95 protein-coding genes and 1 pseudogene (1 of these 96 running past the window's edge) are annotated in these 115,343 nt (G+C 47.0%); 53 read left to right on the top strand and 43 right to left on the bottom strand.

Features of this window, described 5'->3' with window-relative positions; translation table 11 throughout:
• Window positions 1–348, bottom strand: the start of a protein-coding gene (locus JJU34_RS15205; protein WP_228693253.1) for an alpha/beta fold hydrolase. The gene continues 684 nt to the left of window position 1, outside the view; only the first 348 of its 1,032 coding nucleotides appear in the window; its start codon is at window positions 346–348; its stop codon lies beyond the left edge, outside the window.
• A 188-nt stretch (window positions 349–536) separates the two neighbouring features.
• Between JJU34_RS15205 and JJU34_RS15200 the strand changes: the two genes are divergently transcribed.
• From JJU34_RS15200 to JJU34_RS15185, 4 genes are all read left to right on the top strand, one after another.
• Window positions 537–1,361, top strand: coding sequence for a helix-turn-helix transcriptional regulator (locus JJU34_RS15200; RefSeq protein WP_228693252.1), 825 nt, complete (start codon window positions 537–539; stop codon window positions 1,359–1,361).
• 230 nt (window positions 1,362–1,591) lie between these two features.
• The gene (locus JJU34_RS15195; protein ID WP_228693251.1) at window positions 1,592–2,152 is read left to right on the top strand and encodes a type 1 glutamine amidotransferase domain-containing protein; all 561 of its coding nucleotides are present in this window, start codon (window positions 1,592–1,594) and stop codon (window positions 2,150–2,152) included.
• Between the two features lie 71 nt (window positions 2,153–2,223).
• Complete coding sequence (locus tag JJU34_RS15190) at window positions 2,224–3,531, top strand: peptidoglycan DD-metalloendopeptidase family protein (protein WP_228693250.1); 1,308 nt, start codon at window positions 2,224–2,226, stop codon at window positions 3,529–3,531.
• 45 nt (window positions 3,532–3,576) lie between these two features.
• Entirely contained in the window at window positions 3,577–4,317 is a 741-nt protein-coding gene (locus JJU34_RS15185) for a hypothetical protein (RefSeq protein WP_228693249.1), read from the top strand.
• Here the strand turns inward: JJU34_RS15185 and JJU34_RS15180 are convergent.
• From JJU34_RS15180 to JJU34_RS15170, 3 genes are all read right to left on the bottom strand, one after another.
• The gene (locus JJU34_RS15180) at window positions 4,300–4,938 is read right to left on the bottom strand and encodes a hypothetical protein (protein WP_228693248.1); all 639 of its coding nucleotides are present in this window, start codon (window positions 4,936–4,938) and stop codon (window positions 4,300–4,302) included. The two genes, JJU34_RS15185 and JJU34_RS15180, sit on opposite strands and share 18 nt — an antisense overlap.
• Before the next feature lie 84 nt (window positions 4,939–5,022).
• Window positions 5,023–6,828 carry a glycoside hydrolase family 9 protein gene (locus JJU34_RS15175; protein WP_228693247.1) on the bottom strand — a complete coding sequence of 602 codons (1,806 nt, stop codon included), beginning with the start codon at window positions 6,826–6,828 and terminating at the stop codon, window positions 5,023–5,025.
• A gap of 13 nt (window positions 6,829–6,841) precedes the next feature.
• On the bottom strand, window positions 6,842–8,290 hold the full coding sequence (locus tag JJU34_RS15170; protein ID WP_228693246.1) for an aldehyde dehydrogenase (NADP(+)): 1,449 nt from the start codon (window positions 8,288–8,290) through the stop codon (window positions 6,842–6,844).
• A gap of 233 nt (window positions 8,291–8,523) precedes the next feature.
• On the opposite strand from JJU34_RS15170, the gene JJU34_RS15165 reads away from it, so the two are divergent.
• The 9 genes from JJU34_RS15165 (at window position 8,524) to JJU34_RS15125 (ending at window position 18,789) form a co-directional block, all read left to right on the top strand.
• The gene (locus JJU34_RS15165) at window positions 8,524–9,027 is read left to right on the top strand and encodes a GNAT family N-acetyltransferase (RefSeq protein WP_228693245.1); all 504 of its coding nucleotides are present in this window, start codon (window positions 8,524–8,526) and stop codon (window positions 9,025–9,027) included.
• A gap of 23 nt (window positions 9,028–9,050) precedes the next feature.
• Window positions 9,051–10,658, top strand: coding sequence for a M1 family metallopeptidase (locus tag JJU34_RS15160; protein WP_228693244.1), 1,608 nt, complete (start codon window positions 9,051–9,053; stop codon window positions 10,656–10,658).
• Window positions 10,659–10,844: 186 nt separating this feature from the next.
• Window positions 10,845–11,729 (top strand): ATP-binding protein, encoded by an 885-nt coding sequence (locus JJU34_RS15155; RefSeq protein ID WP_228693243.1) that lies wholly within the window; start codon window positions 10,845–10,847, stop codon window positions 11,727–11,729.
• Window positions 11,730–11,911: 182 nt separating this feature from the next.
• Window positions 11,912–12,928, top strand: a complete 1,017-nt coding sequence (locus JJU34_RS15150) for an acyl-ACP desaturase (RefSeq protein ID WP_228693242.1) — start codon at window positions 11,912–11,914, stop codon at window positions 12,926–12,928.
• A 238-nt stretch (window positions 12,929–13,166) separates the two neighbouring features.
• Window positions 13,167–14,516 (top strand): Gfo/Idh/MocA family oxidoreductase, encoded by a 1,350-nt coding sequence (locus tag JJU34_RS15145; RefSeq protein ID WP_228693241.1) that lies wholly within the window; start codon window positions 13,167–13,169, stop codon window positions 14,514–14,516.
• 55 nt (window positions 14,517–14,571) lie between these two features.
• A complete protein-coding gene (locus JJU34_RS15140) occupies window positions 14,572–15,168 on the top strand; it encodes a DUF1080 domain-containing protein (protein WP_228693315.1) in 597 nt (198 codons plus the stop codon).
• Window positions 15,169–15,543: 375 nt separating this feature from the next.
• Entirely contained in the window at window positions 15,544–16,677 is a 1,134-nt protein-coding gene (locus JJU34_RS15135) for a 1-acyl-sn-glycerol-3-phosphate acyltransferase (protein WP_228693240.1), read from the top strand.
• 170 nt (window positions 16,678–16,847) lie between these two features.
• Complete coding sequence (locus JJU34_RS15130) at window positions 16,848–17,720, top strand: carbon-nitrogen hydrolase (RefSeq protein WP_228693239.1); 873 nt, start codon at window positions 16,848–16,850, stop codon at window positions 17,718–17,720.
• Entirely contained in the window at window positions 17,713–18,789 is a 1,077-nt protein-coding gene (locus JJU34_RS15125; RefSeq protein ID WP_228693238.1) for an agmatine/peptidylarginine deiminase, read from the top strand. Before JJU34_RS15130 ends, JJU34_RS15125 begins: the two co-directional genes overlap by 8 nt.
• On the opposite strand, the gene JJU34_RS15120 is transcribed toward JJU34_RS15125, so the two are convergent.
• Window positions 18,779–19,081 carry a TIGR03643 family protein gene (locus JJU34_RS15120; RefSeq protein WP_228693237.1) on the bottom strand — a complete coding sequence of 101 codons (303 nt, stop codon included), beginning with the start codon at window positions 19,079–19,081 and terminating at the stop codon, window positions 18,779–18,781. The two genes, JJU34_RS15125 and JJU34_RS15120, sit on opposite strands and share 11 nt — an antisense overlap.
• Before the next feature lie 147 nt (window positions 19,082–19,228).
• Between JJU34_RS15120 and JJU34_RS15115 the strand changes: the two genes are divergently transcribed.
• Window positions 19,229–20,104 carry an alpha/beta hydrolase gene (locus JJU34_RS15115; RefSeq protein WP_228693236.1) on the top strand — a complete coding sequence of 292 codons (876 nt, stop codon included), beginning with the start codon at window positions 19,229–19,231 and terminating at the stop codon, window positions 20,102–20,104.
• Complete coding sequence (locus JJU34_RS15110; RefSeq protein WP_228693235.1) at window positions 20,094–21,068, top strand: alpha/beta hydrolase; 975 nt, start codon at window positions 20,094–20,096, stop codon at window positions 21,066–21,068. Before JJU34_RS15115 ends, JJU34_RS15110 begins: the two co-directional genes overlap by 11 nt.
• 158 nt (window positions 21,069–21,226) lie before the next feature.
• Here the strand turns inward: JJU34_RS15110 and JJU34_RS15105 are convergent, their stop codons facing one another.
• Window positions 21,227–21,451, bottom strand: coding sequence for a CDGSH iron-sulfur domain-containing protein (locus JJU34_RS15105; protein ID WP_228693234.1), 225 nt, complete (start codon window positions 21,449–21,451; stop codon window positions 21,227–21,229).
• Window positions 21,452–21,860: 409 nt separating this feature from the next.
• On the opposite strand from JJU34_RS15105, the gene JJU34_RS15100 reads away from it, so the two are divergent.
• Entirely contained in the window at window positions 21,861–23,192 is a 1,332-nt protein-coding gene (locus JJU34_RS15100; protein WP_228693233.1) for a GntP family permease, read from the top strand.
• 197 nt (window positions 23,193–23,389) lie between these two features.
• Entirely contained in the window at window positions 23,390–27,175 is a 3,786-nt protein-coding gene (locus JJU34_RS15095) for a PAS domain S-box protein (protein ID WP_228693232.1), read from the top strand.
• On the opposite strand, the gene JJU34_RS21870 is transcribed toward JJU34_RS15095, so the two are convergent.
• From JJU34_RS21870 to JJU34_RS15080, 4 genes are all read right to left on the bottom strand, one after another.
• Window positions 27,156–27,203: a CRISPR-associated DxTHG motif protein gene (locus JJU34_RS21870; protein ID WP_366512716.1), complete on the bottom strand. Its 48-nt coding sequence runs from the start codon at window positions 27,201–27,203 to the stop codon at window positions 27,156–27,158. The two genes, JJU34_RS15095 and JJU34_RS21870, sit on opposite strands and share 20 nt — an antisense overlap.
• A 68-nt stretch (window positions 27,204–27,271) precedes the next feature.
• Window positions 27,272–28,054, bottom strand: coding sequence for a glucose 1-dehydrogenase (locus JJU34_RS15090; protein ID WP_228693231.1), 783 nt, complete (start codon window positions 28,052–28,054; stop codon window positions 27,272–27,274).
• Window positions 28,055–28,103: 49 nt separating this feature from the next.
• Entirely contained in the window at window positions 28,104–29,168 is a 1,065-nt protein-coding gene (locus JJU34_RS15085) for a TIM barrel protein (protein WP_228693230.1), read from the bottom strand.
• A 9-nt stretch (window positions 29,169–29,177) separates the two neighbouring features.
• On the bottom strand, window positions 29,178–31,733 hold the full coding sequence (locus JJU34_RS15080; protein WP_228693229.1) for a c-type cytochrome: 2,556 nt from the start codon (window positions 31,731–31,733) through the stop codon (window positions 29,178–29,180).
• Between the two features lie 175 nt (window positions 31,734–31,908).
• Here JJU34_RS15080 and JJU34_RS15075 point away from each other — a divergent pair, with 175 nt between their 5' ends.
• Complete coding sequence (locus JJU34_RS15075) at window positions 31,909–32,844, top strand: DUF4221 family protein (protein WP_228693228.1); 936 nt, start codon at window positions 31,909–31,911, stop codon at window positions 32,842–32,844.
• Between the two features lies 1 nt (window position 32,845).
• On the opposite strand, the gene JJU34_RS15070 is transcribed toward JJU34_RS15075, so the two are convergent.
• The 6 genes from JJU34_RS15070 to proB all read right to left on the bottom strand — a co-directional run bounded on the left by JJU34_RS15070 (window position 32,846) and on the right by proB (window position 39,858).
• Window positions 32,846–33,673: a sulfurtransferase gene (locus JJU34_RS15070; protein ID WP_228693227.1), complete on the bottom strand. Its 828-nt coding sequence runs from the start codon at window positions 33,671–33,673 to the stop codon at window positions 32,846–32,848.
• 765 nt (window positions 33,674–34,438) lie between these two features.
• A complete protein-coding gene (locus JJU34_RS15065) occupies window positions 34,439–35,659 on the bottom strand; it encodes a divalent metal cation transporter (RefSeq protein WP_228693226.1) in 1,221 nt (406 codons plus the stop codon).
• Window positions 35,656–36,747, bottom strand: coding sequence for a DUF2891 domain-containing protein (locus JJU34_RS15060; protein ID WP_228693225.1), 1,092 nt, complete (start codon window positions 36,745–36,747; stop codon window positions 35,656–35,658). The genes JJU34_RS15065 and JJU34_RS15060 overlap by 4 nt, the downstream gene beginning before the upstream one ends.
• A 78-nt stretch (window positions 36,748–36,825) precedes the next feature.
• Entirely contained in the window at window positions 36,826–37,299 is a 474-nt protein-coding gene (locus JJU34_RS15055) for a YdeI/OmpD-associated family protein (protein ID WP_228693224.1), read from the bottom strand.
• Window positions 37,300–37,508: 209 nt separating this feature from the next.
• Window positions 37,509–38,756, bottom strand: coding sequence for a glutamate-5-semialdehyde dehydrogenase (locus JJU34_RS15050; protein ID WP_228693223.1), 1,248 nt, complete (start codon window positions 38,754–38,756; stop codon window positions 37,509–37,511).
• 25 nt (window positions 38,757–38,781) lie between these two features.
• Complete coding sequence (gene proB, locus JJU34_RS15045) at window positions 38,782–39,858, bottom strand: glutamate 5-kinase (RefSeq protein WP_228693222.1); 1,077 nt, start codon at window positions 39,856–39,858, stop codon at window positions 38,782–38,784.
• Between the two features lie 104 nt (window positions 39,859–39,962).
• Between proB and JJU34_RS15040 the strand changes: the two genes are divergently transcribed.
• The 4 genes from JJU34_RS15040 to JJU34_RS15025 all read left to right on the top strand — a co-directional run bounded on the left by JJU34_RS15040 (window position 39,963) and on the right by JJU34_RS15025 (window position 45,520).
• Window positions 39,963–41,318 carry an amino acid carrier protein gene (locus JJU34_RS15040; protein ID WP_228693221.1) on the top strand — a complete coding sequence of 452 codons (1,356 nt, stop codon included), beginning with the start codon at window positions 39,963–39,965 and terminating at the stop codon, window positions 41,316–41,318.
• On the top strand, window positions 41,315–42,406 hold the full coding sequence (locus JJU34_RS15035; RefSeq protein WP_228693220.1) for a glycerate kinase: 1,092 nt from the start codon (window positions 41,315–41,317) through the stop codon (window positions 42,404–42,406). Before JJU34_RS15040 ends, JJU34_RS15035 begins: the two co-directional genes overlap by 4 nt.
• Before the next feature lie 84 nt (window positions 42,407–42,490).
• On the top strand, window positions 42,491–44,854 hold the full coding sequence (locus JJU34_RS15030) for a prolyl oligopeptidase family serine peptidase (RefSeq protein ID WP_366512714.1): 2,364 nt from the start codon (window positions 42,491–42,493) through the stop codon (window positions 44,852–44,854).
• 84 nt (window positions 44,855–44,938) lie between these two features.
• Window positions 44,939–45,520: a peptidylprolyl isomerase gene (locus JJU34_RS15025; protein WP_228693219.1), complete on the top strand. Its 582-nt coding sequence runs from the start codon at window positions 44,939–44,941 to the stop codon at window positions 45,518–45,520.
• Between the two features lie 101 nt (window positions 45,521–45,621).
• Here JJU34_RS15025 and tsf read toward each other — a convergent pair whose 3' ends face one another.
• From tsf to sucD, 13 genes are all read right to left on the bottom strand, one after another.
• The gene (tsf, locus tag JJU34_RS15020; RefSeq protein ID WP_228693218.1) at window positions 45,622–46,452 is read right to left on the bottom strand and encodes a translation elongation factor Ts; all 831 of its coding nucleotides are present in this window, start codon (window positions 46,450–46,452) and stop codon (window positions 45,622–45,624) included.
• 144 nt (window positions 46,453–46,596) lie between these two features.
• Complete coding sequence (rpsB, locus tag JJU34_RS15015; protein ID WP_228693217.1) at window positions 46,597–47,358, bottom strand: 30S ribosomal protein S2; 762 nt, start codon at window positions 47,356–47,358, stop codon at window positions 46,597–46,599.
• Between the two features lie 54 nt (window positions 47,359–47,412).
• Window positions 47,413–47,799 (bottom strand): 30S ribosomal protein S9, encoded by a 387-nt coding sequence (rpsI, locus tag JJU34_RS15010; RefSeq protein WP_228693216.1) that lies wholly within the window; start codon window positions 47,797–47,799, stop codon window positions 47,413–47,415.
• A gap of 12 nt (window positions 47,800–47,811) precedes the next feature.
• Window positions 47,812–48,255 carry a 50S ribosomal protein L13 gene (gene rplM, locus JJU34_RS15005; RefSeq protein ID WP_228693215.1) on the bottom strand — a complete coding sequence of 148 codons (444 nt, stop codon included), beginning with the start codon at window positions 48,253–48,255 and terminating at the stop codon, window positions 47,812–47,814.
• 190 nt (window positions 48,256–48,445) lie between these two features.
• Complete coding sequence (locus JJU34_RS15000; protein ID WP_228693214.1) at window positions 48,446–49,156, bottom strand: RNA pseudouridine synthase; 711 nt, start codon at window positions 49,154–49,156, stop codon at window positions 48,446–48,448.
• A 157-nt stretch (window positions 49,157–49,313) separates the two neighbouring features.
• Entirely contained in the window at window positions 49,314–51,077 is a 1,764-nt protein-coding gene (locus JJU34_RS14995) for a hypothetical protein (protein ID WP_228693213.1), read from the bottom strand.
• A gap of 136 nt (window positions 51,078–51,213) precedes the next feature.
• Window positions 51,214–52,155: a hypothetical protein gene (locus tag JJU34_RS14990; protein ID WP_228693212.1), complete on the bottom strand. Its 942-nt coding sequence runs from the start codon at window positions 52,153–52,155 to the stop codon at window positions 51,214–51,216.
• Between the two features lie 3 nt (window positions 52,156–52,158).
• Window positions 52,159–53,544 carry an MBOAT family protein gene (locus JJU34_RS14985; RefSeq protein WP_228693211.1) on the bottom strand — a complete coding sequence of 462 codons (1,386 nt, stop codon included), beginning with the start codon at window positions 53,542–53,544 and terminating at the stop codon, window positions 52,159–52,161.
• 129 nt (window positions 53,545–53,673) lie between these two features.
• Window positions 53,674–55,131, bottom strand: a complete 1,458-nt coding sequence (locus JJU34_RS14980; protein WP_228693210.1) for a PhoPQ-activated pathogenicity-related family protein — start codon at window positions 55,129–55,131, stop codon at window positions 53,674–53,676.
• A 75-nt stretch (window positions 55,132–55,206) separates the two neighbouring features.
• Window positions 55,207–56,727 (bottom strand): c-type cytochrome domain-containing protein, encoded by a 1,521-nt coding sequence (locus JJU34_RS14975; RefSeq protein ID WP_228693209.1) that lies wholly within the window; start codon window positions 56,725–56,727, stop codon window positions 55,207–55,209.
• A 54-nt stretch (window positions 56,728–56,781) separates the two neighbouring features.
• Entirely contained in the window at window positions 56,782–58,164 is a 1,383-nt protein-coding gene (locus JJU34_RS14970) for a DUF1552 domain-containing protein (protein ID WP_228693208.1), read from the bottom strand.
• 90 nt (window positions 58,165–58,254) lie between these two features.
• The gene (locus JJU34_RS14965; protein ID WP_228693207.1) at window positions 58,255–60,219 is read right to left on the bottom strand and encodes a DUF1592 domain-containing protein; all 1,965 of its coding nucleotides are present in this window, start codon (window positions 60,217–60,219) and stop codon (window positions 58,255–58,257) included.
• Window positions 60,220–60,430: 211 nt separating this feature from the next.
• Entirely contained in the window at window positions 60,431–61,312 is an 882-nt protein-coding gene (gene sucD, locus JJU34_RS14960) for a succinate--CoA ligase subunit alpha (RefSeq protein ID WP_228693206.1), read from the bottom strand.
• Window positions 61,313–61,442: 130 nt separating this feature from the next.
• Here sucD and JJU34_RS14955 point away from each other — a divergent pair, with 130 nt between their 5' ends.
• The 6 genes from JJU34_RS14955 to JJU34_RS14930 all read left to right on the top strand — a co-directional run bounded on the left by JJU34_RS14955 (window position 61,443) and on the right by JJU34_RS14930 (window position 69,646).
• Window positions 61,443–64,871: an ATP-binding protein gene (locus JJU34_RS14955; protein ID WP_228693205.1), complete on the top strand. Its 3,429-nt coding sequence runs from the start codon at window positions 61,443–61,445 to the stop codon at window positions 64,869–64,871.
• A gap of 39 nt (window positions 64,872–64,910) precedes the next feature.
• Window positions 64,911–66,086, top strand: coding sequence for an ATP-binding protein (locus tag JJU34_RS14950; RefSeq protein WP_228693204.1), 1,176 nt, complete (start codon window positions 64,911–64,913; stop codon window positions 66,084–66,086).
• 8 nt (window positions 66,087–66,094) lie between these two features.
• Window positions 66,095–66,730, top strand: a complete 636-nt coding sequence (locus tag JJU34_RS14945) for an ATP-binding cassette domain-containing protein (RefSeq protein ID WP_228693313.1) — start codon at window positions 66,095–66,097, stop codon at window positions 66,728–66,730.
• Entirely contained in the window at window positions 66,727–67,947 is a 1,221-nt protein-coding gene (locus JJU34_RS14940; protein WP_228693203.1) for an FtsX-like permease family protein, read from the top strand. The genes JJU34_RS14945 and JJU34_RS14940 overlap by 4 nt, the downstream gene beginning before the upstream one ends.
• 21 nt (window positions 67,948–67,968) lie before the next feature.
• Window positions 67,969–68,394 carry a hypothetical protein gene (locus JJU34_RS14935; protein WP_228693202.1) on the top strand — a complete coding sequence of 142 codons (426 nt, stop codon included), beginning with the start codon at window positions 67,969–67,971 and terminating at the stop codon, window positions 68,392–68,394.
• Between the two features lie 184 nt (window positions 68,395–68,578).
• Entirely contained in the window at window positions 68,579–69,646 is a 1,068-nt protein-coding gene (locus JJU34_RS14930) for an alkane 1-monooxygenase (RefSeq protein WP_228693201.1), read from the top strand.
• Window positions 69,647–69,730: 84 nt separating this feature from the next.
• Here the strand turns inward: JJU34_RS14930 and JJU34_RS14925 are convergent, their stop codons facing one another.
• Entirely contained in the window at window positions 69,731–70,552 is an 822-nt protein-coding gene (locus JJU34_RS14925) for an aminotransferase class IV (protein WP_228693200.1), read from the bottom strand.
• 114 nt (window positions 70,553–70,666) lie between these two features.
• Between JJU34_RS14925 and JJU34_RS14920 the strand changes: the two genes are divergently transcribed.
• Window positions 70,667–71,083 carry a hypothetical protein gene (locus JJU34_RS14920; RefSeq protein ID WP_228693199.1) on the top strand — a complete coding sequence of 139 codons (417 nt, stop codon included), beginning with the start codon at window positions 70,667–70,669 and terminating at the stop codon, window positions 71,081–71,083.
• 10 nt (window positions 71,084–71,093) lie between these two features.
• Here JJU34_RS14920 and JJU34_RS14915 read toward each other — a convergent pair whose 3' ends face one another.
• Genes JJU34_RS14915 through JJU34_RS14905 form a run of 3 tightly spaced genes read right to left on the bottom strand, consistent with a single transcriptional unit; the run spans window position 71,094 to window position 72,754 of the window.
• A complete protein-coding gene (locus JJU34_RS14915) occupies window positions 71,094–71,540 on the bottom strand; it encodes a cytochrome c (RefSeq protein ID WP_228693198.1) in 447 nt (148 codons plus the stop codon).
• Window positions 71,527–72,177 carry an SCO family protein gene (locus tag JJU34_RS14910; protein WP_228693197.1) on the bottom strand — a complete coding sequence of 217 codons (651 nt, stop codon included), beginning with the start codon at window positions 72,175–72,177 and terminating at the stop codon, window positions 71,527–71,529. The genes JJU34_RS14915 and JJU34_RS14910 overlap by 14 nt, the downstream gene beginning before the upstream one ends.
• A 40-nt stretch (window positions 72,178–72,217) precedes the next feature.
• The gene (locus tag JJU34_RS14905) at window positions 72,218–72,754 is read right to left on the bottom strand and encodes a CopD family protein (RefSeq protein WP_228693195.1); all 537 of its coding nucleotides are present in this window, start codon (window positions 72,752–72,754) and stop codon (window positions 72,218–72,220) included.
• Between the two features lie 50 nt (window positions 72,755–72,804).
• On the opposite strand from JJU34_RS14905, the gene JJU34_RS14900 reads away from it, so the two are divergent.
• From JJU34_RS14900 to JJU34_RS14890, 3 genes are all read left to right on the top strand, one after another.
• On the top strand, window positions 72,805–73,215 hold the full coding sequence (locus JJU34_RS14900) for a hypothetical protein (RefSeq protein ID WP_228693194.1): 411 nt from the start codon (window positions 72,805–72,807) through the stop codon (window positions 73,213–73,215).
• A complete protein-coding gene (gene meaB, locus JJU34_RS14895) occupies window positions 73,212–74,219 on the top strand; it encodes a methylmalonyl Co-A mutase-associated GTPase MeaB (RefSeq protein ID WP_228693192.1) in 1,008 nt (335 codons plus the stop codon). The genes JJU34_RS14900 and meaB overlap by 4 nt, the downstream gene beginning before the upstream one ends.
• A 138-nt stretch (window positions 74,220–74,357) precedes the next feature.
• On the top strand, window positions 74,358–75,155 hold the full coding sequence (locus JJU34_RS14890) for a DUF3298 and DUF4163 domain-containing protein (RefSeq protein WP_228693191.1): 798 nt from the start codon (window positions 74,358–74,360) through the stop codon (window positions 75,153–75,155).
• A gap of 19 nt (window positions 75,156–75,174) precedes the next feature.
• Here the strand turns inward: JJU34_RS14890 and dnaA are convergent, their stop codons facing one another.
• Window positions 75,175–76,611, bottom strand: coding sequence for a chromosomal replication initiator protein DnaA (dnaA, locus tag JJU34_RS14885; RefSeq protein ID WP_228693190.1), 1,437 nt, complete (start codon window positions 76,609–76,611; stop codon window positions 75,175–75,177).
• A 383-nt stretch (window positions 76,612–76,994) separates the two neighbouring features.
• On the opposite strand from dnaA, the pseudogene JJU34_RS21865 reads away from it, so the two are divergent.
• The 6 genes and pseudogenes from JJU34_RS21865 to JJU34_RS14855 all read left to right on the top strand — a co-directional run.
• A pseudogene (locus JJU34_RS21865) lies at window positions 76,995–78,074 on the top strand (methylmalonyl-CoA mutase family protein); the annotation flags it as partial.
• 60 nt (window positions 78,075–78,134) lie between these two features.
• A complete protein-coding gene (gene scpA, locus JJU34_RS14875; RefSeq protein WP_228693312.1) occupies window positions 78,135–80,225 on the top strand; it encodes a methylmalonyl-CoA mutase in 2,091 nt (696 codons plus the stop codon).
• A gap of 60 nt (window positions 80,226–80,285) precedes the next feature.
• Window positions 80,286–82,157, top strand: coding sequence for a DUF389 domain-containing protein (locus JJU34_RS14870; protein WP_228693189.1), 1,872 nt, complete (start codon window positions 80,286–80,288; stop codon window positions 82,155–82,157).
• 230 nt (window positions 82,158–82,387) lie between these two features.
• Entirely contained in the window at window positions 82,388–82,828 is a 441-nt protein-coding gene (locus tag JJU34_RS14865; RefSeq protein ID WP_228693188.1) for an OsmC family protein, read from the top strand.
• Between the two features lie 366 nt (window positions 82,829–83,194).
• Entirely contained in the window at window positions 83,195–85,414 is a 2,220-nt protein-coding gene (locus JJU34_RS14860; RefSeq protein WP_228693186.1) for a sodium-translocating pyrophosphatase, read from the top strand.
• Window positions 85,415–85,596: 182 nt separating this feature from the next.
• A complete protein-coding gene (locus tag JJU34_RS14855) occupies window positions 85,597–86,625 on the top strand; it encodes an N-acetylmuramoyl-L-alanine amidase (protein ID WP_228693185.1) in 1,029 nt (342 codons plus the stop codon).
• Here JJU34_RS14855 and JJU34_RS14850 read toward each other — a convergent pair.
• Window positions 86,617–86,985 carry an Hpt domain-containing protein gene (locus JJU34_RS14850; RefSeq protein WP_228693183.1) on the bottom strand — a complete coding sequence of 123 codons (369 nt, stop codon included), beginning with the start codon at window positions 86,983–86,985 and terminating at the stop codon, window positions 86,617–86,619. The genes JJU34_RS14855 and JJU34_RS14850 overlap by 9 nt on opposite strands.
• Before the next feature lie 158 nt (window positions 86,986–87,143).
• On the opposite strand from JJU34_RS14850, the gene JJU34_RS14845 reads away from it, so the two are divergent.
• The 5 genes from JJU34_RS14845 to JJU34_RS14825 all read left to right on the top strand — a co-directional run bounded on the left by JJU34_RS14845 (window position 87,144) and on the right by JJU34_RS14825 (window position 96,638).
• On the top strand, window positions 87,144–89,408 hold the full coding sequence (locus JJU34_RS14845) for a Tex family protein (protein ID WP_228693181.1): 2,265 nt from the start codon (window positions 87,144–87,146) through the stop codon (window positions 89,406–89,408).
• Between the two features lie 712 nt (window positions 89,409–90,120).
• A complete protein-coding gene (locus tag JJU34_RS14840) occupies window positions 90,121–93,285 on the top strand; it encodes a SusC/RagA family TonB-linked outer membrane protein (protein ID WP_228693179.1) in 3,165 nt (1,054 codons plus the stop codon).
• 28 nt (window positions 93,286–93,313) lie between these two features.
• Window positions 93,314–94,774 carry a SusD/RagB family nutrient-binding outer membrane lipoprotein gene (locus JJU34_RS14835; protein WP_228693177.1) on the top strand — a complete coding sequence of 487 codons (1,461 nt, stop codon included), beginning with the start codon at window positions 93,314–93,316 and terminating at the stop codon, window positions 94,772–94,774.
• 120 nt (window positions 94,775–94,894) lie between these two features.
• Window positions 94,895–95,338 (top strand): hypothetical protein, encoded by a 444-nt coding sequence (locus JJU34_RS14830; protein WP_228693176.1) that lies wholly within the window; start codon window positions 94,895–94,897, stop codon window positions 95,336–95,338.
• 151 nt (window positions 95,339–95,489) lie between these two features.
• Entirely contained in the window at window positions 95,490–96,638 is a 1,149-nt protein-coding gene (locus tag JJU34_RS14825; protein WP_228693175.1) for a histidinol-phosphate transaminase, read from the top strand.
• 303 nt (window positions 96,639–96,941) lie between these two features.
• Here the strand turns inward: JJU34_RS14825 and JJU34_RS14820 are convergent, their stop codons facing one another.
• Window positions 96,942–98,054: a permease gene (locus JJU34_RS14820; RefSeq protein ID WP_228693174.1), complete on the bottom strand. Its 1,113-nt coding sequence runs from the start codon at window positions 98,052–98,054 to the stop codon at window positions 96,942–96,944.
• Between the two features lie 80 nt (window positions 98,055–98,134).
• Entirely contained in the window at window positions 98,135–99,304 is a 1,170-nt protein-coding gene (locus tag JJU34_RS14815) for a histidinol-phosphate transaminase (RefSeq protein ID WP_228693173.1), read from the bottom strand.
• Between the two features lie 307 nt (window positions 99,305–99,611).
• Here JJU34_RS14815 and JJU34_RS14810 point away from each other — a divergent pair, with 307 nt between their 5' ends.
• Entirely contained in the window at window positions 99,612–99,857 is a 246-nt protein-coding gene (locus JJU34_RS14810) for a hypothetical protein (RefSeq protein WP_228693172.1), read from the top strand.
• Window positions 99,858–99,870: 13 nt separating this feature from the next.
• A complete protein-coding gene (locus JJU34_RS14805) occupies window positions 99,871–100,638 on the top strand; it encodes a LexA family transcriptional regulator (RefSeq protein WP_228693171.1) in 768 nt (255 codons plus the stop codon).
• A gap of 62 nt (window positions 100,639–100,700) precedes the next feature.
• Here JJU34_RS14805 and JJU34_RS14800 read toward each other — a convergent pair whose 3' ends face one another.
• Window positions 100,701–101,357, bottom strand: coding sequence for an OmpA family protein (locus JJU34_RS14800; protein ID WP_366512713.1), 657 nt, complete (start codon window positions 101,355–101,357; stop codon window positions 100,701–100,703).
• Between the two features lie 173 nt (window positions 101,358–101,530).
• Window positions 101,531–102,304, bottom strand: a complete 774-nt coding sequence (locus JJU34_RS14795) for a hypothetical protein (protein ID WP_228693168.1) — start codon at window positions 102,302–102,304, stop codon at window positions 101,531–101,533.
• Between the two features lie 109 nt (window positions 102,305–102,413).
• On the opposite strand from JJU34_RS14795, the gene JJU34_RS14790 reads away from it, so the two are divergent.
• Window positions 102,414–103,049, top strand: a complete 636-nt coding sequence (locus JJU34_RS14790; RefSeq protein WP_228693166.1) for a 2OG-Fe(II) oxygenase — start codon at window positions 102,414–102,416, stop codon at window positions 103,047–103,049.
• Window positions 103,050–103,051: 2 nt separating this feature from the next.
• Here JJU34_RS14790 and JJU34_RS14785 read toward each other — a convergent pair whose 3' ends face one another.
• Together JJU34_RS14785 and JJU34_RS14780 are read right to left on the bottom strand one after the other, a co-directional pair.
• Window positions 103,052–103,471 carry a DUF2141 domain-containing protein gene (locus JJU34_RS14785; protein ID WP_228693164.1) on the bottom strand — a complete coding sequence of 140 codons (420 nt, stop codon included), beginning with the start codon at window positions 103,469–103,471 and terminating at the stop codon, window positions 103,052–103,054.
• Complete coding sequence (locus JJU34_RS14780) at window positions 103,468–104,703, bottom strand: AMP-binding protein (protein WP_228693163.1); 1,236 nt, start codon at window positions 104,701–104,703, stop codon at window positions 103,468–103,470. The genes JJU34_RS14785 and JJU34_RS14780 overlap by 4 nt, the downstream gene beginning before the upstream one ends.
• On the opposite strand from JJU34_RS14780, the gene JJU34_RS14775 reads away from it, so the two are divergent.
• Window positions 104,702–105,538, top strand: coding sequence for a 1,4-dihydroxy-2-naphthoyl-CoA synthase (locus tag JJU34_RS14775; protein WP_228693162.1), 837 nt, complete (start codon window positions 104,702–104,704; stop codon window positions 105,536–105,538). The two genes, JJU34_RS14780 and JJU34_RS14775, sit on opposite strands and share 2 nt — an antisense overlap.
• A 408-nt stretch (window positions 105,539–105,946) precedes the next feature.
• A complete protein-coding gene (locus JJU34_RS14770; RefSeq protein WP_228693161.1) occupies window positions 105,947–107,152 on the top strand; it encodes a porin in 1,206 nt (401 codons plus the stop codon).
• A 135-nt stretch (window positions 107,153–107,287) separates the two neighbouring features.
• Here JJU34_RS14770 and JJU34_RS14765 read toward each other — a convergent pair whose 3' ends face one another.
• Together JJU34_RS14765 and JJU34_RS14760 are read right to left on the bottom strand one after the other, a co-directional pair.
• Complete coding sequence (locus JJU34_RS14765; protein ID WP_228693160.1) at window positions 107,288–109,549, bottom strand: aconitate hydratase; 2,262 nt, start codon at window positions 109,547–109,549, stop codon at window positions 107,288–107,290.
• A gap of 162 nt (window positions 109,550–109,711) precedes the next feature.
• Window positions 109,712–110,734 carry an acyl-CoA reductase gene (locus JJU34_RS14760; protein ID WP_228693159.1) on the bottom strand — a complete coding sequence of 341 codons (1,023 nt, stop codon included), beginning with the start codon at window positions 110,732–110,734 and terminating at the stop codon, window positions 109,712–109,714.
• A gap of 242 nt (window positions 110,735–110,976) precedes the next feature.
• On the opposite strand from JJU34_RS14760, the gene JJU34_RS14755 reads away from it, so the two are divergent.
• The 5 genes from JJU34_RS14755 to cas6 all read left to right on the top strand — a co-directional run bounded on the left by JJU34_RS14755 (window position 110,977) and on the right by cas6 (window position 115,175).
• Window positions 110,977–111,324, top strand: a complete 348-nt coding sequence (locus JJU34_RS14755; protein ID WP_228693158.1) for a 4Fe-4S binding protein — start codon at window positions 110,977–110,979, stop codon at window positions 111,322–111,324.
• A 174-nt stretch (window positions 111,325–111,498) separates the two neighbouring features.
• Entirely contained in the window at window positions 111,499–111,843 is a 345-nt protein-coding gene (locus JJU34_RS14750; RefSeq protein ID WP_228693157.1) for a DUF3276 family protein, read from the top strand.
• A 144-nt stretch (window positions 111,844–111,987) separates the two neighbouring features.
• A complete protein-coding gene (locus JJU34_RS14745) occupies window positions 111,988–113,079 on the top strand; it encodes an AI-2E family transporter (protein ID WP_228693156.1) in 1,092 nt (363 codons plus the stop codon).
• 7 nt (window positions 113,080–113,086) lie between these two features.
• Window positions 113,087–114,184 carry a redox-regulated ATPase YchF gene (ychF, locus tag JJU34_RS14740; protein ID WP_228693155.1) on the top strand — a complete coding sequence of 366 codons (1,098 nt, stop codon included), beginning with the start codon at window positions 113,087–113,089 and terminating at the stop codon, window positions 114,182–114,184.
• Between the two features lie 109 nt (window positions 114,185–114,293).
• A complete protein-coding gene (cas6, locus tag JJU34_RS14735; RefSeq protein ID WP_228693154.1) occupies window positions 114,294–115,175 on the top strand; it encodes a CRISPR-associated endoribonuclease Cas6 in 882 nt (293 codons plus the stop codon).
• Window positions 115,176–115,343: the final 168 nt, after the last annotated feature.

Genomic DNA, 115,343 nt, shown 5'->3' with positions numbered 1-115,343 from the left:
GGAGTGATTAAACAACACCAATGGGAGGGGGCCTTCTGCATTGGACGGTTTGGTATAGTAGGCAGGTACTTTCTCTATTCCGTTCAAGTCCAGCAGCCATTTTTCAGTAACCATGCCGTCGGATTCGGTGACCGAAACCACTTCTACCGAAATGGGCCTTTCACGATCAGGCATTCTTCCCAATAATTCATAGAGTTTGGTTCTACGTGCTGTCTTTGAGCTCATTTCGTCGTTTGTGGTTGCTTCGGATTGGATGGGAGGGGTACACGCTTCACTTACGAGCATCCCTAGAAGGAAGAGATAAAGTAGCGGTTTTCTTGTGCGGTTCGTATGGGCGTGATGGTTCATGGGGTGGTGGCTTTGGGTATCCAAGTTAATGGATTTTGTGGAAATGGGAGGGTTTGGTTGGTGTATTTGCGTACTATTTGGCGTTTTCCTACCATGTCGGGTAAATGTCGGGTGAAATACTCTCCTTTTTCGGGCTATATTTAGGTAAATCGTTCCAATTTGCCATGGTCAAACAAAATTTTACGCAGATGAAGCAACCCCAATTGGGCCATATGATCCAGGTGTGGAGAAAGGGCAAAGGAATGACTCAGGAAGAGTTGGTGGAGCGGTGTAATATCAACGTCCGCACAATCCAGCGAATAGAAGCGGGGGAGGTGACACCACGTCCGTATACCGTAAAGGCCATTTTAGAGGCTTTGGAGGTGGATCCCTCTGAAGTTGGCAACCTCCATTCTGAAGATACGGAGAGTGAATTGCCAATCGAAACTACCTGGCTTCGGTATGCCTATGCAGTGGGTGTTGGTTACCTCATACTTGCCATTTTAGAGTCTGGGGTTGATGTACGCCTCTTCATGGGAGAGAGTGGATTTTGGGAGGGGTTTGCACTGTGGTACGTGCTGTTAAAATTGGGTGTCCTGATATTTTTCGCATTTTTTATGGCAGCCTTTTTCAAATTGGCGGGGAGATGGAATGATCCGCTGATGAGGGTGACAATAGTCCTTCTGGTTTGTAGCACAGGTGTTTTTATTTTAGAGGATGCATTGACTTATTGGTTGGAGACAGAGTTGGTATCCGGGCTTATTTTCAGGTCGTTGGTGACCGGCTTACTTTATCTTTTGTTTGCTACTAGCTTTATCAAACGTGCCCGCCTAGACGATGTCCTTTGTATGATATCAGGGGCGTTGGGGGTGTTGACAGGGATATCGTTTTTGACGGTGGTCTTTGCTCTGCCTGGATTGCTATTTCTTACACTTTTTGAAGTAGCGTTGATTGTCGTGGTATACCGGGAGTTTGGAGGATCGGGGATGGTGCACTTGCGCCGAAAGAATAAGGCCGATCCCCAGGTTTTGTAGTATACCAGACTTGTTCGTTTGGGGTATTACATGGGAGAATTTTGCCCATACCGTCCAATAATTCCCTTTCCGTCTGCCTGTTTTCTTTGTTAAAGATGCCAGTTATAGGCTATCTAGTGGATAAGTGGTACGCCTTTTCGGTGGTATGGTTGTTGGACATTGTCCTACTGCCGTCGCTGGTGTAGCCATCGTCGGAGGAAACCAATTGTTTAACTTAACCAACGAATACCATGTCTAGATTAGAAAATAAGACCGTAGCAATCCTGACCGAAACTGGATTTGAGGAGAGTGAGCTGAAAAGTCCTAAAAAGGCGCTTGAGGAAGTTGGAGCCACCGTGCATGTAATTTCACCCGCTAAGTCCATCAAGGGGTGGAAAGACGGAGATTGGACCGCAGAGGTAGCTATCGATAAGTCACTAGGCGATGCGGACCCTGCTGATTATCATGCGCTGATCATCCCTGGCGGGGTAATCAACCCGGACAAGTTGCGCACCAATAAGGACGCAGTAGCTTTTATCAAATCGTTCTTTGAAGAGGGAAAGCCGGTGGCCGCGATATGCCACGGACCGCAGGTGCTCATAGAAACGGGTGCATTGGAAGGAAGGGAAATGACATCCTGGCCATCTATAAAAACTGACCTGTTGAATGCGGGTGTGAACTGGACCGATAGCGAATGCGTTTGCGACTCCGGGTTAGTCACCTCCCGAAAGCCAGACGATCTTCCTGCCTTCAACAAAAAGATAATAGAGGAGATCCGAGAGGGTGTGCATGAAGCGCAAAAGACCGTCTAACCCAACCGGGTACAAGCAGAGGTAAAAGAGCCTGTCGGAGAAAGCGGCAGGCTCTTTGCTTTTTTTGGGGTATGAACCGATACGTTATTCTTTTTGCGCTCGTTCTGGCCCTATCCTGCCAGGGTACAAAAATCGATCGCATCCTACGACCGGCTAGCCCCTATGAGCGATATGTACAGGATCTCACCTCCTCTACACTAAAGAACAGCTCCATGGTTAGGGCTTGGATTGAAGCTGGTGAGGAGGTTTTGAGTAACCCTAATGGGGTAACATTACCCTACAGGGAGCTCAGTAGTTTTGATAAGGCTGTTCCCCAAGCGGTCTCTTTTCGCTTTTCAGCCCGAGAGGGTCAGCGGATTTCCGTTTCGCTTACTGCGCTCTCCGATACGAGCGCTACCTATTTTTTAGATCTATTTGAAATTCAAACTAATGGGGAACTTAGGAGTGTAAAGCCGGAGGTAGCTAATGAACAGCTTAGCTATGCGGTGGGTGCGTCCTACGAATACCTTCTTCGGGTGCAGCCGGAATTACTCACAGGAGGAGTTATTGACCTGTCGATTACCTACAACGGGACGTTAGCGTTTCCCGTTCCAGGCAAGAGCTACCTGGATATTGCGAGTTTTTTTGGTGCGCCAAGGGACGGAGGGAGGAGGACGCATGAGGGGGTGGACGTGTTTGCTTCACGAGGTACGCCCGTGGTAGCTGTGACTAACGGGCGGGTTACCCGGGTGGGTACCAACCGCCTCGGGGGTAATACGGTGAGTGTTTCTTCTGGGAGGTATTCGTTTTATTACGCGCACTTGGACAGTCAGTTGGTTGGAATGGGGCGAAGTGTGAAGGTAGGGGATACGCTAGGGACGGTGGGAAACTCCGGCAATGCCATCACCACCGCGCCACATTTGCATTTTGGTATTTACGCCCCTGGACGGCAGAGTGTCGATCCGATCTATTTTTTTCGGGATGCACCCAAACAAGCACCTTTGGCTGTTTCGGATTCTCTTCGGTTGGCGAGATGGGCTAGGGTACGAGGAGCGGTAGTCAACCTGCGACATGGACCAACGACACAAAGCGCAGTGGTTTTGCGGCTCAATCGAGGAGAGGTTTTCTGGGTGGAAGGCAAAACCAGGGATTGGCTTCGCATACGTTTGCCAGATCAGACGCAAGGCTATATTTCAGAAAGCCTGGTAGAAGTGGCGGATGATCCATTGGGCAAAAAGGAGATTGATGAAAACGCAAGCTTAAGAGCCGGCTGGCATTCGCAGGATTTTCAGCATCCGGATTTTGCAGGTCTGGCCGAGTGGTGGGGCAGTTTTGGGGGGTATGACCTGATCACTACTTCTGCTGGTGTGGAGTTGTGGGTCAGACACTCGGAAATTTAGCACCTACATCTTCTCTCCTAGGATCAAAATGGCTATTTTTAGCCGATGAATGAAGTCCATGAGTTGTTTGATTTTTTCAAAAATCACCTGCCCGTACGTGCGATTGCGGAGGAGTTGGTGGTTTTTCAGCCTGATGCCTACCTGTCTGAGATGGGAAACCGAAATTTCCAGACTGCCGTAGTGACTACTCCTGCAGGCCTGATGAAATTTGATGTGGGAGATGATCGCCTGATGGAAATCCCCGCAGATGAGGTGTTTCCTCTGCAAGCCCCATTGCTAGCGGTATTTCCGCATATTGCTGAGAAAAGAAGGGTGTTTTTGCGCAGCGGGGGAAGGGTCAGCCACATTGCCACCCGCAGCGACTTGGATAAGATCCCCGTTCGCTTAGCCTTGTTTGGATTTGTGAGTGTGTTGGAAACCGTGTTAAAGGAGATGGTGCGTACACTTGTGCCGGAGTGGGAGCGGAGTTTGTCCACCGAACGGTTGGCGGCGGCCCGCAAGCTGTATCGGTTGAAGCGGTCCCGGTCAGAGGAGATTGACCTCGCCCAATGCCTGCATTTGGCAGACCTGGGGTCTATTTTTTCAAAGGATAAGCGGTACAAGCTTTTTGGGAGTCAACTTAGTAGGAAGGCATTTGATGACCGTATCCGGGATGTGGGCAAATTGCGGGATGCCCTCGCACATTCGCAGGATGTGCTGCCTTTTGAATGGGAAGAAATACCGGATTTGACAGCGTTTATTTTTCAGGTGTTGGATACGGACTTTCCGTCACTTTCCTTCAAGTAGGCGATTGGGGGTTGGCAGAGAAAGCGCTGCCATTTCGCCGATCATACCAACCCGAAAGCTGCCGTGAACATCGATTCTGGGCGTGGTTTCCGGTACTCGTCCGCTAGGTATTCGGGTAAAGAGTTTCCCACGAAAGGTACCCTCCATCAGGCGCTGTTCTTGGCTGGTACGGGTTACCTCTACCTCAAAAAAAACATCCATCGTTGGATCGTTGGTACGTTGCTTATTGAGGGTATAGTTTCCGACCAAAAAGCTGATAATTCCTGTGTTTTGTCTAGTGCCTGATTGTGGGGAAAAACTAAAGTTGGCAAAAAAGCAGGCATTGGCTCCCGGGCTGACAGTGCAGTGTCCATCCACATCGATGAGCAGTATGTCCAATTGATTTACAAACACCAAGTAGTTTTGAGGCTGGGCGTCGGGCTTTTGTTCTACAAACCCCAGTCCTCCGTCCACATTCAGATAGTTTTCGGCTAGTCGGTAGCGGTATTCAAACCGCTCTTCACCCACATTCAACTGAAAAAATACCTCTTCTTCCATCCGGGTATTTGGTTCTTCTTGTTCTCTCGCACAAGCAGCAAGGAATAGAAGAAGGATGGGGAGGAAGAAGCGAAAGCAGACCATGTGATGTGAGGCGGTGTTTTATCCAGTTAAGTTAGGAATATAAACCCATTTTAGCTATTGATGTTCAGGGATTTATTTTTTAGCTCATTTGGCAGTTAGGGTATGTGCAGACATTCCGAAATGGGCCATCATAAGGATGGCACCGGCAGTTCCATCCATGGTGGGTTCATTGGTGCTGTAATCTCCTACGTCGTCGTGGTACACCACATGGTGGTTTTGTAGGTGGGCAAATTCATCTGGGTCGTTGAGGGTGAGTCCTAGCAGTTGGTCGTGGATGCTACGATATATAGGGCCATCTACTAAGCCTCCCGGTACATCTAGTCCCAGCATCACGTAGACGCTTGTGTGCACATCCTTGGGGAATTCCCCCTCTGCCGGTAACCCTGTAAACATGGAAGTTCCCCAGGGGTTTCGCCCAAATAGCCAATCTCGCTGTGCCGCCAAAAAGGGTTCGTACTGCTTATCGCCGGTCATTTTTTCGTAGAGGATGATCTGTGCGATCAGGCTGGTGAGCAGGTTATTGCTGCACCAGATAAAAGGGATTCCTATATGGTAGGGGTTGGATTTGGCTCTTTGAAGGGTGTATTCGATGCCTTCTCGGTAATAATTGGCGAGTGTTTTTTGCAGTTCTTCATCGGCGACGGTATGAAGTGCGTAGTGCCCCATATTGATAAAGGGATACAGTTGGTAGTGTGCTGCTGTGTCCCGTACGGTCCACGTGTCTGTGTTAGCGCTTTGCAGGGCGTAGGCTGTGGCTTGCTCCAAGTACGCTTGCTCTCCGGTGAGTCGATAGAGTTCGGCAGCACCCCACTCCATGTCATCGGCCCAAGTTTCCTCATTGTATCGATAGGGTGCCCCGTAGCTGTTACCCTGTTGATAGCCTTCCTTTTCCCTTCCCAAAGCATATAGCGAGATGGCAGCTCTTCGGCATTTTTCGGAAAAAACTGGGTCATTCAATCGTTCTTTCCAGATCCGTGCAGCAATAGCCATGGCAGCAGCACTGCGTCCTGCGAGGTTGGCTAAACCGGTGGCTTCGCTTTGGTATTTACCGAGACCTTGCGGTTCGCCCGTGGCGATATAGGCAGCCCGGTAGTTGTTTTCACCCCACCCGTAATCTGAATTATCTTTGTTGGGTATCTTGAAGCCCCGGTGGTCCCGGTCGTCGGCAATTTGGTGAAAAAGGATATCCTCTTGCGGGTGGAGTTTATGGATCCAATCCAATCCCCATTTAGCTTCGTCCAGGACATCGGGAATGCCGTTGCTGCCGGGTTGTCCGAGGGCATTGAAGTTGTCCTCAAACCGGTTTGGATAAAGTTCATAGGCCATCAGCATGTGTGCAGTGGCATAGCTTCCGGTAATCAGGTATTTAAGCTGGTCTCCGGCATCGTGCCAGCCACCGCTTAGGTCAAAATAGGTGCTATCGGCGACAGGGCCGTAAAAGTTTCTGCCGTCTTTGGCGTGGCATACCATATCCAGGGTGGGGTTGTAGCCACAGCGCTGCTGACGCATGAATTCCAATAACGTTTCCTGGTGGTGTCCATAGGCATCTTCTCCAATCCGAAAAGCGCTGGAGGTAGTGCCGGATTTTTTGGTTTTTAAATAATAGGTGCCGGGTGTGTGAACGTCACTGAAATCGATGGTGTAATAATAGGGGAATACGCCCCAGTCCCGGGTTTTCACCTGTTCTGGCCTGATTTCAATAACCGTGTTGCCACTCTCCTTTTCCACGAGTAGGATCCGCTCTTGAGAGCGTTTTTTCGAAAAAGCCAACGCCACCTTACTGTCTTGCGGAAGGTACCCCAATTGGTTGACCCGCAAATAAAGCGAATCCTGGGCCTTTAGTGCAGGGCCCAGGATACAAAGAAGAAGGATACAAAGGTTGAATCGCATGTGGTTCGGAGCGTTATTTTTGCCAGTTTCCATTGACCGTGCGCCAGATTTGCATGGGATTGCTATCCTGTAGCTCTTCGGGCAATAAGCTCGATGGCATGTCCTGAAATGCCACCGGTCTGGCAAAACGTTTGATGGCATAAACCCCCACCGAGGTAGAACGGCTGTCGGTGGTAGAGGGGTAAGGGCCTCCGTGTTGCATGGCATATCCTACTTCCACGCCGGTAGGGGCTCCTTTAAAGAGCATTCTTCCGCATTTCTCCTCGATCAGGCTGAGAAGCGCTTGTTCAGAGGCGATCTCGGCTTCGTCTGCCCAAACGGTGCAGGTCAATTGACCATGAAGTGCCGCTACCGCCTCATGCAGTTCAGATACATCGCGATAGGTTACCATGATGCCAAAGGGACCAAACACTTCTTCTTGGAAGTCTCCATTTTTAATCCAGTCGGAAGCAGCTACCCGGGCAAAGGCCGGAGATCCGAGGATGATATCTTCCGTATTGGAGACCGTTACCCAGGTCAAGTTGCCGTTGTCACTCAGGCGGCGCAGGGCGGAGTAGTAGCTTTTGGCTATGCCTTCGTGTAGCATAGGCGCCTGAGCCACCGCCTGCATTTTTTCACCCACCGAAGCGGCAAAGCCATCGGCCAAGGTCTCAGGTACGAAGATCAAGCCGGGGTTGGTACAAAACTGCCCTACTCCCAATGTCAGCGAGCCTACATAGGCAGCTGCTAAAGCGTCCAAGTTGGCAGCCAACTTCCCTTCAAACGCAAATATGGGGTTTACGCTGCCCATTTCCGCAAATACCGGAATGGGGTTCTTGCGGGCATTGGCAGTATCGAAAAGGGCTTTTCCGCCTCCAAAGGATCCCGTGAAGGCGATGGCTTTTGTGAGAGGATGTGCGGCTAGTTCTTGACCTTCTTCAATACCACCTTCTACGTGTTGAAAGACGTCGTCGGGCATGCCGGATGATGCAGCGGCCTTTTGGATCGCCTCTGCCACCAAGCGGGAAGTCTTAGGGTGCGCAGGATGGGCTTTGTATACCACAGGACATCCTGCGGCCAACGATGAAACAGTATCTCCTCCAGCCGTGGAAAAGGCCAACGGAAAATTACTTGCACCAAATACTACCACGGGACCAAGTGGCCTTAACATGCGGCGGATGTCCGGTTTGGGCAAGGGTGCGCGGTCCGGGTCGGCGGTGTCAATCGTGGCTTCCACCCAGCTTCCTTCGGCGATCAGCTTTGCAAAGAGGCGGATTTGGCCCAAGGTTCGGCCGGTTTCTCCCGTAATTCGCCCCTCGGGTAGGTTGGATTCAGATGCTGCTAAGGGGATCAGTTGCTCCTTGACAGCTTCGATTTGCGTGGCTATTGCTTCAAGAAAGGCTGACTTGGAGGCCGCTGATGTCTGCTTATACGTCAAAAAGGACTGCTGGGCATGGCCCATGATTTCATCGATAGATGGCATGGTATGGTTTAGGTTTAATTACGGTGTTAAATCTGTGAACCGGCCCCAAAAATCTGGTCTCCGGCTATTCGAACGTTCAATTTAGGCCTTATCACAGACTCTAGCAACTGATTGGCCATACATTTGAGGAATTGTCCCTTTCGGACAAGACCTGGGCAGGCGTATTGTCCGAAAGGTTTGAAATATGTAGCTTTGAATGTTTAACCCTAACCAAGTCAAGCAGCGCTGTACCTATGTCATCTTTGATCAGCCTTTCTGATATAGCCATCCGGCATCAATTGCAACCCGGCGACATCGGTACAGTGATAGCGCTACACGGAAGGCTCTATTACGATCAGTTTGGGTTTGGTCTTGGTTTTGAACACTATGTGGCCGAAACCTTTGCTGCATTCGTCGGACAGTTCAAGCCGGGTAGGGACCGGATTTGGATGGCAGAACACCAAGGAGATCCTGCTGGTTTTATTTCTTTGGTTCATCGCTCAGAGCAGCAAGCACAATTGCGGTATTTTATCATTGCTCCGAAATACCGTGGGCTTGGTTTGGGGAGTTTACTGTTCCGTACATGTATGGATAGTGCACGGCAGTACGGGTACGAGTCGGTCTACTTGTGGACGACAAGTTTGCTGGTGCAGGCGGGGGCGATGTACCGAAAGGAAGGATTCGAGTTGGTGGAGGAACAATGTTCCAGTTCCTTTGGAGTGCCCATGGTGGAGCAGAAGTACGAGCTTAAGTTATGAATGCTTCAAGACAATTTAGAAATATGACACGAGCGATTTACCGGGTTTTACGTGGTTTGACTGCGCTGTGGCTTTGCAGTTTGGTTACATTGGGCGGTGCCTTCGGACAACAGCCAAGCTGGAATTGGGGTGGACCCTTGGATCCGGTACAGGCGACTTTTGACATCACGATGGTTTATTTGGAGTTGGAAATTCTTCCTGAAGAAAAAGCAATTACAGGAAGTGCTACCCTTAGCTTGGAATATGTTTCCGATACCGATCAGTTGAGGTTTCAGTTGATCGATGCCTACACCGTTGATCGTGTGGAGGCAGAAGGTGTTTTATTGCCTTTTTCGCACCAAAGCGACCTAATCGATGTCCGTTTGGGTGAGCTCAGGCCCGGGTCGGTCACCATTTTTTACGGAGGAAAGACTCCCATTGCGGTCAGGCCCCCATGGCTGGGAGGTTTCACTTGGGAGAAGGATGACCTTGGATATCATTGGATGGGACTTTCTTCCCAAAATGAGGGAGGAAAGCTTTTCATGCCCTGCTTGGATCACCCAAAGAGTAAACCGAAGAACGGCGTTCAGATGCGTATTACTGTTCCCGAAGTGTATACGGTAGCGGCTAATGGTCTTTTGAAAGATAGTTTTGTCGAGCATGGCAAAGCGACCTTTCTTTGGGAGTCTTCCTACCCCATCATGAATTACAATATTAATTTCACTATGGGTAAATTCCATCGGGAAGCCAAGACCTTTCGGTCACTTTCCGGATACGATATACCTATGGTGGTGTATGTGCTGGAGGAAAACAAGGAGCGTGCCCCGTTGCTGTTGGAAGTGCTTGACCAAAGCACCCGTACGCACGAACGCTTTTTCGGACCTTTTCCATTTCCGAAGGAGAAAATAGCGGTCGTGGAAACCCCCTACTTAGGCATGGAGCATCAGACCATCAATGCCTATGGCAATAATTTTCAGTTTGTGCGTATGGGGGAAGTTTGGTACGACCACCTGTTGCACCATGAGTTGGGGCATGAATGGTTTGGGAATAAGGTTTCTATCGCAGATTGGTCGGATTATTGGATCCATGAGGGCATAACCTCGTATGGAGATTGGCTTTTTTATCTCCAGCACGAAGGGGAAGAAGCCTATCACGCCAAAGTGGCGGACGCCCGCAAGCGAATCCAAAATAAGAAGCCTGTGGTGAGCCCGCCCAATAGTTTCTCTGACGAGGCTTACCACTCCGATGTGTATGCGAAAGGTGCGTATATTATACATAGTTTGAGGTTTCTTCTGGGAGATGAGCGTTTCTTTCCGCTTCTGAAACGGATTGCTGATCAGGAGGCTTTTACCTATGAAAATCAAGTGGGAACGGAGGAACTGATCAACTTTTTGGAGCGGGAGTCAGGCGTAGAGCTTGGGCCGTTTTTACGTAGGTATCTGTACGAAGCGAGCCTTCCGACGGTTAAAGTGAGCCGAAAAAGGAAAACGCACTACCAAGTCAGTATATCAGGCATTGATTTTTCGCTGCCGGTGGAGGTGAAAACACATCGTGGCATCGAGCGGATTGAGCTGAACAAGGTACCTACGAATATTCTTAGTGAGGTGCCTATTGAAGTCGATCCTAGAAACTGGTATTTACTTCGCAAGTAATAAAGGTTGGTACACGGGCGAAGAATGAAATTTAAATGGTTATTTTTGTAGGATACCCGCGCAGTGATGAAGGGACGATCAAATCCTCCATCGCATGCATGATGCAGCGCAGCCAATTCCAAGAGTTCCTTTTCGGGTAGGGTATGTTCGCTCTATTGACTAATGAAATAACAAAGTAAAAAGAATATGAAAAATCAACTGTTCAATTTTTCCCTAGCTCTTGCCTTATGCTGGGGAGTTTCTGCCTGTGGTACTTCTACCTCCAATACAGAAAACGTTTCAGACGAAGTTGTTTCCGAGCCGGTGACGCCATCGTTGACCTTGCTCTGGGAGACTCCTGCTGAGCTGACCACCAACGAATCGGTGCACTACGAGCCATCAAATGGGAAAATTTATGTCGCAAATATCGAAGGAGGACCCGCAGAAAAAGACGGGGTAGGTTCCATCTCGATCATCACCAAGGATGGACAAATCGTGGAGCGGGAATGGGTAAAGGGCCTGCATGCTCCCAAGGGCATGACGGTTTTGGATGGAAAGTTGTATGTAACGGATGTAGATGCACTGGTTGAGATTGACCTTGGCACCGGGGAGATTCTGAACAAATACGAGGTAGAAAACGCTCAGTTTCTAAACGATGCCGATACGGATGGAAGCCGAGTATATTTCTCGGATATGAGAGCCAATAAGATCCTTTATCTGGAAAATGGAACTATCGGGACCTTCGCAGAAGGGCAGCCAAATATCAATGGGTTACGGGTCGGGCCAGACAAGGTGCTCTATGGCTTGGATGCTGAGGGTTTGAAGAAGTACCAATCAGATGGTAGCTTTGAGCTGATCAATGATGTGGTGACGGGCGGAGACGGACTGATCATTCTGGACGACACTACCTTTCTTGCCACCCGTTGGAAGGGAGAAATCTACCTGATTCAAGATGGCAAAGAAACCCTTTTGCTGGATACCTCGTCAGAGGAGTCCAATACGGCGGATATCGGATTCATTCCAGGAGATAATATCGTACTAGTCCCCACATTCTTTAAAGATAAGGTAGCTGCTTACCACCTAGTTTATTGAAACTGAAGGGAAGCAACTGCTTAGGGTTTCGCGGAATTGAATTATAAATACCAGCCAAGTGTTATGATGTTACCGGGATAGATGAAACGCTTTACTTTTATCGACAAAAACGTTTTATTTGTGCAAGGATACCATTGATTAAACCGGATATCCTATGGTAGTGCAGAAGTTAATGAGAGCTTATGAACAAATCAGATAATATAAACTACGAGGTAGAGAAAAATGCCGAGGTAGTTAGTCAGCTTAACGACCTGGTTAGTGACACGGTGGACTCCACCTTGATGGACCCGGATGACTGTTGGCAGCCTACGGATTTTCTCCCAGATATGACCCAGCCGGATGCGTTGGATCAGGTGAAATTGCTTAGGGAGCGGGCAGAAGGTATTCCCGATACGATCATTACTTCTCTTGTGGGAAATATGATTACAGAGGAAGCACTTCCCAGCTACCAAACGTACTTCAACATGTTGGAGGGAGTGAACGAGGACGGGAATCTGACCAGTCCCAAAGGCTGGGTACGATGGACCCGTGCATGGACTGCGGAGGAAAACCGGCACGGAGATCTTTTGAATAAGTACCTTTATCTCTCAGGTAGGGCTGATATGAGGCAGGTAGAGCAGACCATCCACCGGTTAATCTACAATGGATTCGACCCTAGATCTGAGAAGGATCCTTATCAGGCGATTATCTACACTTCTTTCCAAGAACGTGCCACGAAGATTTCCCATGTGAATACCGGGAAGTTGGCCGATAAGGCTGGGGATACGGTGTTAGGAAAAATTTGTAAGCAGATTGCGGGAGACGAAGCCCGTCACGAAAAAGCATACAAGTCGTTTATGACCCGTATCTTCGAGATAGACCCCAATGGTGCGATGCTGGCTTTTGAAAAGATGATGCGAAAGCAGATCGTGATGCCAGCGGTGCTTATGGGTAACGGTGGCCCTAATCCTACGATATTTGACCAGTTTTCTGCGGTAACGCAAAAGATCGGAGTTTATACCGGTTGGGATTATGCCAGGATTATAGACCACCTTGTTAAGCTTTGGAACGTGGAAAACGTAACCGGATTAAACGATGTAGCGTCAAAGGCGCAGGACTATCTGTCGGGTCTTTCTGCCCGTTACCTTCGATTGGCAGACAGGATGAAGGTGCCTGATGAAATCAATCTGGCTTGGCTTAGTCAAATCCGATCTACCTAGAAGAATTGTATATTTGTACGAAAAAAGGCGAAAGTGATTTCGCCTTTTTTCGTTTTTACTAAAATCGGAATACGACCGGTTGGTCAGAGCCATGATCTCCTCAAAATCTACCATTCGCGTTTCATTAGGATGAGTTTAAAGAAAAAATAAACGAAGTTGATTTAACTGGCTAAAAAAATTTATTTTTTGAGAAACATAATACGTATATTGTACGGGAATTTAACAAAAAACAGTATCTATGGACAATAAGAGAAGATCTTTCCTGAAGAAACTGGGTGTGGCAGGTGCAGCTTCTGCGGTGGTGCCTTCCGCCTTTGCATCAGGTAATGCGCTGAACCACGTGAATATTTTACACCGACAAGCCTCTCACCATGCCGATCAGGTGATCCGATTGGGGCTGATTGGCGCAGGGATCATGGGATCGGAAGATCTATCCACTGCCTTGCTGCATCAGCATGTGGAGGTAGTAGCTGTCAGTGACCTGTATCAAGGTAGACTCGAAAGAGCAAAGGAAAAATGGGGCAGTCATCTTTTTGCCACTACAGACTACATGGAAGTACTTAAGCGCAACGATGTGGATGCTGTGATCATTGGCACTCCCGATCACTGGCACAAACAAATAAGCATAGATGCATTGCTCGCAGGGAAGCATGTGTATTGTGAAAAGCCCATGGTACACTCCGTGAAAGAAGGCCACGAGGTGATCGATGCCTGGAAGAAATCCGGGAAAATTTTCACCGTAGGTAGTCAGGGCATATCGTCGCTGGGCAACGAAAAGGCCAAGGAGCTGCTAGCCGAAGGTGCGATAGGCGATATTAATTATGCAGAGGGATTCTGGGCGCGCCATTCACCGGAGGGTGCTTGGCAGTATGCTATACCGGCAGATGCCTCTGAGAAAAATGTGGACTGGAAGCGGTATATCGCAAATACCACGAACAGGCCTTTTGATCCGTTGCGGTTTTTCCGTTGGAGAAATTACCTGGATTATGGTACGGGCATGTCTGGAGACCTGTTTGTTCATTTGTTCACCAGCTTGCATTTTATCACCAATTCGCTTGGTCCAACCAAAATTTCGGCGATGGGTGGGCTTCGCTATTGGAAGGATGGGCGAGAGGTGCCGGACGTGTTGCTGGGCATGTTTGATTATCCAGATAGTGCACAGCATCCCGGATTTAACCTGTCCTTGCGTTGTAACTTTGTAGACGGGACGAGTGGCTCAACCTACCTGAAAATCGTGGGTAGTAAGGGTTCTATGGATGTGAAGTGGGATGAGGTGGTTGTCAAGAACAATCAAAGTGCCGCATCAAACGATCCATTCTTGGAAGAGCAGGCAAAGATGAACCAAAGTGCAGAGGTTAGGAAGAAGATCCTTCCGCCAAGGGAAATGGTGTATAAAGTGGAATCCGGATACCGGGGTGCACATTACGATCACTTCGGTAAATTCTTTGCAGCCATCCGTGAAAACGGTGCTGTGGTCGAAGATCCGGTGTTTGGCTTCCGAGCTGCAGCGCCAGCGTTGCTGTGTAACGACAGTTATTTCCAGGACAAGTTTATATCATGGGATCCGGTTAATATGAAATTGGTGTAACTTTGCTTATTAGGATTACTTCTTTAAATACTTAAAACTTAAAATACTACCTATGATGAAGAAAAATTTGTTTATGGCCATTGCAGTGCTTTTAATGATGGGCTGTGGGGCTTCCGATGAGATTGAATTGTTCAATGGCAAAGATCTGTCGGGATGGCAGATTTATGGCACGGAAAAATGGTACGTTGAGGATGGGGTGTTGGTCTCAGAAAGCGGACCTGATGCCGAATACGGTTACCTTGGTACTACCGAAAACTACAAGGACTTTGAACTGACAGCGGAGTTTAAGCAGGATAGAGATGGAAATAGCGGGATCTTTTTCCGTTCAAATTTCGAGGGAACCAAGGTGTCCGGCTGGCAGGTGGAAGTGGCACCTCCTGGTGACGACACGGGTGGTATCTACGAATCTTATGGCAGGGGCTGGTTGATAAAGCCTGATCCTGAAAAGGACAAACACCTCAAATTTGGGGAGTGGAATGATATCAAAGTTCGGGTGCAAGGTGACCGAGTGACTACCTGGCTGAATGGCGTAGAAATGGTAGACTATTCTGACGAGAAGATTGGACAGGGAGAAGGACAGATTGCGCTTCAGATTCACAGCGGTGGTGGCTTGAAGATCTCCTGGAGAAACCTCAAGCTGAAGCAGTTGTAAGGGGTTTCGATTCGAACATATAAGAAGCCGCCGGTGTCTACCACCTGCGGCTTTTTTTGTAATATATTATACTGTAGCCCTGTAATGGCTGGGTAGTTAGGTCTTGCCAAAAAAAGAGTTCCGACTGTAGATGCTCAGTTAATTGTTTCTAAGGCCAAGCGAATAGAGTTGATTCCTCAAATTAATCGTTTTTGGGGATGTTCACTTTTTCTAGTCGCAGGCATCCTTACTCTTTCCGAGCAATTAAAAACCGCATTCTATTTCTTCATCACTAAGGGGTTTTGGTCAAAAGTTGCACTATTCCGTACTTATTGGAACAGCGGTACTGAAAGCTGAATCATTTTTCGTAATTTGCGCATTCGTAAAATGATAGGTATGTCCAAATTTGAAGCTATAAGACCTTATTATGATAGTGAAGTGAATGATGCGTTGGCGCAGCATGCGGATCATCCGATGATGAAGGCCATCATGCATTTCACTTTCCCGGATGTGCCGGATGATGTATGGCGAAGCCAGCTTCTACGAACACATTCCATTCGGGACTTTCAGGTTAACTTCATTTATCAGGCAGTGTTAAAGGTGCTGGAAAGAAGCTCCTCGGGGTTAACAACCTCGGGGTTTGATAAGCTAGAGAAAAATACTGCATACCTGTTTATTTCCAATCACCGGGATATCATTCTCGATACTTCTCTGCTGAATGCGGTTTTGTATGAGAATGGATGCAAAATGACCACCTCTGCGATAGGTGATAATTTGGTCAAAAAGCCCTTTTTGAAGGCCTTGGCGAAGTTAACCCGTAGCTTCATTGTGCATCGAGGGCTGAGTTCACGTGCCATGTTGGAAAGTTCCAAGTTGAATTCCGAGTATATCAGGGATTCGATATTTTACGAAAACCGATCGGTATGGATCGCTCAAAGGGAAGGTCGTACCAAGGACGGCAACGACATGACCCAAAAAGGCGTGTTAAAGATGTTGTCAATGGCCTGCGAGGATCGGGATTTGGCTGTTTATTTCAAGCGCTTAAAGATTGTTCCCGTATCCATATCTTATGAAAATGATCCCACCGATTTACTGAAGATGCCGGAACTGTTGGCCAAAGCCCGTTCAGAGACCTATGTAAAGGATAAAAACGAGGATTTTAGAACGTTGCTTAGTGGCATCATTGGTCAAAAGAAACGTATCCACATTGCCCTGGGGGATGTATTGAATCAGGATATAGACGTGATATTCCAGGAAGAAACCTCGTTGAACCGCCAGCTTCAACGCATTAGCGAGGAAATCGATAGGGTGATACTTTCGAATTTTAAATTATGGCCTACCAATTATATCGCCGTAGATTTGCTACACAATTCCAACGAATACGCCAATCACTATACCGAGGTGGAAAAGCAAGCCTTTGAAACCCGGTTTTTATCTGGAGTAGATAAGAATAATCCGGTTGCAGTACAGAGTTTTTTAGCCATGTATGCCAACCCAGTGATCAATAAGCACAAGGTATTGATCTCTTAGTGGCACAGTGGTTGCTTAACCAATGTAGGTCATACAACCCAGTTAAATTGAAATGGATAACGAAGTATTCGTGCCTCTCATTTTAGCAGGCAGGTTTTATTTCAGTACGGAGGAGTTCGACCCGGTGAAGGGAGGCTCTCATGACCACTAAAAAAACAAACTATAGACACATGAAAACTAAATCTGTAAGCGTGGGGCTGTTGCAATTGGCATGCAGTGATGATCCCGCTCAGAATATGCAAAAAACCGTGGAAGGCATCCGAAAGCTCGCCCAAGATGGGGCGCAGATTGTTTGCCTGCAAGAATTGTTCCGGTCCCTCTACTTTTGTGATGTGGAGGAATACGCGAATTTTAAGTTGGCCGAAGCTATTCCAGGGCCATCGACGGAGACCCTTTCTGGGTTGGCCAAAGAATTGGGTGTGGTGATCGTCGCGTCGCTATTTGAAAAGCGAGCGGAAGGTTTGTACCACAATACCACTGCCGTGCTGGATGCAGATGGTTCCTATCTTGGTAAATACCGGAAAATGCACATACCCGATGATCCGGGTTATTACGAAAAATTCTACTTTACACCGGGGGATTTGGGTTACAAGGTTTTTTCAACCAAATTCGGAAAGCTCGGCATATTGATCTGCTGGGATCAGTGGTATCCCGAGGCAGCCCGTATCACCTCCTTGATGGGTGCGGAAATACTTTTTTACCCTACAGCCATCGGGTGGCACAAAGATCAGGATCCGCAAACCAATCAAGATCAGTACCAAGCTTGGCAGACCATCCAAAGATCCCATTCGGTTGCAAATGGTGTCCCTGTGGTGTCGGTCAACCGGGTAGGAATTGAAGGAGACATGAAATTCTGGGGAGGCTCGTTTGTTAGTAATGCATTTGGTAGAGTGGAATTTCAGGCAGATCACGAAGCGGAGACTGCCCAGGTGGTGGAGATATCTTTGGAAGGTTCGGATCGCTACCGTACCCATTGGCCGTTTTTGCGCGACCGACGCATTGACAGTTACAGCCCTATTTTAAACAGGTATTTGGATGAATAGCGATATACACCAAGCTTCTGTTAAAATGATGGGATTTCCGGCGGACCAAGGGTATTATTTTCCAGCAGAGTTTGAGCCTCACGCAGCTACTTGGCTAAGTTGGCCACATAAAGAGGCCTCTTGGCCGGGGAAGATTCACACCGTTTACGGACCTTATGCCCAATTTATCCGCCAGGTATCGGAGGGAGAAGAGGTGCATGTGATGGTGAAGGATCAGCCTATGGAGGATTTTGCCAAGTCCTGTTTGACAAAGGAAATGGTCGACCTAACACGGGTTGTATTTCACCATTTCCCGACCAACGACGCCTGGTGCAGGGACCATGGTCCTGCATTTTTAATTAATCCGACGGCAGCTGCCAAGAAAGTGGTGGTCAATTGGAATTACAATGCCTGGGGAGATAAATATCCTCCCTATGACTTGGATAACCTCATACCTCAGCGCGTGGCTGACTATCGGAATCTTCATTGTTACCATCCCGGAATTGTCATGGAGGGTGGGTCAGTGGATTTCAACGGCAAAGGAACGCTCCTCACAACTACCTCTTGCCTGCTAAATCCAAATCGTAATCCTCACCTCAACCAATCCCAAATTGAGGATTTTTTGCGCAGATATTATGGAGTGGAACAAATTCTTTGGCTGGGAGATGGTATTGAAGGAGACGATACGGATGGACACGTGGATGATATTACCCGGTTTGTGGGTGAACGGACGGTAATTACCGTGGTAGAGGATAACAAGCGGGACAATAATTTCCATCCGCTTCGCGAAAATTTGAAGTTGCTGGAATCATTTCGGTTGATTGATGGTAGTCCCCTTTCTATTGTGGAGTTGCCGATGCCTTCCCCGGTGATATATGAGGGTACTCGACTACCTGCCAGCTATGCGAATTTTTACATTGCCAACAGTTGCGTGGTGGTGCCTACGTTTAGAGATAAAAAGGACGATCTAGCCTTAGACATTATCCAACAGTGCTTTCCAGAGAGAAAAGTGGTCGGAGTGGACTCGCTCGATATCATTTGGGGATTAGGTTCTTTTCATTGCCTCAGTCAGCAAGAACCTAGCGTTTAGAGCGGCGCTTGCTGATAGCATTTTGGCTGATTGACCGCTGTCGGGCGCAGTGAAATCGGTTCATGTCCGAGGATGAAGTAGCATAGTGCTTGGTCTTTCGACCCTGCACCCGTTTACGCCATCGCTTAAACGAACCTTCTTGGAGTTCTCCCCGCATCAGACGGATGACCGCCTGCTCGTTGAGACCGAACTGCCGAAAGATTGCGTCAAACGGTGTACGGTCTTCCCAGGCCATTTCGATGATTCGGTCGCTTTCTTCTGGGGTTAGTTGAGGGGATTCTGCCTTTTTCATGCCATCGTTTTAACTAGCATTTGGACAAAATGTTTGTGTGTAGCATTGTGGGGTTGATACCCCTTTACAGATACGTGAAGGTTCTGCTATTTTGAGATAGTACAAAGTCCTTTCAAATCCGTATTATTGCAAATAAACCAGTTTGTTATGCGCGTCTTTTTTGCTGTTTCCCTCTTCGCGGCTCTTGCAATAGGCGGATGCTCTTTTCGATCCATTCAGACTTATCCGGATATCACGTATATGGAGGAAGGGTTTTTGGGAGATTTACCAGAGAAAAGCCTCACGGTATACGCACCTAAAAAGCAGCGTGAGACCTATCCGGTATTTGTATTTATCCACGGAGGGAGCTGGCGATCAGGAAATAAGGAAAAGTATATTCCATTGGGAAAACGCTTCGCGAGAAAGGGTCTAGTGACGGTGGTAATCGACTATCCGTTGAGCCCTACCTACAAAGTACACGCTATGGGGAAGGCCTCAGCCAAGGCAGTGGATTGGGTGAATACCCATATAGCGGATTATGGCGGCGACCCTGAACGGATTTTTGTTTCGGGCCATTCTGCAGGGGGACATTTGGCCGCACTTATCAGTGTGCGGGATGAATACTTTGATTCGGTGGGTGTAGCGGAAAACCCCATTCGGGGAGCAGTGCTCATAGATCCGGCTGGGTTGGATATGTACAGCTATTTGGTGGAGGCAAATAACGCCCCGGGAACATCCCATAACCGATCCTTTACGGATGATCCTCAGGTTTGGAAGGATACTTCTCCCATGTACCATCTGCACGAGGACATGCCTCCCATGATGATTATGGTGGGAGGGCGAACGGAGCCCAGTATCCTGCATGGTTCGGACCGCTTTATGGAGGCTCATCAACCGTATGATCCGCTTCCCCGCTTTTACCTACAAAAGCGTAAAAAACACATTCCTATGATTCTTCAGTTTTTATATACACCCTCAAAAGCCTATCGGTGGGTTTTAAAATTTATCCTTGACACGTCTAACACTGATTCGCATGAAGCTTAATATGCTTTGGATAGCCCCGATTGGGGTTGTCTTACTAGTGGTAAGTTGTGTTTCTACACCCCGCGAAGGGCGTGATCTCAAGGCTCCCGGGGGGTATTGGAATGAAACAATGATGAAGCTTGCCTATGGCGTGGGAGCATTGCGCTTGATTGAACGTAATCCTGAGATTCCGGAGGAAATCGAGGTTTTTTCTGATAGAGTATACAAGACCATGGATAGCCTAGAGCTCGCCTTGGATGTGTATAGGCTGCGAGATCAGGGAGATGAGCGAAAGCCCACGCTGGTGTTTATTCACGGTGGGGCTTGGAAGACAGGAAAGCGCTCGGACTACCTTCCTTACCTGATTGATTATGCGAACAAAGGGTATGTAACGGCCACGGTATCCTACAGGCTTTCACGAGTGGCCAAGTTTCCGGCTGCTGTGAGGGATGTGAACTGTGCTGTCCGGTGGTTAAAAATCCATGCGGAGGAATTTGGGATTGATCCGGAGCGTATGGTCCTTATCGGAGGTTCGGCGGGAGGACATCTCTCCATGATGGTTGGTTACGCTGGTGAAGAGGAGCTTTTCCAGCCCGAGTGCGAAACAGACTCCGTAAGCAGTGAGGTGAGGGCAGTGATCAATCTCTACGGGCCCACAGATCTAACCACCGAGGAAGCGAGGGGGAGGGGAGAACCTATTTCCTTCCTTGGAGCCACCTACGAGGAACACCCTGAGCTGTACCAACAGGTATCGCCTCGGTTCTACATACGTCCCGGATTGCCACCCACGTTGATATTTCACGGAACGATCGATTCTGTTGTACCCGTCTCCCAAGCAGATTCGCTCGCACAGTGGTTGGCCGAGGCGGGGGTGCCGCATGATTACCACCGGCTCCATGGCTGGCCGCATACGATGGATCTTTCGGAAAAAGTCAATGCCTACTGCCAGTATTACATTGACCGTTTTTTGGAGGAACATTTGTGAAAATTTCCGACAGATTGCTCCGACTCTACCTCAAAGTTCGTCTGCTTACAGTCAATTGCGTAGGAATGATAAAGGATGTAGCTATCAATGTTTGAATCTATTCCTTCTAAAATAGCGCAGACATGTATCAAGCGATGCTTTTTAAGTTGTCATGTAGGCTACACTTTTTTAGGCGGCAGGTCAAAAGCCACGGCGTCATGTTCCAGCTGCCCGCGATGCGACCCGTCACAAAAAGGCTTGTTCTTGGAAAGTCCACAGCGGCAAAGGCCCAAAATTGTCCTCCCTTGCAAGCCGTAGGAATTTCCATTCGAATCGACTAATTCAAAATCCCCTTCCACTCTCAACGAGCCATTGGAGGTAACTGTAATTTTTGTAGCTGCCATGATTTTGGTTTAAGATACTTATTCCCCGGCAAGCTAGAAAAATCCTGATTTAGAAAAAATAGGGTTCTACGAAATATTTTTAGGTGATAATAGAGAAAGTGTTTAATTCGTAGCCACCAAACCGTTTTAGCCGTCCGATACAAATTAACGATGGTTTTGTTGATTTTCGGATAGTGCGACGTGTATATTTAAGTAATCCCAAGTAGCGATAGGCTCTATACGTGCTGTGAGAATCAACAAGTTATTGGAAATAGCAGACCTAAGCGGCAATACGGCCCGAATTCCGGCCCTGTTTTTTTTAATCCTACACGACGAGCCTCCCATGCTATTTGGACCGTGAAATACTGGAGGATATTTGGGGATTATTAGTATATTGTTTCCTGGAACCTGAAACCCAACCTAACCTGTCATGTCATTATTTCTATTTGTACTGTTGGCCTTAGCGCTGATTTTGACGGCCATTATCCGCTTTAAGATTCACCCTTTCCTTGCACTGTTCATTGGAGCAATCATTTACGGACTGATGACAGGGATGTCCACAGACTTAATTGTCAAATCAATCTCTGATGGATTTGGCGGGGTGTTGGGGAGGATCGGATTGCTTATTCTCTTTGGGGTGATCATTGGTACCTTTTTGGAAAAGACGGGCGGTGCATTTGTAATAGCCCAACAAGTGCTCAATTGGATCGGTAAGAAATTTGTGATGCTGGGCATGATGATTACCGGGTATATTCTATCCATTCCGGTTTTTGGCGACAGCGCATTTATCATGCTGAATCCCATCAACAAATCCCTATCCTTTAAGGGAAAACTTCCCTTTTTGGCAACCACCGTTGCGCTTACCTTGGGTATCACAGCTACGCACTCGTTGGTGCCGCCCACGCCAGGGCCCATTGCCGCCGCAGGTATTTTGGGAGCGGATCTGGGGATGATTATATTTTATGGATTGATTATTAGTGCGATCGGACTGGTGCCCTGTTATTTTTATTGCAAGTATTTTCTCTCAAGATACCACCTAGAGCCGGTATTTGCCCAAGTGGAGGGAGCGGAGTCCAAAAAGAAGTTTCCCAGCCTGGGGAAGTCCTTTATGCCTGTAATTATTCCACTTGCCTTGATTGTGTTGGCTTCCATCGCTGCATACCCCACGCGTCCGTTCGGCGAGGAGAATCTGTTCACCCAGTTTATTTTGTTTGCAGGCAATCCCATCATAGCATTGCTTATCGGTGTACTATTATCGTTTACGCTTCCAGCGAAATTCGATGTCCAATTGCTTTCCGCTTCGGGTTGGTTCGGTGAAGCGCTGTTGATTGCCGCACCTGTCATTTTGATTACCGGTGCAGGTGGCGTTTTTGGCAAGATGCTGGAGAATTCTGGTATTGCGGATCACGTGAGTGCGACATTGTTGAGTGGAAACTACAGTCTGCTGCTACCTTTTCTGATGGGTTTTTCGTTGAAGTCGGCACAGGGATCTTCTACCGTTGCATTGGTGACTTCTGCTTCGATTATGGTACCTTTGATGGCGACCATGGGTCTGGAAAGTGAGCAGATGAAAGTGCTTACCGTACTATCTATCGGAGCAGGCGCTATTGCGGTTTCTCACGCGAACGACAGTTTCTTCTGGGCGATGACGCAGCTTACCGGCATGGATATCAAAAAGGGCTATATTTCCCACAGTGTGGGTACGGTAATTCTGTCTTTTACTGCAATGGCTCTAATTTTGCTTATTGCAAACCTAACCTAGATAAAGTTTGGATGAACAGGTTTGTCTCCGTCGGATTATCGTTGACTTCAGAAAAATAAAATTCACCGATAGCGTATAGGTTGGACGGTAGAGATAGGAGCTACGCAGAGAGCGAAGCGAGTTTTCGGGAACGTAGATGAAAGCTCCTGTTCAAACCGTTTTTTCTAAAACGAGGAATGAATTCCTCGAGGTTTTGAATGACTATGGAAGAGAGCAAGCCAGATTATAGTAGCTTTTTTTATTTCAACCCGCTGCCTTCTTGGGTATATGAGTTGGACACTTTCCGGATTTTGGACGTTAACGAGGCGGCCATCGATCATTATGGCTATTCCCGCAGCGAGTTTTTGACTCTTACGCTAAAGGATATTCGTCCCCACGCCGAAATCCCCCAATTGGTAGCGGCACATGCTGGGGTACAGGAGCGACAGGGGAATATCTATTTTGGGGTATTTACCCACCAAAAAAAGACAGGGGACCACATCCGAATGAAGATCAATGGACATAAAGTGGATTATCTGGGCAAAGCGTGTATGATAGTGGTCTGTCAGGATGTGACTCTGGAAGAGGAACAGTTTAAAAAACTAGAGGAATCAGAAAAGGCTTTGCGGGAAAGTGAAGCTAGGTTCAGGACCATTTTTGAAATTGCTTCCCTAGGCATTGCTCAAGTAGATCCAGCTATAGGGAAAATCGTTTTGGTCAACACCTTTTACGAAACAATCACAGGCTATTCGAAAAAGGAGCTCATGGATATGAGTTTTGTAGCACTTACACATCCCGATGATAGGGAAAAGGACTGGGATAAATTCAGCAAAGCCATGCGTGGAGAGGTGGAATATCGAAACGAAAAGCGCTATGTTCGGAAGGATGGGAGCATCGTTTGGGTGCGTGTTCACTTAGCGTTTATTAGAGATGATGCAGGTAGACCGTATCGCACCGTTGCTATTTGCGAAAATATCAGCGAAAAGAAGGAGGAAGAACATCGATTGAAATTGCTGGAAAGCGTCATCACCAATACGCATGACGCGATACTAATCACAGAAGCAGAACCGTTTGATGAGCCAGGGCCGAAGATTGTATATGTAAATGAGGCTTTTACCAACATGACGGGTTATTCGGCTGAGGAAGCCATCGGGAGGTCTCCTAGGTTTCTTCAGGGCCCAAAATCTGACTGGGCTGAACTGGGAAGGCTCGGAAATGCACTACGAAACTGGGAGTCCTGTGAGATCACCACCATTAATTATAGAAAGAATGGCAGCGAGTTTTGGGTTAATTTGTCGATTTCACCGGTAGCCAATGAAAAGGGGTGGTTTACCCATTGGGTAGCCATACAAAGAGACATAAGCGAACAGAAACAAAAAGAAAGAGAGAAAGATCTGTTGGGAAAAGTAAGCCTAAACTTCTCTATTGAAACCAGTCTATCCAGTTCTCTCGCCGAGCTTTGCCATACGATCGCAGCGTATGGGGATTTTGACTGTGTAGAGCTTTGGCTTCCAAATATCGAGAAAACCGAAATTCGGTTAATGGCCCATCATGCTACTTCATCAAATGGATTGGAATTTTACAAGTACAGCGAGGGAATCACAACCTTTCATTTTAGTGAAGGGCTTCCTGGACGGGTGTGGCAGCAAAAAGCCACCGTGTTATGGGACAAGCTAGATGAAGCGGGGGACTTTGTCCGAAAGGAATCTGCCGATAGGGCCAATTTTCAGGCCGTTCTAGGGATTCCACTTTTTCATAACGACGAAGTAGTTGGGGTGTTGGTAGTTGCGTCTTGCCTTGACGTGAAATATTTACAAGGTTATATGGACTTGCTAAACCGATTTAAAGGGTTCATCGGTTCTGAAATCAACCGGAAGAAGCTGGAAAATGACCTGAGCCACTTATACCATGCCATCCCAGATATAATTTGTGTGGTAGATTTTCAAGGACGGTTTCTAAAAATCAACCAGGCAGGTTGTGAACTTTTGGGGTATTCAGAGAGCGAAATACTATTTAAATCCTTTGAGGAGTTTATTTTTCCGGATGACAGGGTGATTACCTCCAAAGAGCTAGCCAGTCAGATTCAGGGCAATGATACATTCTATTTTGAAAACCGATACCTCACAAAAACCGGTGAAATTTGTTGGTTGAGTTGGACCTGCAATACGAGTCCCGAAGAAGGATTGGTATATGCATCTGCAAAGAACATTACTAACGAGAAGCGACTCAGAGAGCTGAATCAATTGTCCTCAAAATTAGCAAAAGTAGGCAGTTGGGAAATCGATGTTGCCTCAGATAAACTGTTTTGGTCAAATACGTTGTACGAAATGCACGAAACCAAGCCGGAGGATTTTACCCCTGAATTAGAAAATGCTATTAGTTTATACAAGGAAGAATATAGAGAATTTGTACGAAATATTATTGCCAAGGCTATTGAAACAGGTGAACCGTTTGCTTTTGAAGCAGTGCTGGTGACTTTTGAGAACAACGAAAAGTGGGTTAGAGCGATCGGTGAGACCGAAATGGTAGATGGAAGATGTACACGCATTTATGGTAGTTTTCAGGATATCCATACCTCCAAATCTCTTGAAATTCAGATAAGGGAGATTTTGGGCAGTATCTCTGATGCATTTTATGCCCTTAATAGCAACTGGGAGTTTACCTATTTCAACAAGGAAGCGGAGAGGTTGCTCAGCCGACTGGAATCTGAAGTGATCGGTAAAAATATTTGGGAGGTATTCCCATCTATCGTTGGTACCCATTTGGAGGACGTATATTATCGAGTAGCAGCTACTGGTCAATCCGAGTCGATCGAATACTTAAGAAATAGAGATGGAAATTGGTATGAAATCAGCGCCTATCCCTTTAGTGGTGGTATTTCCGTTTACTTCAAAAATATCCACGAGCGCAAGCATTCCGTGGCGCAGTTAGAAAGCGCCTATTTGGAAAAAGAGCATATTTTGGAGCGCATAGGCGATGCGTTTTTTGCCTTGGACAAAGACTGGAAGGTGACCTATTGGAATAAGCGGGCGGAGGAAATCTTGGGCTTTCCAAGGGAGGATTTAGTGGGCTACAAGTTGTGGGAAAAATTTCCATTGGCGCAAGAGTTGGATTTCTTCAAGCAATACGAGCGGGCATTCGAAACCCAACAGCCAGTGCACTTTGAGGAATTCTACAAGCCAACCAATCAATGGTTTGAAGCCAATGGCTACCCCTCCCCGGAAGGGATTAGTGTATTCTTCCGGGATATAAGCGGCAAAAAAATAGCAGAAAGGAAGGTTTTGGAGCTTAATGAATCATTGAAGCAACATATTCGTAAGTTGGAACTCACTAACGAAGAATTGGAGCAGTTTGCTTTTGTTACCTCACACGATTTGCAGGAGCCCTTGCGTATGATTTCCAGCTTCATGGAGCAACTGAGAAAGCGGTACGGTGACCAATTGGATGAGAAAGCCCATCAGTATATCCAGTTTGCTACGGGTGGGGCAAAGCGGATGAGGACGATTATCCTCGATTTATTGGAATACTCCCGGGCAGGTAGATTTGCAGATCCGGTGGAACGGATAGTCCTCAAGGAACTACTTGACGACTATCAGCTATTGAGGAGGAAATTGATCGCAGAAAAGAAAGTTCAATTGTCGCTGTCGAAACTTCCTGTAGTGGAATGTTACAAGGCTCCGCTTACCCAAACCATTCATTGTCTGATGGATAATGCGATCAGATATTCCAGACCTGGAGTTTCCCCACGTGTGACCGTTGAAGCGGAAGAAAAGGGTGCTTATTGGAAGATCCGTGTCGCTGACAATGGGATTGGGATAGCACCTGAGAATTTCGAGAAGATATTTGTCGTGTTTCAACGTCTTCACCCTAATGAGAAATACGAGGGGACAGGTATAGGACTTTCGATAGCCAAAAAAAATGTGGAATCCTGGGGAGGAGAAATCTGGGTGGAATCTACCATAGGAATGGGATCCGTGTTTTATTTCACCATTCCCAAGCCATAGTCTGCACATAGTTGATACCATGGGTAATTTAAACGCTGTTTATGCTCCTTGGTATCGATTCCTTTCCAGGGATTATGCATTGATTTTGTCCATCGTTTATTTCGCCGTCCAACCTCCGTCTACGGTGACCATAGATCCCACCATGTAACTTGCGGCCTCACTGGCCAGAAATAGGGCTGCACCCTGAATTTCTTTTAGTTCCCCCCATCTTGCCAGAGCAGTAGCTCCTACGATGAAGCTTTTGGCTTCCTCGGTGTGGGCAATGGGCAGATTCATTTCCGTCAGGAATGGTCCCGGGCAGATGCCGTTTACGTTGATGCGGAAAGGAGCGAGTTCTAGACCCAACGCCCGCGTCATTTGCACGACGGCTCCTTTGCTGGACGTATACGGTGTGCGATTTGCCAAGCCAACCAGCCCCAGCGTGCTGGCGAGGTTGATGATCTTTCCGCTTTTTTGGGATTTCATGTAGGGTGTTACTGCCTTGCAACATAGCCAAGTGCCAGTGACGTTGATACGCATAACCTCGTCAAACTGCTCAAGGGTAAGTTCATCGATGGCCCCCCGAATATTGATGCCGGCACTGTTGATCAGAATATCAATCCGTCCAAAGGTGTTCATAGCCTCCTCGGCCATGGCCGCTGTTTGCGATTCGTCGGTTACATCCACAGAAAAAGAGCTGGCCTTTACGGTGTAATTTGCCGCTACCTGTTCGGCGGCTTTACGGCCTTCTTCGGCGTTTCGGTTGGCGATCAGGATATTTGCTCCGGCAGAAGCAAGCCCCTCGGCCATGGCTAAGCCCAAGCCTTTGGAGCCTCCGGTGATGATGGCTGTCTTTCCGGTGAGATCAAAGAGTTTTATACCGGGTAGTTTCTGGTTCATGGTTTTTTGGTTCTTGTTTTTTAGCTTGCTGCTACTTCCTAAAAGTAATTCATGTCATTCGGTATGCCAAAGAGCTTACCACATTTCTTTCTTCCAGAGCCAGTAGTTCCCGGGTAGCTAGGTGACTAACGCGCGGAAGCGGTTGGCGATGTTGCTCTACCATGGCCAAGATTCCTGCAAGCCTCGAGGCAGGTACCAGATCACCAAATGTGGACCAGTACTCTTCGGTGAGGCAAGGAATCACCAAGGGGTCTCGGGTAATCATTTCCAAGTTGAAAGTGACTTGGGGGTTGTAGCGTTTGCAGATTTTGGCAATTTTTTGAAGGTTAAGGATGCCTTTGCCCAAGGGAACCTCGGACATGCTAAACCCACTAGGGTGAAGGTCCACGGCCATGTCCTTGATATGGGTGCTGATCACGTAGGGTGCCAACAGATTGGTGGTATACAGTGGGTCTTCCATCAGCGCAATGCTGTTGCCAAAATCCAGGGTAACCCCCACCCACTCGGAATCCAGCGTATGTAATATGGCCTGCAACTCTTCGCTACGCCAGTCTTTGTGGTTTTCTACTGCTAGGCGCATGCGGTGTTTTTCTAGGATTGGTTCGGCAAGTTGCAGTGCTTTTAACCCTCTTGCTTGGAACGCTAGGAATTCTCCGTAGCTATGCAGGGATTCGTACCTCCTAGGGCCCAGGCTTACGCACCGGAGTACCGTTACGCCAGCTTCCTTCGCAATTTTCACCTCTTGATCGAATAGCCCTAGATCAGAGGCGTACTTGGGCAGAGCGACAGATCCTTCCAGATACATGCCCAATTGCTCACTTTCTGCCCGAAGCTGCTGGGCATATACGTTGGTCCAGCCCCTGATACCTGTTTGTATCCCACCAGCTCCGATTCGGTGGCAGTGTCGTAAGAGCTCCAAGGCGTCGTTGATCGGAGGATACTGCTCATCGATGGTCTTGGCTTGCCATCTGGCAGCGTAGGAATGCACCACTACACCGATGCGGCTAGTGGCGGCTAGGGCAGAAAGGAAGGGCAGTTGGGTTGCCAGAGCGCCTAGAGCTGCCAGTCGAATGAAGTTTCGCCGGTTGGTCGGCCTGTTTGCTGGATGGTTCATGCCTGTTTTTTAGGGAGAGGGGGGAGGTTCATTGTTGAGGTATTTGCGAAGTTCTTCGGCTGACCAGGGTAGGACCCGTCCCTGCGTGACGTTCCGGGCCGTTGCCACAAAACGTCTGTCTATGGCCCCGGCCTGATTGCCCCATTCGTTTCGGATATAGGTGAGAATAGCTGCCAGCGTTCCATCGTCCAGTCGGGTGTGTGCGGGCATGGAGGGGAGGATTTCTGGACTGTCATATAAGACACCGTTTACCTCGATCGGGCCTTCCATGCCGTGCAACACGATCAGGGAAAGTTGCTTTTCGTCGCCAATTACCCATTCGGAGGCAGCCAGCGGTGGCCCCATACGCCTAACCCCCGCTCCGTCGGAGCCATGACAACCTGCGCACGCACTTAGGTAGTGGGATCGGCCCTGTGTGAACAGTAAGAGGTCTTTTTCTGCCAGCAGCCCTACGTCGTCAGTAGTTAATGTGGGCATTGGGCGGTGCCCTGGCCAAGTGAAGAGGTGGTGCAGTGCGTCAGACTGATCGGGGCTTAGTAGTGGGCTTTTCTGAGATGCCCAAAAAGGTGTCTTCAAGAGTGGAATAGGAGCTGTAGAAGGTGTCCGGCCCAAAAGGGTTATGGCAGCCAAGGTGGGTTTAGCGGTCCACTTTCCGCTCTGAAGTAGTTGGGGAAGGATGTCTGTCAGTTTTTGGGCTTCATTGGAATCCCCGCGTCGGAGGATAGAAAGGGCGATCATTTCCACGAAAATCTCCCCATCTTGGTCGGAAGTCTGCCAATCGGGATGCGCGTTCAATGCAAGGTAGAAACCCAAAGCATCGTTGCCCAGGCTGCTTAGAGCAGCATCACGAAAGAGGGGTTCACCGCGGTGCTGACTTACGAGGTCCAAAAGGAGTTCCTGAGTTTGAACCGGCGAAAACCAATCGGCAGAAAGGCATATCTGCAGGGCAAGAACAGTGGCTTTGGTCTGTCTTAGGGGTTGTATCACTTTCCAAACCTTTGCATGTAGATCGGGTGTATTGACAAATTCGGAGATAATGAGACGCAAAGCTGTGGCTGCTAAATAGGGATTTTCCTCATCCAGAAATGTCAGAAGACTGTCCGGGTGGAGCGCATGTAGACCTTGCAGGGTCCAAAGGGCGTGAAGGCTTCCCCAGGAACCCCGGTGGCGTTGTGCGGTCTGCCAAAGCTGTGGATAGATCGTTGTATCCATCCGTTCCACCAATAGCCGCTGTGCCATGTCTCTGTGCCAGCCATCGGCATGTGCTAGGCGATTTATTAATTGTCCGCTGGTTTCGGCGGAAAGGTTCTCCGGTTTGTTGTCTTTCCAGCCTTTGGGCACAATCCGCCAAATTCTGCCCCGGTTGACAGGCAACACCAAATTTCGGTTAAGGGTAATTTCCTTGAGATAGGGTGAAATGTAAGCTCCGTGCTGTACCAATCCTCGGTACATATCAGCAACGTACAATGAGCCGTCGGGTCCGCTGCACAAGTTTACCGGCCGGAAGCGCTCATCCGTAGAGGCAAGAAATTCGGTGCCGGGATTGGGATCTATGGCCCGGAGGTTTATTCCCTCTTCGATTACTTGGTTTCGTTTGATTAGGTTGCCTGATGGTTCGCAGACAAACGCATTTCCGTTAAATGCCTCAGGCAACGCAGTACCTCGGTAATAGAACGGCGCACAGGCTGCGGTAAATTCTTGCAGTTTACCTTCTTCATCCAGTATGCCAGGGATGTATCCGCGATTAATAGCCAGATTTGGCCGGATGGGATAGATGCGTCGCTCCACCGTGAGTCCGTGGTCGATACCTGTAGTGGGTTGATGGTAGGGGTTGCGCTGTAGTAGGTTGGGAGGTACCAGATCCCCATGCAGTTGGGACCAGTTGTAGTTATAAATCAACCGGCCGAAGTTGTCCTGACTGATGCCCCATTGGCCTCGGAACTCGGTGCTGTCGCGTAGCCACTCATCGCCTTCCAAGCGATACCGAAAGGTCGATTTGGCATTGTAGTACCAGTTGTCCATGGCCCGCAGGAGCCCATTGGCCGCATGCTCGGGCAGGTGGCTTCCGGCATAATTCGGGTCGATGGCGGTTTTCACGTCCGCTTTCCAATCACCATCCAGATCTTCCGTCCACCACAGTGTGCCGTTTTCCACGACCAGTGCCCCGTTTTTTACCAAAGCCAAGGCCCTAGGCATGATCAGACTGTCCAGGTAGATGGTGCTGGTATCCATGGTGCCGTCTCCGTCCAGATCCTCAAGGATGTTTATCCTCCCCACCGGTTCCTGCTCGCCGATACCATCGATGTCGGGCATGAATCCGCGCATCTCCACCACCCACAAACGTCCGTCTACATCAAATTGAATGTGTACAGGGTCCTGCACGAGCGGTTCCGAAGCGACGAGTTGGATCTCAAGGCCATCGTGGAGGTGGAACGTTTTCAATTGGTCGGACGGAGTGAGGGCAGGGGAAGGACCGTGGGTTTCGGAGGTCCCAACAAAGAAAAACCATCCCGCCGAAAGGCACAGGATGCAGAATAAGGCTCCAAAAAAGACTATTTTTCGCAAGGGGTATTGGGTTGACTGTCAATCTGTTTAAATGTAAGGTATATTGAAGAAAATTTGAAATGCTTTTAAGTTATTTTTTTTTATTGTCTGATAAACTATTAGTTTTAGAAGTTGGAATTACGATGGAAGGGATTTAGTAGTCTATGAGACGAACTCGCCAGAAAGGAACAGTGGAGTGAGGGTTTCGGTAGTTGACTTGGAGACCGGCGATATGCTTGCACGCTGGGATATTCCCAAAGAGGGGCCAGAATCCATGAAGCAGTTCCCTGATCTTAGAATGCCCTTGTCATTGGATACGTTGTTCGCTGCCAGTGCATCTGGAAGAGCGGCAAACTATGATACCCTAGGCAACAAGATCCGTGAAATAGAGTCCAACGCACGCTTTCCTAACACCAAAGAAGCCTATGTGCGTATTTTTCCGATAAATGGGCTAATGTTTCGCAAGGAAGAAGAGGTTTATGTAGGACTGAATCCGTACAACCTATACCAGGAAGCTGCGCCTAGCGACTATGCAGCCTGGATGATGCGCCTCAATATGGAAACTGGATTACATGACCAAGCCTACTTTAGGATGCCGAGCGACTACGTTCGTTTCTCCGGGGATTTGGCGGCGTTTCAGACCTATGGTGGATTAGATCAGTTGCGAGGAGAGTTTTGGTTTGGTTATCCCTATTCCGACACCTTGGTCATGTTACGTGGTTTAAAGGAGATTAAGCGATTGGCACCCAAGACTAATCACAGGTTCACTTACCTTCCTTCCGAGCTTAGGGACTATGGTAGCTTTAAGGTATGGTTACAACCAAAAGAGGCGTCGAGTCATTTAGGATTGTTATATGATGAGTTTCGGGATCTTTTCCTTATGCTAACAAAGCTCGGAGAAACGGGAGATGGTGACAACACGTTTGAACGTACCAAACATTACCTGATTCGTGTATTCGATGGGGATTGGACGCTGAAGGGAGAGTTCACGACCGAATACCCAGGAAGGGAGGAGTTAAAGGATTGGTTTATTACCAGGAACGGACTGTTTATCAACGCAGCTTTTCAGGACGTTGAAGATGAATACCGTTTCGATCAGGTAGATCTGTCGAGCTTTTCGAACCCTCGCTGACCTATTCTCCTGTTGCGATCGGTTTGTCATTCCGGGACCACTCGCTCCAGGAACCTACATAAAGCTTTGGCATGGAAAGCCCCGCATGTGCCAAGGCCAATAGCGTGTGGCAAGCCGTTACACCGGAACCACAATGCACCGTAACGTTTTCCTGGCCGGATTTTTCGGTGATTGCTTCATATAGCTCTTTTAGTGCCTCGGGGGATTTGAATCGGCCCGTTGCGTCTAAGTTGTTGGCAAAGGGTATATTGATGGCCCCGGGTATATGACCGGCGATCAGATCAATGGGTTCCGTATTGCCCAGGTATCGGTCCCGTTCCCGGACATCGATCACTGTTTTGTTGGGATCCAAAGCGGCTGCTTCCGTTTCTGCCATATTGGCCAAGGGCAGTTGCCATTCCTTAAACGGGTAGGGTGCTACCGGGGTGGGAGTTATTGTGTCTGACTCCGTCGGAAATCCTGCTTCAACAGCCGCCTGAAATCCTCCATCGATCACTTGTATTTTTTTGTGCCCTGCTGCGCGCAGCATCCACCAAAATCTGGCCGCGGACATGCCTCCCTGCTTGTTGTCGTAGACAATCACGTGGGTATCGGGCTGTATGCCCCATTTCCCCAAGGTGAGGGCAAACTGTTCCGGAGATGGGAGGGGGTGCCGGCCACCCTGGGCAGGGTTCGGGTGTATATCGGACAGGTCGGTGTTCAGGTCTGCGTAGATGGCAGCTTTCAAATGATTCGTCTCGTAGTTGGCTAAACCAAAGCTAGTGTCAACCAAGATGTAGGAGCTTGGTGCTAAGGCGCTTAATTCGTTCGGTGTGATTAGTGGTTTCATGTGTCTATAATTGATTCTTCAAAGGTCACATGGAATCTCGCATGGTTTATAGTCATCCCAGTGTGTGACGGCTACGTCATGCTCGATTTCATCTGTTTATAATTGGTTTTTAGCGGTCACATGGAATCCCTGCTTACCGGCCTTTAGGTCGCATGTTTGCCCCGATTGCCATCAGGGCATCCCAGTGTGTCTCGCTTTTGTCGTTCCTTTCCTCCGTTTTGGAGTACACAATTTTATGGCGAAAATGGCTAAGCATTGTATGGGTCTGAAAGGTGGAGGTAAATTTTGCGGTAAAGATACTGTTTGTTCGGAAAATTTACTGTACAAGTAGGATGTTTGTAAAGTAAAGGACATTGCTCCCATCCGACTTTAAGTATATCAGAATAAATAAACTATATAATGACTATTGTCAGGTTTAACTAGTAATTTACGGTTTTTTTTCAAAATAAAACATATGTAAATATTTTTTTTTCGATAGGAATAACCTTTTTATCTGTCATCGTAAAAGGTGGAGACGCTGAAGAAGAAAGGGAAATTGAATGTGAGGTGGAAGAATAAGTCAGGTATTCATCTACTGTAATAAAGCCATAAAAAAGCCCGGATTTATCCGGGCTTTTTCGTTTTCGATACCTTATTTCCGCCTGAAGTTTGAATGGAAATCGGAAGGTACATCTATGGATGGTTTAATGGTAAAAGGTCATTTTTGATTCTAAAAAGCTTTATCTACAACAATCCGAGAATTGGAATTACCTACATTTTTTCTCTTTACCCCGCCAGCACCTTCCAGAGGCTCAACCCACCTAGAATTACCGTAATGATCCAGATCAAAAAAGCGAAGAAATTGGTCCAGGGGGTATTTACCGCTGATTTCATGAGTTCCTTTTTGTTTACCAACCAGAGGATGTACCCACTTAGAAGTGGCAGCAACATGCCGTTGGTCAGCTGGGCGATGGTGATCAGTTCTACGGGTCTGATTCCAAGGGAGGAAAAGAGCAGCCCCAACCCCAAAATTAATCCCATACTTACCCGCATGGGCAGGCCGTCCATTTTCGTGGATAGCCCAAATGCTCCTGTCACGACCAAGCCTCCCGCCATCGGGGCGGTGATGGCGGAGGTAAGACCCGCCGCAAAAAGCCCAAAACCCATAAAACCCGTCCCCCAATTACCCAAAAGTAGGGCAAGCCCTCTGGCCAAATCTGCCGCATTTTCAACACCGGTGGCTTCGGTGCCCGCAGCAGTGATAACGATTGCCATTGAAACCACCCCTCCCAAAACTACCGAAACCACGATATCGGTTCGGATATAAGGAAGGTCGGTTAGGGAGTTCCACTTTTTGGATACCAAAGAGGCGTGTAAAAACAGGTTGTAAGGTACCACGGTAGTTCCTATCAAGGCCAGGATGGTTAGCAGGTTTTGTGAAGATGGAAGGGGGATAAAGCCTTTTGAAAGGGTCCCGATATCCGGCAGGACCATCATAGCGGTGGTCAAAAAGGCCAAACTCATCAACACCACCACTCCGGTAAGGATAAGGGTAAGCCATTTGTAATTACCCAAAAACAAAAGCATCCCCGCTACCAGACCGATTAGTACATTCAGGGGATTTATTTCTCTACGACCGATGGAAAGGAAAGGCAGGTCAATAAACAGCTCCATGCCCAAGCTTGCTCCGCTGATATTGCCCGCTTCATAAGCGGCATTGCCCACTACGATGGCCCCTAAAATTAAGATCAAAGAACCTAAGCGGATGATTGGTTGGGGAAGCTGGCTTAGAATCACCTCTGTCAGCCCTTTTTGAGTAACAAGTCCTATACGGGCCGCCATCTCTTGGAGAATTGCCGTTGCCGCAATGGATAAGAGAATTGCCCAAAGCAAGTCGTAGCCAAACTGAATCCCGGCAAGTGTACAGACTGTAACCGTTCCCGGTCCAATAAAGGCAGCTGTAATCAAGGGACCGGGGCCAATATACTTTCTCCAGTTGCCGTTCATGGTGCCTGCTGCAATGCATAGATGGCAAAGCTCCCCAGCCAGTGCGTGCCCTCGTAATTATCGTCAACAATGGATGGTAGGGAGTGGGCGATGTGTGCATTGGCAATTGCGGTCAGGTGTCCGTAGGTATCGGGGAATTCCCGCACCAACCCGTAAAGGACCCAAGCCCGGCTGAAGTTCAACCCATCCAAATGGACCAATTTCCCATCAGACCGGTCACTGACTCTGGCGGGTTCCAGCGAGAAATTGGTATCGTGAAGATTGGGTAAAAAGGCGTTTACCCAGCTCTCAAATTGCTCCTTTTCCAATACTTTGCGCATGATATCCAACTCCTGAAAGCAGGGGGAAAGAAAGTCAAACCCGCTGGGTTCCCAAGTCAAGGGACAGTCAGCGTCTGCTTTGAACCAGTCCAAGGCCCGGCTTCGGATTATCCCGGCTAGTGGCTTGTTCTTTGCCGTCAGGGCATAGTCGTAGGCAAGTGAAAGCCCAAATGCGGTGTTACTGTGTTCTCCCACCCGGATGGGATAAATCAATTTAGGTAAAAAATCCAAGTATTTCTCCACCATCAGGTCAGTTAGGGGTTGTAAATTGGCGGATAATTTATGGGCCAAGGGATCCTCCCATAACAGCAGTTCTTCGGTAAGTTTCAAGACCCATGCCCAGCCGTAGGTTCGTTCAAAACTGCTGTTTTCTGGCATAAAAAAATAGGCCACCTCTGCGGCAATATTTTCGGCACTCAGATTTTCTTCCAGTTTTGCACGGATTTCATCTGCGTGGTCCAGTTCCGGAAACTGCCGCAACAGGCTTATCAGCATCCAGTGCCCATGAACGCTGGAGTGCCAGTCAAAACAGCCATAAAAGGCAGGATGTAGTTCCTTGGGGCCCTTGAGAAAGGAAGCGTCAGCAAGGGTTTGGTTTAGCTTATTGGGGTATTCCACCTGCATGCAACTAAGGGGAAGCTTGGCCAGTCGGTTGGCCTCAGCGAGCGTTAGCCGAATGGGGTCGATTCGTGTTTCGGATGCTGAAGATTCATAATATCCTAAAAACATAAGCATCAATAGGCTAATGAGCGGTAATTTCTTTATCATGATTGTGAAGCAGGTGGAAAAATAAAAGTAGGTTATTATGCTTAAAATCCAACAAGATGCCCAGGGAACAGTGCCTATTCAATGGGGCTGTTCCAGTTTTTCGATCAACTTTACGATTCGGCTTATCTGTTCTTCCGGGTCTTTCGCATCCATAATCCGATCAATCTGGAGTCGGCGTTCCCAATCTGGTAGCTGTTCAAAGTGGCGAAAGGCAGTGGGAGCGTCTTTTAAGCAATCCAAAATTACTTCCGGGACTCCCTCAGTTTGCTCTTCCTCATACAAGACGATCTTTACCTGGTCTCCCGCCTGTTTCTTAAGCTGCTTGCGTAGGGAAGCGTTTACGGGAAGGAAAAGCAGTCCCTTTCCAAAGGGCATAAGTTTGCGTTTTTCCAGCTTGATATCATCTATGGAACCATGTACCCGCATCCATCCAAAGGGAAAGCGCTTGGCGGGTGGTATTTCCGGTAGCAGTACATAGGTCCACCCACCCTTGCCGGAAAATTTTTCCAGTAGGTATTGTTTATCTACCAAGGGGACCTTTTTTGACCTCATTTAGAGTTTCTTAAAAACCGTAAACCTGTCTGGTTTTATTGAATTTCAAGTACTTTACAAGCGAGCGAAAATCAAACCTGACAGGTTTTATATGATGTTCAATAAATAATTACACATTTGGTTTTTTGATTTTCCTCATTCCTGTTTCTCCTCAAGGAGAAATGATAAAAGGTATGTGTAATTATTTAAAAGAAATACAAACCTTATCCCTAATCCCTGATTTGACCATTACCCCGAACCACCCATTTGTAGGAAGTAAGCTCCTCCAAGGCCATGGGGCCGCGGGCATGCAGTTTTTGCGTGCTGATACCGATCTCTGCCCCCAAGCCAAATTGGGCCCCGTCGGTGAAGGCAGTGGAGGCATTAGCATACACCGCCGCTGCATCTACAGCTCTTAAAAAGTGGTCAATAGTCGCCTTGTCTTCGGCAATGATCGCCTCGCTATGCTTCGAACTGTACCGGGCTATGTGGCCCAACGCTTCTTCCAGGCTATTTACGGTTTTGATGGACAGTTTCATGGCAAGAAATTCCGTTCCGAAGTGTTCCTCCGACGCCTCAGCCAGCAGGCTATCCGGATAGGAGCCTTTCAACATCGAGTAGGCAGGACCGTCTGCAAAGATCTCCACTTCTTTTTTTGCCAATTCCTTGCCGATGGGTATCAGGTCCTTCAGCCGATCTTGGTGGATTATCAGACAGTCCAATGCATTGCAAACACTCACCCGACGGGTCTTTGCGTTTACTACAATGGGCAGTCCCTTTTCCGCATCAGCCGACCGGTCGTAGTAGGTATGCACGATGCCCGCACCGGTTTCAATTACCGGTACCTTGGAGTTGTCCCGCACAAAGTTGATCAGTCCCTGACTTCCCCGCGGAATGATGATGTCAATATAGCCGACCGCCTGTAGCATCTCCTTGGTGGCCTCTCGATCTGCCGGAAGCAGACCAACGATATCCGTGGTAACGCCTTCGCGCTCCAAAACCCGGTGTATACAGCTTAGAATGGCCGTATTGGAGTCGTGCGCGTCTGATCCACCTTTGAGCACCAGTGCATTTCCGGTCTTAAGGCACAAGCTGAACACGTCGAAGGTAACGTTGGGCCTTGATTCGTAGATGATGCCGATGACGCCGATGGGAACTCGTACTTTTTCGATATGCAGGCCATTTTCGAGCGTTTTTTCGCTCAGCTGTGCTCCTAGTGGCGAAGGAAGATCGGCCACATTCCGGATGTCGGAAGCGATGGCAGAAATCCGCTCCTCGGTAAGCATCAGCCGGTCGTATTTGGGGTCTTCGGGATCCATGCGTGCCAGATCCAGTTTGTTGGCTTCCAGTATCGGGTCCATCGATGCCACCGCTTCATCAGCGAGAGCACGTAGGATGCGGTTAATGGTTTCTTCCGAGAGCAGGGAAAGTGCTCTGCTGGCATGTTGTATTCGCTTGAATGTGCTTTCTAAACTCATAAGGATCGATGGGCTAATGGGGTAATTAGTTTAGGTCGTACAGGTAAAGGTAATCGTAATGCACTAGTGGCCGCTGATGGGGCTGACCGATTTTTTCTGTGGCGGAACCGGCGCCATATTCTGCTTTTCCCAAGCCGAGTATTGAGCCTGCTTCGTCTACAATTCGGATAATGTCACCCTTTAGGAAATCGCCTTTTACCGTGACGATGCCTACAGGGAGTAGGCTGGTTATTTTTTGAGAGCCGAGGGCCTTTTTGGCGCCTTCATTCACTACCACTTCCCCTTTGGAGTAATTTTCGCTGTGAGCGATCCATTTTTTCTGGTTGTGCCGCGTTTTTCCGGGCTCAAAATAGGTGCATTCCAAGGTGCCATGTGCAAAGCTCCGAAGTACATCCTCTCGTTTGCCATTGGCTATCAGTACTTCGATGCCCAGATCGGCAGATTTTTTGGCCATGGTCATCTTGGTAAGCATGCCTCCGCGCCCAAAGGAGGATTTGCCGGAGGTGATGTATTGGCTAAGGTCGGGCACTTGCCTGCCCACCTTGGTGATGAGTTCGGCCGAAGGGTCTGAGGGATGTCCTTTGAAGATGCCGTCTACGTTGGTAAGTAAAACCAGGCTGTTGGCATCAATCATGGCGGCTACCAGCCCCGCAAGTTCGTCGTTGTCGGTAAACATCAGCTCGGTGACAGCGACGGCATCGTTTTCGTTGATCACCGGTATTACCTGGTTTTTGAGGAGACCGTCCAGGCAGTTTTTCATATTGAGGTAATGTACCCTGTCCCGAAAGTCCTCTTTGGTTACCATCAGTTGGGCAATGGTATGGCCTTTTTCCAGGAAGAGATTTTTATAGGAACGGATCAGTTCGATTTGACCGATAGAGGCCCACACCTGCTTTTTGGTAATAGAATCCGTCTTCGGGTTGAGGGGCAGGGCCTTTCGCCCAAAGGCTACCGCACCGGAGGTAACCAAGACGACATGGTGTCCGATTTCTTTTAGGTAAACCATTTGGTCGACCAGGGAGGCCATGCGGTTATGGTCGGGAGTACCGTCTTCTTGGGTCAATACATTGGAGCCTATTTTGATGACAACCGTTTTGGCCATAAAAACTGGGTTTGGCGTGAATTTAATAGGCACAAAAATAGAACTCTTTGGGCAATATGGCTATTTTGTGGCGTAAAACCTACCAACAACCAAAACTGACCGTCGTGGGAGAAATTATTATCGAGTTTAGCAATTGGATATGGGGCACGCCATTGCTTGTGCTGCTGCTGGGTGGCGGCTTGTACATGTTTGTTTATTCGGGCTTTATCCCTTTTGTGGGCTTCAGCCATGCCCTCAAGGTGGTGGGTGGCAAGTACGATGACCCAAATGCCACCGGAGATATTACCTCGTTGCAGGCGCTTTCATCCGCTGTAGCTGCTACAGTCGGGCTGGGCAATATTTCCGGTGTAGCCCTGGCCATTGGCATGGGTGGACCCGGTGCCATATTTTGGATGTGGATCTCCGCCTTTGTGGGCATGGCTACTAAGTTTTTTACCTGCACGCTGGCTATTATGTACAGGGGCAAGGATTCTTCGGGACACGTACAGGGAGGCCCCATGTATGTAATCGAGGAGGGGATGGGCAAACAATGGAAGTTTCTATCGGTCATATTTTGCGTGGCGGGTATTTTGGGCCTGTTGGTTATTTTCCAGGCTAATCAGCTTACTGCTGTTTTACGGGCCGTAATGCTGGAACCCTTTGGCCTGGATCAGGGTATGCCTACACGCTGGGCCATTGGATTGATTTTGATGGGGTTGGTTGCTACGGTAATACTCGGGGGTATTCAGCGGATCGCTAAAGTGGCCTCCCGGTTGGTGCCCTTTATGGTCACGGTTTATTTCATTAGCGTACTCGTTATCCTTGGAAAAAATTTGGGGCAGGTACCGGAGATGCTTTGGATGATATTGCGGGATGCCTTTACCGGAGATGCCGTTTTGGGCGGGGCTGTGGGACAAATAATCATCATCGGTGCACGGCGCGCGGCTTTTTCCAACGAAGCGGGAATAGGAACGGCTCCGATGGTGCACGGTGCCTCCAAAACCGACGAGCCGGTGCGGGAAGGACTCATTGCGATGCTCGGACCATTTATCGATACCATCGTGGTGTGTACCCTCACCGCCTTGGCCATTATGGTAACGGGGGTTTGGAAAACCGGCGAAAAGGATGGCGTATTGCTTACCCTTTCGGCTTTTGAGCAAGGATTACCAGGGATCGGGAAGTACCTGCTGATGGTTTCGGTACTGGTGTTTGCACTTTCTACCATGTTTACTTATTCCTATTATGGCCACAAATGCTTCAACTACCTATTTGGCGCCGACAAGGCAGATTTCTACAATTATTTCTACCTAGCTACCCTCGTGGCTGGAGCTGTCACCTCCTTGAGTGTGGTGATGAGTTTTGTGGATGCAATGTATGCCGTGATGGCCTTTCCCACGATGATTTCCGCCCTGTACCTCTCGCCGAAAGTCCGGGAGGCCTCCAAGGATTATTTTCAACGAATGAAAACCATGGATAAATGAATTGGTTAGTAGCACCCAATGCGTTTAAGGGCACCATCGAAGCGGATCGTGCGGCAGCTTTGATCCGAGAGACCATTCTCGACGCAAACTCCTCCCATCGAGTGGAGCTTTGTCCGATTGCCGACGGGGGTGACGGTACCTGCCACCTGTTGGCCGAGATTTTGGGAATGGAGCGGGTGGTTCTCCAAGCTTGTGGCCCACTTGGCCGGCCCATGGAAGGTTTCTTTGGGTTTGAAGAGACGACCAAAACGGCATTTGTGGATGTTTCAACCGTCTCTGGGATCAAATGGCTCCAAGCCCGGGAACGGGATCCATGGACCACAAGCTCCTACGGCACCGGTGAGTTGATTCTTCGCGCGGTCGACCTAGGAGCAAAGGAGGTAGTACTTGGACTCGGGGGTAGTGCCACGGTGGACTTGGGCACGGGCATTTTGCGGGCATTGGGTTTTTTGTTTTTGGATGAAAATGGAAGGGAAATACCGGTATTCGCACCCGGGTTTCTATCAAAGATCGCCCATATCCAACAGACAAAACCTTGGAGCGACTTAACGTTTACGATCCTCTGTGATGTGGATAATACCTATTTTGGGGAGCGGGGGGCTATTCCGGTTTTTGGTCCGCAAAAGGGATTGAAGCTAGAGGACTTTCCGCAATTTGAAAAAGCATCCCGCCAGCTGGTTGAACTCTTGCAACGCAAGACCAACCGGATCTTGGAAGACAAGCCGGGGTTTGGGGCTGCCGGTGGAATCGCGTTGGGGCTGAGCGCTTTTTTTGAAACCAAGTTGGTATCGGGCGCAAGGTACTTTTTTGACAAAGTACACATGCTGGAGCGTATCGGCAGAGCAGATCGTATCGTTACCGGCGAAGGCAGATACGACAGTCAGTCGGATCAGGGGAAAGGCAGCCACGAACTGCTGAAGTTGGCCAAGGCAGCAGGGAAAGAGATTTGGCTGGTTACCTCCGGTACGGATGCAATGAACAGTGGCTTCGATCGGGTATTGCAGCTTCCTGATTTGGATTTTTCAGTGCCCGATGTAAGCGAACAGGCGGAGAAAAACCTTCGGGAGACGGTGGGCAGTGCGTGTTAAGCGCTTATTTGCAAGTTCGCTGATTTGTGGGCAAATTTAAGGTTCAAATCAGGCCATCGCTTTTCCATTCAAATCCTTTTTTCTATGAAATACTACCCTCTCTTATCGCTTATCTTTCTCCTTGGAATACGTATGGTTCACCCATGCATGGCGCAGGAATCTGTATTATCAGTATCTAAGATCATGCAGGATCCCAAGTGGATGGGGACCTTTCCTTCCGGGATCCAATGGGATGAGCACGGGGAGCAGGTCTTTTTTAAGTATAACCGGGACGAAGACCCTGAGGACTCCCTGTATCGTATAGCGGTCCGTACACGTGAGCTGTCCAAACTGAACTGGGCCGAGGAGCGGGCATTGGTGGTATTTAACGGAGTATACGATGCCAATAGAAGGCGTAAAGCCTATGTAAAGGATGGTATTTTAACGGTGTATGACATCGCTTCCCGCACCGAGCGGCATCTCTTGGAGCTTGTAGGGAACATACAGGACATTCATTTTATAGGAAACGGTGATCGGCTGGCCTTTCGGTTTGGCAGCGATGCCTATGTGTATCAGCTCCAGACCGGGCTGTTACGTAAATTAACCCAAATTTTATCCGGGGAAAAAAGGGAGGAAAAAGATCCTTCAGAACAGGATGCGTGGTTGAAAAAGGAAAACTTGGATCTTCTCCAGGTTGTGCAGGATCGGCTCGAGAAATCCAAGCAATCGGAGGCCGTAAACAAGGAAAAGCAAAACAACGTAAAATATTCTTTTTACCTGGGCAAGCGGCAGGTGGTTGGTTTGCGTGTGTCATCGGATGAAAAGTTTGTCGCCGTCCTGCTGAATACCCCAGCAGAGAATACCGGCACCCAGGTACCGGATTACATTGCGGCAGGAGGATATACTTCAGATCTTTCTGCCCGCCCAAAAGTAGGTATACAAGCCGGCAGGTCGGAGCTTGCCTTGTATAACGTAGAACGGGATACACTCTATTTTGTAAGTGGGAATGATTTGCCGGGATTGGCGGATCTTCCGGATTTTGCCACAGATTACCCGGATCGGGATTGGCAGAAGACCACGCGGGAACTGGTGTATGCTCAAGCGATTTTTTCGCCTCAAGGCAATCGTGCGGTTACGCAGGTCCGTTCTAACGACAACAAAGACCGATGGATTATTGAGATAATGCTTGAAACTGGCGCGCTGCGTCTACTGGATCGGCAACGGGACGAGGCTTGGGTGGCCGGTCCTGGCATAGGCTGGTCCGGCGGAGGCGGGGTGTTGGGTTGGCTGCCAGATGGGGAGCATGTCTATTTTCAGTCGGAGGAGAGTGGGTATTCCCATCTGTACCTGGCATCCATTTCCACCGGCACCAAAAAGGCGCTAACGCAAGGAGCATTTGAAGTATTTGATCCTCAGTTGTCGGCTGATAAAAAGCACTGGTACTTAACGACTTCGGAGGTACACCCCGGCGAAAGGCATTTTTACCGTATGCCTGTGATGGGGGGTACGATGACCCGGCTTACCTTCCTGGAGGGCAACAACGAAGTCTCGCTTTCTCCCGACGAAAAGTGGTTGGCCATTCGTCATTCCTACAGCAATAGGCCATGGGAATTGTATCTTCAGGCAAACAAGCCAGATGCCCGTCCCGAGAAACTTACCTCCGGGCAATCCGAAGCATTCCGGGCTTACCCTTGGCGGGATCCCCAGCTGGTGAAGTTTACCGCTTCGGATGGCAACGAGGTTCCGGCCAGGTTGTATTTGCCCCAAAGGGATATTAGCAATGGAGCGGCAGTGATCTTTGTGCACGGTGCAGGTTACCTGCAAAATGTGCACAAATGGTGGTCTTCCTACTTTCGGGAGTACATGTTTCATAACTTGCTGGTAGACCTCGGATATACTGTCCTGGACATAGATTACCGGGGTAGTGCGGGATATGGGCGGGATTGGCGCACAGCGATCTATCGGCACATGGGAGGCAAGGACTTGACAGACCAGATAGATGGAGCGGCCTACTTGGTACAGCAGCATGGGGTAGATCCGGATCGAATAGGCATCTATGGGGGTAGTTACGGTGGCTTCATCACCTTGATGGCCCTGTTTACCGCGGCGGACACCTTTAGGAGCGGAGCAGCACTGCGCTCCGTGACCGACTGGGCCCATTACAATCACCCCTATACCGCCAATATTCTCAATGAACCCAAGGATGACCCCATCGCCTATAGACGCTCGTCACCTATTTACTTTGCGGAAGGATTAAAAGGACACCTGCTGATGGCACACGGCATGGTAGATGTGAACGTGCATTTCCAGGATGTGGTGCGGCTATCCCAGCGGCTGATTGAGCTGGGCAAGGACGATTGGGAACTGGCCGTATATCCTGCAGAAGACCATGGCTTTGTAGAGCCAAGCAGTTGGACCGATGAATACAAGCGGATCCTGAAACTATTTAATCAAACGTTGTTGGAGTAGGGGTTCCAAAAGATGGGTTGGTAAATGCGGTTGGCTTATTTCATGCGGAGCAAATAGTTCTATCTAGAAATCAATGTTAAGCACATGCAAAGGAAAAAAATGTTTTGGTTTAGCGCCTGTTTAATCGTCTGGCTAGGAGTAGTGGGGTGTTCGGAGAAGGCTGTGTATTACGTGTTAGCGACCGAGCTGGGAGAAATAGAAGTGGAGCTATATCCCAAGCGCGCACCTCGTACGGTGGCCAATTTTGTGGCTTATGTGGAAAGCGGAGCTTATGAGGGATCTACGTTTTTTCGGGTGTGTACGCCGGAGAACGAGGCAGACCGAGAGGTAAAAATTGAAGTCATCCAGGGTGGAAATGTGGCAGAGGAGAGCCTGCTGCCCCCCATTCAATTGGAAACTACTGAGATGACAGGTCTTACCCATAGAGATGGCACCCTATCGATGGCGAGATCTACGCCCCACAGCGCCCAAAGCAGCTTTTTTATCTGCATTGGGGATCAGCCAGCGTTGGATTTTGCGGGCCAGCGTAATCCCGATGGGCAGGGTTTTGCAGCCTTTGGTCAGGTTACTGCCGGTATGCACGTGGTACGTACCATTCAGCACATGGAAAATGAAGGCCAGTATTTGATTGACTCGGTAAGGATCCACCGGGTTGATCGAAAATAAGGTTAATATTGGAAAAAGTGTTCCGTCTCCAAAAGTGAAAAAGCTGCCGCAATACACGAGGTAGCGGCAGCTTTCTTAAAGATGCGGTTGTAACGGAACAATTACCCGATAGAAATCCGCTTGAATTCGGAAACCGTCAGCCCCTTGGATACCCCGTCGAGGTACTGAGCGATGGTTTTGCTATTATCTTTTACGAATGCTTGGCTAAGCAGGGTGTTTTCCTTGTAGAACTTGTTCAGTTTGCCCAAAGCAATTTTTTCGAGCATTTCCTCAGCCTTGCCTTCTTGACGGGCTTGTTCTTTGCCTACTTCAATTTCACGTTCTACCACGGAAGCATCTACACCATCCTTGTCAACAGCCACAGGGTTCATGGCAGCGATTTGCATCGCTACGTCTTTTCCGGCCTCTTCTGCGTTGCTACCCCCCGTGTTTTTCAGGGCTACCAATACACCCAATTTTCCGTTGGAGTGGATATAGGCAACTGCTTGGTCGCCGTTTACTTTCTCAAAGTGAGATACTTCGATTTTCTCGCCGATTTTACCGGTCATCTCGGTGATTTTTTCTCCCACGGTAATTCCTTCGTAAGGAAGTGCCAGGATACCTTCGATAGAAGTGGCGTTTTCTTTCACTGCCAAGTTAAGGATTGCATTGGCAAGTGATCCGAACTCTTCGTTTTTGGCTACAAAGTCGGTCTCACAGGTAAGAGAAAGCAGGGTGCCCGTTTTGCCATCTTCGGCGATGTGGGTCACTACAACACCTTCTTTGGTTTCTCTGTCAGCTCTGGAAGCGGATACTTTCTGTCCTTTTTTCCTAAGGATGTCAATAGCTTTTTCAAAATCGCCTTCGGCTTCGGTTAGGGCTTTTTTACAGTCCATCATACCGGCTCCGGTCATTTGTCTCAGTTTGTTTACCTCTTGTGCAGTAATAGCCATTGTAATAGTAGTTTATTTTGAATGTTTTTTTGAGAATCACAGACTGCCCTTCAGCAGAAGGAATCTGTGCCATAGTTAAAAACAAAAAATTGAACATAGGCTAACCTGATGTTCAATTTTTTGAAAGAATAAAATCATTGTGGATTATTCGTTAGACTCCGCGTCAACCGCTTTTTTTGCTTCCTCTTCTTCAGAGAGTTTTGCGTCGTCTTTATCTTTTTTGCGCTCACTCAATCCCTCTTCGATGGCAGCACCAAAGGCTTTTACCAACAGGGAGATTGATTTGAATGCATCGTCATTGGCCGGAATTGGAAAATCCACCTCGTTGGGGTTGGAGTTTGTATCCACCAATGCGAAAACAGGGATACCAAGCTTTTTGGCTTCGGAAATCGCAATGTGTTCTCTTTTGATATCTACCACAAACAGTGCCGAAGGAAGTCTGGTAAGGTCAGCGATACCGCCTAGTACCAACTCAAGCTTTTCACGCTGGCGAGTAATCATCAACCGTTCTTTTTTCGCCAGGTTTTTGTAAGCTTCGTCCTTCATCAACTTGTCGATAGAGGACATTTTTTTGAGTGACTTTCGGATAGTGGCGAAGTTGGTCATCATACCGCCCAACCATCGTTCGGTCACGTAAGGCATTTTCAGCCTTCTTGCTTCCTCTGCCACCAAATCTTTGGCTTGTTTTTTAGTAGCTACGAACATTACTTTTTTTCCGGAGCGTACTATCTGCTTGATTGCGTTGGATGCTTCTTCAAGGCAAACAAGCGTTTTATTTAGATCGATGATATGGATCCCGTTCTTCTCCATGAAGATATAGGGTGCCATTCTCGGATCCCACTTTCTCGTTAAGTGTCCGAAGTGAACACCAGCATCCAGTAAGTCTTTGTATTCTATATTGGCCATTTAGTAAAGATGTATATGTTGTTGTATCGAATATTTGAGATACAGCCCCAACGATTAACGCTTGGAGAACTGGAATCTTCTTCTTGCTTTTCTTCGGCCAGCTTTCTTACGCTCCACCATTCTGGAATCCCGGGTAAGGAAACCTTCTTTCTTAAGGGGAGGTCGGTGCTCGGCGTTTATCTCGCAAAGCGCCCTGGAGATGGCCATCCGGATGGCTTCCGCCTGTCCTTTGATTCCACCACCATCCACGTTTATGGCGATGTCGTAAGACCCATCTTCGCTCACAAGCGCCAAAGGCTGCCTAACGACGATTTGATGCAGGTCAAACGGAAAATACACCTCCAACGCTTTCTTGTTGACGGTAATGTTTCCATTTCCCGGCTTCATGTAAATTCTTGCTACGGATGTCTTTCTTCTTCCGATCGTGTTAATTACTTCCATTGACGGCTGACGTTAAAATTTAACTTCTTTTGGTTGCTGGGCGCTATGCGGATGGTCTGAACCCGCATATACGTGAAGGTTGGTGTACAACTTTCTACCCAATCGGTTCTTAGGAAGCATGCCCTTTACCGCCTTTTCTACAAGGGTAATGGGTGATTTTTCCATCAGAAGTCTGGGGGTAGAAATGCGCTGACCGCCAGGAAACCCGGTGTGTCTCACGTATACCTTATCATTCCACTTCTTGCCAGTTAACCTCACTTTTTCTGCGTTTACGACAATCACGTTGTCGCCACAGTCTACGTGGGGGGTAAAATTTGGCTTATGCTTACCCCTTAAAATTTTTGCCACTTCGCTGGCAACTCGACCAAGTACTAGAGAGTGGGCATCCACAACCACCCATTCTTTTTGTACTGTAGCTTTGTTTGCCGAAATGGTCTTATAGCTTAAAGTATCCACTGTTTAAATGTTTAATTATTAGCTTGTTATATACAGTTCACCCTCAAAAAGGGACACAAAGATAGATGTAAATAAATTTATTTGCAATACATCAGCAACTTTACTGCCTTATTTTCACAAGTATAGCGATTTTTTTCACGCTCTCTCGCTGTTTTTTTGCCCTTACCCGCTCTAGGCGCACCCAGCGGTATTAACTGAATTTTTCCAACTGCCGGATCAAGACAGCAAAGTCTTTCGGGTAGGCGGCCTCTACCTTGATAGGGCTTTCATCCAATAGACGGAACGAAATAGCGTAAGCATGCAAAGCCACCCGCTGCATCAAAGGTTCCTCTTCGGTGCCTTTTTTAAGGTTAAATTTACGCTTTATCTGAGATAAGTACAGCGGTTTGCCACCATACAGGGCATCTCCGCAGATGGGAGCCCCCAAGAAGCTTAGGTGCACGCGTATCTGGTGCATCCTTCCCGTGATCGGATTGCAGGATACCAAAGTGTGCCGATAGTACGTCCTTAATGTGTCAAAATAAGTTAGCGCGGGTTTTCCCTCAGCGCTGACCTTCACCACTCCCTTGTTATTGGCATAGAGGTTTCGGTCTACGATGGTCTGCTTGAAATCGTGTATACCGTCTACGACCGCATGATAGATTTTTTCCACACTGCGGTCTTCAAATTGCATAGCCATGTGCCGATAGGCCTCTGGATTTTTGGCGATGACCAAACAGCCGGACGTTTCTTTGTCCAAGCGATGACAAACCTGTGCATCCTCCGAATACTGTTTGGCCAAATGTAATATGTTTTGCGCCTCATGCCGGTCATCCAAGGTTGGCATGTAGGGAGGTTTGTTGATAACTATCAAATCCTCGTTCTCAAACAGGATGAAGCTTTTAAAATCAGGTTTTTTCATTTGATACCCCTTCGTCTTCGGGCTGCAAAGCTAGGCAATTATCCACATCCTACGAAATGGAAAGCTGATTTTGGTGCTTGATCACTGCTTTATAATCCCGCTTTCCGGCGGCCGTAGCGCATTGTCGGCCAGTGAATACTTCAAACTAGCTAGTGGTTTATTTAGGTTCTGCTGTAGCAAACATCACTTTTTTCGCTTTCCGGTCTATACCCACCAAGCCACCTGTAAGCGGGTCTGAAGCGATTCCTTGTCCGGTGAAGGGGGCAGGATAGGTGTCTACGTATTCCAACGTACTTCCTTTCTCTGGAATACGAATATAGAAAAGTTCTCTTTCGTCGTGGCCGGTGACCAAAAAACCGTCCTCATAGGGCACCCCACCAGATACGCTCATGCTTCCCAATTGTTCGATCACCTCTTTAGGAAACCTAAACCGGCTAATCTCCTGCCAATCCGCGTCCCATTTGACCAAGTAACTAGCGGCGTTGTTTTCTTTGTAATGGGCAAACATACCCCACCAGTGCCCCTGATGGCGCACCACCCAAGTAAGACTGCCATCTGTTTCGCCAAACTCAACTACCGTATAAAGATCTCCCGATATGGGGTCAAAGCTGCGAATATCACTTCGGTCGGGCTTTTGTGGGTAGTTGGAGTGAGCCATGTAAAGGTAACCCTTGTAGAAAAAACCGCTGTTTAGGTGAATGGAGCCCGGAACGTCTATCAGTTTTTGAAGTTTTCCAGATTTACGTTCATACTGTCCGATTTGGGTATTGTTGATTGCATAAACGTACAGACTGTCCGCCGCCGCGGCCTGATGCGCTTCTTTGGCGTAAAAGGCAACGGATAGCTGCCATTCCTTAGGTAGTGCCTCGGAATGCATGGATTGTTTTGTATGGAAAATATTGACTCCTGCGGACGAATCCAATTGATAGGGTGCAGAAAGGATTGCCAGTTTGTCGTTTTGATAATGTAGTCCGCCCGCAGCCTTGAAATCAGCCTCTAGGGAAGGAATGAAGGCCTTGGAACCCAATTTTTTCAGCGTGACGGATTGCTGCGGAAAAGAGTCTATTTTTTCTGGCAAACCGGATGAATGGGAACTCACTAGCTTAAAATCAGGACTTACCCAATTTTCTTTTTCCCCAATTTCAATAGAGAAGATGTCTGCCACCTGCCTATTTTCGGAGGTTTTGGCAAACCCGACGAGGTACAAGGTTTCGTCTTCGGAAACTAGATTTAGGTTCTGGTAAGAATGCCAGGCTGGATCAGACCAATCCTGTCTCGGTAACTGAGCGATTTTCACGGTTGCTATCGGCTGGAAGGCTGCAGATCGGAGGCGGAAGTCATTTTCAGAGATAGCGTAAAAATCGAGGTTACGGGCATCCCAATCCGCCACGACGAGCAGCACGGAACCTTGGTGTGAGGTAATGCCCACCGCCCCTGCTGTTGATCGTTCGAAAGGCCCGGAACGTTCCAGGGTAAATGCGGGGAGCTTCCAGGGATCCGCCGACTTTGATAGCTCATAGACCAGTACCTTGGAGCTATTGCGCAGGTGGTTGTCTTCTATGCCTACGGCTAGGTGGTCTTGAAAAATCTGAAAGCCACCTGCATGTCTATAGGGGGCCATCAATAGGGTGTCAATCGAAAGAATACGGGACGTTCCTCCCTGTAGATGCGCTTTGGCCATGTAGGCGACATGGGAAGAAGATCCGGATAGGTAGACGATGGTGTCCTGGCTGCTATGATGAAGCTGTATTCCCTGTATATGTCCTCCAGATTGATCAAATGCAGGGGTTTCGGCAAATAGGTAGGTTTCCGGGTAGGCGGATAGCAAGTGGAAGGAATCCGGAATAGAGTCCGTCGGTTCGGCGATGCTGATTCCTGTACTTATTAGCGAATGAAAAAGAAAGATGAAAAGTAGATGCATGGTGGTTTTCAACGGGTTTAAGCGGGAAGGTAATGGATTAAAGATAGGGATTTGTCCGTTATTTTTTCAGTTTGCGCAAGAAATTCATTCAGCGGTACCGTTCCTGCTTGAAGTCTCACGCCAGTATCATGGATTTTCATCGAATGTCCCGTAATCGCCCGTTGATCAACTCAATCAGTTTTTGTTGACCCTGTGGGCTGAGGTGTCCGTGATCGATGTAGTTTTCGGAGTTCGTACCGACGTCCGCGGGGTGGGCGTTAAAATCGGTAGCGATTACTTGATTGCCGTACAGATTGGTTAGTTGCTCGATTTGCTGCCAGTAGTTTGTTAAAATTCCCTGGTTGGCGCGGTAGATTTCACGGGGCAATGGATGGAAATAAAGAAGTAATTTACTGCCAGACTCGTTGATTTTTTTGACTAATCTAGAGAGGGAGTGAATTCCTTCTTCGTTCTCCGCAAGCGTTCGGATTTCCTTGTCTTTAGCTTTTTCACGAATATGCGTTTCCACGTCAGCTACTTGAAAGAAGCGGTTGTAATTGTTTCGTCCATTGGTATCGTATTGATTTCGAGGGAATTTACTTTCCCAAAGACCAAGATTCCGTATCAATGCAAACGCATAAACCCGTAGCAGGGAGAGCGAGCCCCAAGCCGATTGTAGGCCCTTTTCGGCCAAGTGAGCGTCCGGATTCTCGTTTACTCCGGTCAAGTAAGGATGGATGCCGATAATAACCACTTCAAATTGAGCACCCTGATCCACGCCGGCGGAATACAGCTGTTCCAACTGACCTATTCGGGCTCCCATCAAGCTGGCATTGTACACCCGATATCCTTGGATCTGAGAGGGGTCGATATTCGCCGATAGGGAGGCACCTAGTAATAAGCCGTCATAGCATTCGGGGACATACCGGTGCATGTGGAGGTACTTGGTGTACCGTTCCTCTCCATATACGGTAATGTTGCCGCAGGGATTTTCTCTATAGAGCCCAAAAATATCGATTTTTCGGTTGATGCCTGCTACTGTCAGTGCGCCGAGTAGGCAGGCCATCACTAGGATAATGAAATAGGTTTCATTTTTCATAGCCTAAAAATCAAAGTATAGGAAATCCTGTTGTATCATGGAATTGAGAAAAATCAAATTAAGGACGAAAAGCAAGACTACCAAAACCGCATAATAGAGGGTTGGCCGAAATCGTTCTCCAATTTCCAAGCTATTGGGACAAAAAAGCAGGATGATTCCCGCAAGCCAGATAGGAGAGTCGTATTTGTTGGGCACCAGAAAAAAATCGGTGGATCCGGTGTGCAGCACCACCATTCTTTCCAGGAGGGTAATGGCTTCTGAAAAATCTGCGGCCCGAAAAAATACCCACGTAAAATTCACGAATAGAAAGGTGAAAACGATCGCTAGGGGATTCGGTACCCGAAACCGGACCTTTTGTAGGAGTTGATAAGCCACCAGAGCCAATCCATGAAGCATGCCCCAAATCACAAAGGTCCAACCGGCACCGTGCCAGATGCCGCCAAGCAAAAAGGTCAAGAATAGGTTTGCCAGTGTTTTTGGTGTTCCCTGCTTACTGCCACCTAGGGGAATGTACACGTAATCCCTCAAAAACCTTCCCAGCGTCATGTGCCAGCGCCTCCAAAATTCCTTGATGCTTTTAGACTTATAGGGGGAGTCAAAATTGATTGGTAGGCGGATATTGAACATCAAGGCCAGTCCAATGGCCATATCCGAGTAGCCACTGAAGTCAAAATAAAGCTGTAAGGAGTAAGCAAGGGAGGTTATCCAGGCTTCCATACTACTGACCAATGTTACATGGGCGTAGCCGGTATTGGCGATGACGCCGAAAGTGTCGGCAATGACGATTTTTTTAGCCAGTCCCATCAGGAAGATAAATAACCCTTTGCTTAGATTGAATCCGTTTACCCGAAAGGTTGCTGGAGAGTTGAACTGCGGCATCATTTCCTGATGATGTACGATCGGTCCGGCAACCAACTGAGGGAAGAAAGAAACGAACACCCCGTAACTGATAGGGTTATATTCTGAGGTAAGACCTCGGTAGCTATCTACCAAGTAGGCGATTTGCTGGAAGGTGAAAAAGCTGATACCCAGTGGTAGTACAATGTGCAGCAAAGGCCATTCAGCGGAAGAAAGTGTGTTGACGGTTTCGATAAAAAAATCAACGTATTTGTAGTAAAACAGCAACCCGAGGTTAGCGGCAATTCCTGCTATCAACAGTAGTTTTTTCTGGGAGGTATTGGCAAGGGCTTTTCCGATGGAAAAATTTACGGTCATGGACCCGACGATGAGCACTAAGTAAAGGGGGTTCCACCAGCCATAGAAGAAAAGGGAAGCAGCTAGTAGCCACCATTTAGCGCCAATGCTTCCAAATAGCCGATTTAGTAAAAAATAGAGAACCAGCGTGATAGGGAAAAAAAGGAAAATGAATCCAAAGGAGTTAAAAAGCATGGCTAGTGTATGTTGGACGGTGTTCTCTGCAACCAAAAGTGCTGATTATCTGATAAAGATACGTGCAGATGCGCAAAAAATAAAAGCTGTGCGGGATTTGATTCCTGCACAGCTTTTAATGGATACTTTTTATTTTTTTGGAGTACCCCTTGGCGTTTCCGGTTTATAGGGTTCAAAGGGATAAGTTTCCGGTAATACCTTGACACCGGTGGTTACCTTTATGGGGGTATTTCCAGCATAGGTGAGCTCTACGAAGTGTCCTTTCCAGCCTTTTTCGGGAGCTTCAATAGCGATTTGATAGGTGCCATTTTCTTGCAATGGGATAACCGTATCTATCCATTTTGGGCCCAGCACGTCGATGCGGAAATCCCGGGCATCGGGGTTATGTGCCTCCCACAGTTTTACCTGCACCGGAGGATTTTGCGTATCTACGGTTAGGTTGATATGGGTGTCGGTCACCTCCCACGCGTACTCCGGGCGGGGCTGATTTTGAAGAATCCGTTTGTAGAAGCCCAGTAAAATCTGCATGGCATCCGAGTTATCCAGAGAGTGTCCGGCATTTGGGATATAGGCAAGATGCTTTTCACCCGACAAATCGTCCCAGTAGAATTTCCAGCTATCAGGCAGGAAGAATTGGTCTCCCGAACCGTTGATTAACAATTTGGGGAGGTCTTTATACACATCGATAAATGAGTAGGGCTCAGTAATTTCCAAGAGCCTGTCGTATTCTTCGGTGCCCATCCAGTCCATAATACCTTCCCGCACGTAATCTTTTACCGCAGGTGCCCAAAATCCGTAGCTTCTCCAATGATGTTGGAAGGAAGGCACGAGGTTAAGTAGATCGATCACGATCGGCGCCATACCGACGACCCGGTCGTCCATGGCGGCGGTGGTCCAGGTGGTCCATCCTCGTTTCGATCCTCCGGCTACCACGTATTTTCCAAGGTTTAGTCCCAGTTCTTTTCCGGTATAATCTACCACCGCATCCATGGCGTGTATTACAGCCTTGGTCATGGGAAGTCTCGCTAACCAAACAGCATCTTCGTCTTTGGCACCGCGCTCCATAAACTCTCTCCATCCATAGGCGATCAGCCCGTCTTCCACCCGTCCCTCAACGGTATCGCCGACGAAGGTCACCGGCTGAAAGGGGATATTGTGTACTTTGATCGCCGTGGAGTTTGTGGCGAGGGCAGCTTCTACCAGCATCTGGTCCGGTTTTTCGGGTAGTTTCGTGTTGGTGCTACCGCCCGAAATCATGAGAAAAGAGGTCTCATGCTCTAATTTTTTTGGAATCACAAAGGATACCCAGTGCCACCATAAGGTCTCGGTCACCTCTTTTTCGGAAAGCCAGTTTTGGGATTCCAAACGAATCACATAGTAATCGTATCCTTCCGCTTCGGCATGGTGTACCATCTCGTAGGACGTGGCCGGGTCTACATGCGCTATATAGTCGCGTAAGGGGTCCGAAGGTGGGGTTCCGTTTTCCACGGGTGTTTCCGTGGCGGTTGGCTGACACGCCAGCATAGCCAGCGAGAAAATAACGAGAAACAAGGTTTGGATACTTCGTTGAAAAATGGCTCTACGCATACTCAGTGGTTTTATTGGCTATTTTTTTCTTACGTTACAATAATACGGTTTATTGCGGTAGGTGTACTATTCTGTTTACTGAAAAAGTGGACCTTCTTCGATATGGAAGGTGATATCCGGCCGATAGGTCTGCAACGCCTGAATGATATCCAACTTCACGGGCGTGCCGAAGATATAGACCTGCTTCAGTTGAGGTATGTCCAGCAGATGGAATATGTTACCCGGAATCAAGGGGGTAAAGGAGATATTAAGAGTTTCCAGCTTTTGGTGTGTATGGAAGTATGGAAGCCCAGAGCCGTCTATCCGTGTTTTTTGGACGAATAGCCGCTGGAGGTTGGCCATTTTGGCGATAAAGAACAACTCGTCGTCTGAGATATCCGCAGAGGCAAGGGAAACCGAAGAAAAATAGGCGAAGTAGGGTTCCAATTCCAGTAATTCTGCATTGGAGAATCGCTTTGGTGGGAAGTTCATACGAAGCCTAAAAAAGGAGCCCTCTGCTTCTGGATCCCGTTCGATCTGAACGTTCAGTTTCAAAGCCAACTTGTCCAACTCAGCAACAACTTTATCGAATGCCTCTCTTTCCAAACTCATCCGCTGTTGGGCTAGCTGCACCTTGGGCAGTAGGGTCTGTAAGGTGGTCGCAATGGACGCGTCATCCAGTAGTCGTATGATGGGCAGTTCCTTTTCCGCACCATTTTCAATCCAATAAGTAATTAACTTTATTTCTTCTTCAATAAGGCCGGGTTTACCCTCTGGAGGCATGCGTTCATCGTCTGAGACAGGCAAGTGCACCCGAACGAGCATTTCGCTTTCTGCAGGATTGCCCGGAACAAGGGCGAACTTTCCGCTTTTCCCAGCTTTTAACAACTGATCGTGAGTAGTCATTAGCAGGTCTCCTTTGGTCTTGTTGTCGTTGTGGCAGTTCAGGCACTTGGAATTGAGGATGGTATGAATCACATCTTCGTAGACTAGCAGTTCTTCCTGAGGTTTCAGAGCCACGGTACTTCGGGGCAACAAGTGGGACAGGGGTTCGGATAGAAAATCCTGTCCGTGGGTAAGCGATCCGCCTATGTGGCTGGTATAGGCAAGTGCCCAATTTGTAAGCAACAAAAGGGTGATAAAAACGGGATTTTTTGCGGCCTCGTTAGACTTCCCGTCTTGGTAAAAGTAATAGGCCGTGGTCAGGCAGATGCCTAAGCCTGTTAGAATCCCCCCGTACAGGTGGTTTTGAACCGTCTCTCCGGTATAGTTTTCGGAGGCAAATAGGAGATACCCGGCAACTGCGGACCCAAACGCTGTGAAACAGCCCAGGGTCAGTAGTACTTTGACCAAGGTTGGGTGTGTAAATGCCGGCTGATGCCTCCCTATAAGGACAAACACAGCGGTCAGGATGATGATGACGATGGGGAAATGAAGAATCAGTGGATGAAACCTTCCCGCTAAGACCAACAGAGAAGAAGCGTCGCCTAACGAAGATGGAAGAAAAAGTATACCGAGAATAAGTGCCGCCAGCAACAGCGGTATGAGAAATCCCCAGATACCGGAACTACTGTTTTTTCCGGCATTTGGGGAATCATTGAAGTTGGATTTTGTCATAAGAATACAAGCCTTCCCTGAAGGTTCAATGCAATAACACCTCGTTGACCAAGCTTAAACTAAAATTTCGTGAAGGGTTCGGGTGCTGTCTGCAAACTTCGTGGTGTTCATTCCCACCGTTTGCATCCATGTAGCATACAAATTTGCCAGCGGAGTGTTGTCCTCAAAAATCAGGTTTTGGCCCGTTTTAATTTTACCCCCGCCTCGGCCGGCTACAATGATAGGTAGGTCTCGCGGAGAATGTCGGTTGCCGTCACGCAAGCCAGAAGCGAACATCACCAGGGAATTATCCAGGAGCGTACGGTCTCCTTCTTTGATAGATTTTAGTTTTTCGCAGAAGTATCCGTACTGTTCCAAGTGCCATTTGGTAATGCGGTCGTACTGTTCCAAGTTGCTTTCGTTGTTCATGTGGTGCGATAGCGAGTGGTGTGCGCCACTTACCCCGTCCAAAAACGAGAAATTGCGGTTACTTACGGAGTTGCCGTACATAAAGCTCAGCACCCTGGTCGCGTCACTCCATAGTGCCAAAGCCATGATGTCGTACATGAGTCTGGTTTTTTCGGTGATGTCTATGCCGGCATTCAGTTCGGTATACTCTTCGATATTGATGTGGAGCCGATTTAACTCCTTGCGGATATCGGGGGTAATTTTATTCTCAAAATCTTTGATATTGTTCTGATTGGATATACGCTTTTCGATGGAGCGGATGGATTCGAGGTATTCCTCTAATTTATCCTGATCAGATCGGCCCAAGTTGTTTTTAAGCGACTTGGCATCCTCTTTTACTGCATCCAGGATGCTGTGCTTGTGCGGGTTTTCACCTTTTGGCGTACCATCTACGAAGGACTTGAACAGGCGATCAAACGCAAGTCGCGGATCGATTTCTTTCGAAAGTGGTGTGGTGGGGTTTTTCCAGGAAATGCTGGAGGCATACAGGCGGGTAAAGCCCACGTTGATGTCCACTCCCGTTGCAATTCGGTCTAGCCCATATTCTAAGGAGGGGAATAAGGTTTCGTTTTTGTAGTGCTCAGCAATGAGTTGGTCAACGGAAATACCTCCTGCATTGATATTGTCTCCGGCGGTTTTGGTGATGGGCATAGAGGTCAACAAGTTGGCATCCTTGGCATAGTGACCATCTGCACCCTGAAATATGGAGTTTTTGTTCATCATCTGGCCAAGGACCAATATATCATCTTTCAGAGATTTCAGTGGCTGTAGGGTAGGCGAAAGCTCAAAGTGCGTCCCTATACCAGAGGGGGTCCAGCGGTCTGGATGCACACCGTTCGGCATAAAGATAAAAGCAGACCTTACCGGGAACTGCGGATGGGTGCTTGCGGAGGCGGTGAGTGGAAACATCGCTTCCAAAAAAGGAAGAGCCACTGCTGCACCTACACCTTTTAACATTTTTCGCCTGGAGATATGCCACTTTTTTCTCATTTCCGTGAGGGTTGATTGGGTTATGACTAGTGCTAATGAGCAAGTTAGCTAGTTAAATCGATATTTCAAATGGAGAATTGCTGCCCGGTATTAAATTTCGGTGGATCGTTTTTGAAAATCTTTAATCTTCATTCGGAATGGATAGCTTTTAACCAGCTCCCCGATAAATATTTTTGGATGAAAATCATGGGTCAACAGGTTCTCCGTCAAATCCCGAATGGCTATTTCATCCGAAAACAGCACTCCTCTACCTACTGCGTACGATAGAAATTTACGGCTAATATTTCGCGCAAACTTTTCTTTGTCAGCCATCAGCAGTTGCTTCAGTTCCTTTGGTCCGGCAAACTGCTCGCCGGTGCTAAGTACACCGGAAGGATCGATGGGGATATTTCCATAGCTGTCACGCCATTTTCCCACCGCATCGAAATTTTCGAGCCCTATACCCAATGGATCCATTTTTTCATGACATGACTGGCAAGCTGGATCCGATCGGTGTCGCTCCAGCAGGGCCCGCAATCCCAAGTCTTCGTGCAATCCGTCATCTTCGGGAAGTTCACTGACATCTGGTGGCGGGGGAGGAGGGCTGGTGCCCAGTATTTCTTCCATGACCCATTTACCTCGTAATACCGGACTTGTCCTGGTAGGAAGTGAGGTAACCGTCAGTACGCTTCCCATACCTAGTAGTCCGCCTCGGATTCCGTCTGTTACCCGAACCAACTGGAAATCGTCGCCATCTACACCATCAAGTCCATAAAAACCTGCAAGTTCTTTATTGACAAAGGTATAGTCACTGTTTATTAAATCCAGAAAGTTGTTTCCTTCCGTCAATACATGGTGAAAGTAAGCCGTGGTTTCCTTGTACATGGCGTCCTTGATTGCCTCTGTAAATTGCGGAAACCTGCCTGCATCGGCTAAGGGAGCGTTGGGATCCTTTAGTTTGGTGATTCCCAGCCATTGACTGACAAAGGATTCGGAAAACCGCAGTGCTTTCGGGTCATCCAGCATGCGGTCCACTTGCTGATCCAAGATCTCTTCGGACTGCAATTTTCCTTCAGCGGCTAGCTGAAACAGTTCCTCGTCCGGCATACTGGACCAAAGGAAGTACGACAAGCGGGTGGCAATTTCAAAATCATTGAGCGGTACGGGCCTTTCCAGGTCCGGTTCTTCTTCCATTTTGTAAAGGAAGGACGGCGCGATCAAAATTGCCTTGTAAACTTCGGCCATACTTCGGTCGAATCGCTCGGGGTTATTCATCGAGCTGTTGGCTGAATATACCTGCTGGAAGAGGTTGGTTAGCTTTTCCTTTTCTTCAGATTTCAAGAATCGGCGATAAGCCTTGCTGGCAAAGGGATAAATGACCTGTTCGGCAGCTTCAGTTACCCGGATTTCCGGATCATAGTCCTTGTTAAACAGTGATTTGAACCAGTCAATTATCCGATCCCAAAGGCTCACTCGGAACGCGATGGGCACGGCATGTCGCCACTTATCTTTATCCTCATAGAGCGTTTCCACAATTTCCTCGGCGGCATCAAAATAGCGTTCCATCTTCAGAGGCGTGAAAAATAGCGCACGTCCTTGATTATCAAATCCACCACCTCCAGATCCGTCGGAGGGAAAGCGGTTCTTCGCGTCGAAGTGTATACCCGTCAAATCAAGGACCGTATAGGAATACTCGGTATGGTTTAACCGACGAATCACCACCTTGCCGGGTGTTTTGTTTTCCAAAGATTTGATCAAGATGCCGTTCACGCCGTCCACGAGTGTGTGGTATTCATCGGCAGAAAGGGGGGGCTTATTGCTCGGCGGCATGGCCATCCCTTTGACTTCGTCGATAACCTTCAGCCAAAATTGCCCATCCTTGATCACCCTGCCTTCTTCTTCGTAGATTTCCAGGTTTACGCCTCCTTTTGGATTGCCTACGTTGTGGCAGGAATAGCAATGGTTTCGCAATACAGGAATGATATCCTTCGTAAAACTCAGCGTTTCCTGCGCACTTGCAGTGAAGCTAAGAAAAAACGTAAGAAATAACCCTGCGAAATAGCCTGTTATCCTCATATATCCAAATTTTTAGCCATCCATTTGCCATGAATGTTCCCGAAAATATAGGTAAATAATCGATTTGATTCAACGAGCTTTTGATGAATGGAGAAAAATAGGCAGCCGGCAGGCTCAATTGACTGGGTAGGTGGAATTGTTTTTTGGTAAAAAAAATGCTGGTTAACGAAGCTCGTTAACCAGCATAAATATGTCAGTGATTCATGGCTTATTAAGCATCTACACCCAGTGCTTTAGCCATTACTTCACCTATTTCACCAGGGGTTTCGGCCACGTAAATACCGTTTTCCCGCATGATTCTCATTTTAGCCTCAGCGGTGTCGTCTTTGCCACCGATGATTGCGCCCGCATGGCCCATCCTTCGGCCTGCTGGGGCAGTTTGTCCAGCGATAAACCCAACAACGGGCTTTTTGTTGCCATTTTCTTTGATCCATCGGGCTGCGTCTGCTTCGTAGTTGCCTCCGATTTCACCGATCATCACGATAGCATCCGTTTCGGGGTCCTCCATAAGCAATTGAACAGCTTCTTTGGTAGAAGTGCCGATTATGGGATCACCTCCTATGCCAATGGCCGTAGAAACGCCCAATCCAGCCTTGGTGATTTGGTCCGCCGCTTCATAGGTAAGTGTGCCTGATTTGGATACTACCCCTACCCGGCCGGGCTTAAACACAAATCCGGGCATGATACCGACCTTGGCTTCACCTGGTGTGATAACACCCGGGCAGTTAGGGCCAATGAGTCTAGCACCTTTTTTCTTTACGTAAGGCTTCACCTTCATCATATCTTTGACCGGAATACCCTCAGTAATGGTGATAATTACCTTGATGCCAGCATCCGCTGCCTCAAGAATCGCATCAGCTGCAAATGCCGGAGGTACAAAAATAATGGATGTGTTTGCACCGGTGGCTACTACAGCGTCTTCGACCGTATTGAAAACGGGTTTCGACAGGTGCGTACTGCCTCCTTTGCCGGGAGTAACTCCCCCTACCACGTTTGTACCGTATTCGATCATCTGCTGTGCATGAAAGGAGCCTTCATTTCCGGTGAAACCCTGCACGATTACTTTTGAACTGCTATTTACTAATACACTCATAATGCGATTTTTAAAGATTTGCTACAAAATTAGAAGTTTACACCCTTTCACAAAAAGAATTGCTAAACAATATCAATTTAATTTAGAGAATAGAGAACTTTTTATAATTTTAAAATTATAACAGCAAGGTATGACCAAATCCTTACCCCACCTTCTTCTTCTTTTTTGGATTGTTGGCTCTGTGCACGGACAAACCTTCAAATCGACCAAGCAAATCAGGGGGTTTGAAATGTCCAGCGAGAACGTGATGGCTATCGAACAAGACCACAACGGATTTGTTTGGATAGCTACCGATAAGGTCATCAAATACTCGGACGGAATCAAAGAAGAAAGTATACCCGATTCCATCAATCACGCACTAAGAGGTCATAAGCAGGTATTGGTGGATCAGGACGGATGGGTGTGGGCCTACCAGGCCAGGGGGATGCCCAGACTCTTCTACATGTCGGAGGGAGATTGGCACACGGTACCTGTTGGGTTGGGAGTGGAGGCTTTCTCGATGGCTCAACCTAGTATTAAAATGCTGGTAGTAGGTGCCGGTGATTCTAAACAACTGAACATCGCAATCGATTACGAGGTACTTATTCAGAATCTGAGCGGAGACCTGCTGTTTCATGCTAGGGTTGACCCGGACGAAGCTGGACGATTTGTCTCATTTTTTATTTCCAAAGAGGGGGTTAGCTATTTTTTATTTGAAAAAGGGATATATGTAGCCGAGCAAGGCAGCCTGGAACCAATTTCTGCGGGGTTTGGGGATCGGGAACTGAATGCGGTCAGGGTAATACACAATGAGGCAGATGGTTACTATTATTACCTGGAAAAAAATAGTCTTTACAGGGGAAAGGAACTTTGGGTGGCAGATGAGTTGGTATATTCAGGCTTTTCGGAGGTAATCAATTCTGTCAGGGATGTCTCAGGAATGAACAGGTACGGTTCGGATGTTTATTTTTTTTACAACTCCCAGCTTTTTAAGGTCACCGGTAGGTCTGGGAGGATCAGCCAGATTTCCGTTTACGATGAGCTAAAGGTCGTAAATGTCCAATCCTGTATGGTAGACAGAGAAGGACAAGTGTGGATAGGTACCTATCGGGGTATGACACTGTTAGAAAGCCTGCGTTTCCAGAATTTCGATAAGAATGTTGGTTTGCCCGAAACGGATATTTCAGCCATTGTAAGCTTGGGATCAGGGAGATACGTGTTGGGATATAACAACGGATTGCAGGTATGGGAGGGGACAAAGGCGGTTAAAACAATTACGTTTTCATCGGCTCGAAATGCCCTTCTCAGTAGGGTGTTGAATTTTACCAGGGACAGGTTTGGGGGTGTTTGGTTTTCCGCCTATCAGGCTGGTGTAATGCGACTGGATGAGAATTCTCTACTCGTGAAAGAGTTCCCTTTACCAAGCAGTATACCTGTGAGTTATGTGGAAATAGACGATGATCACCTCTATGTAGTTTGCAACGAGAAGGTTTTCAAGGCAAAATTGGGTCCGAGCGGACTGGCTACTCCATTTGAAGAAGACCTGCTTTTTTTGAAGGAGGATCGAGTGAAAAATTTTATCCGAAAAATCGCCAAGTACAAAGGGAAATGGTTGATTCTAGACAACGATGGTGTCTCTGATCCTCAGGTTTTAAAAAGCAGCGAGCATCACCTTCGGATATCTGGATACGATTATCTGGAAAAAGGGGATACACTATTTATCGGAAAGGAGTCGGGGCTTTTTTACGTGGAAGGAGATTCGTTGAAGCCGTACGCTTTAGGTGAGGTGACGTTTACAAATCCGGTGTATGCGCTGAAGCGGGATGCGTCGGGAGCTGTTTGGTTGGGTACAAATTTCGGGATCATTCATCTTTCGTCGGATGGAGTCAGGCATTTCACGGAGAGAAATGGTCTGATAGGAAATGAAGTCAATCGGGGAGCCTTGTGCTTGACCGAATCGGGAAGGATTTTTATAGGAACACAAAATGGGGTTTCAGTGTATGTCCCAGAGGAAGATTATGTCCGAAAAACACCTCCCATGACTTATTTGGAACGCATAACGGTAATTTCGGACTACTTCACCTCCTCTTCCACCGCTAACATCCCGTATGCCTACAACAATGTACAGGTGGAATATCGGGCTATTAGCTTCATTCCCTGGCCCCGACTCACGGTATCGTATATGCTCAAAGGGCTACACAGCGAGTGGAAAACAATCGAAAACCCCCGTGATAACAAGTTATTTTTAAATAATCTTCCGCCAGGGGACTATCAGCTATTGCTAAAATCCAGTTTGGGAGGTGGGCTTGAATCCGACGTGGTGTACAGCGATCCATTTAAGGTGGATTACCCTTACTATTTGCAAGGTTGGTTTATTGGGATTGTGGTGCTTTTATTTGTCGGTTTGGGGATTTTGCTTAATTTTTTGTTTGTCCAATACAAATATCAGGATGTCCTGAAGAGCGATCTAAATCAAAAAACAGAGGAGATTCAGAAAACCGAAGACCAATTCAAAAACGTGTGGAACAGCTCGGAAGACGGTCTGATGCTATCTGTTGTAGGGGGCCGCGTCATCGCTGCAAATCCAGCCCTATGCCGGATGGCCGGAGTGAATGAGTCTGAATTGATCGAGAATGGTCTTTCCTATATGTTTACCGATCCCGCATACTATACAAAGAACCGGGAAACTGTGACCAAAGGGGTAGACAAAGCCAATGGGGTAACCGTGGAGATGACCATGCCTTTTAAGAATGGTGCGAGGGAGGTTGAAGTTTACATCACGCGCATGCAGGTGGATTACGAGGGAAAGCCCTTTTTCCTGAATATCATGAAGGACATTACCCAGAAAAAAGAGTATCAGCGAAGCCTCCGCCTGGCAAAAGAAAGAGCTGAAGAAGTGAGTAGGTTGAAAAGTAGTATATTGTCCAATATGAGCCATGAAATCAGGACTCCGCTAAACGGTATTTTGGGTAGTGCAGAGAATATCCTGCTAAATCACCAGGGAAATCCGGATCTGCTCGAGCAAGTTACCATCATTAAGGAAAGTGGTGATCGCCTGCTCCAAACGATCAATTCGATTCTAGATTTATCAAAGATTCAATCTGACACCAAAAGTATCGAGTTTCAAGAGGTTAACGTAGACGAACTACTTTCGAAGATTTTGCTGCCCCACAAGGCAGCAGCCGTCAAAAAGGGTATATTGCTATCGGTAAAGTACCTAGCACGACCCTTTGTGGCAAAAATACCAACTTCCGTGTTTGAAATGATCGTTAATCACATCGTTAGCAATGCGGTCAAGTATTCGGAAAAGGGAATGGTCACCGTTTGGTTGGACCAGAACGACGGTAAGTTGCTGCTGAAAGTGGCAGATCAAGGGATAGGGATCGGAAAGGAATACCTGGATAGGCTATTTGTTCCCTTTGAGCAGGAAAGTAAAGGCTATGATCGTAAATTTGAAGGTTCCGGCCTAGGCCTTGCTGTCACCAAGCATTTGCTGGACCAATTATCCGGTACAATCTCCATCCAAAGTGAAAAGGGAGTCGGTACCACCGTGGAAATAGAACTGCCACTGAGGAGTTAATCATTTCCACTGTAAATATTTATCACTAATTTTGCTTCTATGTTCTCACTGAAAATTTTAATTACCGAAGATGATACGGTGTCGGCGCTCTTGCTGAAAAAGGCACTGGAGAAAAATCATCACGAGATTATCGGAATGGCCGACTCCGGTGAGATGGCGTTGGAGATTTTGGAAAGCACGCGGGCAGACATCGTGATGATGGACATTAATCTGTCAGGGAAGCTGGATGGGATCAAGACAACGGAGATAATCAACGAGCGCTTTAATATTCCCGTGGTTTACCTAACCGCAAGTTCCGATACGGAAACCCTCCAAAAAGTAGCGGTAACCAATCCAAGCGCGTATGTGATAAAACCTTTCAATATCAGGGAATTGAACATGGTGATTGAGTTGGCCATATTCAAAGACCGAAAAGAAAAGGAGCTACAGAATCTAAATAATGAGCTGGAGGAAAAGGTAAAGCAGCGAACAGCGGATTTGAATGAAGCCAACAAAGAGCTACAGAAAGCGCTCGAAAAAGAACGCGAGCTCAGCGAGTTGAAATCCAGAATCGTTCAAAATGTATCCCACGGCTTTAAGACCCCTCTCACATCCATCCTCAGCTCTGCCCAGCTATTACAGATGTATGCCGAAAAGGATCACCCTTTTAAGGCAAAGATCAGTAAGCACGCTACCAAGATTGAAAATTCAGTCAGGAGTCTCAATAGTCTGCTTACCAGCGTGTTGTTTTTTGGCAAGGCAGATGCCGATAAAATGAACTACAAGCCCGTAAAGATCTATACCGCAGCTTTCCTCAAGGACGTGGTGGACATGGTGAAAGCGGGTATTGACAACGACGTGAAAATCGATACCAAGTTTGACAAGCTTCCCAAGATGATCACGACGGATATGGATCTGCTCTATCAAATACTGGAGAATCTGCTTGCCAATGCCGTAAAGTACTCCAAAGACGGTGGAATGGTTGAATTTAAAGTTTGGGTAGAGGAAAGCAGATTAAAAGCAGAAATCAGGGATTATGGAATCGGCATTCCCCCTTCGGAACAGGCGCAGTTATTCGACCGGTTTTTCAGAGGAAAGAATGTGGGGCTGCGGGAAGGGTCCGGACTTGGGCTTTCTATCGTCAAAAAATGCGTGGAGGTAATTGGTGGAGAGGTGTCGTTTGAATCAGAAGTCAATAAAGGCACAACTTTTTACCTGGAAATCCCGATAAAGTAATCATGGCCATGATTTTGAAAGCTACCCAATTAGCATTTGCATATAACGATACCACCAGATTTGAACTTCCAGACATCGAACTGGGCCCTGGGGAGGAACTCCTGGTGCTCGGACAGTCGGGCTCCGGAAAGACTACCCTCCTTAATATCCTTGGTGGCTTACTCAAGCCCCAAAAGGGAGAAGTTACCATAAACGGCAAATCACTTTACCGGCTAGAGGGTAACTCCTTGGATAAGTTTCGCGGAAAACACATCGGAATCGTGTTCCAAAAGCCACATTTATTGACAGCTTTAAGCGTCGTAGAGAATCTCCAAGTGGCCAATTACTTCGTTGGAAAAGACAGGTCAGACCTGATAGAGAAAAATTTGGAAGAGCTCGGTATCCTGGACAAAAAGAAGGCAAAAGTTACCACTTTGAGCGAAGGCGAAGCGCAACGCGTGTCAATTGCCCGGGCCCTAGCCAATGAACCTTTGGTGATTTTGGCAGATGAACCCACCGCGAGCTTGGACGATACCAATGCAGAGGCCGTCATCCGCTTGTTGAAGGCCCAAGCAAAACGATTGGGCGCAGCCTTGATCGTCGTCACCCATGATCAGCGAGTTAAAAACCATATTTCAAACCACCTGACCATCGGAAAGGCATGAATTTACTAAAACTGAGTTGGAAATACTTGGTGGCAAAGCCACTCAATACTGGATTGAATATCCTTCTCCTTGCATTGGGATTGGCGATTATCACGGTACTCCTCCTGATGCAGGATCAGTTCGAGAATAAGATGAACAAAGATGCTGTGGGCATTGATTTGGTGGTGGGGGCAAAAGGGAGTCCCCTGCAGTTGGTGCTTTCATCGGTCTATCACATCGATTTCCCGACCGGTAATATCGACCTGAAGGAAGCCGTGGGAGTTTCCAGAAATCGCCTCATTAAAAACGTAATTCCTCTGGGAATGGGCGATAATTTTCAGGGATATCGGATAGTGGGCACCAACCACGATTACCTGGAGCTCTATCAGGTGTCTTTTCAAGAAGGGAAACCTTGGGAGGTTCCATTTGAGGTAGTCTTGGGGGCTAGTGCGGCAGATAAGTTGAATTTGAGGTTGGGTGACACCTTTGTCGGGTCTCACGGGATCGGTTCTGCTAGTCATGACCACGACGAGCACGATTACGTAGTCACGGGTATTTTGGATAAGAAAGGCAGTGTGGTAGATCAGTTGATATTGACCAGTATCGAATCGGTCTGGTTTACCCACGATGAAGCCCACGACCATGAGATCATGCACCGTCCAGTAGCGAAGACGGGATTTCCGGAAACCGATGAAGACCGGGAAGTTACCTCTCTATTGGTGAAATATAGCAATCCTATAGCGGCTGTTCAGCTTCCTAGGTTTATCAATAGCAGAAGTTCGCTTCAGGCAGCCTCACCGTCTTTTGAAATTTCCCGGTTGTTTGAATTGTTGGGTGTAGGTGTAACCCTGATACAGGGATTGGCCGTTATTATCATTGTTATTTCAGGGCTAGGCATATTTATTGCGTTGTACAATTCACTGAAGGAGCGAAAATACGATTTGGCAGTGATGAGGGCTATCGGGGCATCCAAAGGGCAGTTATTTCTCCATGTGCTACTGGAGGGTGTGTTGCTAACCTTTCTCGGTGCTTTGTTGGGTTTAGGTTTAGGACACTTTTTTCTGCTGCTACTGGTTCTTAACTTTGACCAAGGGGCTTTGTCTTCTCTTAGCGCAAATGTCTTCCTTCAGGAGGAACTTTATCTGGTTCTGTTTGCTTTAGGTGTTGGGGTCTTGGCTTCTTTGATTCCGGCCTATAATGCCTACCGAACAGATATCGCAAATCAATTGACCAAATAATACGTAGAAACGATGACAACTATGAAATATACATTGGGGTTTTTAGTCGCTATGATGCTGAGTACGGCCCTTTCTGCGCAAAATTCTGTCTGGAAGGATCTATCTGAGGTGACTTATAAGATTGGACAGGACGAATGGGGAGAGTTGTACCTGCCGGTTTTTGGGCCGAAAATCAAACAAATAGAAGGCACAGTGGTCGAGGCAGATGGTTACATCATCCCTTTTGAGGGTATGTTTAAGCCAGAACACATCATTCTATCTTCTCTGCCGCTAGCGGAATGTTTCTTTTGTGGGTCAGGTGGACCAGAAACCGTGATGGAAGTGATGTTGAAAAACCCTATTACGTACACTTCCAAGCGTGTTAAAGTTCGAGGTACACTGACGCTAAATGACAAGGATCCGGAAAAACTGATGTACATCCTCACCGATGCCCAACTGATTAACTAGTATTTCAGAATCAGGTTTTGCATCATTCGGGAGTTCGCCTGTCAATTTCGGAGGGAAGTATTTTTGGCTATTTGACATCAAACATAGGATAGAAATACGGCAATAGATCCAGTTTTTATCGAATTGAAATTTTTTTATATTAGGGCTTTTCCTACCTAATTTGGCAGACAAAAGGCTTCCTGTAATGAAAGATCTGAAATACCTTTTGGCTTACTCCATTCCTGTTTCGGCTATCCTAGCTATACATTGGCAGGGATGGTGGTCTTGGGCTACGGTCGTGTTGGCATTCGGGATATTTCCGTTGCTGGATATCGTACTTCCTTTTTCTACAGCCAATTATACCCAAGAGGAGGAAAAGCGAAGGCTATCCAACCGTGTTTTTGACCTCCTTTTGTACCTCTGCCCGCTGATTTGCTATGGATTGGTATACCTCTACTTCAACCGTTTGGCGTTGGGTGGATTGGAAACCTACGAGCGGGTAGGACTCACATGTAGTATCGGTGTGGTACTGGGTGCACTTGGGATCAACGTATCTCATGAACTGGGGCATCGCGCCAATAAGTGGGAGCAATTGTTAGCCAAAGCGGGGTTGCTGCCCGTTCTGTACCAACATTTCTTTATCGAGCACAATAGAGGTCATCACAAACATGTAGCCACAGATAAGGACCCTGCCTCTGCCAGAAAAAATGAATCGCTGTATGCCTTTTTCGTTCGCTCCATCGTGGGACAATACTTCGGCGCGTGGGAGTTGGAAAATAGACGTTTGATTAAAAAAGGACGATCCATTTTCTCATGGCAAAATGAAATGATTCGATTTACGGTATACCAAGCAGTATACTTGTTGGTTGTGGCGTCATTTTTCGGTTGGAGTTTGATTCCTTATGCGTTGGCTATCGCTCTTATCGGTGTTTTGTTGCTAGAGACCATCAATTACATCGAGCATTACGGCTTGAGAAGGAGGGTACTGTCCAATGGCAGACCAGAGCGCGTAGTACCCAAACATTCCTGGAATTCAGACCATGAAATGGGGAGGATTGTCCTTTTTGAACTCACCCGGCATTCGGACCACCATTACGTGGCATCCCGGAAATACCAAATTTTGCGGCATTTGGATGAAAGCCCTCAATTGCCTACCGGGTATCCGGGCAGTATGCTCGTGGCGCTTATTCCTCCGCTGTGGTTTTACCTAATGAACAGTCGCTTGGATAGGCATAACCGCCGGTCGGAGCAGTATTGGATAAAGAGGACCTGATGGATCGACAGAAAAGGTGTCTATTCGCTTCCTCGTGGTATGTTGCTGTTGTTTTTTTAGCCACCTGCACTAACCCTTCACCCGCTATAAAATTGCCGCAGCCTCAAACTGTTCAAAGGCTTTCATAAGTTCTCCTGTTACTGGGCCCGGTTTACCATTTCCAATCACCGCATCGTCTATAGAAGTAATCGGTAATATGCGCTTGGTGGTGCTGGTAATGAATACTTCATCCGCCTGCAAAATCTCCTCCATGCGAATGTCCCGAACAGTAACTTTCTGTGCCAGAGCCATAACTTTTTGACGGGTGATGCCTTTCAGAATATGTTTTTCCGGAGTGGAGATTTGGCTGTCCTTGACCATAAACACATTGCTTCGGGAACTCTCCGAAACGATTCCCTCATGGTAGTATAGCACGTCTTCTACTCCCTGCGTCTGCCATTCGGTGCTCAAAAGAACAGGCAGGGTGTAGTTGGTAGTTTTTATTTCGGCAATGGGACGTACGTAGTCTACACTGGCCAATTTTACACCGTGGGCATACTTGTCAGGTCCAGGTAGCTTCAGCGGTTCGCAAAATATGAACAGTTTTCCCTCGGCGGGACTGAAGAAATTTTCTGAAACTCCACCGGACAGTACCATGCGGATACCACCATTTTCAAGATGGTTTTTGTCGATGAGCTCTTCGATAATTGACCTGAGAGCAGCTTTGTCATAGGCCAAGGGTAGTCGGGCACTGGCTGCGGACTGAGTAAACCTATTGAGGTAGTCTTCCAAAAAAAGAGGGGTGGAATGGACTGTCCTAAGAAAGTCAAAAATAGCATATCCCCGAATCAATCCAATATCCAAGGGGTGCAGGCTGGCAAGTTGGCTTTCCAGGATCCGGTCTCCGGCAAAACAAAATGGCTTCATAGCGGTTTTTTTGTGATTTCAAATGGTTTAGTCTGTCGGAGAATTTCCCATACTCCCTGGGTTGTCAGTGGCAATCTGACTATCTTTGTGCAAAGATAAACGTACTAGAATAGAATGAAATCGATCTGGATAATTTTGGCGGTATGGAGTCCACTTTTTCTTTCTTCTTGTGGAGGTGGCGAGTCACAGGTGGAAGCCTTGAAGCGAGAAGTAATCGGCGTCCACGACGAAGTGATGCCCTTGATGGGTGAACTTAAGACCTATCAGCGGTCACTGACGGAGAAAGCAGCGGAATTGAAGGAGCAGGGTATAGATGCTGCAGAGGTATCCGCCTTCGAGGAAGCCGCCAAGGCATGTGCAGATGCTTATGACGGGATGTTTGTCTGGATGCGTCAGTTTGATCCAAAGGTGGAAGACATGGAGGAAAGTGAGGCGATCCGGTACCTAGAGGATCAGGAGAAAAAAGTAGCCGTTGTAAACTTAGATATTAAGAAAGCCTTGGAACAGGCTGAAATACTGCTGGAAAAGTAACCAAAGAGGTTTAAGGAGCTAAAAACTGATTGATTTCATCCACGGTGTATAACGTTTCCTCGCCTCCCCAGTTGGTGAAAATATAGGTCATCAGTTGGGCGATTTCGATCGATTTAAGGGTGGGATTTCCCGGCATGGGCTGGTTGTAAGTTTGGCCATTCACCACGATTTCCCCCTTTAGCCCGTAGCGAATAATGCGCGCGCTCCTAGCGGGATTCTCCAGCATGTAGTCAGCATTTTTTAGAGGTGGAATCAATAATCCAAGTCCTGCGCCGTCTTTCTGATGGCAGTTGCTGCAATGCTGGATATATAGCTCTCTTCCCGCAATCGCATACTGTTTGGTTTTTAAGTCCTTTATGCGGTTTAGGTTTTTGGGGTCCTCCGGTGTCTTACTGTTACAGCCCATGACCCAAACCAATCCGAGAAACCAGAAAAAACGAAGACTAGCTGGAGACATGTTCGTTCAGTAGTTTCGGGATATCCTTCATGAGACGGTCCACTTGGTCTTCCTTGGTTCCGTCATAAACACCGCGGATTCTTCCTTGGCGGTCCACCAATACAAAAGCCCCGCTGTGTAGGTACCCTCCCAATTCGTTTTTGTCCTCCATCGCAGTGGTCAGGTAGCTAGTCTGACCTATTTCAAAAATCCGCTCCTGATCACCAGTTAGAAAATTCCAGGTACGGGCATTGGGTACGCCCAATCGAACGGCGTAATCGGCCAATAATTCGACGGTATCGTGTTCCGGGTCGATGGTATGACTGAGGATCAAAAAGTCGGGTTCATCCTGGAATCTTTCGTAAACCCGTAGCATTTGAGTTTTCATGATGGGACAGATGGTAGGGCAGCTTGTGAAGAAAAAGTCCGCCACATACACTTTACCTTCCACGTTCTTGCTGGAAAGTGTTGACCCCTCTTGGTTTTGGAATTCGAAAGGGGCGATCCGATGGTACACCGTATCAACCACGGGTTTTCCGTCTACCAGTATTTCTTCGGTATATTTGTTGCCAAGTATTGGAAGCTTCCCGCTGTCTCCGCCACAGGATGAAAATCCAATCAACGCCGTTATTGCAAGGGTAGGCCACAGATTTCGCATGGGTATCGTGTTTAGTTGAAATGACAAAGATCGGTATGTATTAGTTCCTTGTTCGAATGGTTTTGTAGAGCTTTATACCCAGCATAAGGATTATTCCAAGGCCAACGATGCCGACAATTCCCCAGACCATACTCATCAGGGTTTTGGCTACGATTAAGAAAACGATTGCAAACAGCAGGAGAGTGGAGGCTTCGTTCCACATACGCAGCTGTCCGCTACTCCAGGTAAATTTTCCTTGTTGCAATTTTTTAAAAATGACATGGCAGGTGAAATGGTACGCATACAGCAAAACGACAAATACCAGTTTCGCCTGCATAAAGGGAAGTTCAAGATACCCCCATCGGTAACTGAGTACCCAAGTCCCGAAAATCAATGTCAGTATCGCCGAGGGCCAAGTAATGATATACCAAAGCCTGTAGGCCATCAAGTCTAACTGGGGCTTCAAAATGGCCTGCTCTGGCTCTGGGCGATCCATGCACTCCCGCTGGTAAATAAATAGTCTGACGATATAGAACAACCCTGCAAACCAGGTGACCATAAAAATTATATGCAGTGCTTTGATGTATTCGAATGCCATTTCGGTAATTTTGTTCGAAATTAAGTTTTTAACGCTTAAAACAGTAAAGCATGAGGAGGAATTATTTGTTTTATGCGATCTTGTTGGTAGTCGTTGCCGTAGTGGCATGGGTGATTAGCGATACGGTCTCCCAGCCTGGGGTAGGAGATCTCAGCGGACAGTATGAGGAGCTTGCTTTCGAACGGAATGAAAACAATACCGGACCGGTGGTAAGAATTTACCTTGTCTACACACCTGAGAGTAATTGGGAAGAAATGGAGGTCTATGGTAACTTCATGCCCCACACCAAGTATGGTATCACACGCGTTTTCTTTGTCAATGGACGGTTGGATGGGAAGATTGCATTGGACCTCAAGTATCCACATATTCCGGACGAAATCCAAAAAATCTGTATAGGCCAGTATGAAAAGTCTCCCATGGGCGAGGTAAGGTTGAAAAGATTTCCTTTTGAAGAGCTATGAGTGGGGCGTTGGAACATCGGCCTCGGAGAAGAATGGATCTGGAGGAGTATCTTCAGGGAGTCATGACGGGTGACCGAACCATACTCAGCAGGGCGATCACCTTGGTCGAAAGCACGTTGGCGTCTGATAAGCAGGTAGCAGGACGACTCATGGAGCGGCTGATGCCTTACACGGGAAATTCAATACGCATAGGGATCACCGGTGCGCCCGGAGTAGGGAAGAGCACCTTTATAGATGGTTTGGGCGGGCTGATGACCGCTGCTGGTCATAAGGTGGCCGTGTTAGCGGTGGATCCTAGCAGTCAGGAAACCAAAGGAAGTATCTTAGGTGATAAGACCCGCATGCAGGCTTTGAGCCAAAACCCGGCTGCTTATATTCGTCCCTCTCCGTCTAAAGGGATGCTCGGAGGGATTGGAGCGACCACAAGAGAGAGTTCGCTCCTCTGTGAGGCCGCAGGATTTGACCGAATCCTTGTAGAGACCGTGGGAGTGGGGCAGTCAGAGGTATCGGTGAAGGAAATGGTGGATTTTTTTGTGCTGTTGACCATGCCTGGCGCAGGTGATGAGCTTCAGGGAATCAAAAAAGGGATTATGGAGATGGCGGATCTGGTGGTTATTAACAAGGCGGATGGAGAGCGCCTCCACGCGGCCCGCATCGCCCAGCAAGAAGTGGTGAATGCGCTACATCTATTTCCCCCAAAACGTAGCGGATGGACCCCCCGGGTATGTGCCTGTTCTTCGAAAGATGCCAAAGGATTGGATCAGGTCCTTTTGGTATTGGACGAATTTACTCGGCAAATCGTCGTCTCAGGTTTCATGGAGTCAAACCGTTCGGAGCAACGGGTGCACTGGTTGATGCAGCAGCTCCAGTATTTGCTCGAAAGGCATTTTTTTGAGCATGCTGAAGTCAGAAGGGAAATGTCCCAAGTAAGGGAGCAAGTCCGACAGGGTCAGGTATCCTCAATCGCAGCGGCTAATCGATTAATGGAATTGTTTTTGAAGTAGCCAATGAAATGGGTATGCCGATGGTTAAAAGTCAACAGGTGAAAGTCATACTTAGGCTGTCTCATTGCACTACTGGGTCGGCATCTTTCGATATAGATAGGGATTGCAACTTACAGATTGGAAAAAAAAATTATACACATGCATATAGTCATTGAAAGGTTTTTGGGATTTTTGCTCATGTCAACGGTCATCTTGGTTTCCTGTAGTTCCGGAAACTCCCGCATGGATGGGACAAAAGATGGACCTGAGGTCCCCAAGACCATCGCGAAAAACTACGAAAGGTGTGTGGGGGAAAACTGTGTGACAGTAGATCTTGCATTTCCACGATATGAAGGCAGCGACTCTCTTGGTATAGCGATGAATTCTCAGATCGAGGAATTCCTGTCCGTTGCCCTCACTTGGGGAGAGGATGGTCTTTTCTTTGAAGACTTTGAGGCGGCCATAGATCATTTTATGGCTTCATTCGAGGTAGCCGAAACCGATGGGTACAACGGTATGGATTGGATGATCGAATTGAATGGGACCGAAGTGTTTCGATCCAGTGATTTGATCACGTTAAAATTTACTACGTTTTATTTCACAGGTGGAGCGCATCCAAACAGCACCCATGTTTTGTTGACATTTGACCTAGATCACGGAGGAATCCGGCTTAAAAACGAAGATTTGATTTTAGATAGAGAGGCGTTGGCTATCCGGGGTATGGAGGCTTTTAGGGTTCATCATGATGTACAGGAAGGGGTTTCCTTGGAAGAAGATGGGCGTTTTTTCTTGGAGAACGGAACGTTCTTTCTCCCGCAGGCGATGGGCTATTCTGAGGGGGACTTTGTGCTCCTGTTTAATCCGTATGAAATTGGACCTTATGTGATGGGTATCACCGAAATTGGCATTCCACTTTCTGAGTTAAACGGGGTCGTGAGGCAGCCCGTTTTCCGCTAATTGGGTTTGCTCAGAAAAATTAGTAAGATTTCATTTTAAACTTCTTTCGAAGTTCTGTAATGGATGCTTTAAAGGAATTATCAGTTTCCATCAAATCGTTTACAGTTTGCACGGCGTGGATAACTGTGCTGTGGTCCCTGCCGCCAAAATGATAGCCAATGGATTTCAATGAGTGGTTTGTGAATTCTTTCGAAAAGTACATAGCCACCTGCCGTGCCGTTACGATTTCTTTTTTCCGGGTTTTGGCTTTGAGGTCATCCAGTTTGATATCGTAATAATCTGCACAGGTTTTTTGGATAAAGTCTATACCTACCTCTGCCTCGATGTCTTTGACAATGTTTTTCATGATTGTCTTGGCAAGGCTTAAGTCGATATCTACCCTGTTCAGCGAAGCGTGAGCGATCAGCGAAATCATGACACCTTCTAGCTCCCGCACGTTGGTGTCCACAGTATAGGCCAAGTACTCGATCACATCTTCGGGTATGGAGATTCCCTCACTCTGCATTTTACGCTTGATGATGGCCACGCGGGTTTCAAAATCCGGCATCTGAAGATCCGTGGTGAGTCCCCATTTAAACCGGGACAATAGCCGCTCCTCCAAGCCCATAAGGTCTTTGGGGGCGCAGTCAGAGGTCATCACAATTTGTTTTTTGTTTTGATGCAGGTGATTGAAGATGTGGAAAAACATCTCCTGGGTACGACCCTTCCCTGCTAAAAACTGAATATCGTCGATGATCAAAACATCCACCTGCATGTAAAAATTAGTGAATGGTTTGACATTACCATCCTTGATGGCATCTAAGAATTGGTTCACAAATTTCTCAGAGGAAACGTACAGTACGAATTTGTCGTCTAGGTTGTTTTTTATTTCGTTTCCAATGGCTTGCACCAGGTGAGTCTTGCCCAGTCCCACCCCACCATATATCAATAAGGGGTTGAAAGAGGTGATTCCGGGCTTGTTGGCAACGGCAAACCCTGCGGATCTTGCCAGGCGGTTGCAATCGCCCTCGATGAAATTGCTGAAGGTATAGGTTTCAATTAGGTTGGATTGCAGGGTCGTTTCCGCATTTAACGAGGGAAGATCAAAAGGACTCTGATCATTGGCTTCGCCGGCAGTTACGGCCTGTTTTTCTTTGATTTTTTTAGCCGATTTGTTGCCCTGAGGAAAACTGACCACATAGGGCTGGTTTTGCGAATTTCCTCTATCAACCACCACCGCATATTCCAACTGACCATTTGGCCCCATCACGGTTTTGATGGCAAGTTTTAGCACGTCAACATAGTGCTCTTCAATCCATTCGTAAAAAAACTGGCTAGGCACCTGGATAGTCAGGGTAGAGCCATCCATTCTCACCGGGTTTATGGGAGTAAACCAAGTAGAAAAGCTTTGCTCGTTAACGTGTTTTTCGATTACACGTAGGCACTCCATCCATATCGCGCTTGCTTCTGCACCCATTGTAATAAAATCGCATTAAGAAGATTCATTCGCCCTATACGTACCGACGAAGGGAGACAAATTTGTTAAAAAGAAAAGAAAATAAAAAATCCTTTTTGACTTGACTTTTTTACTTTCTCGCTTGATTTGATGTATTCGCTGTTTTTAATTTTTCATTTTTTTCTCTGCCTCAATCGTACCTAGATTTAGTGTAATTTTGACCCCCTGATTTATGATTTCTAGAATCATCAATGGCTGCGAAAGTAAACTGTTTTTTTCGAGCTGATTGTCTTTTGCCCAAGGAATATTTAGCACATGAATCCTCGGAAATAGCAGGCAAAAGGAGTACATTTGAACAGGTGAGTGTCCTCACCGCGTATTGTTTTTAATGTTTTCCTGCGTATATGAGCCTATTGGATGATCCATTTCAGCCTACAGATAAAGAGCAATGGTTAGCACTTATGCAAGCGGAAGGACTGGATCTATCCCGTGCAAAAGTGGAAATAGAGGAAGGGTTAGTGGTGGACGCCGTATATACCCATAAGGATTCCATTCCCTTTTTAACTCCTTATGAAAACCGTATCAGAGAATTCAAGTCAAACTCCCGAGCTTGGGAAAATATCATTGAGATAAGAGAGCAGCCCGACCGCGGTATGAAAGCCTCGATCCATGCTGCACTGACAGACGGCGTGGATGGCCTGCTGGTTTCGCTTTCTGAATCCTCTGATTTGGATGTGGTTTTTGAGGGAGTTTTGTTGGAGCATGTAGGGATTTGGATTAAGATTATCGGAGATCCCTTGCCGTTTTTGGATACCTTTTCGCGATGGCTACAAGCCAAAGACAATCCAAAGGAGGAAGTCCAAGGGGGGATTCTCTGGACTAGGCAACAGCTCGGACATTTGGGTGAAGGTTCGCTCGATAGGTCGTCGGGATTTCGGTTCCTATTGGGATTAGCCCGTTTTCGCTGTTTGGGGGTCGGCCTACCCAAGGACGCCCGACCAACGAAGAACCTGCTCGCCCTCTTAGACCTATTTTTGTTGGTGAAGACCAAGCTTTCACTACCGATGTCAGCATGGAGCCCTGCGTTTATGGTTCAGGTTACGGTTGGGGAGCAGTTTCTGACTCAGATCTCCCTGCTTCGGGCCATGAAGGTTTTGGTTCACCAGCTGAATTTGTTTTTTGGTAGGCAAAATCATCCTGCTGGGAACTATGTGTTGGCGGTGAGTTCGCCAAAGGGTGAGGACGGCTATCAATCGTTGATTCGCCATACTACACAGAGCGTTTCAGCCATTCTAGGCGGGGTAGACGGGCTCTTACTACACCCACACGAAAGTTGGGTCGGTGAAACAACCGGCTTTAAAAGCAAAGTAAGTCATCAGGTAGGTCGAATTTTGGGGGAGGAATCCTTTTTGGCACAGGTACTCGATCCCATAGGGGGTTCTTATTATATTGAAAATTTGACTTGGACGCTATTGTCCGGACTGACCGACACTATTCAGAATAGGCTGCCGGGTTTTCAGTGGCAGCAATGGACCCCTTACGATATGGAGCTAGACCCGGCAGAGAATGTGTCTGCCGGCATACATCTGCCCGAGGGTTTTTTACTAAATTCTCACCCTAGTCGTTCATCGCTGAGCTCGGCATTTCCCTTGACTTCCGTTGCTGGATCACCACCTTTTTTGCGGGGTCCTTACGCTTCGATGTACTTGTCCAGACCATGGACCATCCGTCAGTATGCGGGTTTTTCGACCGCTGAGGCTTCCAATCGGTTCTACAGGGAAAATTTAGCGGCAGGACAGCGTGGTTTATCGGTTGCGTTTGACCTGCCTACCCACAGAGGTTACGATTCGGATCATCCCCGTGTAAAAGGGGATGTGGGGAAGGCTGGCGTGGCGATTGATACGGTGGAGGACATGAAGCAGCTTTTTGAGGGGATACCGCTCGATAAAATGTCGGTTTCCATGACCATGAATGGCGCGGTCATTCCAATTATGGCATTTTTTATCGTAGCTGGGGAAGAGCAGGGGGTAACCCCAGACAGGCTGACGGGAACCATTCAAAATGATATTCTAAAGGAGTTTATGGTGCGTAATACCTACATCTATCCTCCGGAACCCTCCATGCGTATCGTAGCGGATATCTTCAAGTATACCGCCCTTACGATGCCAAAGTTTAACTCTATATCCATCTCAGGTTACCACATGCATGAGGCCGGTGCGCCTGCAGACCTTGAGTTGGCTTATACCCTCGCAGATGGGATGGCCTATGTGAAGAAGGGCATCGATGCGGGGCTGGACATCGATGATTTTGCTCCCAGACTTTCTTTTTTTTGGGCTACAGGGATGAACCAATTCATGGAGATAGCCAAGCTTCGGGCAGGCAGGGTGCTATGGGCACGAATGATGCATGGTTTGGGGGCGAAAAACCCCAAGTCGCTTATGTTGCGGACCCATTGTCAGACCTCGGGCTGGTCATTGACCAAACAGGATCCCTATAATAACATTTGTAGAACTACGTTGGAGGCATTGGCTGCTGTGCTGGGTCATACGCAGTCCCTACATACCAACTCTTTTGACGAGGCGATTGCATTGCCTACCCCCTTTTCTGCTAGAATCGCTCGGGATACGCAGCTCTATCTTCAGCAAGAAACCGGATTGACGAACACGATTGATCCCTTTGGGGGATCGAATTATTTGGAGTACCTTACCGACAACCTGCTGATTCGGGCCGAAGAACACATGCGAGAGATAGAACAGTTGGGAGGCATGGCAAAGGCCATCGAACAAGGCGTTCCAAAGATGCGGATAGAGGAGGCAGCGGCTCGTAAGCAGGGACGAATTGACGAAGGGATAGATGTGATTGTCGGGGTAAACAGGTACCGTTCGGGGGATGAGGCAGCGATGGATATTCTTGAAGTGGACAACGAGGCAGTTAGAGCCTCCCAAGTAGAGCGATTACGCGCGGTTAAGGAAGGCAGGGACAATGCAAAGGTTGCGAAGTTGCTCGCCCGCCTCACGGAGGCTGCCGATTCGGGGGAGGGAAACCTGTTGGCGCTGGCAGTGGAGGCCGCACGGGCACGGGCTACCTTGGGAGAAATATCGAGCGCTATGGAAGATAGTTTTGGAAGATATCAGGCCACTACACGGACGGTGTCGGGGGCCTACGTTTCGGAGACGGGAGCCTCCCAATCTGTGCAAGCGGCCAAAGAAAAAACGGAGCAATTTGCTAGTTTAGAGGGTCGAAGACCTCGGATGTTGGTCGCAAAGATCGGTCAAGATGGACACGATCGAGGAGCAAAAATTATCGCCAGTGGGTTTTCAGATTTAGGTTTTGACGTGGATGTGGGCCCACTGTTTCAGACGCCCGAGGAAGTGGCGAGACAGGCAGCGGAGAACGACGTGCACGTAGTGGGGGTTTCTTCGCAGGCAGGTGGCCACAAGACACTGATTCCGGAGTTGATGGACGAGCTGGCCAAGATCGGGAGATCCGATATTGTAGTGGTGGCAGGAGGTGTCATTCCCCCAAAAGATGAGGCATTTCTCCTCGATGCGGGGGTAAAGGCTGTATTTGGTCCCGGGACACAGGTCAGCGAAGCTGTGATAAAAGTGCTGAGAATCCTGTTGGGGGAAATTTGAGCATATCAACAGGGATAACTCAGGCCGGCTATTTAACCACTGAAGAACAACTAGAAACTAATGAAAAGCATAGTTTTACTATACGATGAGCGCGAGGTAGCCGTGGTCGAAGCCGAAATTCTACCGGCTTTAAGGGAAAACCTGAAGCTAAAGCTACCTTTCAACAACGACTTAACGGTGCAGTTGGGAAACGAGGATTTTGTAGTAACTTTTTTGGGCGATGACCAGTTGAGAGAGCTCATTCCGCTCGCAATAAAGGAAAATTGGATGGTCGGGTTACTTCCTCACCCCCGTATGGCCCAGGCAAAGGCGGGTCTTGGTGTAGAGGGCAGGCTGTCGGCTACCCTTGAAGACATGCTGGAGGCAGAGGAGGCGCGGCCCATTGATGTTCTTTTGGCAAATGGCCGGCCTGTGTTTAACACTTTGGTCATTGGGGAGTCTCTCAGCCTAATGTCAGGAGCCGTTAAAGATGGTTTTTGGGCACGTTCCGTCAGTAAACTTTCAGCTTTCTTCCGCCTGTTCAGGCGTTTGGAGTCCAGTTTGTTTACGTTGGAGTTTCCAGAAAAAAGTCCCATAAACACAGCCTGTTTGGGGATGGTGGTGGTTCAGCACGGGCAAAGTAGCCGTTTGAGTAGGATGGTACTGGAGGATGCGTTCATCAATGATGGTCGAATGCACCTGATTGCATTGGCTCCAAGAAGTGTGACCGGTCTGATTTGGTTTGGCTTTTATAGCATATTCAGGTCTTCCAGTCGCCGTTTACCTCCCTTCGCTGCACACATCAAAACGGACAAAATCCATATCAAGAGCGACGACGCAATTAATTTCACCTGTGATGGGGTATTGATGAGTGCTAGAGAAATAGACCTCGAAGTGGTTTCTCAGGCGATCCGATTGATACCTGGCCGGTACTTGAAGATGGAAGCCAAGCCGGTGAAACAGGATGTGTTTAAAGTGGAGGTGCTGCCGCGCGGTGAATCACGGGATGCTCTAGTAAACAGGCCGTTGCCATTTATTCATCATGCATCAAAGGAGGAGTTTAAAGAGCTTTTTTCTACCCTCCGATTAAATGCTCAGGCTAGCGGTAGCTATTTGGTGTTGATGATCTTGTCCACTTGCATTGCTACGTTGGGTTTGTTTGGGAATTCTTCTCCGGTAATTATTGGTGCCATGATTCTGGCACCATTGATGTCTCCCATTATTTCGATGTCTATGGGCGTGTTGCGACAAGATCGACAGTTGATGTGGGATAGCTCTGCTGCCATTGGTCTCGGGTTGATTTTGGCCTATTTATGTGCGGTGTTTATCACATGGCTTACGCCACTGAGTATTCCTAACGATGAAATCCTCGCTCGGGTCCGGCCTAACTTATTGGATTTGGGAGTAGCAGTGGCCTCCGGTGTAGCCGGTGCCTATGCTCATGCCAAAGAGGAAGTAGCAAAGACCTTGGCCGGTGTAGCGATTGCTGTCGCTTTGGTGCCTCCGCTCGCAGTTTCAGGTATAGGGCTAGGCTGGGCTGACTGGGGCATATTTTCGGGGGCTCTTTTGTTATTGATGACCAACTTGGCAGGGATACTATTGGCGGCTGCGTTCACTTTTTTACTATTGGGTTTTAGTCCTTTCCGATTGGCCACCAAGGGATTGGTGTATTCACTCTTGGTGGTGGTCTTGATCAGTTTACCGCTCTTTTTTGGTTTTATAGATATGGTGCGGGAAAAAGATGTGATTTCTAAGCTAAATGGTCACCGTATAGAAGAAGCCGTGCTTAGAGATATCCGTGTGCGGCAGGTAAAACCCCTTCGTTTGGCTGTGAAGATTGTGTCTGATTATAGTCTGAGTAGTGAGCAAATTCAGGAGGTAAAGAAAGAGATCGAGGCCTTGGTCGGGGAAGAGGTGGAGCTGGAAGTGACGTTTGGACTGAAGGTCCTATAATGCCTGAACGTGCGCAATGTGAGTTTCTGGAGCCTTCTTTCCCGGAAGCGTAGTAATTCCGGTCGATAATCTGTAAATTTATCGTCAGTAATAACTATACAACCTAATCATTAAATTGCAACAGATGAAAATGCCCATGGGAAAAGTACTCACACAGGAGGATGATTTTAATGTGCATTCCCTTTCTGCCGACAGGCAGCCATCTGGCCATTAAAAAAAACTATAAGAAGATGAAAAGAAAAGCAACAGCCGTTTGGAAAGGCACCGGTTTAGAAGGTAGTGGGACCCTAAGCGCTCCCAGTGGATTTTTTGATGCAACCCCCTATTCGTCAAAGACGAGGTTTGAAAACGAAGATGGCAAAGCCGGCACCAACCCAGAGGAGTTGATTGCGGCTGCTCATGCAGGCTGCTTTTGCATGGCCTTGAGTTTCCAAATTGCAGGAAAAGGCTTCGCCGCGGAGGAATTGAATGCAGTAGCCACGGTCTCCTTGGACAAACAAGAAGAGGGAGGATTTGCCATTACCTCGATCACTCTAGACCTCAAAGGAAAGGTGCCCGGTATGGACGAGGGGCAGTTCAAAGAATTGGCAGAGGCGGCCAAAGTGGGATGTCCAATCAGCAAGGCTTTAAAGGCTGTTCCGATTACACTTTCGGTCACTTTTGTTTCGTAGTTTCTAAGTCCATCTGAAATGAGCCCTACCTGTTACTTTACAGGTAGGGCTTTTTTATGCGTGTGTTCCAAGATGGTAAATTCGCTACAGAACGTCGTTCGGTATCGTGTTGAGTTGACACATTTCCTCTCACAAGGATTGCATGTAATGCTGGGGATGGAGATCGAATGAATTTTTAAAAAATCCTTATATCCTTCGCAGAGGGGGTTTTTAACAGTAAATGGCTGATTTTTAGGGGAGCCGGTACTCCTTACCGTTACTTTTAGGTTTCCGTGTTCCAATTATATCATTTCTTTATTGCTATGGTTGCTAATAATAATATATTTGTCGGATGTTTAAATTTAAAACTTTCTTTTAATCGACAATATGGAGCAGGTATTTCTTTATTTGGTGCCTTTATTGGGAATCATAGGCCTATTGGTCATGGCCGTAAAGTCGGCTTGGGTAACCAAGCAGCCTACAGGTGAGGAGAATATGGTAGAGCTGGCTGGTTTCATCGCCAAAGGTGCCATGTCATTTTTAAAGGCCGAGTGGAAGGTGATGATTTATTTTGTCGTTATCGCGGCGTTGGTGTTGGGATGGTCGGGCACCTTATTGGAGAATTCCAGTCCAGTGATTGCGATCGCTTTTTTGATCGGTGCAGTGGCATCTGCATTTGCAGGTTATTTGGGGATGAATATCGCCACCAAGGCAAATGTTCGAACTACCCAGGCAGCGAAGACGAGTTTAAAGAAGGCATTGGAGGTCTCATTTACAGGGGGTACCGTAATGGGATTGGGTGTGGCCGGACTGGCTGTGCTTGGTATGGGCTCTCTTTTTATCGTGTTTTACTACATGTTTGTAATTTCTCAGGGTGGTGATGTGAACGGTCATGAAATGGAAACAGCCTTGGAAGTGTTGGCTGGGTTTTCACTAGGCGCTGAGTCAATCGCTCTTTTTGCCCGCGTTGGTGGGGGTATTTACACGAAAGCAGCTGATGTGGGGGCTGACTTGGTCGGCAAAGTAGAAGCGGGTATTCCGGAAGACGACGTTCGAAACCCAGCCACCATTGCCGATAATGTGGGCGATAACGTGGGTGACGTGGCCGGTATGGGTGCAGATCTCTTTGGATCGTATGTGGCAACTATCCTTGCTTCCATGGTGTTGGGCCGTGAAATTATTTCCAACGACAACCTAGGAGGTATCGCTCCTATTCTGTTGCCACTGGTTATTGCCGGATTGGGTCTGATTTTCTCGATTGTGGGAACCCTATTTGTGAAAATTGCCGATGACAATGGTAGCGTACAAAATGCATTGAATAAAGGAAACTGGATATCCATTTTGTTAACAGTTGCTGCTTCTTATTTCTTGATTGATTTTATGCTGCCTGAAGGAGAGTTGGTGATGAAAAGGGATGCCTCGGTGACATTCACTAAAATGGGCGTTTTTGGTGCGGTATTTATCGGATTGATTGTCGGTGCACTGATGAGTATCATTACAGAGTATTATACCGCAATGGGTCGCCGTCCGGTGAATTCCATAATCAAACAGTCCTCTACAGGCCATGCGACCAATATCATCGGAGGTTTAGCCATCGGCATGGAGTCCACCGTTTTACCGATTTTGGTGTTGGCCGGCGGAATTTTCTCTTCCTATTTGGCAGCAGGATTGTACGGGGTGGCCATCGCCGCTGCCGGTATGATGGCTACTACAGCCATGCAATTGGCAATTGATGCATTCGGACCAATAGCGGACAACGCAGGTGGTATTGCAGAGATGTCCGGCCTTCCAAAGGAAGTACGGGAAAGAACCGACATCCTTGATGCAGTCGGTAACACCACCGCAGCAACCGGAAAGGGATTCGCCATCGCATCCGCGGCATTGACCGCCCTTGCTTTGTTTGCTGCATATGTGGGGATTTCCGGCATTAACTCGATCGATATCTATAAGGCCGATGTCCTGTCCGGTCTATTTGTGGGGGCTATGATTCCGTTTATTTTTTCCTCCTTTGCTATAGCGGCTGTGGGTAGGGCTGCCATGGATATGGTAAACGAGGTAAGGCGGCAGTTCAAAGAAATTCCGGGTATTATGGAGTACAAGAACAAGCCCGATTATGAAAAGTGTGTGGAGATATCCACCAAAGCGTCCATTCGCGAAATGGTGGCGCCTGGTGCAATTGCTCTTTTATCCCCAATTGTAGTGGGTTTCCTATTTGGTCATGAGGTACTCGGTGGCATGCTAGCAGGGGTGACAGTCTCCGGTGTCTTGATGGGGATCTTTCAAAACAACGCCGGTGGTGCATGGGATAATGCCAAGAAATCGTTTGAGAAAGGAGTTGAAATCAACGGGCAGATGTACTACAAAGGTTCAGAGCCTCATAAGTCTTCGGTCACTGGAGACACGGTTGGCGATCCCTTCAAAGACACTTCGGGACCTTCGATGAATATTTTGATCAAGCTTACTTCCATTGTATCCATTGTCATTGCACCTTTCATACCCGTGGTAAGTCCTCTTGGAATTTCCGCCGCGGAAAAGGACACAAAGATCGAAGTAGTTCATCTGGATGAACAGCCTAGTCAAACAATTGAGACACTTTCCATCCATTAGACTTACTTCTACTTAGGTAGGAATCAAGAGCCATCTGCATGGATGGCTCTTTGCTTTTGTAAATTTTTGAGCCTATGCGGCTTCGAAATAAGAGAAACCGGTATATTAGGAATATCTTCCGCCAGAAGTGGATATCTGGCAAATGGCAGCTGTATCTGATCGACAAAGATAACTTTCTACTTATGAAACCAACTCATTACAGTTTTCTGGGCATTGTAGCCGCATTGGTATTCTTCGTTAGCAGCGTTGGTTTTTCACAAGACCAAAAGAGCAATCTCCGAAGGGTTTTGGAGGGGAAAGTAATCTGCTTAGACCCCGGGCATGGAGGTACAGCAGCTACCGATCAGTACCGGGTGGGGCCTACAGGTGAGCGGGAAGAATGGATAAACTTACGGGTTGCTCGCATGTTGCAGCGTATGCTGAAGAAAAGTGGTGCCAAAGTACTCATGACCCGTACGGAAGATGTGTCAATTAGCCTTGCAGACAGGGCCGCCCTAGCAGTAGCTAATCAGGCAGATATGTTTATTTCTATTCACCACAACGCGACTGCCGATAGATCGGTGAATTTTCCGATCATATACTTTCATGGCAGTTCCGAGGAGAATAGGGCGGGCGTTGTCCTGGGCAAGCTAATCGGCGAGTCGTTTAGAAGGACTTTGTTTTCCGATGAAGGGCCTCTGAGTGTTGTGTCTGATTTTGCCATCTTTCCGAATTCCGGTGCCGGTGTGCTGAGAGGTACCTATGGTATTCCTGCGGTGATAGCTGAAGCGTCCTTTTTTTCGCATGCACCTGAGGAGGCAAGGTTAAAACGGAACGTCTATAATAGAAAAGAGGCGAAGGCTTATATGAAAGCCATTTCGGAATATTTCTCTATCGAGGAGGCAATGCCTATAGAGGAGAAGGTTCAACCCATGCAATTAGCACCCTTTCAGGTATTTCAGGAGGCGGAGCGAATGTCTCCAGAGGCGATGAATTGGATGGGTAACTTTACGGAAGGAAAGCGGATTGTTGACGAAGGTCTGGAGGATGACTTTGAAAGAGCACTTACCCAGCTTACCGTCTCGGTCAGGTCATTTCCCGATTCACCGGTGGCCGGGGAGGCCCATCAATACCGGGCAATGATACTGGAAGCAATGGGTAAGCCTACCGAGGCGGAGGAAGAAAGGCTTAGAAGAAAGTACTTTTATCCGGTTTTTGAGCATTTACGCTAAACCGCTAAAGTCCCTTTTCAGTTGCCTGACGAGTTCCCTAAGTTGATCCATCGAAATGGATACATAGTGAGGTAGTTCGCTCGAATTGGGCTGGTTTTCTGCCAAATCCTCCACGATGCGTATGGATTTCCCTAGCTCTTCTACCCGTATATTATCTACGCTTGGCTTAAGTTGATGTGCTAAATTTCGAATCTCAGCGATATTCCCAGTCTCCATAGCTTTTTCCATTCCCTTGATGGTGTTGTCTGCTTGGTCGAGAAAAAGTATAATCATCTGTTCGATGAACTCACTACTTCCACCACTAATCTCTTCTAGGTTGATGAGGTTGTATATTTTCTCTTGTCGGTCAGGGTTATCCATTTTTTGATAGGTTTGTAGAAGTTCACGGTAGTCAAATTTACGATATTGTCCCCATAATTCCTCGCGCTGTTTTTCAAACTTTTTGAGGCAAAGCATGCGATTATGGCTTAACTTGCGGACCAAATAGGTAATTGGTACAGAAAGACAGCTTTTATCAGATGGTAAATTTGAATCATTATTTAAAGATCGCCGAGGAGTTGGGGATTCAGCTAAAGCAGGTGGATAACACCGTGGGGCTCTTGGATGAGGGGGCAACGGTTCCTTTTATTTCACGGTATCGGAAGGAAGTTACGGGAAGCCTCGACGAGGTACAGGTAGCTGCCATTAGAGATAGGATACAGCAGTTACGTGATTTGGAAAAGCGTAAAGAGGCGGTGTTAAAGTCTATCAAAGAGCAAGGGAAGCTGACAGATGCTTTAAATGAAAAAATTGCCGCAGCGGAAACCATGGCGGTGTTGGAGGATATCTATTTACCCTACAAGCCGAAACGACGAACCAAGGGTACCATTGCCAAGGAAAAGGGGTTGGAGCCATTGGCTACAAAGCTCTACGAGCAGGAGTCTGGTTTTGATGTGGATGGGTTTGCGGAATCTTTTATAGATGCAGAAAAGGAAGTTCATAGCGCGGAGGATGCTCTGCAAGGGGCACGCGATATCATGGCTGAGTGGGTCAATGAAGATGCAGCTGTGCGGAAAAAGGTTCGTGAGTTATTTATCGAAGAGGGAAATTTCGTCTGTAAGGTGATTCCGGGTAAAGAAGAGGAAGCGGCAAAGTACCGCGACTATTTTGAATGGACCGAACCGATCAAGACGGCGCCCTCGCACCGAGTGTTAGCCATGCGTAGGGGAGAAAAGGAGTTGTTTCTCATGCTCGATACCTGTCCAGAGGAGCAGGATGCGCTTAAGCTAATCGAGAAGCAAGTGATAAAAGATGACAATCCTTCAGCCAATCAGGTGAGGTTAGCCATCAAAGATTGTTATAAACGTCTATTGAAGCCTTCTATGGAGACAGAGGTTCGGCTTTATTCCAAGAAGAAGGCGGACGAGGAAGCGATTAAAGTGTTTACAGAAAATCTCAGGCAATTGTTACTAGCCGCACCCCTTGGCGAAAAGGCAGTGATTGCGATCGATCCGGGATTCCGGACGGGATGCAAGATGGTATGTCTAGGTCCTCAAGGGCAATTTTTGGAGTACGAGACTATTTTTCCGAACGAGCCACAGCGAAAAGTATCCCATGCGGCAGCCGTGATTTTGCAATGGGTGCATAAGTATGCGGTGAATGCCATTGCCATTGGCAATGGGACGGCAGGTCGCGAAACCGAAGCTTTTGTGAAGTCGATCGGACTGCCGGAGGGGGTAATTGTCGTGATGGTTAATGAAAGCGGTGCTTCGATCTATTCCGCTTCGGAGGCTGCGCGAGAGGAATTTCCGGATTTTGATCTGACGGTCCGTGGTGCCGTATCTATAGGAAGACGACTGATGGATCCGCTTGCAGAGCTGGTGAAAATCGACCCCAAATCCATTGGTGTTGGTCAGTATCAGCACGATGTGGATCAGGCAGCATTGAAAAACTCACTGGATGATACGGTGATGAGTTGCGTGAACGGCGTAGGGGTTGAAGTGAATACAGCATCCAAACAATTACTGACCTACGTTTCCGGGTTAGGTCCTGCGCTGGCACAAAACATCGTGCAGTATCGGAATGAAAAGGGACCGTTTAAAAGTCGGGAAGAGATTAAAAAGGTTCCCCGACTTGGTGAAAAGGCATACGAGCAGGCTGCTGGTTTTTTGCGGATCCGAAATGGGGTGAATCCATTGGATTCGAGTGCCGTGCATCCGGAACGGTATGCATTGGTCAGCCGAATGGCGCAAGATTTGGGATGTAAAGTGGAGCAACTTTTGCAAGATAGGGCCCTTGCGGAGCGGATTTCATTGCAAAAATACGTCAGTGATGAGGTGGGGCTGCCAACCTTGAAGGATATTCTAGATGAACTTTCAAAGCCTGGTAGAGATCCTCGCGACAACTTTGAGCTTTTTGCTTTCCAAGAGGGCGTAAATTCGATGGGAGACCTGAAAGTAGGTATGAAGTTGCCAGGCATTGTGACTAACATCACGAAATTTGGGGCTTTTGTGGATATCGGGGTACATCAGGATGGATTGGTGCATTTAAGCCATTTGGCAGACCGCTTTGTAAATGACCCCACCGATGTAGTCAGCGTGAACCAAAAAGTGGAGGTTACCGTCATGGAGGTAGATCTTTCCAGAAAGCGGATTGGGCTAAGCATGAAATCCGATCCTTTTGCTGAAAAGTCACTGTCAAAGAAGGGAGGAGGTAGACCCAATACTTCTATCAAGCCAAGAGAAAAAGAACCAGAGGGAGATTTGGCAGCAAAGCTTTCCATGCTGAAAAACAAGTTTCGGTAGGCCGTATCAGTGCGGTGCCGGCGTATTTACTAAAGCCACCTGGGATACTAGGTGGCTTTAGTTGGTTTAGAGGAAGGTAGTCGTGATTTCGACATCATCAAAGAGGGATGTTTGAATACCAAAGGATTTTTTGAATCGAATAAAATACAGGTTAAAATATCGTATAATTTTAAAAAGGCAAATATAATGTGTTTTTTTAAATTAAACTACTGTAATAGTTAAAAAACTAACCTTGTACGTTGAAAAAAATATCAAAACATGGAAAAATGGGGTAAAAAAATATCCAATAAACTAATTAAAAATAGTCTAATTGAGAAAATATGGTTTATTGGTGAACCAAAAATCGATAATATGGTTGCTTTATTGGTAAATAATTTTTGACAAAAAAAATTCAATTTTTGAATAATAAAAAAAATTAAAAATTGATTTTTTAATCATATATATAATTTAAAATAATAAAAAATAGATTAAAGTAGTAAAAACGAAACCTATAGGTTGTTAGTGTGTTTGAAAAATAATTTTTGGTCTGTTGTGTTTTAAAAATTTCCTGATCTATATTTATCCTCAGATACGGAGAGTGCCAATCTTCAGTTGGGTTGGCAGGACCTGAAAACCCTAAGTAATCTTTTTAAACTTGCCCAAATAACCTCACTAAGATTGTATAATCATCCCGGTAACGGGGTATTTATAGTTCACTTTAACCATTAACAACATGATCAAAACATTTACACTGTGGAGTGGAAAGACTTCTTTTATACAAGGACTCTTTCTCGTTGCATTGATTATCGCGGTGTCAGCCTTTGACAATCCGCTATTCGCACAGGGACGATCTGTCTCCGGTAAGGTATTGGATGAAAATAACGATCCAATTCCTGGCGCCAGTGTGCTTGTGAAAGGTACAGCCAAAGGTGCCGCTACAGATTTAGACGGAGAGTTTTCATTGTCCCTTTCAGAGGGTGAAAACACGCTTGAAATTTCCTTTATTGGATACAATAAGCAGGAAATATCGGTGGGCAACCGAAGCGTAGTTTCCGTTTCATTGGTTCCAGACACCCAGGCACTTTCTGAGGTAGTTGTTACCGCATTTGGTATGGAGCGCGAAAAAAAGGCGCTAGGATATACCACCCAATCCGTAGACGGCAGTAAGTTAGCAGAAGCTCGGCAGCCAAACGTGGTAAACAACCTCGCAGGTCGGGTGGCCGGTGTGCAGATTAACAGTAATTCTATGCCAGGTTCTGGATCACACGTGGTCATCCGCGGGTCCTCATCCGTTTCAGGCAACAATCAGCCTCTCGTCGTAGTGGATGGCGTTCCCTTGGAGCAGACCGATACGAGGCGATACGGAGGTGGATTGTCAGAGATTAATCCGGATAACATCAAAGAGATAAACGTCTTGAAAGGAGCCACCGCCGCGGCCCTGTATGGTTCAAGGGCGGCCAACGGCGTCATTATGGTCACTACCAAGGACGGATCTGGGACGAAGGGTATCGGCGTGGAGTTTAATTCGAACGTGACCTTTGACAGACCAATGATCAAGCCTAACTTCCAAAATATATATGGGGGTGGTGCCGGTTACCGTACCTGGTATGTAGACGGTCGAAATGGCTTTGATGCAGACGGAATCCGGGGAACTGCCGGTGTCGATGAAAGCTGGGGAGCTCCAATGGACGGTAGGTTGGTACCATTGTGGTATTCTGCCCCGGATAGGGTTCCTTTGTTGCCTCAGCCCAATAACTGGGAGCAATTTTGGGAAACAGGAAGCGCCGTACAAAACAATATCGCTGTTTCGGGTGCAAACGAGAGCGGCAATTTCAGGCTATCAATGGGTAGACTGGATCAGCAAAGTATCATGTACAACAATGGATACTTCCGAAACAATTTCAAACTAAATGCGGGTTACAACCTCACCTCTAAGTTGAATGTGACGGTAAGCGCCGAGTATGTGAAATCAGGTTCAGACAACAGGAGATTTACATCCAGTTCGGATTTTATCTGGGCACACAGGCACACAGAATACGACAAGTTGAAAAACTGGGAGGATTACTATGAAATACAACGTGCTACGTTTCGTCCAGGTGACGACTACCCCTATGCTAACTGGCAGCACGAGTATTTTGCGAACCCTTATTTCCTTCAAGACAGGTATCCCAACGCAAACAAAAAGGACCGATTGGTGGGAAATATTGCCGCAACATATAAATTCACCGACAATCTGAGTTTAATGATACGCTCTGGTACGGACTACTGGTCAGACAATCGAACAGATGTGACCAGCGTAGAACGGACAAAAAACAATGTTCGAATCCTTGGGGCCTATACACAGACCAATATCGTAAGTCAAGAAACGAATAGTGATTTTATCTTGAACTACAACAAAACCATCGCTTCTAAATTCTCAGTCAATGTACAGGCAGGAGCGATCAACCGCACCAATGATTTTTCCAGCAATGGGGTGAACGTGCGGGAATTGACCATAGACGGTTTATACAACCTCGGCAACTACGCTAGTCCCGTGGTTCCGTCCAGTGAAATCAGAAGACAAACTGTAAACAGTGTGTTTGGTGCTGCTCAGTTTGGCTATAACAACTCCCTTTTCTTGGACATCACGGGACGTAATGACTGGTCCAGTACGCTGCCCATTAACGCCAACTCGTTCTTCTATCCATCGATGGCATTGAGTGCAGTGGTTACCGATTTGTTTGATATTCAGAGCAACGTCTTGTCCTTTGCCAAAATCAGGGCATCACTAGCGCAGGTAGGCAATGATGCCGATCCTTACCAGCTACGGCAAACGTTCCTTGCGCAGGGTCTTTGGGCGGGTACCACGCCAATGTACTCCGAGGCACCGACCATCGCCAACAGAGATCTTAAGCCGGAAATTACCACAGGTAGGGAATTGGGATTGGATTTGAGGTTTCTCAATGGACGTATTGGTTTGGATCTGACCTATTACCACCAATCCACCACAAACCAAATCCTCGCAGTAGCCATATCCAATGCTTCGGGTTATCAGTTCCGTACTTTGAATGCCGGTGAGGTGACCAATCAAGGAGTGGAAGCCATGTTGACGGGTTCGATTCTTCAGAATAGAGGAGGGTTTAACTGGGATGTGTCTGTGAACTTCTCCAGAAACCGAAACTTGGTGGTGGAATTGGCAGAAGGTTTGGAAAACTACATTTTGGGATCCCAAAACAGTGTGACCTCCGAGGCACGTATCGGACAGCCATACGGAACTTTCTATGGTCGACGATATTTGAGATCTCCAGAGGGTGAAATCGTTTACAACAACGGGCTTCCTCAGTTGGAGCCGGGTACCTTTCAGCTCGGAAATATTCAGCCAGACTGGATGGGAGGTATTGCAAACGATTTCAAATACCGAAACTTCTCACTGGGCACCCTGATAGACATCCGAATGGGTGGAGATATCTTTGATGTGGGTACGGGCCTAGCCAGAAAAACAGGACAGTATGCGGAAACAGCGATTGGACGTGAAGAAGGCGTAATCGGTCAGGGTGTAAAGAATGTAGGCACCGCAGAGAATCCTTCCTATGTGCCAAATGACGTGGTGATCCAGGCAGCAACTTTCTGGAACGCTACCAATCCCCGAAACTATCACGAAGCAGGCATTTTTGATGGCTCTTTTGTGAAACTGCGTGAAGTAACCTTTGGGTATTCCTTCCCTCAATCGGTGTTGAGTAAGACGTTTATTCAAGGCGTCAGGTTGTCATTGGTTGGAAGAAATTTGGCGATGTTACATAGAAACCACCCCCATATGGATCCGGAAGTGGATATGAAAGGTGGCAATTCCCAGGGTTTTGCCTCCGGAGAGCAGCCTTCAACCCGGAACATAGGCTTCAACCTCAATGTAACCTTCTAACTATTCCCTTATTTAGACTGAAAGAATTATGAAAATCCATAAAATCATTCCCTATACACTCATCTTGGCATCCGGCCTGTTTGCTGGAGCATGTACCAGTGAATTTGAGGAAATAAACACAAATCCCAACGAACCTGAATTGGTTAATCCTAGCCTTTTGCTTCCCAATGCCATTCAGGTATCTGCGGACAGGTATTGGGGCCACAGTACGCGATACGAACGATTAAACATCGATGCTGCCATGTGTTGGATTCAGCATATTGCCAGAAATATTTACATCAACTCCGAAGGGGATAACTATGAGGTACCTGTTACCATCGCTTCTGGCACTTGGAATAACGTGTACCGCAATTCGTTGATCAACTTTGAAAGTATGCTCAAGCTATCTGCGCCTGGGGCACGCTATGCGAATGTAAACTACGAAGGCATTGCATTGGTCATGAAGTCCTTTACGTACGCCTACATTACCGATGTCTTTGGGCCAATTCCCTACTCTGACGCTCTCAAGGGAACAGCGGATGAGCCGATCTATTCACCTAAATACGACTCGATGGAAGAAGTCTATGCCAGTATTTTGGCGGATCTAAAATTAGCCAACGAAAAGTTGACAGTGGGAGGTCCTCGTGTGGAGGGAGATATTCTCTTTGGGGGAAATATAATGCGATGGAAGAAGTTTGCCAACTCGCTGAGGTTGAAACTGGCAAACCGTCAAGCAGCAAAGAAGCCTGCAGAGTCTAGGGCTATCATGCAGGAGATATTGGCTAACCCCAGCGTTTTCCCCATTTTCACCAGTAATGCCGAGTACGCAGCTTTGGACCATGCGAATGTGATCGGAAGCCGGAACAAGATGTTTGATGTGTTTTCCACCCGGTCCGACTGGAACATCAGCTCCACATTGGTTGACAAACTTCTGGAGTTAAACGACCCACGTATCACTGCCTATGCCAAGCCAACACCAAGTGGTACCTATGCCGGATTGCCAAACGGCTTGACAGATGAGGCGGCGGCTACCTTTGTGGCTTCTACCATCGGAGACCGTTTTCTGGATCCAGAGGCACCCAGTGTACTTATGACCTATTCGGAGTTGCTCTTTGTGCTTGCGGAAGCAGCCTTTGATGGGGATATTCAAGGCAATTCCGAGACCTACCTCAGCCAGGCTATTGCAGCTTCTTTTGAACAGAATGGACTGACTATGCCAAGTGATTACATGGGCCGGTTGGGTACGATTACCAAGGAAACGATCATGACGCAGAAATGGATTGCGCTTTTTGGTCAGGGAATTGAGGCTTGGACTGAGTATAGAAGAACCGGGTTCCCGGTGATGCCTGCGCCGCATCCAAATTCTATCTTCACCAATAACGGCGTACTGCCAACTAGATTGGAATATCCGCTAACCGAGTATTCCCTTAACAGTGAAAATGTAGCCATTGGGGTACAGTTGCTGAACGGGGAGGACAACATGAGAACGAAGCTTTGGTGGGCGGAGTAGTTCGTATCGAGCCCCTGAAGGAGACTTTGCTAGGTAATTTGAACCATTATATTTTAATAAAGAAAGTAACCACAAGCAATTTGACAGAGATTCTGTTTGAATTGCAAAAATAAACAGATTATGAAGATACAGTTTAGACAACTAGGACTATACGCAGCGGTTGTGGCTTTGATTTGCTGCGTTTCCTGTGTGGAGACAGATGAATTGGTAACCCCCAATGTCGCTTCACCGGTATTGGTGGTTTTGCAAGGGTCGGCGTTTGCGGCTAGCGCTCCCGTGTCGGTCAATGGTCGATTCTACGAGCTCGACAAAAGCGGCATCTTAGATCATACCGTGGGGATAGATTCCATTCCGGTTGCTGGTCTGCAGGTGAGAGTATTCATCAACCACACCCAGGAAATTGGATCCGCCACGACGGACAGCAATGGAAGGCTTGTTTTTGAGCAGCCTTGGTCTAGCCTAGGTTTGTCCGCTCCTCGTGTTGGAAATACCGTTCGATTGGAATTTGCCGGAGTTCACAAAGATATCGCCTTCCGAACCTATCACAATGTCTCGGTGAGGTAGGTAAAATTGCTTGCTGGAAACAGCCTTTAGGGAATTCACAGCGTACGGTATTGCCAATTCTGGCAAGTGTTTTACGCATATGATCTTTCCCTAAAGGTGTTTTCGTTTAAAATTAAATTCACTTCTATTCACTTTAACCCTAACACCACGAATGAAAAATTTAGATCGAAGAAGTTGGCTCAAAGCCAGCATGACAGCCACTGCAGGGCTCTTTGCAGGAGGCTACGTGAATGCCACACAGGAATCCTTTGAAATTGATCAGCTAAAAAAGAAGCGGCCGTCTGACTACTACGCACGCCTTTCCTCTAATGAAAATCCTTTCGGGCCAGCGGCATCGGCCAAGAAGGCGCTGAAGGCAGCGATCGAGGATTCTTTTCTTTATCCGAGAGAATACCGAGACACACTTATGGATACCATCGCCGAAGTGGAAGGTGTGGATAAGAGCTTTATTCTGCTCGGAGCAGGCTCCAGCGAGTTGCTACACGCCGCTGCTAGGGTGTATGGTGGCAAAAATTCTAAAGTGCTCTCAGCAGATCCTACCTATTTCTCGTTGGTTCGCTCAGCGGAATCCATGGGGGCAGATTGGGTAAAAGTACCATTAACCAAGGAGCTTGACCATAATTTGGCTGCGATGGAAGGAAAGGTGTCCAACGATATTTCCCTGCTATATTTGGTGAATCCAAACAATCCTACAGGTAAAATCATGACGGGTACAGAAATCCGTTCCTTCTGTGACTTGGTGTCAGACAAGGTGCCGGTATTTGTTGATGAAGCCTATATCGATTACATGGACGATCCGGCCGGAAGTACAACCGTAGAATGTGTTCGAAAGGGTAAGAATGTCATTGTAGCCAAAACGTTCTCAAAAGTACATGCTTTTGCAGGACTGCGGGTAGGTTACTGCATCGCTCAGCCGGAGGTGATTAAAAAGCTAGCTGCTGAGGGTCCAAGAAACACCTTGTCCGGACCTTCTATGGCTGCCGCTGCGGCGAGTCTAACAGACGCTGAGTTTCTAAAGTACTCCGTAAAGAAGAACGAAGAAGGAAAGCAATATATCTACAGTGAGCTTAAAAAGTTAGGCTATGATTATATTCCTTCTCATACCAATTTTATTTTGTTCCCCATTTCTATGGATGGCGAGGATTTCCGGAAAAGGATGATGGCCAATCAGGTGTCGATCAAAACAGCACTGATAGAAAATCAGACCTATTGCAGAGTAAGCATGGGTACGTTGGATGATCTAGGTATGTTCGCCAGCGCGTTCAAAAAGGTTTCTTCTCAGAAACTTAACAGATCGTAAATTAATAAAGTCAATATTCTTTTCAATCTCTAGTTTCCCGCACTTTTAGTGACCTATCGGTAGGTTGGATTCGTCCAGCCATCCGATAGGTTTTTTGTTTTAGGAGGCTTCTTTTTTGGGTTTGTATAGGCTCCAGTTTGGTGAGGGAACACATCCGATAGGTTTTGTTTACGATAAATTGGATTGCAGGTCGCATTTGAACGATGGATTTGGTACAAAAAAAGCAGGGTCATGTAGACCCTGCTTTTTACCCTGAATTAGGTGTTAGTGGTGGTTTTTAATTTTTGCTGGTAGTGTGTTGTCTCAATTTCCTTCTTTCTCGAAGGAAGGTTTATACTCGATGATGTTGAACCAGGAAAGAACAGGTTTAATGATTCCCAAAGCCATCAATCCGAAACCTACCGTAAACAGTGTTGAAGATGAAGTAAATAGCTCTCCAAATGAAAATACAGTAAGCATAATCACGGTGGCGAAAGGCATCGATACGGCCAATATGTTGACGGCCAATTCCATATCAAACGTTTTTTGTCGTTTATTTTCCTGCTTTTGCTCCATGGCTGTGATTGACGCCATGTGTGCAAATGGCCAGAAGCTGATTGCACTTTGCGGAAACACGACTAGAACCATGATTGCGGCAAAGGAAAGCTGAGGGGCAAAGAGCAGTACCAATCCGCTCAATACGAATGTAAGCCCAGCCCTAACCATCAGTAGCCCGGCAATTTTCCTGATTTGTTTCCAGTTAAATATAACTGCTATACCAATGAAAATCAGTACAAGTGGAGTCATCAAGTTACTCAGTGTGGTGATAGCAGTTGAGATGGACGTAGGCAAATCAGTCAGGTGTATATCTAAACTTAGTAACACCAACGCGAGAACAATTACGATGTTGATCGGTTCGTTGATCAAACTTATCAACAAGGACTTCAATTTGTCGCCGTTGCCTGTTTTCAATTCGGTGTTAATCTTAAAGTACCATCTCATAGCAATCAGGTAGGCGATAATCAACACGAAAATTTTGTTGCCTATGTCAGCCAATGCACCCCATGCCAACGCATCGTCACCTAAGTATTCAATAAGAAATGGAAAACAGGATAGGCCTGGTGCAAGTGACGGAAACAACAACAAGTAGGTTCGAAATGTGCTGCTGTCTTTTTCAATTCCGAAAAACGGGAGTGTATACTTTAATATAAAATATAATACCACGTTAAATCCGATGGCTAGAATCGGCAGCATTAAGAGGTCCGGTTGTACCTCTGCTTTTAATAATGCGACGAAGATGATTGCCGGAAGTGCTACCGTAAGGATTAACGTTTTTAACCCTTTTTGTTGTGCAGGATCTCCAAGCTTTCCCCTCAGTAAAAACCCGATTACCAACAATATTAGCAAGGAAAGCGTCTTTTGGACTGCTATATTCATAAATGTATTCGATTATTAGTGGCTAATGCATATATAGTAAGGGGGTTATTTGGGTTTATTGTTTTCGGTTTATGTGGTTGTTAGGTAGTCGAAACTTTCAGTGCATCTACAAAGAGTTTCATCTCATCCATGGTACCCATACTTACTCTACACCAAGAAGAATCGTACATGGAATACACACGGATGCCTACTCCTTGATCCATCATTTTTTTAGAGAATGCCCTTCCTTCGTGTTCGATCGGGAAGATCATGAAGCTGGTATGAGACGTTATGGGAGAAAATCCCATAGACACGACTTTATCTAATGTGAATTCCCTGGATTCTTTGTTCCACTTGCGGCAGTCGGTCAAAAACTGCTCATCCTGCATACTGGCGATGGCACCTTTCAACGAAGTAACGCAAAGACCCATCGTTCCCCGCACCAAAGAGGTGATGGAATTGATTCGTTCTTCAGTAGCCACCAAGTATCCGACCCGAAGTCCAGCCATTCCGTGAATTTTCGAGAATGTACGGGCTACCATGACGTCGTATCCCTGAGCGACCAACCCGGCCATGGTATTGTCTGCCGGTTTATCCATGAATTCCAAATAGGCTTCGTCTACAAATATCGGAGCTTTCTTCGAGGCTGATTTACAAAACTCCTTCAATGAACCACCCTCTGTGATAGCACCCATGGGGTTGTTCGGATTACACACGTAGATAAGCTTGGTTTTGCTATCTATCGCTGAGCTCATTCCGGGGAGGTCGTGGGAGTAATCACTTTTCAAAGGTACGGCTTTCCAGCTGCCACCGATTTTTTCAGCGGTGTTGACCAACGACATGTACGTGGGATCTGCAGAAACCACATTTCCACCATCCTTACACAATACGATGGCCGTTTTTTCCAGCAGATCGGTAGACCCTGGGCCCAACATGATATTTTCTGGTTTTACACCTTCTTTTTCAGCGATCATGCTAATTAGGTACGCGGCATCTGCATGTCCGTATCTATTACCTACGGATATGGATTCAGCAATCGCCTTTTGAACCTTTGCGGAGGGACCGAAAGGATTTTCATTGGCAGAAAGCCGGGCCCTCATTTTCACCTCGTTCATAGGAGGGAGGATGATCTCTTTTACCATGCTTTGGCTACTCCAGTTTCCTGCGGATGAACCGGTGCCTTTTGCAAATAACTCACTAGATGCCAGAGAGAGGGATCCCAGTCCTAGCACACTTGTCTTAAGCCAATTTCTTCTGTTGATGTTTTTCATTTTTTGTATGTTGTTAGTAGTTGCCTTATGGGTGTTAAATTTAGCCTAAATTCCAATTAAAAAAAATAATTTTCATGAAATAGGTTTAAAAATAAACCTATGGAATTAAAAAAGAATTTATAGTTGATTTTTATGGTTTGATAATTACCCTTTGAGGGGTAAAAATTTGCAAAAGACGTTGAATTCGGTTGAAGTAATAACTGGATTTTTGTCAGGTATGTTTTGTTTATAAAACAAACATTTTTATCTTTGAGATGTTGATATTATAAACATTCAAGTCTCATTTTCTTTAATAGCCACTTTCCACATGCAGATCAGTTACACAACCAAGAAGCTACCCTCCGGCAACCTACAGGTGAAATTTACCGTGGAAGGCGGAGCGTTACCTAAATACGGCTATTTGCTGATTGAAGGCACTCGTACAGATGACGAAATTTACGACGAGCTGAGGGCTCGGATCATGATGCGGCAAACGGCCAAGCTGGATCTTATGAAGTTTTCTTTTAAGGAGTACTGGAAGGAAGACCATAATTTCTTCATGTACTCTGCTTAATGCAATCTGAAAGATGTATTTATCGAAAAACATCAGGTTTCTCCGACAACGGGCGGGTATGACCCAGGAAGCGTTATCGGAGCAATTGGGAATACAGCGTACCATGATTTCCGCCTACGAGGATGGTCGCTCCGAACCCAAACTTTCTGGATTGGTGACCTTGGCTGAGGTGTTTGGTGTCAGTATGGACGGGTTAATAAGCAGAGACCTTTCTAAGGATGATGGCCAAACGGCATCAAATACTCCACTGAAGGTGCTTGCCATCACGCTAGACAAAGAAGATCGTGAAGGCATTTGCATGGTCAGTCAACGGGCTGCAGCCGGGTACTTAAATGGGTATTCTGATACCGAATTTGTGGGCAATTTGCCTCAATTTCATCTCCCAAACCTTCCCCAAAACCGGACCTACAGGGCTTTTGAGATTAGTGGAGACAGCATGCTTCCCGTTCAGCCCGGTACCATTATCATTGGGGCTTACCTAGAATCACTAGGAGACGTGAAGAGCGCCAAAACCTACGTGTTGGTGACCAAAAACGAAGGGGTAGTCTACAAACGGGTTTTCAACTACCTTACGGAAAGGGGTAAGTTTTTTTTAGTTTCTGACAATGAAATGTACAAACCCTTTGAAATAGACCCTTCCGAAGTGGTAGAAGTCTGGGAAGCAAAGGCTTTTATTAGTACAGAATTTCCAAATCCCAGAGAGCGGGATCAAACCATCACATTGGAAGATATTGGTCGGATGATCCAGGATTTGAAGGCAGAGGTGATCAAAGCCAAATAAAAAAATGTGGCTGAACAAAATGTCCAGCCGCAGTCAATTTACCCATGATTTCTGTGGTCTGACTAATCCAGATCACCGCTTTCGGCTTTTTCAAGTAAATCTTCGTTGGCTGAGATCCCGATCTCTACCCGTCGATTTTTTGCCCTTCCTTCGTCGGTATCGTTGCTAGCGACCGGTCTGTCTAGTCCATGTCCCAAGATTGTCAGTCGATCTCCCGATACTCCCTTCATTTTTAGGTAGTTGGCAACTGACCCGGCCCGGCGCTCAGAGAGACCTTGATTGTAGGAGGCACTGCCGCGGTTGTCAGTATGACCTTCGATGATTACATTGGTGTCGGGATATTTGTTGAGAATTTCTGCCAGCTCCATTACACTTTTCTGGGAATCGGGAGTCAGCGCATAAGAGTCAAACCCAAAAAGGATACCCGATTCAAAAACGATCTTAATTCCCTCTTCAACCCGTTCTACCTGTGCATTTTCAATGGCTTCTAATTCTTTGGCCTGACGGTCCATGTACTTCCCGATGGCAGCACCTGCAGCGCCTCCCACAGCCGCTCCGATGATTGCACCTCCTGCCGTGTTACCTTTTTTACTACCAATGAGGCCTCCTATGGCTCCACCAGATCCTGCTCCGATTGCCGCTCCTTTACCCGTGTTGCTCCAGTTTGCACATCCAGCTAGCAACAAACCACTTAGAACTATGCCAAGTATTCCCTTCATTCGTTTCATCTATTTTTAATTTGTTTTTTAGCAGTCACATGGAATCTCGCATCGTTGCCCCGATGGCTATCGGGGCATCCCAATGTGTGACTTCAAGGTCATGCTCGATTTCATAATAATTTCAGCGTTATTTTTTGAAAGCGTCTCCTGACTGCCCGATGGTTAACTCCATGTTACAGAGAGAATTTATTCAAATTCTCAAAGGTTTTCTGGATTTGACTTTTGGCGTCAAAAGATTCGTCCAAGTTATGAACACCTTGGCTAAAATCATGCCAAAGACCGTCTCCGACATCTATATAAGTTCCACGCTTGGTCGGTTCCGAAGCTTTTGCGATTTCATAATCGTAATCCGGAAGGTAGATATTGGCAAGTAGTTCCCTTGCATCTTCCCAAGCCATCGTTTGAGGTGCTCCGTTTAGCATCAAATCAATTTTTCGGGTAGCAAATTTGACAGTCATTTCGTAGAGCCATACCTGTTCTGAACTTATCGACTTAAAGCGGATCAAAAGGGGGCTTTCCCGTTTGCTCACCTCGTAGATGGCCTGAATAAATTCCTGAGCCAGGTACTGCCAATCATTTTGGTTGGAGGGTATGCTACGTACCAGTTTGCCATGGAGGTCTTTAGCCAGTAGCTTGATGCCTCCGGCGTCTCCCAGATGCTTTTGATTGGACCATTTGCTTTGGGAATACAGTTTTTTAAATGGAGTTTCCCATACCTTTGGGATTTCCCCGACAAATTTGTAGTCGTCGTCCAGTGTAAAACCTTCATTGGTGATTTCCACTTCGGTCAGTTCCTCCCGATGTTGGTATTCGATATCAAACTGGGTATTTACGAAATTCCGATCGAAACTCAGCCTAAGTTTGTAAACATGGTTGAAAGGAGGGGGAATGTCGCCCGTGCTGAAGTCCAGTTCCAGTCGGATAATATCTTCCGATTTAAGGTGCATGCCAAATGGGTTTTTTCTGAAAGGACAAAATTAGCCCATTAACGCTAAAAATGTTAAGCGCTTGGAAATTTAGTCTAGTTATATTTGTAATTACAAGATGGTAACGCATATGTCTGAAGAGAAACCAGTTTTGCAGGAGTACAACGATTTTATAGCCCAGGCACTTTACGAGCAGGGTTGGGTAGTGGTAGACGATTATTTGCCTGAGCAGTTGAGGGTAGGCTTGTTGGAAGAAAAGCAGGACTTGCTGAACCATGGTGTGTTTCGTCATGCAGGAATTGGGAAGGGGGATTCCTTTGCCATAAGGCCGGAGATACGAAGCGACAAAGTGTTCTGGATGGATGAGTCCGAACTATCGCCTATTCAGGAAGCGTATTGGCAGCTGATGGACAAATTGAGGCAAACGATCAATCAGCGGTGTTTTCTGGGGCTTCGGTCCTTTGAGTGCCATTTTGCTATGTATCCTCCGGGGTCTTTTTACCTGCGGCATTTGGATCAGTTTCAGGCAGTGAAATACCGAGTGGTAACCGTAATTTTATACCTAAACGATGATTGGAAAGAGGAGGACGGCGGCGCACTTCGCATCTACCTGCCCACGGCGGAGGGGGGTGAATCCCATACGGATATCCTACCGCAAAGTGGTAGATTGGTGGTTTTCCTGAGCGGGGAGATCCCTCATGAGGTGCTACCTACCCAACGTGAACGGGCTAGTATTACCGGCTGGTTTCGGGATGTGTCATACTAAAGCTACAGTTTAAGCCGGATTGAAATATTTTTCGGACCCTCTTTTAGGCTGAAGGCAGCTTTTTCAAAACTAGGAGGGCCAAACATTCCCCTGGCGTTGTTTGAAAAACCATAGGGGTCTTTGGGGATCCCGAACGCCCCGGTCCGAAATATACCGTCCCCGTCGTGATCGTGAAAGGTAGAAATGGCGTACGTCCCTACAGGGAGGCCACTGATAGATAGCTCTGCCTTACCGTCTGATATAGGGATCTTAAAACTTCGATAGGCTTTGGCCGGGTTGTTTGGAAAACCCTCCGGCTGATTGAAAAGGAGCACGTGTACAGAGCCTTCGTTATGAGGTAAATGCGTGAAGGTTATACGAAACTGACTATTGGTAGGCATGCTCATCCAGCAATATAGGATCAAAAAAACTAACTGATTCATTTGTGGAAAGGTTTCAGGGTTTCCAGTTTGTTAATTTTGGAAGATGCGGTCATCTTAAAGGTATCAACGGATAAAATCCGCTTAGGGATGTGGTATTTGGGTAAATGCAGGCCAATGGTTATTAAAAAATCATTCATATCCGGATTGTCTGTTGTCACCCTTTCCGTGACCAACAGCAAGGCCTCACCGAGTAATTTGTCGGACGTTTTCCAGATAAAGAACCTATTATGGGGGAAATACTTTCTCCAATAGGGTTCCATTTCCTCTTCTATCAGCTCCGGATACAGCTTTACTCCGCCGGAGTTTACAACGAAATCTGCACGGCCCTTCCATTCAAACGTGGTGCTATCCATTAACTCCACTACATCATTGGTGTAGACCGTTTGTGCGATTGCCATTGGAGCTTTTATGACCAATTTGCCGGATTCAGATTGCGAAAACTTGACTCCCGGTAGAGCTTTGTATAGGAGTGGTCCGGAGGCTTTGAGGTCGGCCATGGCGATGTGAGAAACTGTCTCTGTCATCCCAAACGTCTGAAATACTCGACCTTTTAACGATTTTAATTTTTGCCGGAGTGAGGGGGGGGTGGGAGCACCGCCCACAAGCAGGTTGGCTATTCGATTGAGTGTTTTTAATCCATCCGGGTCTTCCATGCTTGCTTGCAGCTGCATGGGTACTACGGCCCCGAAGTCGATATCGATCTCGCGGATGGGACAGCTAATCACCGAACTAGGAGTTCTCAGAAATAGGCAACCTTTCCATTCCATGGCCCGTACCAGCATCATTTTTCCCGCTATCATGTCCGTATTTAGATTGCATAAAAGCGTGCACCCGATTCGGAGGCCTAGGTACTTTTTCGTTGCAGCCGCGCTTTTACGCATCAATTCCCTGTGAACTTGGATTTCTTTCGGAGCCCCCGTAGATCCAGAGGTCTTGAGGGTGAAATATTCCTCACCATGCAACCATTGCTGACAAAAGCGCAGTGCCGCTTCCCATGTTTGATCTTTTGCACGCCAATCGCCTCGCTTCAGTTGATCGAAGGTGAGGATCTCTGAGGACGTAATAACCAATTCTCTGTATGCACGACGATGTGAATTCAACGGTGTACGGGGGTTATGGATTTTTAGATGGGCATAGGGATAGGTTTGAATCACCGGTTGCGCGAATCCGTCATCAAAATTCGCAAAAAATTCACGGAAGGCTAGTATCTTGCGGGTAAAAATTACGATCATGATCCATTGGAAGACGGTAAAGGAATTTGAAGATATCACTTATAAGAAGTGTAACGGTGTAGCACGCATCGCATTTAATCGACCGGAGGTGCGTAACGCGTTCCGCCCAAAAACCACCGGCGAATTGTACGAAGCTTTTTTGGACGCACGGGAGGATACGTCTATCGGCGTGGTATTGTTGTCAGCGGAGGGGCCTTCTCCCAAAGATGGTGTATTTGCTTTTTGCAGCGGAGGCGATCAACGGGCTAGAGGACATCAGGGCTATGTAGGAGAGGATGGCATGCACCGACTTAATATTCTTGAAGTACAACGTCTTATTCGGTTTATGCCGAAAGTGGTTATTGCCGTGGTGCCCGGATGGGCAGTAGGAGGGGGGCATAGCCTTCATGTGGTTTGTGACCTGACGCTTGCAAGCAAAGAGCATGCGATTTTTAAACAAACCGATGCAGATGTGACCAGCTTCGACGGTGGTTATGGTTCTGCGTACTTAGCCAAGATGGTTGGACAAAAACGTGCCAGGGAAATTTTCTTTTTAGGCCGCAACTACAGTGCCCAAGAGGCTTATGAAATGGGTATGGTCAATGGAGTAATTCCCCACGCCGAATTGGAGGATACTGCCTACGAGTGGGCCCAAGAGGTACTTGCCAAGTCACCTACTTCCATCAAGATGTTGAAATTCGCTTTCAACCTGACCGATGATGGAATGGTAGGCCAGCAAGTCTTTGCGGGTGAGGCCACCCGATTAGCCTATATGACCGAAGAGGCGAAAGAAGGCCGCAATGCCTTTTTGGAAAAACGCAAGCCTAATTTTAAACATATTAAATGGATTCCTTAGAAGTTTTTTCTTGTCTTTGATACGTTTATGCCAGCGTTTGCTGATGGAGGATCTAGGTAGTATGGATAGGGTTTGGGCAATTCTTCTGCCATATCCAAATTAATTCTTGGATCAAGATGACTGGAGGGCTGGTTTGTGACTGTAGATTCGAAGCACCTCTCTTCAGTTTTTCGGTGTGCGATTCTAGCAACCTTGGCAAAGAAGCCACCGCCAAAATTGCCTAGTAACCACAAAATGGTCCGAAAGCACTATTACTAAAATCACACTAGTCTTAAACGAAACCCTAGCGGTATATTTGTTAGAAAATTATTCCCAATCATATAGCATTATGCAAATTTACCAATTGTCAGGTAAAGCTGGGTTATGGTAGTGTTATCTTAAGGTTGTTTTATTGTTAATCTTACTAAAATGTTAAAAAGAGTTTTTATATTGATTGCGCTATTGTCAGCGCTAAATTTTGAAAACATTTTTGCCCAGGGAAATCCGATCGATCAATTGATGACTAGGTTCGATACGGTCAATGGAATAGGGTTCATTCCCAGGGATAGTTCCTTTTCCATAAATCTTAGATTTAGAATGCAAAGCCGTTTTGAGGGTCGAGCATCCTCTGATGCTCCCCTTTCGATGTCGGAGAGGTCGTTTCTGACTAGGCGTGCTAGGCTCCATACATTTGGACACCTGTTAAATAACAGATTTCGTTATTCATTCCAGTTAGGGTTTACCCGTGGAGATTTAGATATTACAGCCATTGGATACCCCGCCCTTATACGGGATGCCGTGGTGTTTTATAGGGTGAATAAAAATTTCGAACTTGGAGCTGGCGTGATGAAACTCCCCGGTAACCGTCAGCGGGTTATTTCTTCAGCAGATCTTCAGTTTACCTCTCGGTCAATATTGAACGAAACATTTAATATTGATAGGGATAATGGATTTTTTGGTATATATAGAAATGACCTCAATGGATTTAGATATAATTTTATTGGAGCTTTGACAGTGGGTACCGGAAGAAATTTTGCGGTGGACCGGACTACCGGTGTGGCTTACAGTGGTAAGCTTGAATTACTTCCGTTTGGGAATTTTACTGGCAACGGGGATTATTTTGAGGGAGATTATTACAGGGAATCGACCCCTAAGCTATCCTTGGCAGGAAGCTATAACCATACCCAGGATGCAATTCGTACCGGTGGGCAGATCGGAATGCCTTTGTTTGGGGTGACCGATATGTCTACTGTATTGGTGGATGCACTGTTTAAATACCGAGGGTATGCTTTTTATGGTGAGTTTGCCTATAGAAGTGCAGAATCGCCCATCACCTCCGAAAACGGAATTTTGCGAAATGTGTATACAGGTAACGGATATAATCTGCAAAGCAGTTATATCTTCCCCTCAAATGTCGAGCTTGCAGCCCGGTTTGCCGGGGTTTCTCCAGGCAGAGATATTCAATCGGTAGAGGGGAGTGCTAACGAGGCTGCTGCAGTGGTTACCAAATACTTTAGATTTCACCGAATCAAAGCTCAGGCGGAGGTCACTTATAGAGATCTCAATGGGTATCGGTATAGAAATGACCTCCCTGCTGGCATGATATACCGATTCCAGATCGAGTTTGGTATATGAGAAAAAAGCCTGGCAACATTGCCAGGCTTTTTTCTGTAATCAGTTATTTGTTCAAAGGTCAAAAGTCCGTAGCCGTTTTAATTAGGAGACAAACCTTTTCACTGGTTCGAATTCAGGTCACTTTTCTCAACGGGTTTATATACCCGCTTTGATCAAATTAAGCGCAGAGCCCGCTTTGAACCAGCCAATTTGTCCCTCGTTGTAGGTATGGTTCACTTTGATTTGATCCCTGGAACCATCAGCATGATTTAATACCACAGTGAGCGGCTGTCCGGGGGCAAAAGTATCCAATCCAACAATGTCTATACTGTCATCCTCTTGTATGAGGTCGTAATCGGCAGGATTGTCAAAGGTCAACGCGAGCATACCCTGTTTCTTCAGATTGGTTTCGTGAATTCGAGCAAAGGACTTCACCAAGATCGCTCGGACACCCAAAAACCGGGGTTCCATAGCTGCATGTTCCCTTGAAGAACCTTCTCCATAGTTCTCGTCACCCACGACGATAGAACCCACGTTATGCAGCTTATACTGACGCTGAACAGCAGGTACTTCACCGTATTCACCATTTAGTTGGTTTTTCACTTTATTGGTTTCACCATTGTATGCATTTACAGCACCAATCAGCATGTTATTGGAGATATTGTCCAAATGCCCTCTATACCTCAGCCAAGGTCCAGCCATGGAGATGTGGTCGGTGGTACATTTCCCCTGCGCCTTGATGAGTAGTTTTAGGCCAGTCAGGTCTGTTCCCTCCCAAGCGGCAAAGGGTTCCAAAAGCTGAAGTCTCTCTGATTGGGGATCAACGAGTACATCTACTTTAGACCCGTCTTCTGCGGGTGCCTGATAACCGGCATCTTCCACCGCAAATCCTTTCGTAGGCATTTCCAGTCCCATGGGTTCTTCCAGCATAACAGCCTTGCCGTCTTCGTTTACAAGCGTGTCTTTCATGGGGTTAAACGTCAAATCACCAGCGATAGCCATGGCTGTCACAATTTCAGGAGAGGCCACAAACGAGTGGGTATTCGGGTTGCCGTCTGCTCTTTTGGCGAAATTTCGGTTAAAGGAGGTGATGATAGAGTTTTTCTCTTGTTTTTCCGCACCGTGCCTCGCCCATTGACCGATACAAGGTCCGCAGGCATTGGCCAACACCACACCGCCCATATTTTCAAAAATGCCCAGGAAACCATCTCTTTCCACCGTGTAGCGTACCTGCTCCGAACCGGGTGTTATGGTATATTCCGACTTGGCTTTTAATTTTTTGTCTACCGCCTGCTGAGCCAGAGAGGCTGCCCGTGAAATATCCTCGTACGAAGAGTTGGTGCAGGATCCGATCAATCCTACTTCCAATTTCTGTGGCCATCCGTTTTCTTTAACCGCTTCGCTGAATTTGGAAAGTGGCCAGGCCAAATCTGGAGTGAATGGACCATTGATATGAGGCTCAAGCTCGGATAAGTTGATTTCGATTACTTGGTCAAAGTATTTTTCGGGGCTTTCATACACCTCATCGTCTCCGGTAAGGTGCGCTTGGATATCGTTGGCAAGGTCTGCCACCTCGGCCCTACCAGTTCCTCGCAAGTAGGCTTCGGATTTTTCGTCGTAACCAAAAATAGAGGTGGTTGCACCGATTTCAGCGCCCATATTGCAGATGGTACCTTTTCCTGTAGCCGATAGTGATCTGGCACCTTCGCCAAAATATTCTACGATGCTACCGGTTCCTCCTTTTACTGTGAGGATACCTGCAACCTTCAAGATTACATCCTTTGCAGACGTCCAGCCCGAGAGTTTACCGGTGAGTTTTACACCGATAAGTTTGGGGAATTTAAGCTCCCAAGGCAATCCTGCCATGACATCGCAGGCATCGGCTCCGCCCACACCTATGGCAACCATGCCCAACCCACCTGCATTAGGGGTATGTGAATCGGTACCGATCATCATCCCGCCAGGGAATGCATAATTTTCCAATACCACCTGGTGGATGATACCCGCCCCTGGCTTCCAGAAACCCAATCCATATTTGTTAGAAACCGAAGCTAGGAAATCGTATACTTCTTTATTTTTGTTTTTGGCTTTTTCCAAATCGGTACTTGCACCTATCTCTGCCTGAATCAGGTGATCGCAATGTACGGTAGATGGGACAGCTACTTTGGATCTTCCAGCCTGCATAAACTGTAAAAGCGCCATTTGAGCCGTGGCATCCTGCATAGCTACCCGATCGGGCTGGAAATCCACGTAGTCCGTTCCTCGAGAGTAGGCCTGATTGGCATCTCCCTGAGACAAATGTGCATAAAGGATTTTTTCAGTCAGTGTAAGCGGTTTTCCTACCGCCTTTCGAGCTGCTTCTATTTTAGCCGGAAAACTGGCATACACAGCCTTGATCATTTCTATATCGAATACCATTGGAAATGTATTATGGTTATGTTTACTTGAAAATTCAATTGCCCGCAAAGATATAAAAATCAGCCAAAAAAACCTGTTAAAGCGGTTTCTTTACCTTATTTATAACGAATACAGCGTGGCCGGTGACCAAAAGAATAAAGGACTCTCTGGGTCGAAAAGTGATCAGGTCAGTGAAAGTAAGAACTCCAGGGTGTCCATATTGTCTGCATAATCGGACAAACCAGGACATTGGGTGGTTCCGAATTCAAGCGAACCCGGAAACCACCCATTTCGGCTAACGGAACATTGAATGTTGTCAGATGCGGTCTGAAAGGTTTCGCTAAGGCTGGCCGGGTCTGTGTAATAACTGTAGTGAACTACCGATATGGGGGATACCCACTCGTTCGATTCACGCATCAACAAAAAACCGTTGTCCAGATGAGGTTCGTTGTTTACGAGATATATGGACTTGTTGTAGTCATAGTTGTTGGCGTACTTGTGGTGGTCCATCACTTGTTTCATGCTGTCTGAGGCTTTCAAAAAATCCATCACTTGTTGGTAGTCGCTGACGAAGATTTTGGAAACGTTCCGGCATCCTAGCCCAAAATATTGCAACACATCCGTGGACAGACGTTCCAGATCTGAGGTGGTTTCTTTGCCGTCCAAAATAGCAACGGAACTACGGTTTTTTCGAATGATGTGAGGATACTGTCCGAAATAATAGTGAAAGTATCTTGCGGAATTATTGCTGCCTGTGGCGATATAGGCATCCATTCCTTGCAATCTCTCAGCCCAATTTACTTGTTTGGCAAACTGCGGTTCGATAGTTATCAGCTTATCAATCAGCCAAGGAATTAACACGCTATCCGTGGAACTGAGCTTGATATGCGCTTTATGGCCGGAGACCAGAACACATAGCAAATCGTGGAATCCAACCCCTGGAATATTTCCAGCCAGCACCAAGCCGATAGATTTTGGTTGGGATGGGAGGTTTATGGAGTAGGAGGAGGTCCATTTTGAAAGTTTATCCGTATCTAAAAAAGCTTTTATTCCCTGTATAGAAAGAATGGCCTGCTGGGGTACAAACCACGGATTGTTTCCCCATACCTTACGAAGCAGGGATTCATGTTCTTCGGCAGATATTTCTTCTAGTAAGGTACCCAACGTACCAAGTGCTTGAATGCGGTGTTCCAAAGTGAAGGCCATGGGAAGAAATTAACGTATACAAAGGGCGAAGTAGCAGGATATGCCCTATGGAAAGTAAAATGATTGCTGATGCAAAGGTATCTAATACCAATCAAAATTCCTTCCTGAGCATCTCAAACCTTCCATTTACTTAGTATAACAACTAATGTATGTGAATATTTTATTGCGTTTCCCAAACCAAAATGCTTGTTGAATTGTATTATGGTTAGTAGTTTTGCAAACAAGTTAAAAGACGTACTGCGATGGCAATAATGATAACAGATGAGTGCATCAACTGTGGTGCATGCGAACCGGAATGTCCTAACACGGCAATCTACGAAGGCGGGATTGAGTGGACTTGGGCCGGAGGAACGAATTTGAAGGAAGTGACCCTGGAGGACGGCACGGTAATCGATGCAACTGAAAAGCAAGAACCGGTGTCAGACGAGTTTTATTACATTGTGACCGCTAAGTGCACCGAGTGTACCGGGTTTCATGAGGAGCCTCAGTGTGCGGCAGTATGCCCGGTGGATTGCTGTGTGGATGATCCGGACCATCGAGAGTCAGAAGAAGATTTGTTGGCCAAAAAGATTTACATGCACGGGGAGTAAGTGATAAGTGTCGGCTTCACATCTACGTACAGACCTATAAAATTGTGTTTTCTATAAATAATTTTGTCGGTTGTCACATTTTAGTCAAAAAAAAATTGCTGTTTCATTTGAATTTAACCTTTGTTTTGGTTTATCTTGCTGATAAATTTATTTTTGATTAAAAAAAGTAGGAAAGTGGAAGACAACAAGGATTACGACAGAGACGAAATCTTCTCGAAAAAGGTAAAGGCAGGCAAAAGGACTTACTTTTTTGACGTGAAATCAACCCGGTCTAACGACTATTACCTCACCATTACGGAGAGTAAGCGCAAGATGCGGGAAGAAACTTTTTTCTACGAAAAGCATAAGATCTTCTTGTACAAAGAGGATTTTAACAAATTTCTGGATGCGTTGCAGCGAACGGTGGATCACGTCAAGAACGATCTGATGCCCGAAGTAGACTTTACTCAATTTGAAATCGACCCTGATTCACAGGACAACGACTCAGATAACTTCAGAGATGATTTAAAGTGGGACTGATAGGATTCGGTCCCGTTGAATTCTTCTTAGTGCACGGAGAATTCGGTGGGGGCATTAATTGATTGCCTGTAATATTTAGACTCTTGGAATTCTTTACATCTGATGGTAGGGTTTTCCAAGAGTGATTTTTGTATTTTTGTAGCTATGAACAGGGTAGTGGTTAAATTGCTTTTCGTCCTGTTGGTAGTTCTACTGCTTGGGTGGTACTTTTCCAACATAAGTCTGTATTTTATATTTTCCTTAGTGATAGCTGCTGTTTTACGTCCCATGACCAACCGGATCAATAGTCTGTATGTGATGGGGCAACCAGTGCCCCGAGCGTTTGCAATTTTCATGTCTTTTGCCGCGGTGATTGCCTTGATTTCCTTCTTGGTTTTGTTGTTTATTCCACTTTTCAGAACTCAATTTGCCCTGCTGAACGAGTTAGATATCACCTACCTATATGAACAGATTCAAAAACCCGCAGCCTATGTGGAAAATATCCTAATTCGGTACAATTTGGTTATCAATGAGCCCGGGTTTTTGTTAGCCGTAATACGCGAAAATTTGCTTACTAGCTTGGGTGGGCTGGATATTCAGGGATTTGTCAATCGGTTTATTTCTGCTACCAGTACCCTGTTGATCAGTATTTTGGCGATCTCGTTCATCACGTTTTTTCTGCTGTTGGAAAATGGGCTGTTGCGGAGAAATATTATCAATTTTGTTCCAAATGCGTATTTTGAGCTGGCGGTGTCGACTTTTCACAAAGTGGAAAGGCTCCTGTCAAATTATCTTATTGGTCTCTTGGTTCAGATGACATCCATATTTTCCATAGCGGCCATTGGTTTGTTGCTCATGGATATTGAGTATGCGATGAGTATCGCAGTATTTGCAGCCGTGGCCAATCTGATCCCCTATGCTGGCCCTATATTAGGAGCTTCTTTCGGTATTTTGGTGGGTTTATCTACGGGCAATTTTCCAGAGGCTACCGAGGTGTACCTGTTTCTTGCCAAAGTATTGAGTGTTTTTGCGGTGGTACAGCTCTGCGATAACATCCTTTTACAGCCCATGATTTTCTCTAAATCGGTAAAAGCCCACCCTCTTGAAATTTTTGTTGTTATCTTTGCCGGGGCAAAAGTTGCCGGAGTCTTGGGAATGATCTTTGCCATCCCCGTTTATACCATTTTTAGGGTTTCGTTCAAGGAATTTTACAAAGGGTATAAAGACTACAGGATATTCAAAATTGATAAGATATAATTGATTCATGGGATTAAAATGTGGGATCGTTGGGTTGCCAAACGTAGGAAAGTCAACCCTGTTCAACGCGTTGTCCAGTGCAAAAGCTGAGGCGGCTAATTTTCCATTTTGTACGATAGAGCCGAATGTAGGTGTGGTCACAGTACCAGATCGCCGACTACAGGTTTTGGAGGAGCTTGTAAGCCCACAACGCGTACTGCCAACAGTCATCGAGTTCGTGGACATTGCCGGACTGGTGAAAGGGGCGAGCAAAGGAGAAGGTTTGGGTAATAAGTTTTTGGCCAACATACGGGAAGTAGACGCCATTATTCACGTCATTCGTTGTTTTGAGGATGACAATATCGTGCACGTAGCCGGCAGTGTGGATCCACTGTTCGACAAGGAGGTGATCGATACCGAATTGCAGCTAAAAGACCTGGAATCGATCGAAAAGAAAATCCAAAAGAATGAAAAAATTGCCAAGTCGGGCGATGCAAAGGCTAAGAAGATTCTAAGCACCTTGCTAACATTTAAGGAAGGTTTGCTTGCCGGTAAAAATGCCCGTGCCATCGAAGTGGAAGAAGAGGATCTGGAGGCGGTGTATGACCTGCACCTGTTGACTATCAAGCCTGTGCTCTATGTGGCCAATGTCTCCGAGCAAGAAATTAATTCAGGCAACAGCCACGTGGACAAACTATCGGAAGTAGCGAAGTCCGAAGGGGCGGATGTTGTAGTGCTTTGCGCGGCGTTGGAAGCACAGATTGCAGAATTTGAAGAGGAAGAGGAAAAGCAAATGTTCCTGGCGGAGTATGGTCTGGAGGAAAGTGGATTAAACCGACTGATTGGTGCTGCTTACAAGTTATTGAATCTGATCACGTATTTCACGGCAGGCGTTCAAGAAGTTAGGGCTTGGACCATCAAAAAGGGATGGAAGGCACCGGCCGCGGCGGGGGTTATTCACAGTGATTTCGAAAAAGGCTTTATCAAAGCAGAGGTAATCAAGTTATCAGACTATGAACAACACAAAACTGAGGCAGCATGCCGGGAAAACGGCAAAATAGCAATTGAAGGGAAAGAATACGTGGTCAAAGACGGTGATATTATGCATTTTCGTTTTAACGTCTAAATAAATTAAAATTTTATTGTTAAGTTTGTTGCAACTTATTCACCCAAAAGTTAGTTATCCACTTATGAAAATGTGTAAAATCATTGTTTAACTTTTCATTTTTACCGTCGTGAGAATCAGATTAATATTTTCATTAAAAAACAAAGGTGCTTACCTACCTTTCCATCACCAGTATATACTGGCGCAATTCCTAAAAGGACTAATTGTCAAAGGAGGGAATGAAACATTTTTCAACTACAATTACTTCAACTTCTCTGGTCTGAAAGGACAGACCAAGGTTAGTAGAAGTGGCCTACATTACTACTCCAGCCTAGTAACGCTTGTATTGTCAGCACCTGACCAAGAGTTTCTAGATTACCTATTGGAGCAGGTGTTTAAAACGCCAAAGATTGAGTTGGGAAATCTAATCCTATCACCTGAATACACTGAAAAAGAGACAGAACCCGAGTTGGAAACTGCCAACAAGTTTGTTTGCATCTCTCCATTGGTTTTGCTCATGCCCACCTTCGACGACGAGTCAGGAAAACGTTTCATCAATCCAGATACCGACGAGTTTTCGGACCTGTTGTATGAATCTACCCTTACCCGAATGGAGAAATCCGGCTGGTACTCCCAAGAGCAAATGGAGTCTTTCTACAAGTTTCAGGTGGTTCCGGATATGAATTATGTGAACAAGCTCAGGGAGCAGCAAAAGAAATTTGCGCGTATATACTCCGTCTATGACATGGACGTGAAGTATGAAGTTAGGGGGTATACCCTTCCGTTTACGCTGTATGCAGCCGAGGAAGTTCAGGACTTTGTGTTTAAATGTGGGTTGGGAGCTTTCACCCACAAAGGATTTGGTATGCTCGATCTGGCCAATAACATGCCAAGTCAGCGAACCGAGCCTTATAAATTTAAGCGTGAAGGGTTCGTGCCCTATCGACAGCACATCAACGAAAACCTGCCCAAGCGGGAAGATGGCGATGTTCCTGATTCCAGCGAGGAATAAAAAAAGAGAGAAGGCTACCTTCTCTCTTTTTTTTAGTGTGCCGTGCATGGTAACTAACTAGGTGGTGAAAGTCCACTGTGGGGGTTTGTAATCGCCAACCACTAGCCAATAGCAAGGGTGTCCATCGTGAGGTGGAATCTGAAGGAAGCAGGCGGCAAAACTCTGCCC

This window comes from Lunatimonas sp., assembly GCF_020832325.1.
GTDB lineage: Bacteria > Bacteroidota > Bacteroidia > Cytophagales > Cyclobacteriaceae > Lunatimonas.
This window is presented reverse-complemented; position numbering and strand designations above follow the sequence as displayed.

What these genes read in the sequence shown, in the direction of transcription:
- JJU34_RS15160 (WP_228693244.1), top strand. Translation starts at nt 9,051, where the DNA reads ATGACACGAGCGATTTACCGGGTTTTACGTGGTTTGACTGCGCTGTGG.
- JJU34_RS15145 (WP_228693241.1), top strand. Translation starts at nt 13,167, where the DNA reads ATGGACAATAAGAGAAGATCTTTCCTGAAGAAACTGGGTGTGGCAGGT.
- JJU34_RS15165 (WP_228693245.1), top strand. Translation starts at nt 8,524, where the DNA reads ATGTCATCTTTGATCAGCCTTTCTGATATAGCCATCCGGCATCAATTG.
- JJU34_RS14905 (WP_228693195.1), bottom strand. Translation starts at nt 72,754, where the DNA reads ATGGCATTCGAATACATCAAAGCACTGCATATAATTTTTATGGTCACC.
- JJU34_RS14785 (WP_228693164.1), bottom strand. Translation starts at nt 103,471, where the DNA reads ATGAATCAGTTAGTTTTTTTGATCCTATATTGCTGGATGAGCATGCCT.
- JJU34_RS14945 (WP_228693313.1), top strand. Translation starts at nt 66,095, where the DNA reads ATGATTTTGAAAGCTACCCAATTAGCATTTGCATATAACGATACCACC.
- rpsB (WP_228693217.1), bottom strand. Translation starts at nt 47,358, where the DNA reads ATGGCCAATATAGAATACAAAGACTTACTGGATGCTGGTGTTCACTTC.
- scpA (WP_228693312.1), top strand. Translation starts at nt 78,135, where the DNA reads ATGGAGCTAGACCCGGCAGAGAATGTGTCTGCCGGCATACATCTGCCC.
- JJU34_RS14910 (WP_228693197.1), bottom strand. Translation starts at nt 72,177, where the DNA reads ATGCGAAATCTGTGGCCTACCCTTGCAATAACGGCGTTGATTGGATTT.
- JJU34_RS15110 (WP_228693235.1), top strand. Translation starts at nt 20,094, where the DNA reads ATGAAGCTTAATATGCTTTGGATAGCCCCGATTGGGGTTGTCTTACTA.
- JJU34_RS14890 (WP_228693191.1), top strand. Translation starts at nt 74,358, where the DNA reads ATGCATATAGTCATTGAAAGGTTTTTGGGATTTTTGCTCATGTCAACG.
- JJU34_RS15000 (WP_228693214.1), bottom strand. Translation starts at nt 49,156, where the DNA reads ATGAAAAAACCTGATTTTAAAAGCTTCATCCTGTTTGAGAACGAGGAT.
- JJU34_RS15105 (WP_228693234.1), bottom strand. Translation starts at nt 21,451, where the DNA reads ATGGCAGCTACAAAAATTACAGTTACCTCCAATGGCTCGTTGAGAGTG.
- JJU34_RS14930 (WP_228693201.1), top strand. Translation starts at nt 68,579, where the DNA reads ATGAAAGATCTGAAATACCTTTTGGCTTACTCCATTCCTGTTTCGGCT.
- JJU34_RS14845 (WP_228693181.1), top strand. Translation starts at nt 87,144, where the DNA reads ATGGTAAATTTGAATCATTATTTAAAGATCGCCGAGGAGTTGGGGATT.
- ychF (WP_228693155.1), top strand. Translation starts at nt 113,087, where the DNA reads ATGGGATTAAAATGTGGGATCGTTGGGTTGCCAAACGTAGGAAAGTCA.
- proB (WP_228693222.1), bottom strand. Translation starts at nt 39,858, where the DNA reads ATGGCCAAAACGGTTGTCATCAAAATAGGCTCCAATGTATTGACCCAA.
- JJU34_RS15065 (WP_228693226.1), bottom strand. Translation starts at nt 35,659, where the DNA reads ATGAACGGCAACTGGAGAAAGTATATTGGCCCCGGTCCCTTGATTACA.
- JJU34_RS14900 (WP_228693194.1), top strand. Translation starts at nt 72,805, where the DNA reads ATGAGGAGGAATTATTTGTTTTATGCGATCTTGTTGGTAGTCGTTGCC.
- JJU34_RS14855 (WP_228693185.1), top strand. Translation starts at nt 85,597, where the DNA reads ATGAAACCAACTCATTACAGTTTTCTGGGCATTGTAGCCGCATTGGTA.
- tsf (WP_228693218.1), bottom strand. Translation starts at nt 46,452, where the DNA reads ATGGCTATTACTGCACAAGAGGTAAACAAACTGAGACAAATGACCGGA.
- JJU34_RS14760 (WP_228693159.1), bottom strand. Translation starts at nt 110,734, where the DNA reads ATGGCCTTCACTTTGGAACACCGCATTCAAGCACTTGGTACGTTGGGT.
- JJU34_RS14940 (WP_228693203.1), top strand. Translation starts at nt 66,727, where the DNA reads ATGAATTTACTAAAACTGAGTTGGAAATACTTGGTGGCAAAGCCACTC.
- JJU34_RS14805 (WP_228693171.1), top strand. Translation starts at nt 99,871, where the DNA reads ATGTATTTATCGAAAAACATCAGGTTTCTCCGACAACGGGCGGGTATG.
- JJU34_RS14860 (WP_228693186.1), top strand. Translation starts at nt 83,195, where the DNA reads ATGGAGCAGGTATTTCTTTATTTGGTGCCTTTATTGGGAATCATAGGC.
- JJU34_RS15140 (WP_228693315.1), top strand. Translation starts at nt 14,572, where the DNA reads ATGAAGAAAAATTTGTTTATGGCCATTGCAGTGCTTTTAATGATGGGC.
- JJU34_RS14815 (WP_228693173.1), bottom strand. Translation starts at nt 99,304, where the DNA reads ATGAAAAACATCAACAGAAGAAATTGGCTTAAGACAAGTGTGCTAGGA.
- JJU34_RS14985 (WP_228693211.1), bottom strand. Translation starts at nt 53,544, where the DNA reads ATGCTTTTTAACTCCTTTGGATTCATTTTCCTTTTTTTCCCTATCACG.
- JJU34_RS15115 (WP_228693236.1), top strand. Translation starts at nt 19,229, where the DNA reads ATGCGCGTCTTTTTTGCTGTTTCCCTCTTCGCGGCTCTTGCAATAGGC.
- JJU34_RS14810 (WP_228693172.1), top strand. Translation starts at nt 99,612, where the DNA reads ATGCAGATCAGTTACACAACCAAGAAGCTACCCTCCGGCAACCTACAG.
- JJU34_RS15060 (WP_228693225.1), bottom strand. Translation starts at nt 36,747, where the DNA reads ATGATAAAGAAATTACCGCTCATTAGCCTATTGATGCTTATGTTTTTA.
- JJU34_RS15095 (WP_228693232.1), top strand. Translation starts at nt 23,390, where the DNA reads ATGACTATGGAAGAGAGCAAGCCAGATTATAGTAGCTTTTTTTATTTC.
- JJU34_RS15195 (WP_228693251.1), top strand. Translation starts at nt 1,592, where the DNA reads ATGTCTAGATTAGAAAATAAGACCGTAGCAATCCTGACCGAAACTGGA.
- JJU34_RS14925 (WP_228693200.1), bottom strand. Translation starts at nt 70,552, where the DNA reads ATGAAGCCATTTTGTTTTGCCGGAGACCGGATCCTGGAAAGCCAACTT.
- meaB (WP_228693192.1), top strand. Translation starts at nt 73,212, where the DNA reads ATGAGTGGGGCGTTGGAACATCGGCCTCGGAGAAGAATGGATCTGGAG.
- JJU34_RS15070 (WP_228693227.1), bottom strand. Translation starts at nt 33,673, where the DNA reads ATGAAACCACTAATCACACCGAACGAATTAAGCGCCTTAGCACCAAGC.
- JJU34_RS15180 (WP_228693248.1), bottom strand. Translation starts at nt 4,938, where the DNA reads ATGGTCTGCTTTCGCTTCTTCCTCCCCATCCTTCTTCTATTCCTTGCT.
- JJU34_RS14820 (WP_228693174.1), bottom strand. Translation starts at nt 98,054, where the DNA reads ATGAATATAGCAGTCCAAAAGACGCTTTCCTTGCTAATATTGTTGGTA.
- JJU34_RS14870 (WP_228693189.1), top strand. Translation starts at nt 80,286, where the DNA reads ATGAAAAGCATAGTTTTACTATACGATGAGCGCGAGGTAGCCGTGGTC.
- JJU34_RS14975 (WP_228693209.1), bottom strand. Translation starts at nt 56,727, where the DNA reads ATGACAAAATCCAACTTCAATGATTCCCCAAATGCCGGAAAAAACAGT.
- JJU34_RS14970 (WP_228693208.1), bottom strand. Translation starts at nt 58,164, where the DNA reads ATGAGAAAAAAGTGGCATATCTCCAGGCGAAAAATGTTAAAAGGTGTA.
- JJU34_RS15085 (WP_228693230.1), bottom strand. Translation starts at nt 29,168, where the DNA reads ATGAACCATCCAGCAAACAGGCCGACCAACCGGCGAAACTTCATTCGA.
- JJU34_RS14800 (WP_366512713.1), bottom strand. Translation starts at nt 101,357, where the DNA reads ATGAAGGGAATACTTGGCATAGTTCTAAGTGGTTTGTTGCTAGCTGGA.
- JJU34_RS14795 (WP_228693168.1), bottom strand. Translation starts at nt 102,304, where the DNA reads ATGCACCTTAAATCGGAAGATATTATCCGACTGGAACTGGACTTCAGC.
- JJU34_RS14745 (WP_228693156.1), top strand. Translation starts at nt 111,988, where the DNA reads ATGAACAGGGTAGTGGTTAAATTGCTTTTCGTCCTGTTGGTAGTTCTA.
- JJU34_RS14865 (WP_228693188.1), top strand. Translation starts at nt 82,388, where the DNA reads ATGAAAAGAAAAGCAACAGCCGTTTGGAAAGGCACCGGTTTAGAAGGT.
- JJU34_RS14915 (WP_228693198.1), bottom strand. Translation starts at nt 71,540, where the DNA reads ATGTCTCCAGCTAGTCTTCGTTTTTTCTGGTTTCTCGGATTGGTTTGG.
- JJU34_RS14825 (WP_228693175.1), top strand. Translation starts at nt 95,490, where the DNA reads ATGAAAAATTTAGATCGAAGAAGTTGGCTCAAAGCCAGCATGACAGCC.
- JJU34_RS14755 (WP_228693158.1), top strand. Translation starts at nt 110,977, where the DNA reads ATGGCAATAATGATAACAGATGAGTGCATCAACTGTGGTGCATGCGAA.
- JJU34_RS15055 (WP_228693224.1), bottom strand. Translation starts at nt 37,299, where the DNA reads ATGAGGTCAAAAAAGGTCCCCTTGGTAGATAAACAATACCTACTGGAA.
- JJU34_RS15130 (WP_228693239.1), top strand. Translation starts at nt 16,848, where the DNA reads ATGAAAACTAAATCTGTAAGCGTGGGGCTGTTGCAATTGGCATGCAGT.
- rpsI (WP_228693216.1), bottom strand. Translation starts at nt 47,799, where the DNA reads ATGGAAGTAATTAACACGATCGGAAGAAGAAAGACATCCGTAGCAAGA.
- JJU34_RS14850 (WP_228693183.1), bottom strand. Translation starts at nt 86,985, where the DNA reads ATGGATAACCCTGACCGACAAGAGAAAATATACAACCTCATCAACCTA.
- JJU34_RS14980 (WP_228693210.1), bottom strand. Translation starts at nt 55,131, where the DNA reads ATGCGTAGAGCCATTTTTCAACGAAGTATCCAAACCTTGTTTCTCGTT.
- JJU34_RS14765 (WP_228693160.1), bottom strand. Translation starts at nt 109,549, where the DNA reads ATGGTATTCGATATAGAAATGATCAAGGCTGTGTATGCCAGTTTTCCG.
- JJU34_RS14955 (WP_228693205.1), top strand. Translation starts at nt 61,443, where the DNA reads ATGACCAAATCCTTACCCCACCTTCTTCTTCTTTTTTGGATTGTTGGC.
- JJU34_RS15135 (WP_228693240.1), top strand. Translation starts at nt 15,544, where the DNA reads ATGTCCAAATTTGAAGCTATAAGACCTTATTATGATAGTGAAGTGAAT.
- JJU34_RS14965 (WP_228693207.1), bottom strand. Translation starts at nt 60,219, where the DNA reads ATGAGGATAACAGGCTATTTCGCAGGGTTATTTCTTACGTTTTTTCTT.
- JJU34_RS15175 (WP_228693247.1), bottom strand. Translation starts at nt 6,828, where the DNA reads ATGCGATTCAACCTTTGTATCCTTCTTCTTTGTATCCTGGGCCCTGCA.
- JJU34_RS14995 (WP_228693213.1), bottom strand. Translation starts at nt 51,077, where the DNA reads ATGCATCTACTTTTCATCTTTCTTTTTCATTCGCTAATAAGTACAGGA.
- JJU34_RS14830 (WP_228693176.1), top strand. Translation starts at nt 94,895, where the DNA reads ATGAAGATACAGTTTAGACAACTAGGACTATACGCAGCGGTTGTGGCT.
- JJU34_RS15150 (WP_228693242.1), top strand. Translation starts at nt 11,912, where the DNA reads ATGAACAAATCAGATAATATAAACTACGAGGTAGAGAAAAATGCCGAG.
- JJU34_RS15125 (WP_228693238.1), top strand. Translation starts at nt 17,713, where the DNA reads ATGAATAGCGATATACACCAAGCTTCTGTTAAAATGATGGGATTTCCG.
- JJU34_RS14920 (WP_228693199.1), top strand. Translation starts at nt 70,667, where the DNA reads ATGAAATCGATCTGGATAATTTTGGCGGTATGGAGTCCACTTTTTCTT.
- JJU34_RS15185 (WP_228693249.1), top strand. Translation starts at nt 3,577, where the DNA reads ATGAATGAAGTCCATGAGTTGTTTGATTTTTTCAAAAATCACCTGCCC.
- JJU34_RS15025 (WP_228693219.1), top strand. Translation starts at nt 44,939, where the DNA reads ATGCAAAGGAAAAAAATGTTTTGGTTTAGCGCCTGTTTAATCGTCTGG.
- JJU34_RS15155 (WP_228693243.1), top strand. Translation starts at nt 10,845, where the DNA reads ATGAAAAATCAACTGTTCAATTTTTCCCTAGCTCTTGCCTTATGCTGG.
- JJU34_RS14790 (WP_228693166.1), top strand. Translation starts at nt 102,414, where the DNA reads ATGTCTGAAGAGAAACCAGTTTTGCAGGAGTACAACGATTTTATAGCC.
- JJU34_RS15030 (WP_366512714.1), top strand. Translation starts at nt 42,491, where the DNA reads ATGAAATACTACCCTCTCTTATCGCTTATCTTTCTCCTTGGAATACGT.
- JJU34_RS14840 (WP_228693179.1), top strand. Translation starts at nt 90,121, where the DNA reads ATGATCAAAACATTTACACTGTGGAGTGGAAAGACTTCTTTTATACAA.
- dnaA (WP_228693190.1), bottom strand. Translation starts at nt 76,611, where the DNA reads ATGGGTGCAGAAGCAAGCGCGATATGGATGGAGTGCCTACGTGTAATC.
- JJU34_RS14935 (WP_228693202.1), top strand. Translation starts at nt 67,969, where the DNA reads ATGAAATATACATTGGGGTTTTTAGTCGCTATGATGCTGAGTACGGCC.
- JJU34_RS15120 (WP_228693237.1), bottom strand. Translation starts at nt 19,081, where the DNA reads ATGAAAAAGGCAGAATCCCCTCAACTAACCCCAGAAGAAAGCGACCGA.
- sucD (WP_228693206.1), bottom strand. Translation starts at nt 61,312, where the DNA reads ATGAGTGTATTAGTAAATAGCAGTTCAAAAGTAATCGTGCAGGGTTTC.
- JJU34_RS15050 (WP_228693223.1), bottom strand. Translation starts at nt 38,756, where the DNA reads ATGAGTTTAGAAAGCACATTCAAGCGAATACAACATGCCAGCAGAGCA.
- JJU34_RS15190 (WP_228693250.1), top strand. Translation starts at nt 2,224, where the DNA reads ATGAACCGATACGTTATTCTTTTTGCGCTCGTTCTGGCCCTATCCTGC.
- JJU34_RS14770 (WP_228693161.1), top strand. Translation starts at nt 105,947, where the DNA reads ATGTTAAAAAGAGTTTTTATATTGATTGCGCTATTGTCAGCGCTAAAT.
- JJU34_RS15090 (WP_228693231.1), bottom strand. Translation starts at nt 28,054, where the DNA reads ATGAACCAGAAACTACCCGGTATAAAACTCTTTGATCTCACCGGAAAG.
- JJU34_RS15100 (WP_228693233.1), top strand. Translation starts at nt 21,861, where the DNA reads ATGTCATTATTTCTATTTGTACTGTTGGCCTTAGCGCTGATTTTGACG.
- JJU34_RS14990 (WP_228693212.1), bottom strand. Translation starts at nt 52,155, where the DNA reads ATGAAAAATGAAACCTATTTCATTATCCTAGTGATGGCCTGCCTACTC.
- JJU34_RS14835 (WP_228693177.1), top strand. Translation starts at nt 93,314, where the DNA reads ATGAAAATCCATAAAATCATTCCCTATACACTCATCTTGGCATCCGGC.
- JJU34_RS15200 (WP_228693252.1), top strand. Translation starts at nt 537, where the DNA reads ATGAAGCAACCCCAATTGGGCCATATGATCCAGGTGTGGAGAAAGGGC.
- JJU34_RS14950 (WP_228693204.1), top strand. Translation starts at nt 64,911, where the DNA reads ATGTTCTCACTGAAAATTTTAATTACCGAAGATGATACGGTGTCGGCG.
- JJU34_RS14780 (WP_228693163.1), bottom strand. Translation starts at nt 104,703, where the DNA reads ATGATCGTAATTTTTACCCGCAAGATACTAGCCTTCCGTGAATTTTTT.
- JJU34_RS15035 (WP_228693220.1), top strand. Translation starts at nt 41,315, where the DNA reads ATGAATTGGTTAGTAGCACCCAATGCGTTTAAGGGCACCATCGAAGCG.
- JJU34_RS15170 (WP_228693246.1), bottom strand. Translation starts at nt 8,290, where the DNA reads ATGCCATCTATCGATGAAATCATGGGCCATGCCCAGCAGTCCTTTTTG.
- JJU34_RS14775 (WP_228693162.1), top strand. Translation starts at nt 104,702, where the DNA reads ATGATCCATTGGAAGACGGTAAAGGAATTTGAAGATATCACTTATAAG.